We start from the raw sequence: 113725 nt of genomic DNA on the forward strand, positions 1-113725 counted from the left end.
CCCGACTTTCTCTGCCCCCCGCGCTCCCCCAACTAATAATACTTTTTTACCCAACCGCCCCAACTCGGGCCGCGTCGCCTCAAAAGGGGGGGGCCGGGCCCCCCCGGCCCGCACCGGCTTGGGAAGGATTTAGCGGGCCGCGGTCCAGCCCTTGTAGTCCTTCAGGTTCTCGGCCGTGATCAGCTTCGGGTCGAGCAGCACGGTCGGCTCCGTCGGCTTCTTGCCGGCCAGAAGTTCGGCCGCCATCGTCAGTGACTGGCCGGCCATCACATAAGGATCCTGCGAGGCCGAGGCCTTGATCATCGAGGTGCCGGAGGAGAGTTCCTTCTCGATATCGGGCGCGCCGTCGACGGCGGTGAAGATGAACTCCGAGCGGTTGAGTTGCTTGGCGGCAAGCTGGGCGCCGATCGCCGTCGGATCGTTGATGGCAAACACCGCATCGATCTTGTCGAAGCGGGTGAGCAGCGACTGGAACACCTTCAGGCCGCCGTCGCGCGAGCCTTCGGCATTCTGGTCGTCGGAGAGGATCTTGATGTCGGGATGCTGCGCCAGCACGTTCTTGCAGCCCTTCACCCGCTCCAGGATCGAGGACGATGCCGGTCCGTTGAGGATGACATAGTCGCCCTTGCCGCCGGTGTGGTCGACCAGGTACTGGCAGGCCTCTTCGCCGGCCTTGACGTTGTTGGTCATCACGGTGACGTCGGCGCCCGGCGCCGAAACGTCGAAGGCGGCAACGACGATACCCGCAGCCTGTGCCTTCTTCACCGCCGGCGCGATCGCCTTGGCGTCGACGGCATTGAGCATGATCACGTCGACACCGGCGGCGATGAACGAATCGACCTGCGAGACCTGCTTGTTGAGGTCATAGTCGGCCGACACCGAGGTCACCTCGACCTTTGGGTTGATCTTCTTGGCCGCGTCCTCGATGCCCTTGATGGTGGCGACGAAGAAGGGATTGCCGAGCAGGCCGACCGAGATGCCGACCTTATTGAGGTCCTTGGCCGAAGCAGGCGCGATGGCGAGCGACGCGAGTGCGACGCCGCAGAGCAGTTTGGCGATGGTCTTCATTGCTTTCCTCCGATTGCCCCGCGCCTCTCACGGTGCGTTACATGAAACCGGTCGTTGACGCCGGCGACTAAGGTCAATCACGTTCTTGCTCCTGCCTGGAGCCTGTAGCGGTCGAGGGCGACCGCCACGATGATGACCAATCCCTTGATGATGTACTGCCAGATGTCCGAAACGCCGGCCAAGATGAGCCCGTTGGAGAGCACCGCGATGATCAGGCCGCCAATCAGCGTGCCCCAGATCGAGCCGACGCCGCCGACGAAGCTGGTGCCGCCGAGGATGACCGCGGCAATGGCGTCGAGTTCGTAGGACTGGCCCAACTGCAAGCCGTTGGCGGCGTAGAGCCGGGCCGCCGACATGGCGCCGCCAAGACCGGCCAGCAGGCCGGAAACGCCATAGACGAAGAGCAGCACCAGCGGCACCTTGATGCCGGTCAGCCGCGCCGCTTCGGCATTGCCGCCGACGGCATAGATCCAGGTGCCGAGCACGGTGCGCTTGAGCACCAGCCAGGACAGCACCACCACCGACAGCGCGATGATGACCAGCCAGGGAATGCCGAACAGCGAACCGTTGCCGATAAAATCGAACGGCAGGTCCGAGTTGAACACCGTGGTGTCCTGGCCGAGCAGGCGGGCAACACCGCGCACCGCGGTCAGCGAACCCAGCGTGACGATGAAGGGCGGCAGCTTGATATAGGCGATGAGCAGCCCGTTGATGAGGCCGAAGCCGAGCCCGACCAGAATGGCCGCCGGCACGCCGAGCAAACCCCAATCCGGCACCAGCGACACCATCACCGCCACCATCGCCGATGCGGCGAGGATGGCGCCGACGGACAGGTCGATGCCGCCGGTCAGGATGACGAAGGTCATGCCGGCCGCCAGCACGATGTTGATCGACGACTGCTGGGTGACAATCAACAGGTTGGTCTCGGTCAGGAAGCGCGGGTTCAGGAACTGGAAGCCGGCCGCCAGCAGGATCAGCACCGGCAGCATGCCAAGGGCAGCGAAAGCCGTGCGCAGCCGTCGGCTCGTGCCGGTGGCCTGGCCGCCTGCGCTGATCTCGGTCGCCTTGTCGGTCATTGCTGAGCCGCTCCCGTTGCAAGTTCCATGATTTTCTCCTGGCTTAGCGGTTCGCCTTGCGATGCCGTCACCTCGCCCGATATCGTGCCGTCGCGCATCACCAGCACGCGGTCGGCAACGCCGATCACCTCGGGCAGTTCGCTGGAGATCATCAGGATGGCGATGCCCTGTTTGGCGAGATTGTCGATCAGCCGGTAGATTTCCGATTTCGCCCCGACATCGACGCCGCGGGTCGGCTCGTCGAGGATGACGACCTTCGGCTCGGTTTCGAGCAGGCGGGCGAGCAGCACCTTCTGCTGGTTGCCGCCCGACAGCGAGCCGGCATTGGCCTGCACCGAACTGGTGCGGATGGAGAGACCGGCAACGGCCTTGGAAGCGCGCCTTTCGGCGGCCGCGAAGTCGCGCAAGCCGCCGGCGCGCGAATCCCGCGCCAGCACGCCCATGCTGATGTTGTCGGAAATCGACATGTCGAGGAACAGGCCGAGTTCCTTGCGGTCCTCGGTCAGATAGGCGATGCCGGCATCGAGCGCCTCGCGCGGCGAGCCGATGGTTACAGGTTTGCCGTCGAGTTCCAGCGTGCCTGACACGCGCCTGTCGGCGCCGAAGATCAGCCGCGCAAGCTCGGTACGGCCGGAACCGACCAGACCCGCCAGCGCCAGCACCTCGCCCTTGTGCAGGTCGAACGAACAGTCTTTCAGGAGACGGCCGTCGGACATGCCACGCACCGAGAGCGCCACCGCGCGCTTTTCGTCCGGCGGCCGATGATCCTTCTTGTAGAAAGCCGACAGATCGCGGCCGACCATCATCGAGACGAGGCGCGAGGCGCTGAGGTCGGCACGTTCGAGCGTGCCGACATAACCGCTGTCGCGCAGCACGCTGACGCGATCGGCAAGCTGGTAGACCTCTTCCATGCGGTGGCTGATGTAGATGATGGCGATGCCTTGCGATTTCAGCGTCGCGATGACCTCGAACAGCCGGTCGGTCTCGCGCGAGGTCAGCGACGTCGTCGGCTCGTCCATGACGATGATGCGCGCATTGGTCGACAGCGCGCGGGCGATCTCGACCAATTGTCGCTCGCCGAGCGACAGGCTGGAGACCATGTCGCGGGCCGAAAAGGAGACGCCCAGACGCGCGATGATCTCCCTGGCGCGCCGGGTGCACTGGTCACGATCGACGATGCCGAAGCGTCGCGGCTCGTTGCCGAGGAAGATGTTCTGCGCCACCGTCAGATTGGGCGCCAGCGACAGCTCCTGATAGATCACCGCGACGCCGCTGGCGCGCGCCTTGATCGGATCGCCGGTCGCGGCCGGCATGCCGTCGATCAGGATCTCGCCACCGGCATCCGGCCGATAGGCGCCTGAAAGCACTTTCATCAATGTCGACTTGCCGGCGCCGTTCTCGCCCATCAAGGCGTGCAGCTCGCCGGCATGGACGCTCAGCGAGACATCGTGCAAGGCACGGATGGTGCCGAACGTCTTGGAGATGTGGCGCATCTCCAGCACCGGCTGGCGCACCGTCTCGGCCTTGGCAATCGCACTCATCGCGCGCCTCCCGCCACCGCACCAGCGACGCCCCGGTCCATGGTGGCGGCACGCCAATTGCCGCGATAGCCTGCCAACCCGGTGAAACGCGACGCGCGCACCGGCTCCGGAACTTCGGCGGCGAATTCGCGCCCAACGCTCTCGAAGGCGAGCGCCGCTGCACCGGTGGCACTGCCCTCCAGCGTGGCGCCCTGCAGGAAAGCCTGGTCGGGACGCAATTGCGCCAGCAGTCCGGCGAGCAGACCGCCCGTGTTCAGCCCGCCATCGACGATCACGGTGTTGTTCGAATGGATGAGATCGAGCGACAGATCGACCATCAGCGCGACGTAGAGCAGCGCCGTAGCCGCGCGTTCCTCGGCATTGGGCGCGCGCCCCGCCAGTCGGCCGGAATGCCCCGCCATCGGCCCGCCCGGCGCGAAGCTCGGCAGCGCCATGATGCCGGCATCGATCACCCGCTGCACCGCCGGGCCGGCGATCTCGCCTTGCCAGCCGGCGCTGATGGTTGCGAATTCACGCCCGCCCATGAAGCGGATGGTCGGCACTGGGCCGCCGCCGACATCGACATTGACCAGCATGTCGCGGTCCCGGTCGAGCGCGTCGAGGGGACAGGACGGATTGAGCACGACGACCCAGGTGCCGGTAGAAACGACGGTGACCGGGCCAAGCTCCTGCCGGCGATAGGCATGCAGCGCCGCATTCGAGTCATGGACGCCGTTGTGGATGGCGATCGGGCTTGCCGCAGCGCCGAGGCGCTGCTCGCCGATAACGGTGCCGGCGCGCTCGAAGGCAGGCATCCGGTCACGCCAGCCCTGCGCGTCGACCAGCGAGGAAAAATCTTGGCGGCGCGGCGCCCACAAATGCGAATGGCAGCCGAGATAGGATACTTCCGAGACCGCCCGTCCGCCAAGGCGCCAGCTCCAATATTGCGGATAGCCGAGGATCGATTTCGACGCGGCGAACGCGTCGGGCTCGACCTCCTGCAGCCACAGCATGTGGCGGCCGTAGTTGAAGCCCAGCGGCAACCGCGGCGAGAAGGTCTCGGCAAAGCCCGGAATGCGGCGATCGATCCGCGCGGCAATCTCGGCCGGCGGCTCTTGCTCGTAATCGAGGATCGGATGCGTCAGCGCCGCCTCGTCGACCAAGGCAAAGGTGCAGCCATGGCCCGAGACCATGACCCCTTCCACTCCATGACCATCGACCGCATCGGCAACGGCGCTGAGCGCCCAATGGTGGAGCGCCGCCTCGTCGAGCACGCTGAAGCCGCCTTGGCGCACCCATTTCGGCTGGGTCCGGCGCTCGTCGACAATGCGCCCGTCCTGGCCGAAGACGAACAGCTTCGAATTGGTCTTGCCGAAATCGAGGACAGCCACCTTCACTGGATGGCTCCCGAGGCTATCCGCACCATGACGCCGGCGTCTTCCAGCATGCGCGCATCGGCATCGGAAAGACCGTCGTCGGTGACCAGCGTGCCGATGCGGGAAAGCGGGAGCGCGACATTGCGCGCGTGGATCGACAGTTTGCGGCTGTCGGCCAGCACCACGATCTGGTCGGCGCAGAGGCTGAGATCGACGATCGAGCGCACCAGCAGCGGGTGCGATTCCATCACGCCTTCCTGGCCAAGGCCTTGCGCGCCGAGAAAGAATTTGGAGGCGTAGAAGGGCACGGCCTGGGTGAGCGAATGAATGATGCCGGGTTCGCGATGCAGATCACCGCCCGCAACCGTCAGGCTGCAATGGCCGTGGTCGCTGAGATAGGCCGCCAGCGGCATCGAGTTGGTGTAGAGGCGGATGTTGCGCTCGGCGAGCTTGACCCCGAGATGGAAGCAGGTCGAGCCGCCATGCACGATGACGGCGTCGCCGTCACGCACCATGGTCGCCGCGAGAGCGGCGATCTGCCGCTTGGCCTCGACCGCAAGGTCGCGGTTCTCGTCATAGGGCCGGGCGTAGGCGACACCGGCCTGGGAAGCGCCGTCGAGCGCCGAGATGCCGCCATAGACCTTCCGCGCTTCGCCGGCTTCGTCGATCCTGTCGATATCGCGCCTGACCGTCGCGGCTGAAACGCCAAGCCGTTCCTGCAGCTCGCGCACCGAAGCGAACGGACGATCCCGCAGCAGTTCGACGATCTGACGCTGGCGGCCGGAGTCGCTCAATTCTTTCCTCCCGGATGCCATTTCCATGGCAGTTGGCGCAACTTACTCAACATTAGCCGGATTGCAAGCGGGTTTTGATGATACTAGATCACTATTGACGTAGATCACTCGTATCTGCGATATCAGCGCCAATTCGACCCCGGCAACGGGATTTCGCGCAGGACACGGCCGAGCCGTTGGAGAAAAAGCGCCATGGCGACCCAAGCTGACGCGCAGGAACTGGCGGCCTTACGGGCGCTCTCGGCCAGCATCGGGCAGAGCCCGCATCTGACCCAGGCGGCAGGCGGCAACACCTCGCTGAAAGCCGGCGACACGCTGTGGATCAAGGCCTCCGGCACCTGGCTGAAGGACGCGCTGGTCGATGACATCATGGTGCCGGTGGCGATGGCGCCGTTGCTGAGAGCCGTCGAACAGCGCGATCGCGCCGCCGACCAGCCGCAAGGTTTCACCATTGCAGCGCTCAACCCGCGCGGCCTGCGGCCGTCGATCGAGACCACGGTGCACGCCCTGATGCCGCAGCGCGTGGTTCTTCACGTCCATTGCGTCGACACCATCTCACTTGCCGTGCAGGCCGATGGCGAGGCCGAGGTCGCCAGGCGGCTCGATGGCATCGACTGGGCCTATGTGCCCTATTTCCGGCCCGGCCTGCCGCTTGCACGCGGCATTGCCGAAAAACTGCGGCCTGGTGTCGACGTGCTGATCCTTGGCAATCACGGGCTGGTCGTCGCCGCCGAAACCGTCGCCGGGGCGGAGCTTCTGCTGCGCCGTATCAGGTCATTGCTGGCCCGGCCGGCGCGCGCGACCGCCGCACCCGACCTCGATGCCTTGGCGGCGCTTGCCGGCGACAGCTTCTACAGATTGCCGGCCGATGTCGAAGCGCATGCGGTTGCGCTCGACCCTGAGAGCCGCCGCATGGCGCAGGCCGGCAGCCTCTATCCGGACCACGTCATCTTCCTCGGCCAGGGCTCCATCGTGGCGAAACCGGGCGAGGCGGTGGCCGATGTCATTGCACGACTGGACACGTCGCCTGCGGCGATCCTGTTTCCCGGCGCAGGCGTGCTGATGCGCGGCGACGCCAGTGCCGGCGCCGATGCCATGCAACGCTGCCTCGCCGACGTGACCGCGCGGATCGACGTCGCAGCGCGGCTGAACTATCTCACCGCTTCCGAGAATGACGAGCTGGTCAACTGGGACGCCGAGCAATATCGCCAGAAGCTCAACGCGGCTGGCGGCTAGCATGGACATGATGCCACTTGTCATCGGCATCGACCTAGGCACATCAGGTGCGCGCGCCGTCGCCATGCGCCCGGATTTTTCCATAGCCGGGCATTCGGCCGTTCCACTCGACAGGTTTGGCCACGATGACCGAGCCCCCACGGCATGGTGGCAAGCGGTCAAGGCGGTGCTGACGGACCTGCTTTCCGGCATCGACCGCACGGCGGTCCGCGCCATCGCCATCGACGGCACCTCCGGCACGCTGCTGCCGGTCGACGCCGCCGGGCGGCCGCTGGCCGAACCGCTGATGTACAACGACAAGGTCGATGACGACGACATTCTGGCCGCGATCGACCGCACCGCGCCGGCTGCAAGTGCAGCGCACGGAGCGACATCCGGCCTCGCCAAGGCCCTGCGCTTCCAGCATCTGCCGGGCATTGCGGCGGTGCTGCATCAGGCCGACTGGATTGCCGGAAACTTCTCCGGCCGCTTCGACGTCAGCGACGAGAACAATGCCCTGAAGACAGGCTATGATGTCGAGGCCCGCCGCTGGCCGGAATGGATCGCCGCGACCGGAATGCGCGTGGAGTTGCTGCCGCGCGTGGTCGAGCCGGGCGAAGTCACCGGCGCCCTCACCGCGGAAGCCGGGGAACTGTTCGGCTTGCCGCGCGATGTGGCCGTCGTCGCCGGAACCACGGATGGCTGCGCCTCGTTCCTGGCGACCGGTGCTGCCGCGATCGGCGACGGCGTCACCGCGCTGGGATCCTCGCTGACCATCAAGATCCTGTCCGACCGGCCGATTTCGGCGCCGCGCTTCGGCATCTACAGCCACCGGCTCGGCAACGCCTGGCTGGCAGGCGGTGCGTCGAATTCCGGCGGCAAGGTGCTGGCTCAGCATTTTCCGCTCGCCCGTATCATCGAACTCAGCGCAAAAATCGACCCGGAGACCGACACCGGCCTCGATTACTATCCGCTTCCCGCCACGGGCGAACGATTTCCGATCGCCGATCCGGCGCTGCCGCCTCGCCTTGCACCCCGGCCGGCGGACGACGCCGATTATCTGAAAGCGATGTTCGAAGGCATCGCCGCGATCGAAGCGCTCGGCTATGACAGGCTTGCCGAACTCGGCGCGCCCGCGCTGATATCGGTCAGGAGCGTCGGAGGCGGGGCGGCGAACCCAGCCTGGACGGCAATCCGGCGGCGCAGGCTCGGCGTCGATTTCCTGCCCGCGCTTTCCGACGAGGCCGCCGCCGGCACGGCGCGGCTGGCGCTGATGGGTGCAAGCCGGGCAGGACTCCTATGAGCGCGAAAACGATCGAACGTCTCGACGGCATCGGGCCGCTGGCGGAGCGCTACGACGTGTTCCTGCTCGACCAGTTCGGCGTGCTGCATGACGGCACACGGCCCTATCCGGGCGCGGTGGCAGCGCTGTCGGCGCTGAAGCGCGCCGGCAAGACCGTGGTGCTGGTTTCGAACTCCGGCAGGCGGGCACGACCCAATGAAAGCCGGCTCATAAAACTCGGCTTCGAAGCGGGAAGCTGGGATCATTTCGTTTCTTCCGGCGAGGTGGCGTGGCGATCCTTCAGGGAGATGGCGATGTCGGGGAAGCTGCGCCCAGGGACAAAATGCCTGCTGATCAGCCGTGAAGCTGACCGCTCCGCGATCGAGGGCCTGCCTTTTGTGCTGACCGGGTCCGGCGATGAGGCCGAACTGGTAATGATCGCGGCCAGCGAGGGTGACCGCTTTGACCTCGACCATTATCGCAGGCTATTCGCGCCGGCTGCAGCGCGGCGGGTGCCGTGTTTCTGCACCAATCCCGACATCATCATGCTGACGGCCGTTGGCCCTCGCTTCGGCGCCGGCCGTCTGGCCGATCTCTATGAAAGCCTGGGCGGCAGCGTTACCCGAATAGGCAAGCCCGACAAGGCGATTTTCGACGCCGCGCTGGCGCTGGCCGGCGAGCCGGACCGTGGCACCGTGGTCTGTGTCGGCGACAGCGTCGAACACGATATATCGGGGGGAAACAGCACCGGCATCGCCACCGCGCTGGTGCTGAGCGGAATACTGGCGGACACACCGGATCTCGCCGCTGTTTTCGACGAACAGCAGGCCTGGCCGGACTACATCACGGAGAGCTTCAGCTTCCGCTGACCGCTTCCAGCATGCGCCGCGCGCTCTCCTCGTCGGTGATCAGGATGGTTGGGGCGATGAGGGTCATGGCGCCGAGCAGCGCTTCGGTTTTCTCCTCGCCACCGGAGGTGAGGATACGGATCGGCGCCTTGCGCAGACGATCGACATCCACCGACATCACGTGGCTGTTGACGGGATGGTCGACCAGATCGCCATTGCGGTCGAAGAAATGGAACAGGAGGTCACCAACGGCGCCACGCGCAAGCAAGGCCTCCCGATCCGCCTCCTTGAGAAAGCCGCCACGAGAGAAGGTGGTGGCGGAGGCGATCCCGCCGACGCTCAGCAGAACGGCATCGAGCACGTCGGCCATTTCGAAAATCTCCTGCAGGCCGCAGCGCTCGATCAGTGCGATCTTGGTCTCGACGCTGTCGACGACGGCTGGTGTCGGCATCAGATAGCCGTCGCCCTGGAATATCTGAGCGAAGCGCCAGGCGAACTCGGCTGGGTTGACCCGGCGCACGACGCCGACACCGCCAAGCAGCGAAATCACCTTGAAGTCGGTGAGCGACTTGGCGCTGATGAAGGGCAGGCTCGAGAACAGCGTCTGCCCCCAGCCGACGCCGACCCGCATCCCGGACTTCATCGTGTCCGACAGGAAACTGCCGGTCTTGGCGCTGATCGCTGGTATCGGATCAGCGTTGGGTGCCGAAAGCGGCGCCACCAGCGCCTGCTGCAGCCCGAACGTCTTCTCCAGCGCGCGCTCAAGCCGCACGATTTCCGACAATTCGCTCTCGATGGTGATCTTCACTTCGTTGCGCGCCCGGGCATCCGCCAGCATGCGCACGATGGTGACGCGACCGACGCCGAGCACGTCGGCGATCTCGTTCTGCGTCATCTGTTCGACGAAATACATCCAGGCGGCGCGAATCCTGAGGCGATCCGTCCGGCTTTCGCTGGCGACCTGCTCGGTTGCCTCGCCTCGACCGTCTTCGCTTTCGCCCTGTCGTCGTCTGCCCAAGTCTGTCTCTCCCCCTGCGGCGACGGACGAGCGCGCTGCCGCCGATTCTGCATGCTGGTCTAGTATCGCCTATTGATCTACCAATCGATAGGAACAATGTAGAGAGTGGCGGCTGCCCCGGTTGGCGGCTATCCGCAGCAAATTTCAAGGCGATCCGCGATGCTCCGACAAATCTCCGAAGATGTCCGCGTCAATCTGAAGGACCGGCTGCGGGAAGTCCGCGAAATCATCCGCCAGAGCCGCCATGACGGCAGCGGCGATGCCAGCATCCTGCGCGAAGCAACCAGCCATCTGCCGCCGTTTCCAGGCAAGGGCATCGAAGGCCTGCTCAGCCATGCCGCGAGTGCCGTCGACGAAGCGCTGTCGATCGCTGAAGCTTTCGTCCCGCATGAGCGCCCGATCAAGGTGGACGGCACGACGGTGAAGGGCCTCGGCACCTATTTCCCGGTCGGCAACGAGGATCGCCAACTGGACGCCGAACGCCTGTTCCGGCGCGATATGTATTATCTGACCAAGGCGGTTCTTGCCGGCCTGAACATCGACAATGCCCGCATCCACGAAGCCGATTTCGCGGCCGTCCATGCCACGATGCGCAAGCGGCATGGCGATCTGCTGGCCGCGTTGGCCGCGCCAGGTGCCGGACTGCAGGCAATCGCGGCCACCTGTTCGGCGCTGCTGGTCGAGTGCCTCGGCCAGCGTCCGGTCCGCTTTGCCGAAACGATGTCCGAAATGCCGGCGGTGGTGGGCAGCAGCGCGCTTGACGTAAGCTGCCTGGCACCGCTCGCTTTGGCCTGCGGCCTGGCGACCGCCGGCAGGGACGGCGCGCCGGAGCCGGATATGCTGGAGATCGCGATACTGGCGGCGGATATTCGCCACGACCGCATCGTTCAGGCCTGCGCCAAGGCAAACCCGATCGCTGAACTGACACCGGTGTTCGCCACCTTGCTTGCCCATCTGCCGTAGTTGGCCGGCCTGGGCTAGCCTTCAGCGGCCATGGCCATGATCGCTTTCTTGGCGCGCTGGATGGAAGCCGGGCTCATCGAGAGTTCGGTCAGCCCCATCTTCACGAATGTCGCAATGAGATCCGGACGGCCGGCCGCCTCACCGCACATGCCGACCATGATACCGGCGGCGACGCCGGCTTTTGCCGTCATTTCGATCGCCGACATGACGGCTGGATTGGTGACATCGTTGAGCTTGGCGACGGTCGGATTGAGCCGGTCCGCGGCCATGATGTACTGGGTCAGATCGTTGGTGCCGATCGAGAAGAAAGCGACCTCCTTGGCCAGCGTCGGGGCGATCAGCACGGCGGCCGGGGTTTCGATCATTACGCCGAGATCGAAGGTCGCATGCGGCACGCCTTCGGCTTTCAGCTCGGCCGTGCATTCGTCAACCAGCACGCGCGTCTGCCTGACCTCCGAGAGGTCGGACACCATCGGCAGCATCACCTTGATGTTGCCGTGCACGGCTGCGCGCAGCAGCGCCCGCAGTTGGCGCTTGAAGATGTCGGGCCGGTCGAGACACATGCGGATGCCGCGCCAGCCGAGGAAGGGGTTTTCCTCGTCGGGAAATTCGATGCCGGCAATCGGCTTGTCACCGCCGATGTCGAGCGTGCGTACAATGACCGGATAAGGCGCAAAAGCCTTGGCCAGCGCCGCATAGGTCTCGGCCTGCATGTCTTCCGAGGGCAGATGCATATGGCGCATGAACAAAAGCTCGGTGCGGAACAGGCCGATGCCCATGGCACCAGCCTCTTGCGCCGCTTCGATTTCCTCGAGTGAGCCGATATTGGCCGCGACCTCGATGATCCTGCCGTCGGCGAGCTTCGGCGTCACCGTCTTGAAGATGGTCAGGCCGGCGCGCTCCTTTGCCGCCGCTTCGACGCGGCCGGCGAAATCGGCACGGGTCGCCTCGTCGGGGTCGATGATCACATGGCCGGCATTGCCGTCGAGCGCGACGTCTCGCGCGGTGCGCAAGGCATTGACCTGGCCGCCGAGGCCGAGCACTGCCGGAATGCCGTGCGAGCGCGCGATGATGGCGATGTGCGAGGTGGCGCCGCCATGGCCGCACACCACGCCGCCGATACGCTTCAGCGGCGCGCGTGCCAGATCCCAGGCGCCGATGTCATCGGCAATCAGGATAGCCCCTTCGGGTATGTTTTCGAGGCTGACATCGTCTTGGCCCAGCAACACGAGGCAGATCTGCCGCCCGACCGCATGAACGTCATCCGCCCGCGCGTTGAGATAGTGATCGTCGACCGCGCTGAATTCGGCGGCAATGGTGGAGGCGGCGGTGATGACGGCGGAGACCGCGTCATTGCCGCCCTTGATCAGGCCCTCGGCCTCACCAGTCAGGCTATCGTCGGCGGCGATATCCCTGAGCGCGGCGACGATGCCGCGGTCTCCAGCCGACAGGCTGTCCTGCGCCAACGCATTATCCATACGGGCCTGGACCGCGCCGACGGCCGTGCGGAACCTGTCGATCTCGCCTTCTATCTCCTCGGCCCGCAACACGCGGCCCTGTCCGGCGATATCGGGTGGAAAATGCGCAAAGGCCGGGCCGATGGCGAAACCTTCGCTGGCGGCCACGCCACGCAGGCGGTTTGCCCCGTCAGGTGCCGCCGGCACGGATCCGGGCGCGGGTGCCGCTTCCTGCCCGGCATCGTTCGCCGGGCTCTGCGCCTCCGCTTCATCATCGAGGCCGGCCCGCGGATTCTCGAGATAGCCGATCAGCGCCTCGAGTGCCTCGATGGCATCGGCGCCATTCGCCCGCACCGTGACTTCCTGGTTCTCCTTGACCGCCAGCAGCATCAGCTTGACCGAACTCTTGGCGCTGACCGCCTTGCCGTCCTTGACCAGTTCGACGTCGGATTCGAAGCCCTTGGCGAGCTTCACGAACCGCGTCGCGGGACGGGCGTGCAAACCTTCATGCACTCTGACGATGGTCGAGCGTTCCATGGCAATACTCTGGTTTTGGGCGCCGCTCCCAACATAGGCCACGGCGCGAATGCTGTCAGGCGGCGATGGTGATGATTGCGCCGGTCTTCAGGGCGGCCACCAGCGCTTGCGGGTCGACTTGCGACGCACAGATCTCGCCCGGCCTCTCGGCCTCGGTAGCGCCGTTGAACGAGATGACGACATGGCCCATTTCCAGCACCTTGCTCCACGCGCTGGAGCCGACCGCTGTGATAACAGCGACAACCGGGCCGAGGGTGATCGAAGCGCCCTTGGCGGGCGCTCCGTCACTTGGTCCCTGCTCCGCCTTGTGGAGCACCGAAACCTCGGCAAGCTCCGGCGGCGAGCCATCCGCAAACAGGATGACCACGCCCCCTTCGGCAAGGTCCGCCACTTCGGGGCCGATGGCAGTGACCCGTGTTCTCAACAGAACCGTCATATGGCGAACCTCATTTTCTCAACTTTCCCTAGAGCGGTGAACCGCTCTAACTCTTTGTTTTGACGCAATTTCCAAGGGAAAGCATTATGCGCTTTTCCCAGAGTTGCCTTAGAACACGATCAGGCTGACGACCCAGGCGATCAGCACCGAGACCGGCCCCATGATCTGGCGGCTGATGAGCACCGCCGGAACGCCGATTTCGATCGTCTTCGGCTTGGCCTCACCGAGCGCCAGGCCGACGGGGACGAAGTCGCAGCCCACCTGGGTATTGTAGGCAAACAGCGCCGGCAGTGCCATTGCCGGCGAAATCGTGCCGTTGGCGATCTGCGGGCCGATGATGGCGACGCCGATGACCTGCGCGATGACAGCGCCTGGCCCGAGAATGGGCGACAGGAACGGCAGGCCGCAGATCGCCGAGATGATCAGCAGGCCGACGATGTTGTTGGCCAGCGGACCCATCGGCTGCGCCAGCACATCGCCGATGCCGGTATACAGGATCAGACCGATGAGCATGGTCACGAAGGCCATGAACGGCAGCACGTTGCGGATGACCTGGTCGATGGTGCGGCGGCCGGCATTGAAGAAGATGCCGACGATACGTCCCATGACCCGGCCGATCGTGCTGATGAGGCCGATCAGCCCACCCTCGCTCGGCAGCGGCTGTGGTGCCGCGGCCGCATTGTTGCTTGAACTCATCGCTGCTGCTCCCCCTGCAGTCGTGACCGTTTCGGATCCGTCCGCCATTGTGATGTTGGCCGGCTTCACGCCCGAAACGTAGATGTCCTCGGTGATGAACTGGGCCAGCGGCCCCGATTGACCGACCGGCGTCAGATTGACGGTCGGGATGCGCTTGCGCGGATAGACGCCGCATCGTGCGGTGCCGCCGCAATCGACGACCACCACCGCCATCTCGCTTTCGATCGGCGGCGCCCTGAAGCCGTCGACGGCTTCGCCACCGGTCATGTCGGCAATAAGCTGTGCCACCGGGTGGATGCCACCACCGGTGACGGAAACAACCTTGCTGCGCTGTTCGGTCGGCTCGATCACGAGCGGGCCACCCCAACCGGTCTTGCCCCGGGAGATGCGTACGGCTTTATATGTCTTGGCCATGATGTCCTCCCCGCCCTTACAGCTCGACGCCCTGGCGGCGTGCCATGATGGCGGTGATGCGTTCGGTCAGCATGCCCTTGAGCAGGATGACGACGAGACCGACGATTGCGTACCAGATCGCCACCTTGACGTGGTAACCGGCAACGACGACGCCCTTCTTTTCCAGCTCCAGCAGCGCAACGAGAATGCCGCCCCAGACGAAATACTCGCCGGGATTGATGTGCGGGAACAGGCCGAGCGGCGGGTGCACATAGGACACGGCCGCGTCATAGAAGGCCGGCTTGTGCTTTTCTTCCAGGAACGATCCGAACGTATAGGCCATCGGATTGGTGAGGAAGAACACCGCCAGCAGCGGCAACAGCGTGTAGCGCGTCAGCGCGATCCGGCCGGCGCCGCGCGCCAGGCCATGCACGCGCTCTTCGCCGACCAGTTCGGTGACGGCGTAGAAGGCCGTCATCAGCACCACCAGCGTCGGGATGATGCCGGTGACGAAGCCGGCGAAGACCTCGCCGCCCTTCTGGAAGATGCCGATGAAGTACTTGCCGATGGCGGTCAGCCAGCCGAGCTGCTCTTCCTGCTGGACGTCCTTCAGCTTTTCCTTGAACTGATCGACGGTGATCGGTCCGCTGTCCGCTTGTGCGAGGACAACGAGATGGTCGGAGGCATGCTCGACTGCGAGCTTGCCATGCAATGCGGCATCCGAGACCATGGCACCTGCGACATGCAGATTGTGCACGGCCATGTCGGCATGCTGCGCCAACAACGAAAATACAGACATTTCTCCTCCTTATGCCACCCGCCGGTTGATCCCAGTCGGTGCGCGGCGTCCTCTATCCCTTTGATTTAGAGCCCGAAATCCTGCGGCCCTAAGCCCTTGCTATGTTCAAGCCGGACAGGCCCGGCTTCTTCCCCGGCTCCGACCGTGTCTTGTCGATCTGCTCGATCGCCCGTTTCACGGCCTCGGCCACACCGGGTTCCCCCTCCCCCATGATTGCAGGGTTGGACCGGAGTTTATCGAGGGGAACACCCTCGAATTCTTCATGTCTTTTGAATTTGGTGAAGACGGAACGGCCGCTCATCACCATCAGGCGGCGCACGACCAGATCAGGCGTCACCACGACGAGCGCGATGGTGCCCTTGGCCAACCGGCCGCGAAAATTGCCGGCTCCGACGAAGCCATCCTTGTACTGGTCGGTGACGCCCCTGAAGACATCCGAATAGTGCCGCACCTGCAGCCAGACGCCGAGCGACTGCAGCGCCCACACGATAACCAGCAGAAGCAGTCCCCACTGCCAAATCGCCATTCGGTTCTCCTCCCGAAGCCTCAGTTGAACCGCACCTTGGACCGGCGCGTGACAACAGCAAAGTGAGAACATTTGTTTCCGAGAATGTCAATATGTATGATATTGGCCTCGGCTGCGGTCATCTACAAGGGCGCTGACCGATTTCGGCCGTGGCGCTGTTGTGCTAGGCTGACCGGGAAACAGGATACGAGGAACATGGAGCTGCCCTTCAGGGACGAGCTGGCCTTGATGCCGGATCTTCGCCATCGGCTGCGGCAGCTGCGCTGGTTCCGCGCCACCTTTCGCGGCAGCGCCAAGGTGGTCTCGGACACGTTCGGCGTGCGCTTCGAGATCGACGAGGCCAAGCTCACCAGAGCCTTTCTCGACTGGGTCGAGATCATGGAAGCGCAGAAGCGCTTCGCCGCGATCGACCGCGCCGACTTCATCGTCTTTGCCGCCGGCCTCGTGCTGCGCGAGTTGATAAAACAGGCGCCGGCAAAAGAAATATCCGGCCTCACCCAACTGATCGAGACGGAAACGAACGCCGGCACGCTGGAAATCGTCCGCTTCTGGCCGGAGGGTTTCCTCTACACCAACTACTGCGTCTCGGTGATTTCGGCGATCCACGAGCAGGAATTCGGCACGGCACCCGGCATCGACAAATGCGCCGACGATTTGCGCACATGGTGGTCCTATCGCGAGAATGTGACCGAGATGCCGGCCTATGCGGTGGCTTTCCTCGACCGCTTTCTCGGCGCCGAACCGAACTGGATCACCCCAGATCGCGCGCAGTCCCGGCAAGCCATGCAACGGGCGCTCGGGTCTTCCCGTGCGAGCGATGCGTTGCGCCAGCTTTGAGCCCGCTCTTCGCGCCCCCAAAACGCACGCGCTATTGAACATTTGACTTTTTGCCGATAGCGATGTGCGAAAATTGACTCGAGAGGGAAACGCGTGGCGCGACCAAGGCCTATTATTTTCGATTGCGACGGCGTTCTTGTCGACAGCGAGCCGCTGGCCGCCCGCGCCTATGAGCGCGTCTACGAAAAGCACGGCATGCCCGGTGTCAACACCAGCATCATCGCCCAATGCGTCGGCATGAAGCAGTCCGATATCATCGCCAGGATCAAGGAATTGACCGGGCACCAATTTCCGGCGGCGGCGGACGGCGACATCTGGGCCGAGACCAAGGTGCTGTTCTCGCAGGAATTGAAGCCGACACCGGGAATCACTGCGTTTCTCGCGACGCTTGCGGGCGACCGCTGTGTCGCCTCGTCCTCCTCCGTCGAGCGCATAAACCACAGCCTTGCCGTGACCGGGCTGGCGCGTTTCTTCGGCGACGCGATCTACAGCTCCTCGATGGTCAAGAACGGCAAGCCCGCGCCGGACATCTTCCTCTTCGCGGCGGACAAGATCGGCGCCAATCCCGTTGACTGCATCGTCATCGAGGACTCGCCCTTCGGCATCCAGGGCGCTGTCGCCGCCGGCATGACGGCGATCGGCTACACCGGCGGCGGCCATACCTATGCCGAGCACGCCGCGCGGCTGACAGCTGCCGGTGCCGATTTCGTCTGCGCCGACTGGCAAGAAGTTAGCCGGCAATTGGCTAGGTTTGGTGTGCCGGCCTAGTTTAGGCGATACTTTGTGAATCCACGGCTGGCCCATTCGCCAGGCGGCACCAATGAGCCCACACGGAAGTTGAAGGACAGGACCTTGGTCGCATCGGCGTCGACTTCGCATCGGAAATTTAGGTTATACCAGGCGTTTCTGGTGCTGAAGGCGGCCTGCGGAGGATTGAGAACATTGCCTTTGTCCAGCGTGATGGTTGGCACCCATTTGACCGTATAGTCGGCAGTTTGCAATTCCCGGCTCAGAACGTTGCCGCAAAGGGTGGCCACGCGCTGACCGCGCGGCACATTCTCCATGGAGCTTGTAGCGAACGCATTGCCGGTTGCCCCTTGCGAGTAAAGCTTTCTGACGCCAGGAAGGCCGGAATAGATCGGTGATCCCGCAAGGGCGTTGTTGGTGGGATTTGACCTTCCAGCATTCCCGCTCGGCGCTTTGAAAGCTTTTGCGGGTTTGAACGTCATTGTCTTGGCAGGTTTGGCTTTGGGCTTTGCCTTTTCGGTCGAGGCTGGAGGCGCCGGCTTGTCACCGGTCTCAGCCGTCAATGGCTTTGGCGTCACGACGGCTTGCTTTTCGTCGGGTTGCGGTGCGGGTTCCTGTTTGTCCGGCTGCTGTTTGTCGGTGTCCTCGGTCGCCTGCTTCTCCTCGCTTTGCGCGGGCTTTTCGTCCGGCGCAACGGTGGCTGGCTTCTCGTCAGACTTGCTGGGCTCTGCCTTCTGCTGTGGCGTTGCAGCCGGGGCGGGCTGGGTCGGCGCGGGTGTCGGTGCTACAGGCGGCTTCGGCGCCTCATCCTTGGCCGGCGACGGCGTGTTGGGTTTAGCGCTGCTTCCGTCGAGCGATTTCTCCGGCCCGGTATCTTTCTGGCCGTACTGGAAAACGCGCTTCAAAACCTGGTCGTCTGGCGGTTTCGGCGGTTCCGGAGGCGGCTTTTGTTCAGGCGGCTTTTCAGCCTTCTTTTCAGGTGTCGGCTCCGGTGGCTTTGGAGCAGGTTTCGGCTTGGGCTTTTCGGGCGGGGGCACGATCGCGACATTGACGGGCTGTTCCTGCTGAGCCGGCTGCTGCTCGGGTCTCGGCAGGCCATAGACCAGAAACGCCGCGATGAGTGCATGCAGGATCAGCGATGCGGGCAAAGCCCACAGCAGATGCCGCCGCCGTTCTCCTGTTTCGCCCTTCATCCGCACCGATGTGGAATGAAATGGCGGCGGCTTCAAGCATAGGTAGTGGATTGGCTTGATTTAACCGCTGACAGGTTGGTGATCGGATGACGACGCGCAGACCCCAGGTCAGCCAGTTTGCCGCTGGCGCGGGATCCTGTCCAGAAACCGTTCGTCCAGCCGTGTCTCGCCAAACCAGTTCAGCCGGTTGATGCTGATAAAGCCGGCATCGATCGCCTCGTTTTCGTCACCCGGCTCACTTGCATGAGCGCGCCCGCGCGGCACGGTGATGACCGTGCGTTCGCCGTCGCTTTCCACGATCTCGGCCTTGCGGGCGATCTTGTCGCGGCCGATGCGCGGCTGCCGGATTTCGGCCGGCAGCAAGGTCGGCAGGTTGATGCTCAGCCAATGCCCCTCAGCGGCCCAGTCGGCGCGCGATTGCCACAATGAAGCGATCAGCGCGCCAAGCCATTGGTCGTCGCCATCGGTGAAATCAGGATTTTTCACGCGTGAGAAGCCGATGGCTGGAACGCCCCAAAACGTCGCCTCCCGCGCAATGCCGAGCGTGCCGGAATAGGCAAGGTCCTCGGCAACGTTGCGGCCATCGTTGACGCCCGACAGCACAAGGCCCGGTTTGTCGGAATCGGCGAACAGCCAGGTCATGGCGCTTACCACGCAATCGGCCGGGGTGCCGGAACAGGAGTACCAGTTCGGCTTGACGCGCCCCATGGTCAACGGCCTGGCAATCGTCAATGACGAGCCGGCAGCAGTGCGCTTGCCGTCGGGCGCGACCACCCAGACATCGTCGCTCAACCCGCCGGCCGCATTGACCAGACGGGCAAGCCCCGGCGCTTCGATGCCGTCGTCGTTGCAGATCAGAATTCTCATCGTTTTTTCGCCTCCGACACCACTATGCGCTGGCCGGTGCGGCATTGCGTGCGCAACGACGGGATGTGGGTTTGCAGATCGCCGAGAAGGTCCGGCGTGCAGGAATGACCGAGTGCTGCGGGACGCCCGGCCTTCTCCCAGATGTCGACATTGCCCGACAGCGTCGGATGGGTCGGCATGCGCACCCAGTCCGCCCGGCCGGCCTTGTGCAACAGATCGCCCGGCGAACCTGACGGCAGATGGCCGGTAAGCAGCACCGGAAAACCGGAATGGTCGGCACGCGGCAAGAGGCGCGACGACGGGCCGGCCTCACCCATACCGTCATCCGCCAGCAACGGCATTGGCGGCAGGGGATCGGCATCGGTCCAGTCGGCTGCGTCTTGCAGGCGGCGAAGCAAGAGTTCTGAGACACCTGGCAACAGGGATGCGGTGGCGCCGATCTGCGCTTCCAGCGACGAACGCATGCCGGCATGGATGGCGAACGGCCCCGGCAAGGCCGCGATCAGCTCCAGCGACCGACCCGAGAGCGGCGTCGGCAAAAGACACCCGCCCGAATGCGTCGCAACCCACTGCGATATTTCGAGCGCCCGCGCCGCCCCCGGCACCGGATCGGCGCCATAGGAAGCATCGAGGACAAGCAGGTCGCAGTGCGGGATCGCGTCCATGACGAAGACATTGCTGTCCGGCACCACATCGGCCGAATAGGCGACGCGGCTCTCGCCATCGTCCACGGCAAACCAGACGCCGCCCACCACATGCCCGGAGCGTCCCGTCCGGATCGTGAGATTTCCGCTCTTCAGCGTATCGCCGGGTTCGAACAATTCGATGCGGTCTTCGGGAAAAGGGAACCGTCTGAAATCCTCGGGCTCAGCATAGCCGGCGAGCGTGGCGGGCGCCTCATTGCGGGTCTCCGCCGTCATGAAGATCGGGCCGGCATAGCCGCGCGACAGCAGCCAGCTCAGCGCGCCGACATGATCCTCATGGGCATGCGAGACGAACAGCGCATCGATGTCGGCGGCCGACCCGTTCAGCGCCGGATAGTAGTCCGCCCCCGAGGCGCCGACCTTGATGCCGACGTCGAGCAGGATGCGATCCTTGCCGCTGCTGACAGCAAGACTGGTGCGGCCCTTTTCGCCAAAGCCGCCGAGTAGGTCGAGCATCATCACGATGCCGCCCCCACCGCCGGGATCAGCCAGCCGGACCTTATGCGCAGACGCGCCCGGGACCCGCTTTCCAGCATGACTGGGTCGGGCTGTTCGAAGTGCAAGGTGATGTCGGGACTGGTCGAAGGCGTGAATTCGATACGCGCCGAGCCACCCTGATAGATCACCCGCTTGACCAGGCCATCGAAGCCGGGGCCATCCGGCGAAACGTCGAGATCGGCTGACCGGCAGCAGATCTTGGCGCCAGCGCGCGGCCGCTCGCCTGGCCGGCAGCGGACAATCAGTTCAGTCCCGAGAACCCGGACCTTGCAGTGGCCCGCCTGCTCCGCGCTCAGCACGTCGGCGGGCAGCAAAATGCCTTGCGAAATGAAGGATGCGACCATTTCATTTGCCGGCTCATGATAGAGCTCGCGCGGCGTCGCCAGCTGGGCAAGGCGCCCGCCATCCATCACCGCGATGCGGTCGGCCAATGCCATCGCCTCGGCCTGATCATGGGTGATGTAGACGATAGTGGTGCCGGTGCGCTTGTGGAAGGATGCGAACTCGTCCTCCATCGATGCCCTCAGATGCACGTCGAGATTGGCGAGCGGCTCATCGAACAGCACTAGCGAGGGCGCGGCGACAAGGCAGCGCGCCAGCGCCACGCGCTGGCGCTGGCCGCCGGAAAGATTGGCCGGCCGACGCTCGCCCAGCCCTTGCAGATTGACAAGGGCCAGTGCGTCTTCAACCTTCCGGCGGGCGACGGCCTTGTCGAGCTTCGCCACCTTCAGCGAATAGCCGATGTTCTCGGCCACCGTCATATGCGGCCACAGCGCATAGTTCTGGAAGACGATGCCGACGCGCCGCTTTTCCGGCGCGACGCTGCCGCCCTTGCCCGACACGACCTCGCTGCCGATGCGGATTTCGCCCGACGTCACTTTCTCGAATCCGGCGACGAGCCTCAGCAACGTCGTCTTGCCGCAGCCGGAAGGGCCGAGCACTGCCAGGAACTCGCCGTCGGCGACGTCGATCGACACGTCCTTGACGGCATCGAAATTGGCGAAGCTCTTGGTCACATTGTCCAGGCTCAATCGCGCCATGGCAGCACTCCGGTCGGAAGGTAGGGGGCAAGCAGATTGGTCACCAGCATTAGCACGAAAGTGACCGCCACGGTGATGACGGACATCGCCGCCGCATAGTTGGAATCGCCGCCCTGCTCGAAGGAGAACATCACCACGCCGATCGTTTCTGAGCCCGACGACCACAGCAGTGCCGAAACGGTAAGTTCGCTTAAGGCCGTCATGAAGATCAGCAGGCCACCGGCGATCGCCGCCGGTGCCACCAAGGGAAAGATGATCGTGCGCATGCGGGTGAACAGCCCGGCGCCTGCCACTTGCGCCGCTTCCTCCAGCGCCCGGTCGATCTGGTGATAGCCGCTGATGGTTGGCCGCAGCGCCAGCACCAGGAAGCGGGCGAGATAGGCGTAGAGGATGATCCAGACCGTGTTGTAGAGCTGGATGCCGGTCAGCGGGATCGGCCGCAGGAACATGAGCAGCGAGGCGATCGCCAGCACCACACCGGGCAGAGCATAGGGCAGTTCCACCGACAGATTGAGCAGCCGCACCCAGCGCTGCTTGCCCCAGGCGATCAGATAGCCGATCGGCACGGCGACCAGGACCGCGAAGAACGCAGCCGCGATCGACAGCCAGAAGCTGTTGAAGAAGGCACGGCTGGCGGCATCATGCTCGAACAGCACGAAGCGATAATTGTCGAAGGTTGCCGTCTTGGCGGTGAGCGCGATGCCGTAGCCCGGCACCAGCGATGTCAGAACCAGCCCGAACAGCGGCAGGAACAGCACCACGATGATCAGCAGCCACATGCCGGCCTGCACGGCCGGCCGCCATCGGCCGAGTTCGTATGGCTCAGCCGCCAGCGACGTGGAGCTGATGCGATAGTCCCGGCGGCGGCTCATGATCTCCTGGGCAAGGATGCCCGCCATGGCGATGATACCGATCAGCACCGACAGGAATGCGGTTTCGCCGAGCACGGCGGGGCCGCCGCCGGCCAGCTTCTGATAGATCAGCGTCGGCAGCACGAGATAGTTGGCGGGAATGCCTAGAAAGGCCGGAATGCCGAAATTGCCGACGCAGGAGACGAAGGCGAGTGCGGCGGCGGCCATGATCGAGGGCGTCATCAACGGCAGCACGATGGTGACCAGCATGGTGAACCAGCCGGCACCGCCCGCCCGCGCCGCTTCGATCAGTTCGCGCGGCAGCTTGCGCAGGCCGGCGCGCACCAGCAGGAAGACCAGCGGGCCATACTGCACGCCGAGCAGCAGGATGATGCCCGATGTCGAATAGAGCGGGTTCCTGGTCCCGAGCGGCGGTGCCGCCCCGAACAGCTTGAGGAACGGGCTTGCCGGGCCGAACAATTGCAGCCAGGCCAGCGCCGTCACCTGCGGCGCGATCATCAGGGGCATGACGTAACAGAGCACCATGGCGCTGCGAGCGCGGATATCGGTCAGCGTAACGAGCACTGCCACCAGCGTTCCCGACAGCACCGCAAGCAGGGTGCCGCCGATACCGACGACCAGTGTGTGCCAGGTGGCGATCCAGGTCGCCGGACTGGCGAGCCCCGCCTTTATCGCGACGGTCGACAGCGTGCCGCCGGGTGCCACGATTTCCTTGATCAGGCGCAGCATCGGCAGCAGCGAAAGCAGGACGATGACGATGGCCACCGCCGCCGTCAGGGCCATTTCCTGGCCCCGGCTTTCCCTGATCCGTGTTGACATGATTGCGTTTCCTGGGATCGATCGGCCGATGCGCTCGGATTTCGCAGTCGGCATGCCGCTAGGGGGGCATGCCGACTGGATTGCCGGCTCAGCCGCCGAACAGTTCCGAGAACTTCGCCTTGTCCGCGTCGGTCTTGGCGACGATTGCCTTGGTGTCGAACGACATCACCTTGACCTTGACGCCTTCCGGCAGCCATTCGGGGCGGCCGACCGAGGCACGCGCCGGCAGATAGCCCATCGAAAGCGCCAGCTTCTGGCCGTCATCGGAAAGAATGAAGTCGACGAACTTCTTGGCGCCATCGACATTCCTGGCGGTCTTCATGATGGCGACCGGTTCGGTCACTGCCGGCACACCTTCCGAGGGGAACACGAACTCGACCGGGGAACCCTTCTTCTTGGCGTTCATCGCCATGAAGTCGACGAGGATGCCATAGGGCTTCTCGCCCGATGCCACCGACTTCAGCACCGCACCATTGCCGCGCACGCTGACGGTGTTGTTGGTCTTCAGCTTCTGGAAGAAATCCCAGCCATAGTTGGTATCGCCGACGAAGCCCGAAAGCAGGTAGGCGGCGGCACCCGAATAGAGCGGGCTCGGCATGACCAGGCCATCGGCATAGGCGGGCTTGGCAAGATCGGCCCAATGCTGCGGCTTCTCGGTCGCCGCGGTGTTGTAGACGATGCCGGTGGTGATCAGCTTGCTGCCGAAATAGGTCTTGTCGGCATCATAGGCATCCGCTTCGATGCCGTCGAGCTTTGCCTCGGGATAGGGCAGCAGCCGGTCGTCCTTCTTCAACAGCTCCATTGAGACCGCGTCAGCGATCAAAAGCACATCGGGCTGCGGGCTGCCGGCGGCAAACTCGGCCGCCATCTTGGTCAGGATGTCGCTCGTTCCGGAGCGATAGATATTCACATCGATACCCGGCTGCGCCTTCTTGAAGGCATCCACGGTCTTGGCCGCGTCGGCTTCCGGCTGGGACGTGTAGAGAGTCAGTGTTTCGGCGTTTGCCACGCCGGCAAACAAAGTTGCCGCGAGCGCCAGCTGGCTGGCCAGCAGCTTGATGAAGTGCGTCTTCAATGAGACCTCCTGTCTTTCTGTGCATGACCGGTCCGGCTCTGGCCGGCTCCCCGTCTCTTCCTCCCTGCACGGCGCATATGACTGGTGGATGACACAGCGCGTGAAACCCACAAAATATGTTCATATGTACGATGTCAATTACAAATGAACAAAACTGTGCGACAATCGACGCGCCTGCGATCGGCATCAATTGACATCCGGCCGGTGTTTCCTTGATGAGCACCGGGCAGGCCACGGCTCATGAGGGACAGGAACCGATGACCACAGAAAAACCCAGACAGGCTCGCCTACCGATGGTCTCGTCGGACCTTACCGTCAAGACGGCATGGCTCTACTATGTCGAAGGTTTCACCCAGGAACAGATCGCCGAAAAGCTCGATGTTTCCAGGGTGAAGGTCATGCGTACGCTGGCCTCCTGCACCGCCGAGGGCATTGTCGTCACCATGATCAACGCGCCGACCGCCGGGCAGGTGGCGCTCGAGCGGGAACTGGAAAAGCGCTGGGGTCTGGATGCCGCCGTCGTCATCCCGACACCTTCGGCGCATGACCATCTGGAGAAGGCCATCGGCCATGCCGTCGCGGCCTATCTCGGCGAGCAGATGCAGGACGGCATGACGCTGGCCATCGGTGGCGGCGCGACCCTGCATGCCAGCCTCGGCTTCCTTGCCCGCCGGCAATTGAAGCGTGCCTGCGTGGTGGCGCTTGTCGGCAGCCTGCCGCACTCGCAATGGATCAATCCATCCATCGTTGCTGCCAAGGTCGCAGACGTCTTCGAGGTCGACAGCTATCAGATCACCGCGCCGGTGACGGTCGACAATTCCTCGCTGCGCGATCTCCTCTGGGCGCAGCCGACCCTGCAGGATGTACGCCAACGCGCGGCCGCCGCCGGCATCGCGCTGCTCACCGTCGGCGACATGTCGCCGGACGCCACCATCTTCCGGCACGGCATCGTGCCCTCATCGCTGATCGCTCCGCTGAAAGCGAAGGGCGCGGTCGCCAACATGCTGTGCTATTTTGTCGATGCCGCCGGCGGGCTGGTCGACCACGAGGTCAACAGCCGCGTCATGGCCATCGATCTCGATGTGGTCAGCAACGTGCCGAATGTGGTTCTCGCCGCGGGCGGCAAGCGCAAGGTCGCGGCGATCCTCGCCGCGCTGAAAGCCGTCGACACCAACGTGCTGATCACCGACAGCGATACCGCCACGGCGCTGCTTGCCAAGGGCGGCTGAGCCGGTTCGACTGGCCCCGGTGTTTCCCGCTACCCGTGTTTCCCGCTAAATGAGCCCGCGCTCGCGCAAAAAATCCTCGACACCGACATGGGTCATGGACTCGAATTCGGCGATCGCCTCGGCCACCCGCTTGCGCTGCGCCGCCAACAGCGTGAAAACCTGCTTCATCTCGCCGGAAACACCAAAACGGCTCCAGCGCTCGGCGATATGCGTGGGCAGGCCGATATCGGCGCAGAACGCGTCCAGGCTGTCATAGCCGAGGCTGGCGACAAGCTGCCTGGTCTCCTCCGCCGACATGCGCGGCTCGAAGGCGTGGTCGTGCAGGCGCTGCGCCACCAGCTTGATATCGGATGGCGACGCGCCCATGACCTTGCCGAACAGGGTTTTGACGTCAGATGGGTCGAATGCAGGCATATTTGGCCTCCCTGGATCGCAATCCAGATAGAACATGGGTCAAGGGTCGGCGCCTGACAAGTCGTTTCTGTTTTAAGCCGGCGCATCATTCGGCGCCGGCTTCTGCTTGGTGGATCAGACCAGCAGGCCCATCGGATTTTCAAGGAGGTTCTTGAAGGCGACCAGCAGTTCGGCACCCAGCGCGCCGTCGACGGCGCGATGGTCGGTCGACAGCGTCACCGACATCACGGTGGCTATTCTGATCTCGCCGTTCTTGACCACTGCCCGCTCCTCGCCGACACCAACGGCCAGGATGGTCGCATGCGGCGGGTTGATGACGGCGGCAAAATCCTTGATGCCGAACATGCCGAGGTTGGACACCGCCGTGGTGCCGCCCTGATACTCATCCGGCTTCAGCTTGCGGCTGCGCGCCCGGCTGGCCAGATCCTTCATCTCGTTGGAGATGGTGGACAGCGTCTTTTCGTCGGCATGCCGAATGATCGGCGTGATCAGCCCGCCCGGGATCGACACGGCGACGCCGACATCGGCATGCTTGTGCTTGACCATGGCGCTTTCGGTCCATGAGGCATTGGCATCCGGCACTGCCTTCAGCGCCATGGCCATCGCCTTGATGACCATGTCGTTGACCGACAGCTTGTAGGCGGGCGCATCGCCCTTATCGGTCTTCTTCACCGGGGCTGCGGCGTTGATCTGCGTGCGCAGCGCCAGCAGCGCATCGAGCTCGCAGTCGAGCGTCAGGTAGAAATGCGGGATGGTGGTCTTGGCCTCGACCAGGCGGCGCGCAATGGTCTTGCGCATATTGTCATGCGGGACGAGATCGTAGGAGCCCTGTTCGAACAGTTTCAGCACCTGCTCGTCCGACATTGCCTTCACCGCAGGCGCAGGAGCGCCAGCAGGAGCCTTGGCGGCAGGCGCCGCCTGGGCGCCTTCACCGGCAATCGCCGCATCGACATCCGCCTTCACCACCCGGCCATGCGGGCCGGTGCCGGCAATGCTGGCAAGGGCAAGACCCGCCTCGCGGGCCAGGCGTCGGGCAAGCGGTGTTGCACGGCCGGCCGATGGCGATTGGCCAATCTCCCCCCTTGTGGGGGAGATGCCAAGTGGCGGCAAAGAGGGCAGGGCAGAGGGGGGCGTGACAGAATGCGACGTTGGCTGGGCAGCGCCCCCCTCTGTCGGCTTCGCCGACATCTCCCCTACGGGTGGGGAGATTGGCGCTTTGTCCTGCTTTGTCGCAGCGACATCAGCCCCATAAGCCTCATCGTCAGCATAAATCCACGCGACGGCAGCGCCGACCGCAATATCGACACCTTCCTTGCCGCTGACATCGCGCAGGACGCCGCTGGCCGGCGCGTCGATCTCCATCGCCGCCTTGTCGGTCTCGATCTCGAACAGCACATCGCCCTTCTTGACGCGCGCGCCCTCCTCGGCGAACCAGCGCGAGATCTGTCCGGTCGCCATGTCCATGTCGACCTTGGGAAGAATGACTTCGGTCGGCATTTCTCAGCGAACCCCTTTCACGAGGTCGCGCGCGGCGGTGATGATGTCGGGAACCTGCGGCACCGTCGCTTTCTCAAGTTCCGGATTGTAGGGGATCGGCGTTTCGGCGCCGCCCAGCCGCACGATCGGCGCATCGAGATAATCGAAAGCCTCGCTCTCGGCGATCATGGCACTGACTTCGGCGCCGATGCCCAGCGTCTTGACCGCTTCGTAGACGCATAGCAGCCGCGAGGTTTTCTTGACGCTGTCGATGACGGTCTGCTTGTCCATCGGCCGGATGGTCCGGAGATCGACGACTTCGACGTCGATGCCTTCGCTCTCCAGCGCGGCAGCCGCGTCGAGCGCCTTCTGCACCATGATCGAGGTGGCGACGATGGTCAGGTCCCGGCCCTCGCGGCGGATATCGGCCTTGCCGATCGGCACGGTGTAATAGCCTTCGGGCACCGGTCCCTTCATCTTGTAGAGCAGCTTGTGCTCGAAGATCATGACTGGATCGGGATCGGCGACCGCCGCCAAAAGCATACCCTTGGCATCATAGGGGGTCGCCGGCTGGATGACTTTCAGACCCGGCACATGGCCGAGCCAGGCCTCGAGGCTCTGGCTGTGCTGAGCCGCCGCACCAGTCCCGGAACCGGCGGGAAAGCGCATCACCACGGGAACCGAAACCTCGCCGCCCAGCATGAAGCGCATCTTGGCCGCCTGGTTGACGATCTGCTCCATGGCAAGCGTGGCGAAATCGGAAAACTGGAACTCGAAGATCGGCCGCATGCCGGTGAGGGCAGCGCCCACCGCAACGCCCGCGCCGCCCAGTTCCGAAATCGGTGTGTCGATGACGCGGTCAGCGCCGTAACGTTCGACCAGGTCGCCAGTGACCTGGAAGGCGCCGCCATAGACACCGATATCCTCACCCATCAGGAAGACGCGTTCGTCCATGTCCATGGCGATCGCCATCGCTTCCTGGATCGCCTGGGCGTAGCTCAGTTCACGCACCATCGCGTCCATCACGCCTGCTCCGTATACACGTAATTTCCGGTCTCGCTGATATCGGGCGATGGGCTCGCCTTGGCGAACTCGATGCCCTCGGCGATCTCTTGCGCCACGGCATCGCGAATGGCCTCGATGCCCTTGTCGTCGATGAAGCCGAATTCCCTGAGCTCGCTTTCGAACAGGGTGATCGGATCGCGGTTCGACATCCAGTCCTCGATCTCTTCCTTGGTGCGATAGCGGTTGCGGTCGCTCTTGGAATGGCCGCGATGGCGGTAGGTCTTGGACTCGATCAGCGTCGGCCCCTCGCCGGCGCGGGCTCGGGCGATGGCCTGATGAGACGCCTCGGCGACCTCGGAGAAGATGTTGCCGTTGACGATGACGCCGGGCATCGAATAGGCGGCGGCGCGCTCGGCGATGTTCTTGACGGCGGTCGAGCGGGCCGTCGATGTCGACATGCCATAGCCATTGTTCTCGCAGACGAAAATGACAGGCAGCTTCCAGACCGCCGCCATGTTGAGCGCCTCGTGGAAAGCGCCTTCATTGTTGGCGCCATCGCCGAAGAAGGACACCACGACCTTGCCGGTCTTCATCATCTTGGAGGACAATGCCGCCCCGACGGCGATCGGGATGCCGCCACCGACGATGCCATTGGCGCCGAGATTGCCCTTGCCGACATCGGCGATGTGCATCGAGCCGCCACGGCCCTTGCAATAGCCTGTGGTCTTACCGAAGAACTCGGCGAACATGCGCTTGACCTCGGCACCCTTGGCTATGCAGTGGCCATGACCGCGATGCGTCGAGGTGATCTGGTCATCCTCGGCAAGCGGCATGCAGATGCCCATGGCGCTGGCTTCCTGGCCGATCGACAAATGCATGGTGCCGTGGATGAGACCGCGCGTGTAGCACTCCTCCGCGCCCTCTTCGAAGCGGCGGATCAGGTACATCTTATGGAGCACCTCCCTGAGCTGCTCGGCGCTGTAGTGGCGGTAGACGAAGGGCAGATTGGCGCGACTGTCAGTGACGGCTTTGCTGGCTGTGGCCATGATCACGCTCCCACGGCCCCATAGACGAGCTTGTCCTGGCGGGCGCGCAGTTCGGCGATCTTGGAGCCCGCCGCGGGCGCTGCATTCGCGTAGGTTATGAGCTCGCCCTTCTTGATCGGCGCGGTGACCGAGCCGCCCTGCAGCAGGCCGCAGGGAATGGCCTTGGCGGCGCGCGCCTCAGGCGTCGTCATGATCCAGGCACGATAGCAATATTCGCCGATCGCATCGAGCTTCTCGCCGGGCTTCATGTCCTTCTTGGCCACGGCGGCGACTTCGGCCACCGGTTTGGCCAGCGGCACCATGTCGGCCTTGCCGTAGAGCACGACGCGCGCGCAGGTCAGCGGCACTTCGAGCGAGGTCAGGTGATAGGGACGATGGAAAGTGAAATACGGGCCTTTGCCCATCTTCAAATCTTCCATGCGCTCGGAGATACGCGGATGCGACATGTCGGCAACGACGAAGACGCCTGGCGCGACACCCTTGCCGATCGAATAGTCGACGACGCCGACCCTCGACAGCACGCCGCCATCCTTCTGCGGCACCAGCACCTTGGACAGTTCGCCAAGCGTCGCCGCCGGGCCATGCATGCCGGCCTTGTCTGGAACCAGGCCGGTGGCATTGGCGATTGCCGCCATCTCGACCATGGTCTTGGAGCCGTCGACGAATTCGACCAGCATCCGCACGTTCATGTGCCGGCGCTTGGCTTCCTCCTCATAGTCTGGGGGAATGGCGTCGATGTTGAGCGGATTGTTCTTGCCCTTGCCTGCGGCAACGATCGGATGGCCCATGGCCGAAACGAATTCGATGAGTTCCATGCAGGAGGACGGCTCGTCGCCGGCGCCCAGCGAATAGGTGACGCCGAGCCGGTCGGCCTCGCTCTTCAGATAGGCGCCGATGGTGACGTCGGCCTCGACATTCATCATCACCAGATGCTTGCCATGTTCCATGGCGCGCAGCCCGATCTCGGCGCCGACGGCGGGAACCCCGGTGGCGTCGATGACGACGTCGATCAGATCGTTGTTGATGACCAGATTGGCGTCGTTGGTCACCGCGACCTTGCCGGCTTCCATCGCCGCGGTCATCGCCGAAACGTTGGACACTTCGCGCGCATGCCCGGTTTCCTGGAAGGCGATATCGACCGCCTTGCTGGCGGCAGGCAGGTTCAGTTCGGAAATGGCGCCGATCTCGATGCCCGACATATGGGCGACACGAGTGACGATGTCGGTTCCCATCTCGCCCGAGCCGATCAGGCCGATGCGGATAGGCTTGCCCGACTTGGCGCGTTCCTCGAGATCGCGGGCAAGGCCCGTCAACGAAACATTGGAAGCCATACCGCTCGTTCCTCCCATAATGCAGGCTTGTTCGACTGCCTGACGGGTATTGAACATCTGTATTTCTGTCAAGACTAATGTCCAGATTCTCGTGCTTAAAACCACTTTCCCGGCAGCCCGAACCACGGAGGAAAACGAAGCTGGGAACCGCGCGGCGCGCAAAGACAGGTTCGCTCGCAGTCGCGCTGGAACAACGCCAGCGCGGAACGCTTTTTGGGATTATGGACGGCTGTGAAATAAAAATACCGGAATATAAAACTATAAAATTTATCTTTCATGGCGTGTTCTCGCGTGCTAGCGTCGCGTCACGACTGGAAATGAAGTGCGCTTCCTGGGGTGGCCTTTTCCGGTCTGTTCCAATAGGTCTGCCAAGGGACGTGCGGTCGATGAAGACGAAAACGCCTGGCGGGAAGGCTGTGTCCGGAGCGACTGAGGTGGCCAGTGCGCTGGAAGCCAGGTTGCGTGAGGGCTGGCTGGATTTCGCCCGGACCGAGCAGGCAATCGCGCGATACCTGCTCGCCAACATCCATGACATTCCCTTTGAAACTGGCGCCACCATTGCCGTCGGCGCCGGTGTAAGCGAAGCAAGCGTCACCCGTTTCGTACGGCGTCTCGGCTACACCGATCTCAAGGAAATGAAGCGTGGCCTGCGCTCCGCACCGAAAGCCGGAGGCCCGGGCCTGGACAGTGCCGAGTTGCGTTTCCGCATCGGCGGCGAAAAGCGGGAGCGGTTGGCTCGCAGCCTGGAGATGGAGCAGCAGGCCTTGACCGCGGCCTATGGCCTTGCCCAGGGCGAGATGTGGTCCGAAATTGTTCATCTGCTGAGCACCTGCGATCGCGTGAACTGCGTCAGCTTCCAGGCAGTGAAGGGATTGGGGCTCGATTTCGCGACGCGTCTGCGCTGGGTGCGGAGCGATGTCCGCTTTGCCGAAGGTTTGGGCGGCACGTTCTCGGAAATCCTCACCGATAGCGGCGAAAATTCTTGTGTCCTGCTGATCGACACAGCGGAATACGCCGCGATGAGCTTTCGGCTTTGCGCCCAGATCAAGCGCCGGAAGATTCCTCTGATCATCGTTACCGACAAATACAGTCATTGGGCATCTGAATACACAAAACTGGCGCTCGAAGTATCGACGCGCGTCGACCTGTACTGGGATTCGACGGCCGCGATAAGTTCGGTTCTGAACCTCCTCACGCATTCCGTTGCCGAGAAACTCGGCAAATCGGCCGAGACGCGGATGAATGAGCTGGAGGATATCGCCGGGATCCTGCGGACCTTCCACAAGCCGCCACGGCGCGTCGCACGGCACATCAAAGAAGAAGGCGAAGAATGACGATGCATCACCCGTTGCTGAAACCGTGGACAGTCAGGGCAAGCGCATGAAGTTGACGGAATACGCCGCCTATGACGGCGTTGGTCTGGCCGAGCTCCTGCGCAAGCGGGAAGTTACGCCGCGCGAACTGGGAAACTGCATCATTTCAGGGATCGCCGCGGTCAATCCGCAGCTCAATGCCGTGATCGAAACCTATGCCGATGCGATCGAAGCGCTCGGCGAGGTCCCCGGACCCGCACCTTTCCACGGCATGCCGACATTGACCAAGGATTTCCCCATCGAAGCTGGCCGGCCGGGAGAGTTCGGCAGCGTTCTCGCCAAGGGTTTCATCTGCGGCGACGATCACGCCTTCTGGGTGAAAATGCGATCCGGCGGCCTTGCCAATATCGGGCGTACCACCACGTCGGAATTCGGCATAGCGGCGGCAACCGAATCCTCCCTCTATGGTGCGACACGCAACCCCTGGGATACCAGCAGGGGTGTTTCGGGATCGAGCGGCGGCGCAGCGGCAGCCGTTGCCGCCGGCATCGTTCCTTTCGCGCAAGGCGCCGATGGTGGCGGCTCCATCCGCACCCCCGCCGCCTTTTGTGGTGTCGTCGGCCTGAAGCCGTCTCGTGGCCGGATCAGCGGCGCGCCGGAATCGAATGCGCCAATGCTGGGTCTCGCCATTTCATTCATGCTGACACGCTCGATCCGCGACACGGCGGCTTTGCTTGATCTGGGGTCTGGTGCGCTTCCCGGCGACAGCTATGAGATCGTCCCTCCAACCACCAGCTATGCCCAGGCGATCAAGACGCCACCCAAGGCTTTGCGCATTGCCCTGTGCACAACGTCCTGGTCCGGCTTTCCGCTCGACACCGAGGTGAAGGCGGCAGTTCTCGAAGTGGGCAAGAGGCTGGAGCAACTGGGCCACAAGGTCGTCGAAGCCGGGCCTGTGTTCGATTATGAGCGCTATCTGGCGGCACAGAAAGTGATCTGGGCAGCTTCTACGGCGCAGTCGCTCGACGAGTTGGCGGGCTTGCTGCGACGGCCAGTCGAAGAGGCCTGCCTGCAGCAGACGACACTTGCTGTCTATCGCCATGGCCGAACGCTGGACGCGGCAAGCCTGATCGCGGCCCTCGCTGTTTATGACCAGATCACGCGGACGGTTGGCGAATTCCTGGCCGTCCATGACGTGCTGGTGACGCCGACTTGCGCGATCCCGCCGGAGTTGCTCGGCACGCACAACCCGGATCGTCCTGGCCGCGACATCGACACGGTGTTCGCCGATCTGGCGCCGAAGGAGACGTTCAGCGCGCTCTTCAACGGCACCGGATCGCCGGCGATATCCCTGCCGCTCGGCTGGACGCAAAACGGCCTGCCGATCGGCGTGCAGTTTGTCGCCGCATTCGGACGCGACGATCTGCTGCTGCGGCTGGGTGCGGTGCTTGAGGCCGACTACGCCTGGCACCAGCGCAAACCACCTGCCCACATCACCAAGACTGCTTGAACCAACAAGGACTGCTTGAACCAACAAGCATGGAACCGCCCCGGGAACATCATCAACGAAAATGGGAGATTGTCATGGACCGCAGAGTATTCCTCAAAAGTGCGGCGTTTGCCGGCTTCAGCATCGCGACGTTGCCGGCCACATTGCTTCGAGCCAATGCTGACGGCAGCAAGATACTGCGTATGGCCTATGGGGCCGAGGTTCTCACCCTGGACCCGATCAAAACCACTTACGGAGCCGATATCCTTATCCAGGGCATGATGTATGCACGCCTGCTGCATGCCAATGCCGATCGCACAGAAGTCGGCCCGGGCCTTGCCGAGAGCTGGGACATCGCGGATGACGGCAAGACCTATACCTTCCACCTGCGCGAGGCCAAATTTTCCGATGGGTCGCCGATCACGGCCGAGGACGTGGCGTTCAGCTGGAACCGCATGCGCTTCCAGAAGGATTCCGCCTATGCGGCGCCGTTTCAGCCCCTGACCAAGGTCGAGGCAAAGGACGCCAGGACAGTGGTGATGACGCTCGACCGCAAATTCACGCCCTTCCTGACGCTGACCGAAATCTGGAATACCGGCATCGTGCCGACGGCAGCGGTCGAGAAAATGGGCGACGACGCTTTCGCCAAGGCGCCGGTCACATCAGGGCCGTTCAAATTCGTCGAATTGAAGCCGGGAGACCGCGTGGTCCTTGGCCGCAACGAGCATTATTACCGCCAAGGCGAGCCCAAGATCGACGGCGTCGAATTCCGCTATGTCCCGGACGACAACACCAGGGTCTCGATGTTGCAGGCGGGCGAACTCGACGTCTGCCTCGCAGTTCCGGCCCCGCGCATGGCCGAGTTGAAGGCCGCCGGCTTCCGGGCCGACCCTGAACCTTCGAGCACCACCTATGACATGCTGATCAACCATTCGGCAGAACCCTTCAACGACCTCAAATTCCGCCAGGCCGTCAGCTATGGCATCGACCGCACGGCCATCAATGCCGCGGTGACGCTGGGTCTCGGCACGCCGGCCAGTTCCATCATGAGCCCGACGCTCGATTTCTTCGACAAATCGCTGCCAGTCATTGCCCGAGACGTCGAAAAGGCCAAGGCCCTGCTGGCAGAATCCGGCAAGACCGGAGCCAGTTTCGAACTCATCCAGAATGCCGGAAGTGCCGACGAGGAAAAGGCGGCGGTGCTGATCCAGGCGCAGTTGGCGGAAGTCGGCATCACCGTCAACATTGCCAAGATCGATTCAACCCAGGCATGGACCCGCCTCGCCGATGGCGAGTATCAGGCGGAAATGAACTGGTGGTACAACGAGACGCGAGATCCCGACAACGCATTGCGCTGGTGCGTCTGGGGCGCGGGCGACAACAAGTCCTACTACACCCGCTACAACAACGAAACGGTCGACAAACTGATCGATGAAGCCTCGGGTGAGGCGGACAATGCCAAACGGGCCGAGCTCTATGCCCAGATCCAGAAGACCGTGGTGGACGAGGTGGCGCAGGTGGCGCTCTATCACCCGACGTGGCTCAACGCCTACGCTCCGAGCGTGAAAGGGTTGGTCCTGAACGTCGGCCTGCAATTCTCGTCCATCGGCGGGACCAGCCTGGATTGATCAGCACAGGATGCGAGACGGGGACGAGACACTTCGTCCCCGTCTCGCATCGATTTGACACCAGGATCCCGACCATGAATCGATTCTCCTTCGTGCTTAGACGGCCGATACAGTTGATCCCCGTGCTGCTGGGTATCAGTGTGATCACCTTCCTGCTGCTGCAAATGACACCCGGCGATCCGGTTCGCCTCATGCTTGGCCCCAAGGCCAGTCAGGAGGCGATCGAATTCGTGCGGGCGCGATACGGTCTCGATCAGCCCATCCCCGTGCAGTATTTCTATTACGTGCTGAATTGCCTGCGCGGCGATTTCGGTCAGTCGATCGCCTTCCGGGGTCCCGTCAGCGGCGTCATCGCGGCACGGATCGCGCCAACGGTTTTCTTGATCCTCTATGGCCTTGTCATCTCGCTGCTGTTGACATTCGCGCTCGCGGTCACCGCTGCCCGGCAGCGCGGACGGTGGATCGATCACCTCATCCGTCTCGTCTGCGTCGCGGGCGTCGGCGTGCCGTCCTACTTTGTCGGCCTGCTGTTGATCATGGGCTTCTGCCTGCGGCTGAAGATTTTCCCGGTATCCGGTTACGGACCGACCTTTATCAACAATCTGTGGCATCTGTTCTTGCCGGCCCTGACGATCGGTATCGGGGTGACGCCGATCCTCGCGCGCAATCTGCGCGCGACCTTCATTCAGCAGCTGGACAAGGATTATGCGATCGCCTGCCGCTCCAGGGGCCTGCCGGAAAGCTACATCTTTTCCCGGCATGTGTTCTGGAATTCCCTGTTGCCGACAGTCAATCTGCTGGGCGTCGTGGTCGCCTTCCTGATCGGCGGGACGGTCGTTGTCGAAAATGTCTTCAACATTCCAGGGCTCGGCAACCTGCTCATCCGCGGCGTTCTCACGCACGACCAGTTCGTCGTCCAGGCGGTGGCCCTGCTGCTTGCCGTAGGTGTCGTCATTTCGAATTTTGCCGTCGATGTCTTGACCGCCATTCTCGACCCGAGGGTGGAATTATGAGCGATGTGATGCGAGGCAGCGGCTCCTTGGCCATGGCGCGGATCCGCACGATGCCGGCAACCTTGGCCATTGGCGGCGCCATCACCTTGGCCTGGATCGTCGTGGCCATTCTGGCGCCGGTGCTGACCAGTTTCGACCCGATCAAGGTCGATGTGATGCAGGCGCTGAAACCACCTGGCGCCGAGCATTGGTTTGGCACGGACGCCATCGGCCGCGATGTCCTGGCGCGGACACTGTTTGCCGCGCGCTACGATCTCGCCATGGCCTTCTTCGGCGTGGTCGGTCCGATCATCCTGGGGACGACCATCGGCCTCATCGCCGGCTATCTGGGCGGCAGGATCGATGCGGTGCTGATGCGCATCCTCGAGGTCACCGTATCATTTCCCTATTTCGTCCTCGTGATCGCCATCGTGGCCGTGCTGGGGCCCGGCCTCAAGAGCTACTTCATCTCGCTCACCTTGGTGAACTGGGTCAGCTATGCCCGACTTGTGCGGAGCCAGGCGCTGGTGCTGCGCGGCGTCGATTTCGTGCTGGCGGCACGTGGCATGGGTTTTGGGCATTTGCGCATCATGCTGTTCCACATCCTGCCGAATGCCATCGTCCCATCGATCGTCTTCGTCATGACCGATGCCGTGCTGGCCATCGTGCTCGGATCATCATTGGGTTTTCTCGGCCTCGGCGTACAACCGCCGACGCCCGAATGGGGCGCCATGATCGCGGATGGGCAGACCTACCTGACGACCGCATGGTGGATTGCGATCTTCCCAGGCATCGCCATCTGCCTTCTGGCGCTGGGCCTCTCCTTGACCGCTGATGGTCTCGCCCGCCTCCTGAACACGGAATCCTGAGATGAGCGACCTCGTCAGCGTCGAGAACCTCACCATCGACTTCACCACCAATTTTGGCGACGTCCACGCCCTGCGCGGCGTCAGCTTTTCACTAAAAGCGGGAGAAGTCCTTGGGATCGTCGGTGAATCCGGATCGGGCAAGACGGTGGCCTGCAGAGCCATCCTCAAGCTGATTGCCGGCAACGCACTGGTGAAGTCGGGCCGGATCATGTTCGAGGGCAGCGATGTCCTCGCCATGAAGGATGCCGAGCTGGGCCGGCTGCGCGGCGGGCAAGCGGCGATGATCTTCCAGAACCCGTCGACGCATCTTGATCCGATCATGACGGTCGGGCGTCAGGTGGGCGAGGCGATGGTGGTCCATCAGGGCATATCCTGGCGGCAGGCCAATGCGCGGGCGGTCGGACTGCTCGAAGACATGCATATCAAGGACGCGTCAAGGCGCGCGGGCGCCTATCCTCACGAGCTGTCCGGTGGCATGCGTCAGCGGGTGATGATTGCGGCGGCCCTTGCCTGCGAACCGAAACTGCTGATTGCCGACGAGCCCACGACGGCACTTGATGTCACGGTGCAAGCTCAGATACTCGACCTGCTCCGCGGCATCCGGCGTGAACGCAAGTTGTCGGTCATTCTGGTCTCTCACGACCTTGGCGTGATCGCGGAAATGTGCGACCGCGTCGTCGTCATGAAGGACGGTGCGGTGCTGGAAATCGGCTCGGTCGATCAGATCCTGCGTGACCCCGCCCATGAATACACGAAGCGCCTGATCGCTTCCCAACCCTCGCTGATGAAGCCGACCACGCATGCCTGCCCCGTGGCGACGGAGCCGCATCTCCTGGTGAAGAACCTGTGCGTGAACTTCTACCCTGGGCAGAGCCTTGCGGCCTGGGCGACGCGCAAGCCGCCGCAAATCGTGCGCGCCGTCGACAATGTTTCGCTGGCATTGCGGCGCGGTGGGGCGCTGGGGATCGTCGGCGAGTCCGGTTCCGGCAAGAGCACCATAGCCCGGGCTATTGCAGGCCTTGTGCAGCCGCAACAAGGAGAGATCGAGGTGGACGGCCAATCGCTCGATCGCGCACTGAGGCAGCGCCGACCGGAGCAGGTTCGCAAACTGCAGATGGTGTTCCAGGACCCGTTCATGTCCCTCAACCCGGCGTTTACGGTTGCGCGAACTCTCGCCGAACCGCTGCGGCAACAGAACATCTGCCCGGAAAGAGACATCCCGGAGCGGATCCGTGAGCTGATGGAAAAAGTGGAATTGCCACGCCAGTTGCTGGACCGACGCACCACGCAGCTTTCCGGCGGCCAGCGGCAGCGCGTCGGCATCGCCAGAGCCCTGGCGCTGGAGCCCGAGATCTTGATCGCCGATGAAGTCACCTCCGCTCTGGACGTCACCATCCAGGCCCAGGTGCTCGGCCTCTTTGCGCGGCTGCGCCGCGAATTGTCGCTGACGCTGATCCTGATTTCCCACGATCTGGGCGTGGTGCGTTATCTCTGCGAGCACGTTGCGGTCATGCAGCACGGCAAGCTGGTTGAGTATGGCAATACGGAAGACGTTCTGGATCGTCCGCAGCAGGCCTATACCCAAGAGTTGATCGCCGCTATCCCGAAACTCTCGCGTCGAACGAGCAGCGGAATCCAACCAGGAGACACCCCGCTACTGGCCGCCGGAAGCAAATGCTAGACTAAAGCCTTCAGGGCCGAGCGTGATCGAGCACGGCAGCGTCAGCACTCAGGCAAGCAGCAAATTGCGTCGGGCGTTGCCGGAACGATGGCGGCGAACGGTTCCGGCTGCAATGGGGCGGCGCTGCGCACGCCGAAGGCGGGCAGGAACCACTTCGCGCTGCCCGATTGTTCCAGCGGATGATCCGGTCTCGGAATGCCCGCCTCGCTGGAACTATATCCACCATGTCCCACTCCAGATGCATTGCAGCAAAGAACTGGGAAGAACGCTATGGCCGCACGATGAACCCTGTGTGACGCCGGCGAACCGCGTTGACGCACAGGCCTGGCCGAAAAGCGGGTGGGCGACCTATTTGGCAATCTCGAGCAGGGACGATACCAACAGCTCGCGCTCGTCTTTCGACAGGACATCCGAATCGAAGAGGTTCATGCTGCGCAATCCCTCGATGGCGAGATAGCAGATCAATAGCGATTTGAGATCCGGCGTTTCGCCCTTCAGCCGCTCGAAAAGCTGCCGCTTGAAGGTCTTTATCGGCATCATGAAATCGGGATCCTCGGCGATGGCCGAGAAGATCCAGGACGCCGACGGCTGCTTTTCCTCGCAATCATTGGCCGACAGCCTGATGTAGACGGCCAGGGGATTTTCGTCCTTGTCATTTGTGCGGGCGGCTTCCAGCGCGTGCTCGAACTCACGCAGATAGCCTTCGACCAAACCTTGCATCAATTTGGCCTTGGTCGGGAAGTTGTAGAGGAGCCCTCCTTTCGACACGCCGGCACGGCTGGCGACGGCATCCAGCGACAGGCTGCCTGGTCCGGATTCCCGGGCAACATCAGCCGCCGCGGCGAGAATCTTCTCGCGCGAATTCGGTCGTTGGGCTCTCATGGTGCCTCCCATCGCAAGCTTAGGCCCAATTGACAAGACCGTCCAGACGGTACAGTAAGACCGCCATTATTTGAAATCGGGACCCGCAGTCGATATGTGTCCCGATATCCGCGCTTCGCGCCGGATTTTCGACTGAGGGGACTTCCTTGTTCAAGCGCATACTCCGTATATTTATCATTGTTCTGGTTTTGGCCCTGCTCGTCGTCGTGGTCGGCGGCATCGTGGGCTTCAACTTCCTGCGTGACAACGGCATCAAGCAGTACTTCGCATCGATGAAGCCGCCGGCAGCAACCGTTTCGACAACCATCGCCAAGCCTTCGGCCTGGACGCCCGGCGTCGAGGCGATCGGTACGGTCAAGGCCGTGCGCGGTGTCGACCTGACGGTCGAGACCACCGGTATCGTCAAGGACATCCTTTTCCATGCCAACCAGAAGGTGGCGGACAATGCGGTTCTGCTGCAGCTCGATGACGCCGTCGAGCGCGCCGATCTCGACGCACAGAAGGCTCAGGCCGCGCTCGATCAGACATCGCTTGCCCGCGCCATCGAACTGACCAGGCGTGGCGTTGGCTCCGACTCGACGCTGGACACGGCGCGTGCGGCGGCCTCGGCCTCGGCGTCTCAGGTCACCAAGCTGCAGGCCGTGCTCGAGCAGAAGCAGTTGACGGCGCCTTTCGGCGGCACGGTGGGCATTCCGAGGATCGATATCGGCCAGTATCTGGCGCCCGGCACCGCCGTGGTGACATTGCAGGATCTCGACACGATGCGGGTCGATTTCTCGGTTCCCGAACAGCAACTCGCCTTGCTCAAGATAGGCCAGACGATTCGATTGGGCTTTGGCGGTGAGGACAGGCCATTCGCAGGCGCCATTCGCGGCATCGACCCGAAGATCGACTCGTCCAGCCGGCTGGTGAACATCCGGGCGGAAGTCGCCAATCCCGATGGCAAGCTGACCCCCGGCCAGTTCGTGCAGGTGCGTGTCGAGCTGCCCGAAGAGCAGAACGTGCTGACCCTGCCGCAGACGGCGCTGACGACAAGTCTCTATGGCGACTACATCTTCGTGGTGCAGCCAGCCAAGCCCGCCGAGGCGGCGCCAGCTGCCAAGCCGGAGGAAAAACCCGCCGCGCCGGCAGCCGACAAATCGGCTGATGCCAAGCCTGCGGACACCAAGCCGGCCGATGCCATGAAGCCGGCGGCTGATGCTGCCAAGCCCACCGCCGATGCGGCAAAGCCGACTGACCAGGCTCCCGATGCGGCCAAGCCGGCGGCGGAAGGTGACAAGCCCGCGCTCGTGCTGTCGCAGGTGTTCGTCAAGCCCGGCCGCCGCAATCAAGGCATGGTCGAGATCGTCGAGGGGCTGAAGGCTGGCGACGAAGTCGTCACCGCCGGTCAGAACCGCCTCTTCAACGGCATGTCCGTCGTTGTGGACAACACCATCGACCCGACCAAATCGGCAAACAAGCAGGCCGGCCAGCAATGAGCATCTCCGATCTCTTCATTCGCCGGCCTGTTCTTTCGACGGTCCTTGGCTGCATGATCCTGCTTCTGGGTTTCCAGGGCATCTTCAACCTGTCGATCCGGCAGTATCCGAAGGTCGACGAAACGGCGATCACCATCACCACGGCCTATCCGGGCGCCAGCGCCGATCTGATCCAGGGCTTCATTTCCGCCCCGATCGCGCGCGCCGTCGCCTCGACCGAAAACATCGACTACGTCACCTCGTCCAGCCGCCCGTCCTCCAGCACCGTGACGGTGCAGATGAAGCTCGGCTCGAACCCCGACGTCGCGCTGACTGAAGTTCTGTCCAAGGTCCAGGGCGTGCGCGGCACCTTGCCGGACGCATCGAAGGACCCTGTCATCGTCAAGGGCACCGGCCAGCAGTTCGCGATGATGTACATCTCGATGCAAAATCCGAACATGACGAAGGAGCAGCTTACGGAGTATATCGAGCGCGTCATCAGGCCGCGCATGTCGACGGTCGAAGGCGTCGCCGACGTGCAGATCTTCGGCGCCCAGGAATACTCGATGCGCGTCTGGATCGATCCGGTCAAGCTTGCCGCGCGCGGCGTGACGGCCTCCGAACTGCTGACGGCGATCAACAATTCCAACTTCCTGTCGGCGCCCGGCAACACCCAGAACGAGTATGTCGTTTCCTCGATCACCGTGCGCTCGACATTGCAGACGCCGGAGGCCTTCGCCGAGCTGCCGCTGCGCTCGACTGACGGCAATGTGGTGCGGTTGCGCGACGTGGCTCGCGTCGAACTCGCCGCCGAGAACACCGACACCAGGGTCTCGTTCAACGGCAAGCCCGGCACCTTCCTCGCCATCTTCCCGACGCCGGCGGCCAATCCGCTGACCACGGCGGCGGCGCTCACCAAGCTGGTGCCACAGATTCAGGAGACACTGCCGAAGGGAATGACGATCGAGGTCGTCTACGACGCGACCGGGCAGATCAGCGCCTCGATCGAAGAGGTGTTCAAGACCATCGCCGAGGCGGTTGCCATCGTCATCGTCGTCATTCTTCTGTTCCTTGGCTCCTTCCGGTCGGTGATGATGCCTATCATCACCATCCCGTTGTCGCTGATCGGCGTCTGCTTCCTTTTGTTTGCGGTCGGCTACTCGATCAACCTGCTGTCGCTGCTGGCCATGGTTCTGGCGATCGGCCTGGTCGTCGACGACGCCATCGTGGTGGTGGAGAACATCCATCGCCATATGGAAGAAGACCACATGTCGCCGATGCAGGCCGCGTTCAGCGGTATGCGCGAAATATCGTCGGCCATCGTTGCCATGACCATGACGCTGGCCGCCGTGTTCGCGCCGCTGGCCTTCACCGGCGGCCTGACCGGCGCGTTGTTCCGTGAATTCGCGGTCACGCTCGCCGGCTCGGTGGTGCTGTCGGGTGTCATTGCCATCACCATCACCCCGATGATGTCGGCACGCCTCTTGAAGTCCGGCACGCCGGGCCGTTTCCAGCGCATTGTCGACGGCACCTTCGCGCGCGTCGAGCATGTCTATGAACGGGCCGTCACCGGATCACTGAACTATCGCCCATTGACGCTGATCATCGTGCTTGCGCTTGTCGGCGTCACCGGCTTCATGTTCACCAAGACCTCGAGCGAACTGGCGCCGGAAGAAGACCAGGGCTTTCTGCTCTCGATTGTGACGGGGCCGCGTTATGCGACCTCCGATTACACCGAGACATACGTCAACCAGATCCTCGGCCTGGTGAAGGATATTCCCGAAACACGGGCGCAGTTCTCGGCCGTCGCCTTCGGCGGCACGACAAACAGCGCCTTCGTCGGCTATGCCTTCAAGGACTGGGCGGAACGCAAGCGCAATTCGAAGGAACTGCAAGCCGACATTACGGCCCGTATCGCCAAAGTGGCCGGTGTCGAGGCTTTCGTCTTTGCACCGCCGACGTTGCCGGGCTCCGGTGGCGGCCTGCCCATTTCCATGGTGGTGCGATCGACGGGCGCTTCCTCGGAGGTGTACGAGGTGGCCGAGCAGATCAAGAACAAGGCGCAGGCCTCCGGCCGCTTCATCGTCGTGCAGAATTCGATGGCCTATGACGCGCCGGAGGTGACGGTGACCATCGACCGCGACCGCGCCGCGGCGCTGAACCTGCCGATCGCCGATATCGGCCGCACGCTGACCTTGCTGGTCGGCGGCGCCGAAGTGGCGCAGTTCGACCGCGACTCCAACAGCTACGACATCATCCCGCAGGTGCCGCAAGAGTTTCGCGACAACCCCGACAAGCTCGGCGAATACTTCGTGCGCAGCGTGACGGGCGAGATGGTGCCGCTATCGGCGGTGGTCAAGATTTCGACCAATGCGGCGCCGGCGGCAATCGAGCAGTTCAACCAGCTGAATTCGTCGACGATTTCGGCGCTCCCGCTGCCCGGCGTCACGACCGGCGACGGGCTGAAGGCGCTGGAGGACATTGCCAAGGAGAGCCTGCCCGACACCTTCTTCCTCGACTATTCCGGTCAATCGCGGCAGGAAAAGGAACAGGGCAACACCATCCTGATCGCTTTCGCGGCCGCCGTGGTCGTCATCTATCTGGTGCTGGCGGCGCAGTTTGAAAGCTTCCGCGACCCGCTGATCATCATGATGGCGGTGCCGCTGTCGATCTTCGGCGCGATCGTGCCGCTCAATCTGGGCCTCGGCACGCTCAACATCTACACGCAGGTCGGCCTGATCACACTAATCGGTCTGATAACCAAGCACGGCATCCTGCTGGTCGAGTTCGCCAACCAGCAGCGTGAAAAACATGGCATGCGGCGGCGCGACGCCATCATCGCCTCGGCCAAGGTGCGCCTGCGGCCGATCCTGATGACGACAGCGGCGATGGCGCTCGGCGTGGTGCCGCTGATCACGTCCAGCGGCGCTGGTGCCGCGGCCCGCTATTCGATGGGCCTGGTCATCTTCACCGGCATCCTGGTCGGCACCCTGTTCACGCTCTTCGTCGTGCCCATGTTCTACACCTTCATCGCCAGCAAGGACCTGCCTCATTTGGCGGAGAAGCCGGATCCCAAGCTGATGCCGGCACTGCCGAGCTAGGACGGTCGAGGGATGCGGCTTCCTGCCCGGAAATGCCCAGGACAAATGCAAAAGAAAAGAGGCCGGAAAATTTCCGGCCTCTTTTCTTTTGGCTGGGCTCGATACCGCCGGTTTGCGCTGTACTCAATACCCCGGTTCGAGCTGTGCTCGATACCGCAGCGTTTTCCGGCGGGAGCCTTGAACAAGGCGCGGCAGCATGCTGACACGCCGTCGGTCACAGCCTGCTACTTGACGATGACGATGCTGGTGTTGGTCGCCCCGAAGGTTTCGACGAGCTGGTAGAAATCGGCGGCGTTGTCGGGGTGCAGCCGCACGCAGCCATGCGAAGCCGGCTGGCCGAGGCGCTTGATCGCGTAGGTCGCGTGCACCGCATAGCCGCCGCTGAAGAAGACCGAGTGCGGCATCGGGGCGTTGTCGTATTTCTTCGAGTACCACATTTCATGCATGCGGGTCGGCTTGAACGAGCCGGTCGGCGTCACATGGGCCCGGTCGCCGGTGGAGACTTTCCAGGCGAAGGTCGGCCGGCCGTCGACGGAGACTTCCATGATCTGCTGCGAAAGCGAAACGCGCGCCACGATCTTGTTGGCGGCGTGCGCCGCACCCGAGCCAGCGCCGAGCAGCAGTGCTGCACCAGTCAAGGCAGCGGCGGTGATGTTGATGAGCTTGGCGGAAATGGCGGTATGCATGATGAAGTCCCCTCTCTCTGCCGGTTAGGCCGGCTCCAATTCGATGGCCGCTTATCCCAACGTCATGTTTCGAGGAGATTTCGCAAAACACTCGTTTCTGTTTCGAATCTGTTTCCACTGGTTAACAAACGCCTCCTTATAAGCCTGGCTAGAACGGGCTCGGCAGGCCCGCCCAGCCAAGACCATGAGTCGGGAACATGAGTATCCGCCCCCAAACGAAAGTGCTAATTGGCGTCATGTGAAAGAACAACCGTCGGCATCGAAACCAACCTGCAACAAAGCGCGGCTCCTAGCGGCATGATCCGGATACGGGGTGCGAGCAAAGTTGACGCAACGAAAACAGCCGGTAACGAACATGGGAACGAAATCGAACGCGCTGTCCTGGCTTCTCAGGATCAGCATCGCGGCAGCGGTCATCGGCGGCGTCGGCACGGTTGCCGGCACCCCGCTGACAAGCCTCGGCGCGATGACATCAGGCGAGATTTCGACGCTGCATGCCGCACTGTTTTTCGCCACGGTCTGGATTGTTTCCAGCCTGCGCATCGCCCGGCTCAAGGCCCTCTGGCGGGTCGGCCTTAGGCTGACGGGTTTGCGCGGCGCCTCCGGCAACTTGCTGCCGAGAGGACCGAAGGCCCGCGCCGCGACGGGGGGCTCCGTGGGCGGCGCGGGCACTTCGGGGGTATCCTGAAGCGACCCGCAACAGGTTCATTTCTAGGGAATTGGCATTTTTGGGGAACTGCGACGATGAAAACGAAATTCGCTGCTTCGGTGCTGTCCGCACTGCTTTACGCCCAGGGCCTGCTCGGCTTTGCCGGTCTTGCTACCGTGCTCCTCAGGGACCGCGCCCATGCAAGCGAACTCACCATGGGCAGTGACATGCCGGTGGGGCCATCGCTTCTGCTGGTACGCTGAGCGTCAAGAGCATCGGCCCAGAGATGGAAAATCCGATGCCAGAAAAAAGGGATTGCGCCAGTAGCCGGCAGTCAGTCGGCGAATTGCCGCGGCGGATCGAACCGATAGCCGGCTCCACGTATTGTGGTGATGGTGTCGGTGTCGAGCTTGCGGCGCAGCCGCACGATGCGCGAATCAATCGACCGATCGAAGGCGTCGGCGTTTTCGGCCGGTGCCGCGGCGATGATATCATCGCGCGTCAGCACTTTGCGCGGACTGGCCAGGAACAACCTAAGCAGCGCCACCTGACCGGGCGAAAGCTGTTCCTCGGAGCCGGAGCGATGCATGACCATGGCCGATCTCAGATCGACGGTCGCGTTCTCCAGCACGATCAGTTCCTGGGTGCCCCTGCCGCGGCGCGAAAGCAGGCCGCCGACACGGGCGGCCAGTTCACGGACATTGAGCGGACTCTCGACGACGTCGGCCGCACCAAGCTCCAGCGCCAGCACCTTGTCGACAAGATCCGCCGGCCGGCAGATCAGGATGAAATCCGGCCCGCCCTCGCCGCCTCCTGCTTGGCCGCCATAACGTCTGAGCAGGTCGCGCCCCTCCGCCTGGCTGAGGCTGTCGCCGACAACGACGACGTCGATGCCCTTTCCCGACAGCAGCGATTCGGCCTCCCAGGGCTGGCGCGCCTGATGCACGTCGTGGCCGCGCCGCTCGAGATGGTCGGCGAGTTCGGTCGCGACCACTTCGGCTACCGAAACAAGCGCAATAACGGATCGTGCGGCCATATTTTCCAACCGTTCCCTGGCAACCCGGATATGAGTGCTGGACATGATGTTTATACCCAATCTACTTTCCACTGAAAGTGGGAGCGAAAGCATCGTGCGGGCAAGAATTGTTATCGTCGAGGACGAGCCCGACCTCAGGGACGCGGTCGCCGAATATCTTGGCGCATCCGGCTATGACGTGGCCACCGCTGAAAGTGCTGCCGCGGCGCGCAGCCTCGTTGAAACGCAATCGTTTCATCTCGCCATTCTCGACATCGCCATGCCCGGCGAGGACGGCCTCTCGCTCGGCCGCTGGCTGCGTTCGAAACTGCCGATCGGCATCATCTATGCCACCGCGGCCGGCACTGCGCTCGACCGCATCGTCGGGCTGGAACTCGGTGCCGACGACTACATCGTCAAACCCTACGAATTGCGCGAAGTGCTGGCCAGGGTGCGCAGCGTGTTGCGCCGGGTTCCCCAGCCGAAGGAGCTCCAGGACAACAAGGCCGGGACGGATCGCCGTTCCGTTGCCTTCGGCCCCTTTCAGGCCGATCTCGACGGCAGACTGGTCACCGGCGCCAATGGCGCGGTGATCGATATGGCCAAGAGCGAGTTCGACGTGCTGGAGATTTTCCTCACCCGCGCCAACCGGCTGCTGACCCGCGCCGCTATCTCCGAGGCGATCGGTTTCACCGAAGATCCGGAATCGTCACGCGCGGTCGACATTCGCATCATGCGGCTACGCAAGAAGATCGAGGCCGATCCCGCCAATCCGAAATTCCTGCGCACGGTGCGCGGCGAGGGCTATATCTTCTCGCTGCCGGCCGGCGACGGCAACTGAGCACCGGGCCAGAAGGATTCGGTTGCTCGCCAGCCGAAATTGGCACGACTCCGAATTGGCACGACTCCGGAATGACGGCACAAGATGATCGCTGAAGCAGCAAGCACCTATATGCAAGGGTTCAGGCAGGGCGCGGCGATGGCGGCCGTGCGCGTCGTTCGCCGGCTTCGCGAGGCTGGCGACTGGCAGCGCGAGATGGACGGCATACTGGAAACGCTCTGCCGGGCCATGGATTGCCAGCGCGGCATCCTGTTTCGCTTGCGCGAACTGCCCGGCCAGGGCTTCGCCCAATCCGTCGCCGCCTATTGGATCGACCCTCTTTTCGGCGGCGAACTGGCGTCGCCGACCGTCATCATGCAATCGATCGTCAATTCCGACCCCCTGCTGGAGCGGCTTGCCGAGGACGAACGGCAAGGCAAGATCTTCGCCGGGCACACGCGCGACCTCGAAGGCTTCCTGAGGACCGATTTCGAGAAGCAGAACATCAAATCGTTCCTCTCGGTCTCGGTCTTCGCGCATGGCCATCTCTGGGGCACGCTGGCGGTCAATGACTGCGTCAACGAGCGTGCATGGACGGACGAGGAAGAGGCGACGCTGCATATCATCGCGCTGGCCATCGGCGACGCCATCGAGCGCTCGCCCTCCGACGCCCACGCCAGCGAGGTCATTCGCCGCACCATGCTGCAGGCCTCGCTCGACGCCATCGTCGTCATCGACGAGACCGGCTCGATCATCGAATTCAATCCGGCTGCCGAGAAGATGTTCGGCTTCCAGCGCAGCGACATCCTCGGAAAGGACCTGCTCGATACGATCGTGCCGATCTACTACCGCAAGGGCTATGCTTCGGGGGCCGAATACATGTCCGGCCGCGGTGCGCCGATGGTCGGCCAACGGCTCGAGACGGTGACCCAGAACGCCGCCGGCGAAGTGTTCCCGATCGAGCTGACGGCAACCGAGATGCGGGTTGCCGACCGCCGCCTGATCTTCGGCTCCATCCGCGACCTGCGCGACAAATTGCGCGCCGAGGAGGAGATCGGCCGGCAGCGTGAGAAGCTGCACCAGAACGAGAAGATGGCGGCGATGGGTTCGTTGCTGGCCGGCGTCTCGCACGAGCTCAACAACCCGCTGGCCGTGGTGGTGGCGCAATCGACGCTGCTGCACGAATTCGCTTCCGACCCGCAGACCAAGGTGCGCGCCGAGAAAGTCCGTGCGGCCGCCGAGCGCTGCGGCCGCATCGTCAAGAGCTTCCTGTCGATGGTCCGCCTCCATCCCGCGGCACAAGCCGAAACCGACCTCAACCAGGTGATCCGGTCGGCACTCGAAGTGACCGCCTATGGCGCGCGCTCGAGCGGCATCACCATCGACACCGATTTCGCCGCCGGCCCGCTGCTGGCCATGGCCGACGCCGACCATGTGACGCAGGTGGCGGCCAATTTCCTCATCAACAGCCAGCACGCTTTGGCCGGCATTGCCGGCGACCGGCTGATCAAGGTGCGGACGTTCCGCAGCGACCGCGGTCATCCCTGCTTCTCGGTCGAGGACAATGGGCCCGGCGTGCCGGAAACGATCCGCGGCCGCATCTTCGAATCCTATTTCACCACCAAGCCGGTCGGTGTCGGCACCGGCATCGGCCTGTCGATCTCGAAATCGATCATCGAGCGGCACAATGGCAATGTCTGGTTCGAGGAAGTGCTCCCGAGAGGCGCGCGCTTCGTCGTCCAGCTGCCGGCCATCGTGGCCGGCCTCGCCACCGCCGGCGACAACCAGCCGCGATCGAGCGGCCTGCGCCATGCCTTGATCATCGACGACGAGCCGGATGTCGCCGGCTCGCTCTCCGACATTCTCGAACTGATGGGCATCAAGTCACGGATCGTTCCTGTCTGGGAAACGGGCGCCGCCACTTTGAGCGGCCACATGCCGCCGGACATCGTCTTTTCGGACCTGCGCATGCCCGGCGTTAGCGGCATATCGATCTATCGCGAGTTGCTCGCCGAAAAGCCTGATCTGGCACGGCGTTTCGTGCTGGTCACAGGCGACCTGATCGGTGCGAAAGCCGAAATCGAGGCGCTGCCGGCACAGCAGCGGCCGCAGATCCTGGAAAAGCCGTTCAGCACGCTGGATGTGCGCAGTGTGCTGTCCGCCATTGCCGAACAGGCGGTCTTGAAAGGATAAGGAAGAGGCCCCGGGGCCGAAGAAGAGCGCGCTGGAGGGAGCGCTCGGGGAGTCCAGAGCATGATCCCAAAGCGGGAACGGTTTCGGATCATGCTTCGACAAAATCAGAAAATATTCGGCGTGTCGGCCAAGGGCGCGGCATAGGCGATCATGCGGATGGCGCGGTTCTTGTGTGTTCCGGACTGTTCGGCGATGGCGCGCAGGCAATCGATACTCTCGGCACCCCAGGCCTGGCCCTTGCAGGCGAAGTCGGTCACCGGCACCGGCAGACGCGCGGTCCTGGTCGTCGTCTGCGCGCCGTCGATGAGATTGGACGGCGGATTCAACGAAGCGAAGGCCGGCCCGATTGTCGGCGTGAACGCCATGCCGACGAAGGCGCAAGCAGCCAGCACCATGAACATCGCCATGGGGTGGTCGCTGGCCCGCTGGCGCAGCGCCAGTTTCGGACGGCGGTCATTGCGTTCTGGAGCCTGAAGGCGGCTCTCGCCGCGGATCGTCTGGATTTTCGCATGCATTGCCTTCCCCTTCGCTGAGTTTCTTTTGGCGGTGAAATGAACTTATCCGCACTTTGTAACGACGATGGGGTGGCGAAGGACTGGCACTGTAACGAGTTCGAAACAGCATTCGGGCGAAGTCGGGCAAAATCGGGCATAGCTTCGACGGCGCTCGGGCTCGAGGCGCAACCCGACCGATCTTGCCAAACAGTTTTTCGAAAAGACCAGGCTCAGGCCGGAGCTTGAAGCTCGGCAATGATCTTGTGCGCGGCGATACGCCCGGCAATGATAGCGCCCTCGACATACCCCGGAAACGACGGCGAGAGTTCTGAACAGGCGAGATACACCGGGGGTGCGCCGGCAAGGATCGTTCGCTCGGCATCTCTTGCTGTCACGTCGACAATAAGATCGCTGTACGCGCCGCCGCTCCAGCGATCTCCTATCCAGTCACGCAAACTGAAATCGGTGACGCCACCGGCATCCGGGCCAAGGGCTGCCTCCAACCGGCCGGTTAACTCCGCACGCAGTTCCGGCTCGCCGAGGTCGCGCCAGCGCAGCGCGAGCGGCCCGCCGACGAACACGACGAGCGCGGCATGCTCCACATCCTTGCCGGCGTCGCAGGCAAACAGCCCCGGCGGATCGAGCCACAACACCATGCCGTTCAAATCCCGCCCGCGCCAAAACGGTTTGGCATAGCGCACCAGGATCTTGATAGCCGCGCCGCTTTTCCAGGCGCCGAGCGCCCGCCCCAGTCCAGCCGGCAAGGCAGGGACAAAGGCGAGCTCCGTCACCGTCGCCGGGGGGACGGCAACCAGAACCGCGCGCGCCTCGATGGCACCCCCGGCCGAAACGACAAGAACACCTTGCGAACTGTGCTCGATGCGCGTGACCGGCTCGCTGAGCCGCAACCGGTCGCCAAGGTCGCGGGCCAGATCGTCGGCCAGTGAATGCATGGTTTCGCGCACGAAATATTGCAGCTCCGGCACCTCGTTGGTGACGCGTCGGTCATTGTCGATCAGATACCAGAGAGGAATCCGATCCAGCGCCATGCACCAGAGACCTTCGATCATCGAACGGAAGACGGCCCTGGCATCGGCCGAATCGCGCTGGCGGGCAAGCCAGTCGGCAACGGTCAGCCCCGCAATCGAGACGTCGTCCGGATCGATCCCGTTCATGCGCTCGCGGATTGCCATTGCCGCGTCATAGATCCGCTCTGCTCTTTGTACGGACATCGTCGGCTGGGTGATGAAATCGCCATCGACATAGGTTTCAACCAGCGTCTTGCCGCGCGCCTCGATCAGCGCCATCAATTCCGGCATGTCCTCGCACAGGAACTGGCCGCCACTATCGATCCGTTCGCCAAGTCCGTTCAGTCGGGACTCGACGCGTCCGCCGACGCGGTCGCGTGCTTCGAGCAGGATGAAATCGATGTCGGCCTTCTTCATCTCGAGCGCCGCCGACAGGCCCGTGAAACCCGCACCGACGATGACGACATCGGTTCGCTCGAATTCGCCGCCCTCATCCGTGAAGGTCTTCAGCATCCACCCAATCGCATCCGGCTTCCACAGACGAAGTATGTCCTTGTCGACATATGCCGGCGGGCCGCACACGCCATGCCGCAGGCTTGTCTCTAACCTATCGTTTTCTCGAGCATATTGAGCCAGTTACGATAGGCGATTTTTTCGATCAGTGCGCGGCCGAAACCGCGTGCCGCCAATGCATCGATCAGCTTCGGCAGGCCGGCGACATCCCCGATGACGGCCGGGATCATGGCGCCGTCGAAATCGGAGCCAAGACCAACGCCATCCTCACCCAGCGCCTGCAACAGCGAATCGATATGCCGCACCATGATATCGAGGCTGGTGTCGGCATTCATGCGACCGTCCTCGCGCAGGAAGCCTGTTGCGAAGTTCAGCCCGACCATGCCGCCGGTTTCGCGGATCGCGCCGAGCTGCCAGTCGGTCAAGTTGCGCGAATGGCCGCAGATCGCGTGCACGTTGGAATGGGTCGCGACCAGCGGCGCATCGCTGAGCGCCGCGACATCGCGAAAGCCCTTCTCGTTGAGATGCGACAGGTCGATCATGATCTTCAACTGGTTGCATGCCTTGACCAGCGCCTTGCCGGCATCGGTCAGGCCGGGTCCGGTGTCGGGCGAGGACGGGAAGCGGAACGGCACGCCGTGGCCGAAGGCGTTCGGACGGCTCCAGACGATGCCGAGCGAGCGCAGGCCGGCTTCATGCAGCACGTCGAGCATGGTGAGCTCGGGATCGATCGCCTCGACCCCTTCGATGTGGAACACCGCGGCGATCGAACCTTGCGCCATGGCATTGCGCACATCGCCGGCGCTGCGGCAGACGGTGAGCGCTCCGGCCCGTTCCAGCCTGAACAGGATCGAGGCCATGGCGATCGTCGAGGTCAGCGCCTCATTGCGCGGAACCTCGGGCGGCAGCGGTTCGGCGACGCTCGGCGCCAGGGGCACGGCGCCGCGCCTGGATTTCTCGACAGGCGGCGGAAAGATGGCGAACATGCCCCCGGCGAAGCCGCCGGCTTTCGCGCGTGGCAGGTCGATATGGCCGCCCGATTTCCCCTCGATGAACAGTTTTTCGACGTCCGTGTCTTTCGACTGATAGAGTCTGAGCAACGTATCGTTGTGGCCGTCGAAGACGGGAACGAGATCGGTTTCGGTCATTGGGGGATCATTCGGTTCGTTTGTCGGCGCGGCGGCTAGGATATATCCTATCTACTTAGGCAGGATGCGCCACCCGCGCAAATGCCAAAGCCGCCCCGGCAGGATGGCAGCCGCTTGCCGCGCCGTTTCCAAGCAACGAAATCCCTACCGCTTCAGCACGTCGGCCCATTCCTGATGGCGGCGGAACTGGGCGTTGGCGAACGGGCAGAGCGGGATGATCTTCTTGCCTGCCGCACGCGCATCCTCAACGGCGCGGGTGACGAGCCGAAGCCCGGCACCCTGGCCGCGAAAGACGTCCGGCACTTCGGTGTGGTCGATGATGATCTGGTGCTCACCGATCTTGGTGAAGGTCATCTCGGCCTCGGCGCCATCGGGTCCACGCAGGACATAGCGGCCCTTGGAACCGCGATCCTCAAGTTCGATCTCAGGCAGTTGTTCAGGCATCGCTATGCTCCTTGGGCAGCATCGGCAAAGAACCGCCGTGCCGCCTCGATCTCGTTTGGCCGCACCTCGTGCCCGCCATCGTGCCATTCCACTGTGACATCGGCGCCGTCGGCACGCAAATAGGCCTCGAGCCGCGTGGTCAGGTTCGGCGGACAGATCGGGTCGCGCTTGCCGGCGGTCATCAGGATATGGCGGCCGGCGAGGCTGCCCTTGACCTGCGGCTCGAACGGGATCAGCGGATGCATCAGCACCGACGCGTCGAACAGCGCCGGAACCGCGAACACCACCGAGGCCAGGACATTGGCGCCGTTGGAATAGCCGAGACCCAGCACGGCCGATGGCTTCGCTGCTTCGACATGGGCCTTGACGAAGCCCGCTATCCTGATCGTCGCCCGTGCCAGATCCTCCATGTCGTAGACGCCCTCGCCGGTGCGGCGAAAGAAGCGCGCAGCACCTTGTTCGGACACGTCGCCGCGCGGCGAGATGATGGTTGCCTGGGGCGTGAGATCGCGCCCCAGCGACAGAAACTGGTTCTCATCGCCTCCAGTGCCATGGAAGACGAACAGCAATGGGCCGCCCGGCGAACCGGGCAGCAGCTTGTGGATGTAAGCGTCCTTACTCATGACCTCAGCCTTCCAGTCTCGGCAGATTCTGTTCAAGATAGGGCCGCAGGTGCTGGTGCTGTGTCGGCAGCTTCAGCGCTTGGCCCAGATGAGCGGTATCCTCGTCGCGATCGAAACCCGGCTCGTTGGTGGCGACTTCGAACAGCACGCCACCCGGTGTGCGGAAGTAGATCGCCCAGAAGTAGTCGCGATCGATCACCGGCGTCACCCCATAGCCGGTGTCCACCAACGCCTTGCGCACCTCGAGCTGCCTGGCGCGGTTCTCGACCGCGAAGGCGACGTGATGGACGGAGCCGGCACCGAGATCGGCGAAGGCCGTGCTCGGCAACGATTCGATGTCGATAATATCGGCGCCGTTGCCGTTCTTCACCGCCAGCCGCCTGAGATTGCCGGACTTGTCGACTTCCTCATAGCCCATGAACTTCAGCAGCTCCTCAGTGGCGCCGCCATCCTTCAGCCTGAGCGATACCGAATGGAAACCGCGGATCGCCTGGTCGACCGGAACACCGCCTTTCGCCCAGGGCGCTCTGCCGTCGCCCTTGCCCTCGACCAGCGCGAAGCCGTCACCATCCGGTCCGGCAAAAGCCAGGCGCTTCTCGCCGAAGGTCTCTTCGCTCGAGAGGCCGGTGACGCCCTCATCGGCAAAGCGTTTTTCCCAATAGGCAAGCGTGCCTTCCGGCACCGAGTAGACGGTGGTTCCGACTTCGCCGACGCCATGCCGGCCCTTGCCGATGTCGGGGAAAGGGAAATAGGTCATCACCGAACCCGGCGTGCCGGTCTCATTGCCATAATAGAGATGATAGACGTCGGGCGCGTCGAAATTGACAGTCTTCTTGACCCGGCGCTGGCCGAGTTTCCTGGTGAAGAAATCGTTGTTCTGGCGGGCATCCCTGGCCATCGAGGTGACGTGATGCAGGCCCTTGATCTGGTCGAGCATTGTCTTGCTCCTTCCCTTGGTACTTGTGCGGCCCTCGCCGCTGTCCATGCCAATATGAGGACCCGAGCAGTTTACGCAAAGGCGGCAAACACAGAATGGACTGTGTCGCAAAAGTGAACGATGGAACAGAGTTCGTTCACCAATTGGCTCGCAGAGTCGGGCTTGCGCCGTGGCCAGAATTCGTTTCCATGAACGGCATTCGACATTCCGGGACAAAGGTATCGTGAGTGACTGGAAAAGCCAGGCGGCCCAACATTCTCCTGATCACATGCGATCAGTGGCGTGGCGATTGTCTGTCCGCAGCCGGTCATCCGGTTGTGCAGACGCCGAACGCCGACGCACTGGCCGTGGAGGGTGTGCTGTTCAAGCGGCACTATGGCGGCGCGGCGCCCTGCTCGCCCGCCCGCGCCTGCCTCTACACCGGTCTCTACCAGATGAACAACCGCGTCTGCCGCAACGGCACGCCGCTCGACGCGCGCCACGGCAACATCGCGCTCTCGGCTCGCGCTCTGGGCTATGATCCGACGCTGTTCGGCTACACCGACGTCTCGCTCGATCCGCGCCTGCTGGCGCCGGGCGATCCGCGGCTGCAAAGCTATGAAGGCGTGCTGCCGGGCTTTACGGTGCGCCAGTTGCTGCCGGAGCACCAGAAGCAATGGCTATCCTGGCTGGAGCTGCAAGGTGTCGACGCCAGCGCCGGCTCCCCCGACATCCACCGTCCGCTGGCCGACGGCGCCGGGACCACCATCAGCAACGCGCCGCCCGTCTACCGCGGGCAACAAACCCCGGCGGCCTTCCTGACCGGCGAATTCACGCGTTGGCTTGGCGAACAGGAGCACGCCACGCCGTGGTTCGCGCATCTTTCCTTCATCAGCCCGCACCCGCCCTTCATTGCCCCGGAGCCCTACAATACAATGTACGATCCGGCTGACGGCCCGGCCTTCCGGCGCGCGGCAAGCTGGCAGGAAGAGGCGGAAAACCATCCCTATCTTGCCTATGATCTCGGCCGGCAGAAACAGATAAAATTCCGGCCCGAAGCCAGAGGCAAGGTGCACGACTGGAGCGAAGACGATTTTCGCCGCATCCGCGCGATCTATTACGGCATGATTTCCGAGGTCGACGCGCAGCTCGGCCGCGTCTGGCAAGCGGTTAAGGCCGCGGGCGCGTGGGACGACACCATCATCGTGCTCACCTCGGACCATGCCGAGATGATGGGCGACCATTTCATGCTGGGCAAGGGCGGCTATTTCGACGGCAGCTACCACATTCCGCTGATTGTCCGCGATCCGCGCCACGGCAAGGCTGCCGGCGGCCGTGTCGACAGCTTCACCGAAGCGGTCGACATTTTGCCGACCCTTCTCGACCTGCTCGGCGAAAAGCCCGCGCCGCATCTCGACGGCGCCTCGCTGAAGCCGTTCCTGAGCGGAGAAACCCCTGCGGCGTGGCGCGATGCCGCGCATTGGGAGTTTGACTTCCGCTCGATTGCCGCGGGCGAGGCCGAAAACCATTTCGGCATCGCCGCACGTCAATGCAACCTCGCCGTTATCCGCACGGAACATTTCAAGTATGTGCATTTCGGCGGCAACCTGCCGCCGCTGCTATTCGATCTGGAAAACGATCCGGGCGAGCTGGACAATCTCGCGGCCGACCCCAGTCATCTCACCGTGCGCCTGGAATTCGCCGAACGGCTGCTCGCCTGGCGGGCCGAACATCTCGACCAGTCGTTGGCACTGGCCGAATTGACCGAGAACGGCCTAGTCGGCCATGCCGCTGGCCTGCCACCTGGCCACACATAAATGAAGCCCGCGCTGTTGCCAGCGCGGGCTTCATTTGGCTGAACAGAATTACCTTACGATCATGCGCTGCTGATCGCGCTGTTCGGCATAGCTGCCCTTGTCATAGGCGGTTTGAGCCTCGAGCTGTTCCTTGGTGAAGGTCGTGTACAGGTATTTGTTGCCGTCCTTGTCGGTCATGAATTTGAGATTATCCATGCCGACCGCGACTTCCTTCTCGCCAATGCCGAGGAAGCCGCCGACGTCGACGATCACCGCGTCGGCCTTCTTGTCGGGCGCAAGCACGACATCGCCGATCTCGCCGACCCTGGCGTCGTTGGCGCCGTAGACAGTCGTGCCCTTCAAGTCATCGGCACGAATCTCGCCGACCGGCATCTCGGTCAACGTCGACTTGTCGATGGCGGCAGTCTGTGTCTGGTCGGGAGCCGAGGCGTCAGGGGTGGTCGCTACCGGAGCTTCGGCGGTCTTGTCTGCCGGAGCGACAGCAGGAGCCGTGGTGTCAGAGGGCACAGCTGCCGGAGCGGTGGCCGCAGGCTCATTGGAAGCCGTCGTTGCCGGCGCCGGATCATAGGCCTTGCGGTCGAAATCCGGCTGCGCCTGCAGCTCTTCCTTGGTGGTCTGGGCGACCAGCCAGCGGTCGCCATTCTTCTCGGCCCACTGCGCCTTGGAGAAGTCATAGGTGACGTTCTTGGCGCCGAGACCAAGGAAACCACCAACGCCGATGACAAGGGCCTCGGCCTTGCCTTCCTTGGTCAGCACGATGTCGTTGACGTCGCCGATATTCTGCGCGTCGTCGCCGGTGCCGTTATAGACATTTTCACCGATGATGTTGGTGGCAAGGTTACCATCCGCGCGCTTCACCGGTTCCGCCGGTGCGGCGTTCATGTCGGCCGGCTTTTGTGCCGTATCCGTCGTAGCGGGTGCCGTCGGTGCTGTCGCGTCGGTCGATGCGGCAGGCGCCGGGGTCGGCGCGTAGGGCTTGCTGTCGAATTCTGCCTGTGCCGTCAGCTCGTCCTTGGTCGTCTGGGCTACCAGCCAGCGGTCGCCATTCTTTTCGGCCCACTGCAGCTTACCGTAGTCGAAGGCGACGCTCTTGGCGCCGACGCCCAGAAAACCGCCGACGTCGATGACAACGGATTTCGCCTGCCCATCCTTGTCGAAGACGACGTCGCTGACCTTGCCGATGTTCTCGGCGTCATCGCCGGTGCCGTTGTAGACGGACTCACCGATGATGTTGGTGACGATGCTGCCCTCTGCGCGGACCGTCGCGACGCCCGACTCCTGAACGGCTGGACTCTGCGCCGGCGCTGGGGTCGTCGCACTCTGCGCATGAGCTGCGGTGGCGATCAGCGTTGCGAGTGCGGTGGTGGCTAAAAGATTGCGGATCATGATAGTCTCTCCTCGTGCCTGATCTCATGCGCCGCGTGTTCGTTGGAAAATCGGACGCGGCATCTACAGGTTCACAACGTTGTGACCAGTCTGTTGTTCCGACAAAACCGCTGTCGTCGGGGAAACGAAACCACAGAAATGATCGCGCCGCCGGGCAGCCACCCCGTGGCAAGGGAACCTTTCCGTCGCCGCCGCGTTTCAGCCATAGGCTGGGTGTCCGGCCGCTTTTGGCTGACACGGTGGAGCGGGGCATGAAATTCGCAGCGGTGCTGAACCGGGATGGCGGCACTTTGCGTACCACCGACCTCGCCGCTTTCTCCGACAGGATGCATCAGACGCTGGAGACGGCCGGTCACTCGCTCAGCATCGAGATCGTCGCCGGCAAGGACGTGGTGGAAACGCTCGACAGCGCGGCTTCGCGTCGCTCGGTCGATATCGTGCTGGCGGGTGGCGGCGACGGGACTATTTCCGCCGCGGCCGCCCGGCTGATGGGCACGAAGAAGGCGCTTGCCATATTGCCGGCCGGCACCATGAACCTGTTCGCACGCGGACTGGGCATCCCGCAGTCGCTCGACGGCGCGCTGAAATCCTTCGCCGACGGCGAAATCATAGCGGTCGACGTGGCGACGGCCAATGGCCAGCCTTTCGTGCACCAGTTCTCGATCGGCATGCATGCGAAGATGGTGCAACTGCGCCAGAAGATGGAATTCGGTTCGCGGTGGGGAAAGATCCGCGCCTCGGCCAAGGCGGCTTGGGCGACGATCAACAATCCACCTGCGATGAATGTGACGCTCAGCATCGGCGATGCCGAAATGGCGGCACGCATCACCGGCATCGGCATCACCAACAATTTGTTCGGTGAAGGCCATTTGCCCTACGCCGACAATCCGGCGGGCGGCGTGCTTGGCGTCTACGTTACGGTGGCGAAGCAGCGCGCCGAGCTGGTCAAGTTCTTCTTCAACATGGCGCGCGGCAAATGGCGCGACAACGAACATGTCGAAATTCACCAGACGAACAGAACGGTGCTGAAAATCCATTCGAGCAGCCGCAAGTTTCGCGCCGTCATGGACGGCGAACTGGTCAGGCTTGACCGTGAAACGGTAATCGAAATCCAGCCTGGCGCGCTGAATGTACTGGTGCCGACGAGCGCGGCCCAATCGAGAGCCGCATGATACGATACGTTGCAACGAACAAATCGGCTTTAACCAGCAGGAGCCTGCTCGGTGGTGCTAGGTGTGGGGACATGCTGTTCATCACTGGTTGGCGCCTTGATCAACACACCATAGATCTCGGCAACGCCCCACGCGGCAAACACCAAAAGCAATGCGGCGATCAGGATTCGAAATCCATGCCAGCCCCATCGCCCCTGCCGCGCCTTGTTTTCTGGAATGATCTTGGCCATGCTCGATCCCTGTCTCATACTGCACCAACTGGCGCGCTCGGCAAATCATGGTCGGGTAACGGTTCCTCGCTAGGATGGTTCCGGAAATGCGCCCTGGCCTTGCACCAGCGCAAGCATGGGGCGGCGAAGACCGGGACGAGGCAATTAGGGTGACTGGCAAGACGCAAACAACACCCGATCTGCCGGCCGAAGTTGCGCGCGCAGTCAAGGATGTTGACCGGCTCGCTGTGCTGCACGGGTTGGAGATGCTGGATACGGCGCCCGACCCCGATTTCGACCGGGTCAGCAGCCTTGCCGCGGCGGTGATGCAGGCGCCGATGGCCCTGGTCACACTCGTCGACCTCGAACGGCAGTGGTTCAAATCCTGCTTCGGCCTGGACGAGACCGAAACGGCGGCCGACGTCTCGTTTTGCGCCCATGCGATTTCCGCCGGCGACGAGCCCATGGTGGTCGTGGATGCAACGACGGACCCCCGTTTCAAGACCAACCGGCTGGTCACCGGAAAACATCATGTCCGCTTCTATGCCGGCGCGCCGATGATCGTGGCAGGTGCCCGCATCGGTACTCTGTGCGTGCTCGACCGCGAGCCGCATGGTTTTCCATCCCGCGCCGAGCTCGACCAGTTGAAGGCGCTCGCCAGCCTCGCCGCCAGCCTGTTCACCCTCAAGGATGCAACCCGCAGCGGCGCGATCGCCGAGGCCGCACTGGTGCGCGAGGAAAAACGACGCGCCATCGCACTCGATGCGGCGTCGCTCGCCAGTTGGGCATGGGACATCCGCACCGACATCATCGAATGCGACACATTGATGTCGGAGCTGTTCAGCCTGCCCCGCTCCAACCGGCTGCGCGCACGTGACATCCTCGCCGCCATCGATCCGCGTGACGTCTACCAGACCGAAACCCGCTTTCGCGACGCCCTGACCGGCAGCGACGACTATTTCGGCGAATACCGGGTGAAGGGCTTTCATCCGCCGCGCTGGCTCGCCACGCGCGGCCGTGTGATCGAGCGTGACGGCGACGGCAAGCCGACGTTGATCTTCGGCGTCAACTACGACATCTCCGAGCGCAAGCTCGGCGACGAACGGCAACGGCTGCTGCTGCGTGAGCTCAACCATCGCGTCAAGAACACTTTGGCGACCGTCCAGGCGCTGGCAACCCAGACCGTGCGCCACGCCCACCAGCCAAGCCAGTTCCTCGAGGCCTTCGGCGCCAGGCTTCAGGCCTTGGGCATCGCCCACAATCTGTTGTCGGACCGCGAGTGGCGTGGCATCGGCATCAGTGAACTCGTCCAAATCGAGGTCAAACCTTTCGAAACGGCCGAGCAGCCGCGCATGACGATCTCCGGCGACGACCTGCTGCTGTCGCCCGACCAGGCCATCGGGCTTGGCCTGATCCTGCATGAACTCGCCAGCAACGCGCTGAAATATGGCTCGCTGTCGGTGCCGTCAGGCAGGGTCGACCTTGGCTGGAGGACGCAAGGCAGGAGGGATGCCCGGCGTCTTGTGCTGACCTGGCGCGAAAGCGGCGGCCCGCAAGTCGCTCCGCCGGATCGGCACGGCTTCGGCTCGATCCTCATTCGCCGCAGCCTGGCCAAGGTCATTTCCAGCGAAGTGACCCATGAATTCCGGCCGGAAGGCGTGTTTGCCGAAATATCGATGCCCCTCGAAGAGCTGTCGAAGTGACCTCCCAACAGCTCTACTTCCGCTCGCTCTCATCCGGATCGTCGGATTTCACGTTCTCGCGGTAGATGGCGTAGGCCGCGAGTGCCACGGCCGGCCCCAGAATGACGCCGAGACCGCCTTTTCCCTTAAGCAGGCTCGGCAGCACGGCGAGTGCGGCGGTGATGCCGATCGCCTTCATGTCGGCATTGCGGCGCCGCGCCCGGCGCCGGGCGCGCGAGCCTGCCGATATCCGGTAGACCAGCAGGACAACCCCGGCAAGCACCAGAAAACCGACGCCGAACCCCAGTGCCGCGGCAAGCGGCCCATAGCGCATCGCCGTCCAGATATAGGCGGCCCCGACAAGAAAGCCGAGACCGCAAAGTGCGGCGGCCATGGCGATCACATAGACGATTGCCGCCGTGCGCGCCCGGTATATGGCGGCCACGGTCTCCCCCGAGGCGAGACCCGAGATCAGGGTTGCCAGCATTCCCATCCGAAGCGCGACTAGCGACGCGCGATGAGCGCGAAAAGGAAGCCGACGCCGGCGGCGATCGCCAGTGACGTCACCGGCTTTTCGCGTACACTTGCCATCATCTGCGCTTCGATGTCCTTGGCATTGCTGCGCAGGCTATCAAAGGCTGCTTCGCCCTGCGCACGCAACTGCTCGACCCCTTCCGTGGCTGCGCGGCGCGCGGTGCCGTAACCATGCTCGCCGGTCTTGGCCAGTTGTTTGGTGAGCTTGTCGATGTCGGCCTTCAACTGCCTGATGTCGGCTTCCAGGTCCGCATTTGCACGGGCGTCGTTTGCGGTCTTTCCTGCGGCAGTGGCCATGGCTTAACTCCTTGTGATTGCTTGGTTTCAAACGCGCTGCCCGCCTCAAGGTTCCGGCATTGGGGACAAAGTAGCCGAAAACGCATCGGCGCGCACCCGGTCCGTCGGCTCCCGCAAAAGACGCTTCCTCAGATTAATGGCCGGCGCGCTTCACCCAGCCCTTCCCAGCCGGCGAGCCGCTTGAGGCCTTCATTGTCGGAGACCACGCAGCCGCCGTCGCGCCAGACGATCAGCTTGCGATCCATCAGCTTGCGGATCGTCTTGTTGGTGTGAACCAGCGACAGGCCGAGCGTATCGGCAATGTGCTGCTGCGTGATCGGTATCTGGACAGTTTGGCTGCCATTCAGTCCAACGACCTTGGCGCGGCTGCCGATGAAGGCGATGAGATAGGCAGCGCGCTCGATCGCACTGCGGCGCCCGAGGCTGAGCAGGTTCTCGTCCAGCATCCGCTCTTCACGCGATGCGATCCAGGTGATGTCATAGGCCAGCCCGGGATGATTGCGGTACAGCTCATGCAGATATTCGCGCTCGAAAACACACAGCAGCATCGGCGACAGTGCCTCCACGGAATGCTGCATCTCGCCCATCACACTGCCTTGCAGGCCGATCAGATCGCCGGGCATGAGATAGTTGAGGATTTGGCGGCGGCCGTCCCGCAACAACTTGTAGCGAAACGCCCAGCCGGAGAGCACGGTGTAGAGATGGGCGCTATGGCTTCCCTCCACCAGCACCGTGCCACCCTTTTCGACTGCGAGTTCGCCCTTCTTGAATTTGCTGATGAAGGCCAGTTCCTGTTTTTCGAAATCGCGGAAAATCGGCAACGGCCGCAATGGGCAGTTCTCGCAAGGATATTGGCGGCTGGAGAAAGCGCTATTGTTCTGGACTGACATTTCGACCCCCTTCGAAAGCCCGCTCTTGGAGGAGCGCGTTTCATCCCGTTGCAAGGATTGAGATTCCGCCCGCTTGCCACATGTCTTTTTTAAATGACAGCAAGCGAATTAGCGATCATGACTCCGGCGTTTCAAGGAGTCTTTGCCTGTGCCCACATTGCTTGACGGATTGCGGATTCTGGTCCTGGAGGACGAATTTCTGATCGCCATGGATGTCGAGCAGCTTTGCCGCGACCATGGCGCCGATGAGGTGGTGATCGCCCGTGACCTGACCGAGGTCGATGGCCGCGAGGTCGCCACGCGATTCGATGCAGCCATTGTCGACTTGATGCTGGGCGGTGTCTCGACGATCGATTTCGCCTCCGGCCTGCGCGCGGCAGGCATACCTTTCGTGTTTGCGTCGGGCTATTCGGATGCAGAGGAGATCAAGGCATCGTTTCCGGGCGTCAGGCTGATTGGCAAACCCTATTCGGGTGAAGACCTCGTGCAAGCGGTCGCCGCGGCCTGCGGACGCGCTTGAGACACGATCGCGGTCAGCTTGCCGGCGAGCTCGTTACCTGGGCCGAAATTGCGTCCGGACCATACTCGTCCTCGCCTGATATTTTCAGGATCTCCTGCAAGCGCGTACGGGCTCGGCTGACGCGGCTCTTGATCGTCCCCACCGCGCAACCGCAGATCTCGGCGGCCTCCTCGTAGGAGAAACCAGACGCGCCGATGAGGATGATGGCTTCGCGTTGGTCCTCCGGCAATTGCTCCAGCGCCCCACGAAAATCCTTCAGGTCAAGCTGGCCGTGCTGAGCCGGATGAACGGCAAGCCTGGCCGTCATGATACCGTCGCTGTCCTGCACTTCGCGCCCGCGCTTGCGCATCTGCGAATAGAACTCGTTGCGCAGGATGGTGAAAAGCCAGGCCTTGAGGTTGGTGCCGGGCTGGAAGCTCTCATGCTTGTCCCAAGCCTTGACGAGCGTTTCCTGGACGAGGTCGTCGGCTTTATCGGCATTTTGCGTCAGCGACACGGCGAACGCGCGCAGACTTGGGATTGCCCCAAGCAGATCGGTCTTGAAGCCTTGGGAGACCGCGGCCATGCCTCAGTCCTTCTTCTGTGCGGGTTCAGCCTGTTCCAGCTGGCTAAGCAACTGGGAAAAGCGATCCGGCACATCGTCGGAGACCAGCGCGTCGTAATATTGTTTGAGTTTGCGTCCGATTTCGGAGTTCGGCCCAAGGGCGTCACCAGAACCGTTCCGGCGCCTGCTCTCGGCGCCAGCCAGAATATCTTTCGTCATATCCTTCATTTTGCCCTTGTATTCCCAGCGCTCAAGCCGCTCTTATCATACTCAACACAACGCAAGCGGCGCCCTCGTCTGGTCGCCCATCCCGACCACAAACGCCACTCCCCGGCTTTTGTTCCGTCGAGGCGGAACTTTTTCAAAAAATCCGCGTTAACGTCAGGGCTTGCAGTCAGCTTGACCTATGCACCTATGCAATCACGTCATTCTGAGGGAGACGTCTTACCATGAGCTTATCCGCCACCATCGCACCCCATCTGCCCTTCCTGCGCCGCTTCTCGCGGGCTGTTTCCGGGTCGCAAGAGAGTGGTGATGCGCTGGTAGCCGCGATGCTCGAGGCCATCATCGCCGATATCGAAATATTTCCCGAAGCATCGAGCGACCGCATCGCGCTGTACAAGGTGTTCGCCAAGCTGTTCACATCGGTCGCCATCCGCGTCCCACAGGAGCAGGCGCAATCGGCGTGGGAACAGCGCACCGCCGCCAATCTGAATGCGATCGCGCCGCGGCCTCGTCAGGCCTTTCTGCTCGTGGCTGTCGAAGGCTTCAGCGAGGACGAAGCGGCTGAGATCCTCGACGTCGGCGACCAGGAGTTTTCAGAGCTGCTTGCCCAAGCGAGCAACGAGATATCCCGTCAGGTGGCAACCGACGTCCTGATCATCGAGGATGAACCGCTGATCGCCATGGATATCGAAGAAATGGTAGAGAGCCTCGGGCACCGCGTCGTTGGAACGGCGCGCACCCATGCCGAGGCAGTGATGATGTTCGGCAAGACACGGCCGAAGATGGTGCTGGCCGACATCCAGCTTGCCGACGGCAGTTCCGGCATCGAGGCCGTGAACGAGATCCTGTCATCGACGTCGGTGCCGGTCATCTTCATCACCGCCTTCCCCGAGCGCCTCTTGACTGGCGAACGGCCGGAACCGGCCTTCCTGGTCACCAAGCCGTTCAATCCCGACATGGTCAAGGCGCTGATCAGCCAGGCACTGTTCTTTGACCGCCAGGCGAAAGCCGCCGCATAGTCGTGAATTGGGGAAGTGGTAATCGTGCCGCCTGATGCACGCGGGCGGCGACGGTGAAATTCCTGCGCGCTTCTTGAACGATTTGCAAGCTCGGTCTTTTTCGGCAAAGGGTGGGAACAAACCGCACCCACCCACGTTTTTATCGCACCATTCGAAGGAGATGCATCATGCTTTACTGGGCGCTCGTATTTCTCGTCGTTGCGATCATCGCCGGCGCGCTTGGTTTCGGCGGCATCGCCGGTACATCTGCCGGCATAGCGCAGATATTGTTTTTCATCTTCCTCGCTTTCCTGGTCATTTCGCTTCTTGCGGGCCTGTTCAAACGGGCTTCGTAACAACGAACGGCCGAACACTGGAAGCCGCACCCCTCAAACGGTTTCCAGCCACCGCCGGGCGGTGTCCTAAAGGACGCCGTCCGGCGGACCGTTTTTTGGCGGCGGGTTCGGGAAACCTGTTTGGAACCCATTCACCGGTGAGCCGTTCAGCCTGAATTGGGTGGACAGTTTGGCCGATGGGTTCCAGGACCGGAAACAGGAAGGACGACGTGCAAAGCGATGAAGTCATCGCCCTCCATCCTGCCGAAAGCGGCATGCAGCTCGGCCGCGCCCTTCTTCACGCGTTGCACAATGCCGGCATTTCCGTTCTCTACCAGGATCGCGAGATGAAAACCGTATGGGCGCGCAACATGCGTGCGCCCTGGGTTTCGGACACCACCGACAGCATCGGTATTCTGCCGGAGGCGCAGGCCGACCGCATCGGCGCGGCCAAGCGCGACGTCATTGCATCCGGCAACCCCCAACGTCTCGAGATCAGCGTTCCCGTCGAGGATGGCAGCCGCTGGTTTGAGGTCTGGATCGATGCCGACCACGGCGACGGCGGCACGGTGCAAGGCGTCGTCACCACAATGGTCGAGACGACCGAGCAAAAGCGCCGCGAGCAGACCCTGACGACGCTGTTGCGGGAGGTAAGCCATCGCTCCAAAAACCTGCTGGCGATCATCCAGAGCATAGCCACCCAGACCGGTCGCTACTCCGACAGCATCGGCGATTTCCTGACACGCTTTCGCGGCCGGCTGCAATCGCTGGCTTCGTCCCAAGATCTCGTGACCTCTTCCAACTGGCGGGGTGCAGCACTTCGCGAACTCGTATCGGGCCAGGTGGGCCGCTACGGCGGCGATCCGGTTCGCAGCCTGAGATTTCAGGGGGCAAACCCCTATCTCAATCCCAACGCTGCCCTGCATATCGGCCTTGCGATGCATGAACTCGCCGTCAATTCGGTGAGCTATGGCGCCCTGTCGCGGCCCGATGGATTCGTCGATGTTACAGCTAACCTGACCGCCGCCGACACGGGAACCTCCCTGTCCCTGACATGGGCCGAGGCAATCGGAGCCAGTGATGTCAGGCGTAGCGAGAAGCGCTTCGGCAGCGTCGCACTCGAACGGGTCGTGCCGACGTCGCTGAACGGAACGGCGACGCTCGAAATCGCGGCTGGCCGTCTCGAGTACCGCCTTGTCGTTCCGCACGGCAATTTCGAGACGGATTGAGCGACCCGAGCTTCCTTAACCAGCTGTTCACCATAAAAGCAGATGCTGTTTTTCCCAGATACCGCTGGAACTTGTTGCATCACCGAACATTTCCGCAACAGGATTTGCAGCATGGTGCGGGAGGAATGCCTTGACGGTTGCCGACATGAACAGACTGGAGCAGGCCGCCCGGATTTCCATGGGCGAGTTTGAGGACTCCGAGGCATCCGCGCCACCGCTGGCCCCTGTTCCCAATGGGGCCTTGCGCCTTGTCGCGCTGGGCCTGCTGGCCGTGATCGCGGTGGTCGCCCTGTACCAATTGGTCTGAGGCCAGCTCGTTTCGGCCGGTGATAGAATCGATTGTCGCCCTCTTACTTCCCAGCCCGGCCCAGCGAGCCAGGAACTTTGGCGAATGTAGACCGTTACTATGGCGAGAGGACTCCCGCCATGGAACATATCGCTGCATTGCTGCTGGTCATCGGTTGCTCGAACACGATGGCCGACTGCCGTGAACTCCAGGTGCCCGTCAACGTTTTCGCGAGCGCCGAGCAATGCGTGGCCGAACGCCCATTCGTCTTGGGCGACGTGCAAGGGCAGGCTGACCACATCGTCGCCAAATGCCTTGCTGTCGATCCGGCGCTTGAAGACGACTATGATCAGATCGTCTGGAATGTGCGCGCCGATGGTACGCTTGACGCGTCTTTGGCAATTTCCAGCCTCGTAATGGCGTCGAACGCGGCACGCCCAGAAAAAGACTATCTTCACCAACAATAGATTGCAGCAGCAAAGGCCGTCATTTCATGCTAAGTGGCAGCTGGAGCTTACCAAGTGAGGACACAAAGTGAGGAGTGACTCTATGCGGAAGATGATTATTGCCCTGGTTGCGGTGGTTGCGGTCAGTGGTTGCACCTCGACCGAGCAGGACGTGGTTGGCGGCGGCTTGATCGGCGCCGGTGTCGGCGGCTTGGTCGGCGGCGGCAAGGGCGCGCTGATCGGCGCGGCCGTTGGTGCCGGTTCCGGCCTGCTGGTGCGCAACCTGCGCAACGGCTATTGTCAATATCGCGATCATCGCGGCCGGATCTACACGGCTCGCTGCAACTAATTCGGCGATAATCGAAACGTCGATCCGGAGGCCGGTCCGCTGGCCTCCGGATTTTTCATGTCTGGACGCTTGATCCTTTTCGGGTGAAGGTCGCGCTCAGTTGGCGAGTGGAATTTTGATTTCAACGTTCAGCCCATTGGCCTGGTAATCGCGTTTGATCGTACCGCGCAGCTCCCGCGTCACGTTGAGATCGATCAACTTGGTGCCGAATCCGGTCTTGGCTGGCGCTTCGAGTTTCGTCTGCCCGTTTTCGCGCCAATTGAGAGCCAGCGTCCTGTCGCGCCCGCGCCCTTCGACCGACCAGTCCACTTTCAGCGCGCCGACGGAATTGCCGGCTTCGCCGTATTTCAGCGCATTCGTCGCCAGTTCGTGGAAGGTCAGGCCGAGCGCTTGCGTCGTGGTTTCGTCGAGCAGCACCTGTGGTCCCGACAACAGCTCTTCGGGCAGCGCCTTGCCGAACACCTGACCTAGCTCGATGCGCAGGAGATCGCCAAGATCGGCCTTCTGCCAGCGCGAGCGCGTCAGCATGTCCTGGGACGCCGCCATCGCCTGCAGCCTGGCCGAGAAGGATGCGGAAAACTCGTTGACGTCGGTAGCCCGCGATGCCGTCTGGCGCGCGATAGCCAGCACCCTGGTGATCGAATTCTTGATGCGATGCTTCATCTCCTGCAGCATCAGGTCTTTTTCGATCAAGCTCTTTTCCGTCGTTTCGTGCAATCGCGACGCTGCCTCATAGGCCCGCTCCTGATAGCGCGCCACCAGCGCGATGGCGCCCGCCAACAGCAGGCCGAACAGCCCCAGCATCACCGGAATGGCGCGCGACGACGGCTGCGAGAAGGCGCTTGTCGGCCGGAACAGTACAGTCCATGGCCGTCCGGCGACGATGATCTTTCGGGTGACCAGCAGCCTGTCGCCGAAAGTGGAAGCCGGCGGCGTCTCAGACCGGAACAACAGATTGTCGCCGTTTACGGCACCATCGCCATCATAGATTTCGGTGTTGACCGGCAGCAGCGGCGACCGGCTGAGCGCGGTCTGGAACAGATCGCGAGCCCGAAAGGCCGCATAGAGAAAACCGGCCGTCGAGGATCTCGAAGCATTGATGACGTCGGGAGCGGTTTCGACATTGAGCCGCACGAAAACGAAGAAGCCGGTGAACGTCTGCGCGGCGCCGGTGTCCTGGCCCAGCTGCACCAGCCCGCTGGCGTGCTGCTGGTCGTCGGACATCGCCTTCTCGATCGCCACACGCCGCGCCGGTTCGCTGAACATGTCATAGCCGATGCCCGCTTGATTGGATGGATCCAGCGGTTCGAACAGCACGATAGGGGTGCGCCAGGGTTGAGTGGTATCCGGGTAGATTGGATGACTGACGCCATAATCGTGCAGCATATCGCGTTCGACCGTCGCCTCGTCGCCCGCCTTTACCAGCCTGAGGAAGCCGATACCGCGTAAGCCGGCGAAATTCTTGTCGACATCGAGCGCGGTGAAGAACGCCTTGAACTCATTGCGAGAAATATCGCCATTGCGGGCGTCGAACAGGGCCTGCGTCGAGCGCAGCAGCGACAGATGCAGGTCGATGCGACTCTCGATCCGGTTGAGCGCATCGTCGGCAGTCGCCTCGAACTTGATGCGCGCGGCTTCCTGCGTGGCGAAATAGGCAAAACCTGCCATCACCATGCTGATCAGCGCGACGGCGATAAAGGCGATGATCGGAAAAAGCTTCTTCAACGGATCGTGCGGTCCCTGAGCAATGTCGGACCTTTATGGGCAAGTCGCCGTGCCAACACAATGCCAAGGCCAAGCCATCCTTACGGCTGGCATATCACGTGTCCGGCAACCGCGATCTGGCTCGATCTCAGGCCGCTATCTTCAGCGCGCCCGGTCCGGGAATGGCGCCCGGCGGGCATTTGCCCAGAATGATCATCCCCAGCACCTCGTCCTGGGTGACATCGGTGGTGCGGGCGGTGCCGACCACCTGGCCGTTCTTCATGACGCAGACCCGGTCGGCTAGCTCGAACACATCGTGGATATCGTGGCTGATCAGGAAGATGCCGATGCCGTCGGACTTGAGCTGCTTGACCAGTTCGCCGACCTGCGCCGTTTCCTGCGGACCAAGCGCCGCCGTCGGCTCGTCCATGATCAGGATGCGGGCGTTGAACAGGATCGCACGCGCGATCGCCACCGATTGCCGCTGGCCGCCCGACAGCTTGATCACCGGCTCCTTGAAGCGCTGGAAGCGGGGATTGAGCCGACCCATCACCTTGCGCGCCTCGGCCTCCATGGCAACGTCGTCGAGCGTGCCCCAGGCGGTCATCAGCTCCCGGCCGAGGAACAGATTGGCGGCGGCGTCGACATTGTCGGCCAATGCCAGCGTCTGGTAGATCGTCTCGATGCCGTATTTCTTGGCGTCGCGTGGATTGGAGATCGATGCCTCCTCGCCGTTGACGAAGATCTGGCCCGAATCGCGTTTGTAGGCGCCGGACAGGATCTTGATCAATGTCGACTTGCCGGCGCCATTGTGGCCGAGCAACGCCACGACCTCGCCGGGGAACAGATCGATCGAGGCGTCGTCGACGGCGCGGATGCCGCCAAACGCGATCGAGATGTTCCTCATGTCGATCAGCGCGGTGGCTGCAGGAGCAGTCTTGTCAGTCATGGCATGCCCTCCTAGACGCGCTTGCGATAGACGGTGTCGAGCCACACGGCGATGACCAGTACGGCCCCGACGACGATGCTCTGCAGCGGCGAGTCGACGCCGAGCAGCACCATGCCGGACTGCAGCGACTGCATCAGCAGGGCGCCGAGCATGGCGCCGATGATCGTTCCCGACCCGCCGGCAAGCGACGTGCCGCCGATCACGGCGGCTGCAATGACCAGCAGCTCGTCGAGCGTTCCAAGCACGTTGGTGGCCGAATTCTGCCGGGCCGAGGAGATTGCCGCGGCGATCGTGGCCAGCACGCCCATGATCATGAACACCTTCATGGTGATCCAGCGCGTGTTGATGCCGGCGAGATTGGCCGCCTCGGGATTGCCGCCGATGGCAAAGACATAGCGGCCGAAGCGGGTGCGGTTGGTGATGAAGGTCATGACCAGCCCGACGGCGACCGCCATCAGCACCGGTATGGCGATACCGTGGGCGATGAACAGGCCGCCTTCGGGAAGGGTGATGTTGTTGGCGGCCGCATATCTGTTCACGATGCCGATCGGCCAGGGATAGGAATTGGCGAGCCAGACCGCGCCCATGATGGCGCCGCAGGTGACGACTCCGAGCAGCGTCTCGGCCCAGATCGGACGTAGCGGAAACCGGAAACGCTTGCGCTGTACCCGCCCGTTGAACAGCCCAAACACCACGGCGAGGCAGGCGACAATCCCGACGACCCAGCTCCAGGTCGCGCCGATCGATCCCGCCGGCCCGCCGCCCATCAGCTGAAAAGTGGCGTCAAGCGGCGCCACGGTCTGGCCTGACGTGACCCACCAGGCCGCACCGCGCCAGACCAGCAGGCCACCCAGCGTCACGATAAAGGCGGGCACTTCGAGATAGGCGATGACGAAGCCTTGAAAGGCGCCGATCAGCAGGCCGAGCGCCAGGCCGATGACCAGCGCCAGGACCCAGATCCACGGATTGCCGAGTTCGAGCCCGACAAAGCGCACCAGGAAATGCACCTGGGCAAACCCCATCACCATGCCGATCAGGCCCTCGGCGGAACCGACCGACAGGTCGATGTTGCGCATGACGATGACCAGCACCATGCCGCAGGCCATGATGGCAACCGCGGATGTCTGCACCGACAGGTTCCACAGATTGCGCGGCGTGAGAAAGGTGCGGCTGTCGAAATCGAGCGGGTTGACGCCGAGGCGCAGGCTGGAAATGACATGCAGCCCAATCCAGATGACCAGCAGCGCGCCGATCATGCCGAGCATGCGGGTATCGATCTCGGTCGCCTTCAGGAACCGGGCGACGGCCCCGAGTTCCGACGCGCGCGCCGTATCGGCCTGTGGGTTGGACGTCGTATCGGTCATGATTTCCTCCCACCGACTGGCCGTCTGACGCGTATACCGGAGCCCAGCCTAGAAGCTATCCGCATGATGCGGAAACACAAAAGTCTTTGAGAAAACGCCGCGGCTTTTGGGCCGCGGCGTTGAGAATGCAGGAACAAGCCAGCTTTTAGTTGCAGGCCGCGACGGTGCCGGCAGCGACGCCCGTGCAGACTTCTTCCTTCTTGATCCAGCCAGCGTCGATGACGAGGTTGAGATTGTCCTTGGTGATGGCAATCGGGGTCAGGAACAGCGACTTGACGGTGTTGCCGCCCGGCGTCGTGAAGTCCTTGGCGCCGGCAATGTCGCCGGTCTTCTTGCCGTCTGCGAGCTGCGAAGCGATCTCGGCGGCGGTCTTGCCGAGCTCACGCGCGTCCTTCCACACCGAAACGGTCTGCGTGCCGAGCGCGATACGGTTCAGCGCGGCGTGGTCGCCGTCCTGACCCGAAACCGGCACTGTGCCGGCAAGGCCCTGCGCCGTCAGCGCCGCGACGACGCCACCGGCGGTGCCGTCATTGGCCGCGACCACCGCGTCGACCTTGTTGTCGTTGGCGGTCAGGAACTGTTCCATGTTCTTCTGGGCGTTGGCGGGCAGCCAGCCGTCCGTGTAGGCTTCGCCGACATTCTTGATCTTGCCGCTGTCAATGGCTTCCTTGAGCACTTCCATCGAGCCCGAGAACAGGAAGTCGGCATTGGGATCGGCACCGGAGCCCTTGATGAAGACGTAGTTGCCTTCCGGCTTGACCTTGAACACCTCGCGGGCCTGCATGCGGCCGACTTCCTTGTTGTCGAAGGTCAGATAGAAGACGTCCTTGTTCTCGATCAGCCGGTCATAGCCGACGACCGGGATGCCTTCGTCCAACGCTTTCTGCACCGCAGGGCCGATGGCCGAGGCGTCCTGCGCCAGAATGATCAGCGAATTGGCGCCCTGCGAAATCAGGCTTTCGACGTCGGTGAGCTGCTTGCCGGGATTGGACTGCGCATCGGCGGAGATGTACTTGTCGCCAGCGGCCTCGATCGCCGTCTTCATGGCGGCCTCGTCGGTCTTCCAACGCTCTTCCTGGAAATTGGACCAGGAAACGCCGACGACCTTGTCCTTCGCCTGCGCGAGAGACGCGAGCGTCAGCGACATGGCGGCACCCGCCAGGATGGCGGCTGTGAATCTTTTCATATTATCCTCCCTGCGCCGCGTATGGCGCGACCAAACTGACCCGAGGGCCGGCACAGAAGCCCTATTTTTTCGAGCCTCGAAAAAACACTGGGCCAACGCCTGAACGCTGTCAACATCGAATCTGATGGATTTTGATGGCCTTTCGAATTTTTTTCGAGCCCCGGAATAAATAAATGACAGGGCGCGCGGCTTCTGCCAGTATTTATCCGCGTCACCGACAGCGTTCCAGGGCAGGAAGAACCGCGGCGACCGGGAGGATTGAAAAAGCATGTCGGTCGGAATCCGCCACGACGATCTGCGCCGCCGCAACCGCGCCATGGTGATCGCGGCGGTGCGCCGCGCCGGACATCCGTCGCGAACCGAGATTGCCGCGACCACAAGCCTCAGCCATTCGACCATCTCGGCGATTTCCTCCGACTTGATCGTCGAAGGCATCCTGACCGAAAGCAAGCCGAGCGAGGCCGGCTCGCTCAAACGCGGCCGGCCGCAGGTCGGCCTCAGCCTCAATCCGGAAGCGGCCGCGGTAATGACCGTGGTGCTGTCGCTGAACTTCCTCTCCGTCGCCGTCATCGACTATGCCGGCCAGGTAGTATCCGAGGAACAGCGCCGGCTGGACACGCTGACGATGTCGCGCGAGTCGCTGATCGGTGAATGCACGGCAATCGTGCGGCGCCGCCTGGCAGATCCCGACCTGGACGTGCGCAGCATCGCCCGCATCGCGCTGGCCATCCAGGGCATCACCGACACCCGTGCCCGCGCCATGCTGTGGTCGCCGATCACGCCGCACACCGACATCGCCTTCGCTGACATATTCGAAGACGCGTTCGGCATCCCCGCCATAATGGAGAATGACTGCAACATGATGGCGGTGGCGCTGCGCTGGCGCGACCCCGATCGTTACCGCGACGATTTCATCGCTATCCTTTTGTCGCACGGCATCGGCATGGGACTGGTGCTGAAGGGCGAATTGTTCACCGGCACCCATTCTTCGGGCGGCGAATTCGGCCACATGATCCATCGGCCGAACGGCGCGCTCTGTCGCTGCGGACGGCGCGGCTGCGTCGAAGCCTATGCGGGCAATTACGCCATCTGGCGCAACGCCAGGCAGATGGGCGAGGATGCAGAACCCGTCGCCGATGTCAGCGACGCCGACATGCGCGCCCTGGCTGCCGCGGCCCGCGAAGGTGACGGACCCGAACGGGAAGCCTATCGCAAGGCCGGCGAAGCGCTCGGCTACGGCCTCGGCAGCCTGTTCGCGCTGATCGATCCGGCGCCCGTTGCCATGGTCGGCGTCAGCGCGGCCGCCTTCGACCTGATAGAGCCGGCACTGCGCGAGGCGATTGCCCAGACCGCCGGCGGCCAGCACTCAAAATCGATTTCCTTCGACACAGAGCCGAACGAACTGCCACTGATCCGCGAAGGCTGCGCCATGCGGGCACTGATCTTCGTCGATCAGGAGATTTTTGCGCCGGGCGTGCAGGCGAGAGGGAGCGCCGGAAAGAGCGTGGCGTGAGGGCCAGGGTCAAAATTGCGCGGTCCGCAACATCTACCGCTCCGTGAAAGCGCGCGCGAAGGAATCGCGCATCGGCCGTACGAGATACTCGAAGAAGGTCCGTTCGCCGGTGCCGATGAACGCTTCTACCGGCATTCCAGGGTAAAGCTGCTCCGCTTTCACTCCGGGCGGCAAGTCGGCGGCAATCTTCAGCTTGGCGCGGAAATAGGGTTCATGCGTAGCCTGATCGATGAGCCGATCTGCGGAAACCTGTGTCACCATGGCTGAAATCTCAGGGGTGAGCCGCATGTTCAACGCTGATAGTCGCAGTTTTGCCGGCTGGCCGACACGAACCTGGTCAATGTCTTTCGGCGGCAGCCGTGCATCGACGATCAAGCCCGATGCCGTAGGCAGAATCTCCATGATCTTCTCGCCGGGGGCAATCACGCTGCCCTTGGAATTGTAGGTGGACGATACCACGATGCCCGCCGCTGGCGCCTTGATCGTCGTCCGCCGCAGCACTGCCTCGGATGCCCGCATCTGTTCGTCAATGTCAGCCAGCGAAGAACGTACCTCGTCGAGTTTCGTCAGGGCTTCCTCCACGCGTTGCGTGGTCAGGCGCTCTATCTGCTCCTGCGCTTCGACGATCTGGGTGTTGGCCGATGCAAGATTTGCCTCCAGCGCCCCTGCCTGCCCGACGAGATCTGCCTCGCTACGCAAAAGCTGCGAATATTCGGTGCGATTGGTGAGGCCCTTGTCCAAAAGGCTGGTCTTGATGCCCAGTTCTTTCTTCACGACTTCGGCCTGTTGCTGAATGGCCTGTTTCTGGGCCTGCAACCCGACAACAGACTGGCGATGCATGGCAACCCGTTGCCTGAGGATCGATTGTTCGGATCGAAATCGGGCGAGCCTGGCGTTGAATTCCTTCCGCTGTTCCTGAACCAGGACCTCGAAATTGTGCTGGAACGGTGCTGGCGCAGCCTCTGTGATTGGCGCAAGCCGATCCAACCCGTCGCGTTCCGCCTCCAGCCGCGAAGCGCTGGCCTTCAACGCGATCGACTGTCTCGTCAGCCGGTTGAGTTCGGCTTGCGCGGCTGTTCGATCCAGCAGGATCAGTTCCTGGGCCTGTTGCACGCGATCACCCTCATGGACGAGCAACTCTTGGATGATGCCGCCCTCGGGATGCTGGATGAGGATGTTCCCGCCTGTCGCCGAGATTTTGCCTTGCGTGATGACCGCGCCGGACAACGGTGCACTGACCGCCCAATAGCCAAAGCAACCCACCAATATCGCCATTGCCGCGTATCCGGTGAATGCCACCCGGCGAATGTCGGTGCGTGCTGTGCCTTCCCGGACGAGGCTCTGTGCTGTCATCTTCTACGATCCAAAGCGGACACTATGAGGGGTGCCGCGGTTCGTCGTTGCAAAAGACCCTGTCACCGCCATGCTGCGCTGTGGGGCAAGGCCGATGCCGGCGATCGGCTGCCGCATCACGTCGCCGCTTGGACCGAAGGCTTCGATCACTCCGCTGCGTAGAAGCATCACGCGGTCGCAGGCTGCGGCGACCGAAGGGCGGTGCGTTATCACGATTGTCGTAACGCCCGCCGCTTTCGCGGCGGCAAGCACTTCTTCGAGCGCGGCTTCGCCGCTGCCGTCGAGATGGGTACTGGGCTCATCCAGAACGAGAACATGCGGATTGCCGTAAAAAGCGCGCGCCAGCCCGATCCTTTGGCGTTCGCCGCCCGACAGTGTTCTGTCCGACGAACCTATTCTGGTCTGATAGCCGTCTCGCTGCTCCAGTATCAGCTCATGCGCCCGGGCATTCTTTGCTGCCTCGACGATAGAGGCGTCATTCGCATCGGGTTCAAAGCGGGCGACATTTTCCGCGATCGATCCGGGAAAGAGCTCCACCTCCTGAGCGAGATATCCGATATGCCGGCCAAGCTGCTTCTCGTCCCAGGTTCTGAGATCGGCGCCGTCAATCCTGACGCAGCCGCTGGTTGCCTGAATCGCACCGACAAGCAATCTTGCCAGGGTGGACTTGCCGGCTCCGCTCGGACCTATTATCGCCACCGCTTCGCCTGCGCCGATGCGGAAGTTCAGTCTCTTGATGATGGGTTCGGTGCCTGGCGTGGCGTTCGGCGCGACAAAGATGAGGCCCTGCACGACAATTTCGCCGGACGGGTCCGGCAAGGTCAGTTTTTGCGCATGTGCCGGATGGGCGGAAAGCGCCTTGTCCAAACGCTTCCACGATCGTCTGGCGTCGACGATCTGCCGCCATGACCCGATCAGTTGGTCGAGCGGCTGCAGCGCACGGGACGACACCAGGGAAGACGCGAAGATCATGCCGGCCGTCATCTTCCCTTGCAGCACGAGCCATGCTCCGACACCCAGTATTGCTAGCTGAAGCATCATGCGTACGGCTCGCGACGTTCCACTGAAAATCGCGTTGGCCATCGACGAACGGTCATGCAGGACTAGCGCCTCCGCCACGTGCCTTCCCCACACTCGCGCGGCGTTTTGGATCATGCCCATGGCGCGCAGCGTCTCCGCATTCCGGGCAAAGGCCTGCTCCGACAGGCTGGCAACAGCCGAGCGTTCCGCCGACAAGGCATCATTCTTGCCGATGGCAAACTGATTTGCCAGGACCATCGCAAGCAACAGCCCAGATCCCGCCAGCGTAAGCCAGAACAGCAAAGGGTGGATGAGGTACAGCAGGGCGAGGAAGAACGGAGCAAACGGCAGGTCGAACAAGACCGCCGCGCCGCGTGACCTGATGAAGGCGCATACCGAGGCAAGGTCGCGCAGTGGAGGCAGGGCTGCTCCCCCGGCGTACTTAGCCTCCAGCGAGACGGCGAATGTCCTCGCGCCCAGTCTGTTGTCGACAATGGCTGCAACGCGCTGCGTGTAAACGGAGCGGACCGCATCGAGGAGACCGAGAAAGGCGAGTGCGAGAACCGCGATAGCAGAGAGGTAAAGAAGCGTCTCGACGCTGGAGGAAGGCAGGACGCGGTCATAGACCTGCAACAGATAAAGGGGGATCACCAATAGCAGGATGTTGATGAGGAACGAAAAAACACCGACATCGGCGATGGCGCGCCTCAAGACTGCCCGCAGATCAGACCGTGCAATCATTCCCGCGCTCCTAACGGCTCATGGCCCCAACATAAGGGCGTCGCTTAGACCGAATGGTCGCCGGCGATGTCCAAGGGGTGGTGCTGCAGGTCGTCCAGCGTATAGGCGCGGATGTAGTCGATCTTCATCTCCGCTGGCGTAGCCAGATGGTCAGGAGGCTGGCCGGCAATGCCGCCCACCGCGAGATTGGCCAGCATATACATGGGATCGTGCATGTCGGCCGGCGTCGCTGCTTGAGCGACCTTTACACCATCGTAGGTCCAGACAAGCTCATCCTTCGTCCAGAGCAGGCCATAGGTGTGGAAACCGTCGGTATCCGCAACGTTCACCGTTGACGAAACCTTCGTGTGCGCTCCCGTCTCATTGGAATGCGCCGTCATGTAGAGCGTGTTCGGGTCCTGGCCGCGCGTTTCGACAACGTCCAGCTCCGGCGGCCACGATCCGTCCTCCGGAAGCAGCCAGAACGCCGGCCAGGCTCCGGCTGTTTCAGGAAGATCCGCCCGCATTTCGAAATAGCCGTAGGTTTGCGAGAAGGTGTCGTGGGTCGTCAGGATCCCCGAGGTGTATTCGTAGTTGTTGATCAGAGGCTTGATGTCCTCCGGCGCCTGCGCGGCGGTGATGGTGAGGACGCCGTTCTCAACGCTGAACGGATGGACCGAACTCGTCGGGCCATAATTGGCGTCGATATACCACTGCAACTCACCATTGCTGCTCAACGTGCTGCCGTTCGGCGCTCCCCACCAGAAATTGGAATTCCAGGTGCCGTCCTGCCCGTCCCGAAGGCTCAGCGTGTTGAAATCGTCGGAGAAGGACAGCGTCATTGCGGACTTGTCTATCGGAAGTTCGAACTGGGTGGGCTGCAGCTTGTCGATGGTCGTATTCTTGAACACCAGGATTTCGTCGGATCCGAGGTTCAGCATCACGTTCGATTCCACTTGGACCATCTGTGAACGGACGGCATCGAACGAAGTGAAATCGTAGCCGTTAAGGCGGAGCGCATCGGTCGCACCGAAATCGAAGATAAGATCGCTTCCATTACCTTTGGAGATGGCGAAAGTATCGGCGCCATCGCCGCCGATCAGGACATCATTTCCCTTGCCGCCATCCAGCGTCTGGTGACCTGACCCGCCCTTGATGATGTTGTCCAACGCATTTCCGAACGCAAATCGGTTGGTGCCGGTAACGACGAGGTTCTCGAAATTGTCAGGGAGCTTGTAGCTCATCCATGTGTCGATCGTGTCGATCCCTGCCCCAGGATCCTCGACCACCTTGTTGTTGGTGGAATAGAGATGATAGTAGTCGTCGCCGGCGCCTCCGTGGATCGTGACAGTGACGCCGGTGTCTCCCCAGAAGGAGTCGTTGCCGGAGGTGCCATGCAGTTCCGGTCCAGACCCGGTGGCCGAGAACCAATGAGTGGAAGCGCCGGTGTAGGCAAGAGGGATGCCTTTGGCGTTTAAGACCGTGCTCATCAGAAATCCTTCCTCATGGTGTCCGACCTGGTCAAAGGTCCGGCGACCGCTCCCAAAGCAACGCTGCAAGGAACGAGATCGTTCCACGGAATCGTCATTCGATCCGAGACCGCAATAATCGGAAGGCGGATAATGAATAAGGAGGTGATGGCTCAATGTAAATTGAAGCAATTTAGTAAAATCGTATATTTATGCAGAACACACGTCGTTTAACGAACGTATATCTAAGTTAACTCAAATTTATTCTTGCATGGCTTTCTGGTCGGAGTCTGCGGGCAAGATGGCGACGTACCGCCAAGAGCGGTCATCCTCATCAGGTTTCGAATGACCGCATTTGGGCCAAAGCGTCACGTGCTCGCTCCCCATCGATGAGACGAGTGCAACATTCCACTCTTCGCGGCTGTTGGCGACCACGTGCTAATCGAGTTTTCCCGGTCACGATCTATCGGGACGGAACAGCCACCTAGTCTTCCCTGATCGCGTAACCCGCCCCACGGATGGTGCGGATGACATCAGGCATGCGGCCGTTGTTGACCGCCTTGCGCAGCCGGCCGACGTGCACGTCGACAGTGCGTTCGTCGATGTAAATCGTCTCGCCCCAGACATTGTCGAGCAGCTGGCTGCGCGAGAACACGCGGCCGGGGTGGCGCATCATGAATTCGAGCAGGCGGAATTCGGTCGGCCCGAGCCGGATCTCGCTCTTCTTGCGATAGACCCGGTGCGACTCGCGATCGAGCACGATGTCGCCGACCTTTAGCACGCTGGACAGCACTTCCGGCTTGGCCCGGCGCAGCAGCGCCTTGACCCTGGCCATGAACTCCGGCGTCGAGAACGGCTTGACCAGATAGTCGTCGGCGCCGGTCGACAGGCCGCGCACGCGGTCGCTTTCCTCGCCTCGCGCGGTCAGCATGATGATCGGCAGCCGCTCGGTCTCTGGGCGCATTCGCAGGCGCCGGCAGAGTTCGATGCCGGAAACCGCCGGCACCATCCAGTCGAGCACGAGAAGGTCGGGAACGTTCTCCTGCAGCCGGATTTCGGCCTCGTCGCCGCGCGTCACCACCTCGACCTGGTAACCTTCGGATTCAAGATTGTAGCGGAGCAGCACGCCTAGCGGCTCCTCATCCTCCACCACCATGATGCGTGGTGCGATCATCGGCTGGTCACCCCTGTTATGCCGCTGGCGCGGACATTGCCGTCTCGTCCTGCTTCGGACGATTGGCTGGCAGCTGCGTGCCGGTCAAAACATAGTAGGCATTTTCGGCGATGTTGGTCACGTGGTCGCCGATCCGCTCGAGGTTCTTGGCGCAGAACAACAGGTGCGTGCACGCCGTGATGTTGCGGGGATCTTCCATCATGTAGGTCAGCAGCTCGCGGAACACCGAGGTGTATTTGACGTCGATGCGTTCGTCATTGTTTCTGAGCGTGGCAAGCGCTGCCGGGTCGGCGGCGGCGTACTCGTCGACGACCCCCTGCACCTGGATCAGCACCAGTTGCGCCATCGCGTCGATCGAATGCGAAAGGTCGTGCGGCGTGACACTCAGCCCGACAGTGCCGACGCGCTTGGCGATGTTCTTGGCAAGGTCGCCGATGCGCTCAAGGTCGCCGGCCATGCGGATCGAACCGACCACCGCACGCAGATCGTTGGCCATTGGCTGGCGCTTGGCGATCAGCGTGATGGCGCGATCGTCCAGCTCGCGCTGGCGTGCATCCATGATGGCATCATCGGAAACCACGCGCTGCGCCAGCGCATTGTCCGAATTGAGCAAAGCCCTGGTCGAGCCACTGACCATCGAGCGGGCGAGATCGCCCATGTCGCGGATCAGCTGGCTGATCTGCTCCAGATCCTCATCGAAAGATGCGACGGTATGTTCACCCATGATCTTCGTCCCTCGTATGCCTGAGCTCAGCCGAACCGGCCGGTGATGTAGTCCTGGGTGCGTTTGTCGTCGGGGGTGGTGAACATCTTGTCGGTGGCGCCCTCCTCGACCAGATAGCCTAGATGGAACATCGCGGTGCGCTGCGACACGCGCGCTGCCTGCTGCATCGAATGGGTGACGATGACGATGGTATAGTTCTGACGCAGTTCGTCGATCAGTTCCTCGACGCGAGCGGTGGCGATCGGGTCGAGCGCCGAACACGGTTCGTCCATCAGGATCACCTCGGGTGACACGGCGATGGCGCGTGCAATGCACAGACGCTGCTGCTGGCCACCGGAAAGACCCGTGCCAGGTTCTTGCAAACGGTCCTTGACCTCGTTCCAGATCGCCGCCTTCTTCAGGCTCGACTCTACGATCTGGTCCATGTCGGCCTTGCGCTTGGCCAATCCGTGGATGCGCGGACCATAGGCAACGTTCTCGTAGATCGATTTGGGGAACGGATTGGGTTTCTGGAACACCATGCCGACGCGCGCCCTGAGTTCGACGACATCGATGTTCTTGTCGTAGATGTCTTCTTCGTCGAGCGTTATCTTGCCGGTTACCCGTGCTGAATCGATGGTGTCGTTCATGCGGTTGAGGCAGCGCAGGAAGGTGGACTTGCCGCAGCCGGAGGGGCCGATCAGCGCCGTCACCTGGTTCAGGCGGACGTCGAGATCGACGTCGAACAGCGCCTGCTTCTCGCCATAGAACACGCCGACCTTGTCGCCGCGCATTTTGATTACTTCGTTCGACTTCATCTTGTCGCCCACTGCGTTTTCAAGGGACTGTTCGGTCATGATGTTCATACCAAGATGCCTTTTTTCTACCAGCGCCGCTCGAACCGACGCCGAAGCACGATCGCGGTGATGTTCATGGCCATGAGGAAGACGAGCAGGATGATGATGGCGCCGGACATACGCTCGACGAAGGCGCGTTCGGCCTCGTTCGCCCACATATAGATCTGCACCGGCAGCGCGGTGGCCGGATCGAAAGGCGTCGTCGGTGGATCGGCGACGAAGGCGACCATGCCGATCAGCAGCAGAGGCGCGGTTTCGCCGAGCGCACGCGCCAGACCGATGATGGTGCCGGTGAGGATGCCGGGCGCGGCAAGCGGCAGGATGTGCTGGAACACCATCTGCATCTTGGAGGCGCCAAGACCGAGAGCTGCCGAGCGGATCGACGGCGGCACCGCTGCAAGTGCGGCTCGCGTCGCGATGATGATCGTCGGCAGCGTCATCAGCGTCAGCACCAGGCCGCCGACGAAGGCGGCAGAGCGCGGCATGCCCAGGAAATTGATGAACACCGCGAGGCCGAGCAAGCCGAAGACGATTGACGGCACTGCGGCCAGATTGTTGATGTTGACCTCGATAAGGTCGGTAAAACGGTTCTTCTTGGCGAACTCCTCCAGATAGATGGAGGCGGCGACGCCGATCGGCAGCGCCAGCAGCAACACGATCACCATCATATAAAACGAGCCGATGATCGCCACGCCCATGCCCGAGGTTTCCGGGCGGCTGGAGGCGCCGTAGGTGAACAGGCCGCTGTTGAAGTGCTCGGCCATCGCGCCCTCGGCCTTGAGCTTGTTCATCCAGGTGATCTGCTGGTCCGAGACCTTGCGTCGCGCTTCCTCGACGCTGAGGTCGATCTGACCCTTGAAAGCCGAGTCGAGATTGGCGGCGGCGAGGATGTTGACGTCGCGCGTCGTGCCGATCACGGACGGATCGGCGGCAACGATGTCGCGCAACTGGACGCGGGCGCCTTCCGACAGGAAGCCCTTGAGCTGCTTGATCGCCGGCTTATCGTCGGGATTGATGCCGAGCTTGGCCACCAGCGCGTTTTCGGCGAGCTTGGGATAATTCGCCTTGATCAGAACGCTCGGATCGGTTGCGCGTTTGCCGGAAGGATCGATCACCTTCTCGTCGAACGAGATCGGCAGTGATACCGTCGTCTGCCAGAAGGCGGTGTAGCCTTTCGAGACGATGGTGATCAGCATGATTGCCAGGAACGCCAGGCCTACGGAAATCGCCACGACGCCATAGATGCGGAATCGGCGCTCGGCAGCGTAACGGGCCTTCAGGCCGATGTCGCGGCGCGGATGGGCCGCCGCCCTGACCATCGTATCCATGGAAATGTCGGTCATTCGTACTGCTCCCGATATTTGCGCACGATGTAGAGCGCGACGATGTTCATCACCAACGTCAGCGCGAACAGCGTCAGGCCGAGCGCGAAGGCGACCAGCGTCTGCGGCGAATTGAACTCGAGGTCGCCGGTGAGCTGGTTGACGATCTTGACGGTGATGGTCGTCATCGCCTCGAACGGGTTGATGGTGAGGTTGGCGGCGACGCCCGCCGCCAGCACGACAATCATCGTTTCGCCGATAGCGCGCGAGGCAGTCAGCAGGACGGCGCCGACGATGCCGGGCAGTGCAGCCGGCAGGATCACCCGCTTGATCGTCTCGGAGCGGGTCGCGCCGAGGCCGAGCGACCCGTCGCGCATGGCGCGCGGCACCGCGGTTATGATGTCGTCCGAAAGAGAGGACACGACCGGGATCAGCATGACGCCCATGACCAGGCCGGCGGTGAAGATGCTCTGGCCCTGGATGAAGGGCGAACCGCCGGTCAGTGCCGCGGACAGGTCGCGCAGGAATGGCCCAAGCGTGACGACGGCGAAGATGCCGTAGACGATGGTCGGTATGCCGGCCAGCAGTTCAAGCGCCGGCTTGACCACCGAGCGCACCCTGGGCGTTGCGTATTCGGCCATGTAGACAGCCGACATCAGCCCCACCGGCACCGCAACCAGCAGTGCGACGGCGGCGATGTAGAGCGTGCCCGCAAGAAGCGGGATCAGGCCGAACTGGCCCTGGCTGCCGCCCGAACCGGCAGCGGCAAAACGCGGATCCCAGACGGTGCCGAAGAAGAAACTCATCGGCGAGACGCTTTCGAAGAAGGTGATCGTCTGGAACAGCATCGAAAGCACGATGCCGATGGTGGTCAGGATGGCGATGGTGGAGGCGGCAAGCAGCCCCCACAGCATCAGCCTCTCGACATTGTTGCGTGCCCTGGCGCGCGGCTCGATCTGCCTGAGCGCATAGAAGGCGCCGGCGATCGAGGAAACGAGAATGACAATGGCGCCGAACAGGCCGAGCCGGTCCTGGACCTTGTTCGCCTCGACGGCGATCGGGATCATGTAATCCTGCGTGTCGCTCGCCAGTGCCACACCCTTGGCGGCGAGCAGCGGCTGCAGCTCGGCAAAGCTGGCAGGCATTGCGGCCAGTGTGCCCGCATCGAGTTTGCGCAGGCCCCTGGCGAGGCTCTTTACCAGGCTGACGTCCAGTGCCTCACTGGCAACCTTGCTGTCGACGGTGCGCTCGGGCAAGGCAGCGTGAATGTGTCGGTCCAGATAGATGGAAGACCCGACGGTCCAGACGGCAAGCAGCAAAAGAGCAGGCAGAACGGCGAGCAGGAAGGCCCACCAGCCATGATAGTGGGCGCGCGAATGCGGCTTGACCTTGCCATTGTCCTGGGCCGCGGCACGTTGCCGGCCGATGAAAAAGGCAACCAGGCCGACGGCAACGACGATGGCCAGTACGAGCAAGGACATGGACCCACCCCAAGAGAAATTCTTACGCAGCCGCCGTTGCGGCCTGCGATGAAACCGGGGCGCGGGATTGGCCCGCACCCCGGTTCGGCAGCTGATTACATCGACTTTCCGGCGGCGAAAGCGTCACGCTGGGCCTGACGCTCGGCATCCGGAGCAGCAACGAGGCCGTATTCGGCGAGCGGGCTTTCCGGGCCAACCATCTGGTCGTCAAGGAAGAACTCGACATATTCCTTGAGGCCGGGAACGACGCCCAGATGCGCCTTCTTGACGTAGAAGAACAGCGGGCGCGAGACGGGATACTTGCCGCTGGCGATCGTCTCGGTCGAAGGCACGATGCCTTCCACGGTGGCGACCTTCAGCTTGTCGGCATTGTTCTCATAGAAGGCGAGGCCGAACACGCCGACGCCGGTCTTGTTGGAGTCGATGCGGGCGAGCGTCTCGGTATAGTCGCCATCGATGTCGACGGCCTTGCCGTCCTTGCGGATGGCGATGCAGGTTTTGCCGATTTCCTTGTCGTCGGCAATGCCGGCAGCCTTGAGAGCAGCCTTGTCGCAGCCGGCATCGAGAAGCTTGGTCTCGAACACTTCGCGCGTGCCGTGCTTTTCGCCCGGAATGTAGGCGGCGATGTCCCAGTCGGGCAGCTTCGGATTGACCTGGCTCCACTTGGTGTTCGGATTGTCCACCAGCTTGCCGTCGACGACCAGCTTGGCCGCCAGCGCCTTGTAGATGTCGGCGGGAACCAGCGCCCAGTCCGGGCCCTTGATGTCGGTGGCGAAGACGATGCCGTCATAGCCGATCCGGACTTCCTGGACTTCCTTCACGCCGGCGTCGGCACAGGACTTGAGTTCGTCCGCCTTGATCGGACGCGACGAGTTGGCGATGTCGATCGTGTCTTCGCCGACGCCCTTGCAGAATTCCTTGATGCCGGCGCCGCTGCCGCCGGATTCGACGACCGGGGTCTTGAAGTTGGTGAATGTTTCGCCGAACTGCTCGGCGACGATCTTGGCATAAGGTAGCACGGTCGATGACCCGGCGACCTGGATCTGGTCGCGCGCGGCGGCGAAGCCGGACGTCGCGGCGAGCGCAAGCGCAGCGGCCGACGCCGTATAGAGGAATTTCTTCATGTGGCCTGCTCCTGTTCGGAAGATGGTCTCTCGGCGCTCGTCAGTCGGCACCCGCTGAGGCCAATAGCCTTCGATTATAACAGTCGCATGACAGTTTGATGTCACCCCGGTAACGCGTCATCGGGATGAGCAGAATGCCGCCTGGCCGGCACTCCCGACGCAGCCCGGCTTTGTCACCGGAATCAGGGACTTGCTCGATTCGGTCGAGGCTGGCCGGCGATTTGGAGATCAGCCGGCCTTTATGAAGAAAAGCCGGACGGGAGCGCGTTGCTCTCAGCCAGACGGTGTCGTGGCCGGGCCATCGCCGAAAACAGGTCCGTTGGGGTAGGTTGACGCTGTCTCATGCCGGCGGTCGCTGCTCCCGCCCGTAACTGGGAAGAGCGGAATTCGTATGTCGCCATTGTCTCGGCTGGATGCCGCCTTTCATATGGTGCGATCGCACCATAGTCTTGGCCGCTGACAGGGGCGCGAATCTTCGCCGTATTCCCGGCACTCGGGCAGAGCCGGCCTTATCCGGCGTTGCGCTGCGCCTGCCGGCTGGCGCCGACCCAGCGCTCGACCTTCTCGAGCAACGCCCGGGGACTGATCGGCTTGGGCAGATAGTCGTCCATGCCTGCCTCCAGGCAGCGCTCGCGGTCGCCCTTCAGCGCATGCGCGGTGACGCCGACGATCGGCACATGCGTGCCGGTTTCTTCCTCCAGCCGGCGAATGGCGGCGGTTGCTTCGAGACCGTTCATCTCCGGCATGGAGACATCCATCAGGATCATGCACGGGTTGAGCCGGCCAAAGGCGTCGAGCGCCTTGCGGCCATTGCCGACGATCTCGAAACCATAACCGGTCTCGCCGAGGATCTGGGTGAACACCATCTGGTTCACCTCATTGTCCTCGGCCACCAGGATATCCAGCCTGTCGCCGCCAGCCGCCACCGGTGGCCGGGGGCGAATCGAAGGCGGCTGCAGCAGCGCCCGCTGTTCGGACGGTGCCGAGGGCTGCGGCCGCGCAACATTGCCTGGAGTGGCGTCGGCCGCGAGCGGCTGCGTGTCGCCAGTATTGTGGCGATGCCGCTGGATGGTGGCGACCAGCGTTTCCAGCAGCACCGAAGAGCGCGCCGGCTTGATCAGCTGGGCATCGATGCCGAGATCGCGATAGCAGGTGTTGGCGAGCGACTGGTCGACCGAGGTCAGCATGATGATCGGCGTGCCGGCAAGACCGGCGGTGTTGCGCACGATCCGCGCCATTTCGGCGCCGCTCATTTCAGGCATCTGGTAGTCGAGCACGACGCAGTCGACCGGCACGCCATAGGCCGCGGCGGCGATCAGCACCTTGAGGCCTTCGGCGCCGCTTTCGGCCGCGCAGGAATCGAACGTCCACGATGTCATCTGTTCGGTCAGGATGGCCCGATTGACGGCATTGTCGTCGACGATCAGCACACGCGCACCGGTCACGTCGATCGGCATGATGCGCTGTCCGTTCTGCTGTCCGGCCCTCGGCAGCGTCACCGAGAACCAGAAAGTCGAACCCTTGCCTTCCGCACTTTCGACCCCGATATCGCCGCCCATCAGCTCGACGAGCCGCGAGGTGATGGCGAGGCCGAGACCGGTCCCCTCGTGTCGCCTCGTCGAAGAGGTGTCGACCTGGCTGAATTTCTCGAACACCAGTTTCAGTTTTTCCTCGGGGATACCGATACCGGTATCGGTGACCGAGATCGTCAGCTTCGTTCCGGTTGGAACGCTCTCGCCGGTGACGTCGACCAGCACATGGCCTTCATCGGTGAATTTCACCGCGTTGCCGAGCAGGTTGGTGACGATCTGCCTGATACGGCCGACATCGCCGACGAACAGGCTCTCGAGCCGAGGCTCGACACGAACGATCAGCTCGAGATCCTTCTCCTTGGCCCGTGTGGACACCAGCGTCGCCACGTCCTCGATCGCCTCGGCCAGATTGAAGGGCGCCGGATCGAGCACCAGCTGACCGGCATCGATCTTGGAGAAGTCCAGGATGTCGTTGATGATGGTGAGCAGCGCATTGCCCGATTTCACGATGATGTCGGTAAACGTCTTCTGCTTCGGGTCGAGGTCCGATTTGGCCAGCAGTTCGGCCATGCCGAGCACGCCGTTCATCGGCGTGCGGATCTCGTGGCTCATATTGGCGAGGAATTCCGACTTGGCGCGGTCGGCGAGCACGGCGCGCTGACGCGCCTCGCGCAGTTCGGCCTCTCGCATCTTCAGCTCGGTTATGTCGGTGGTCGAGCCGATCAAATAGAGCGAGCCATCGGAGGCGATCATCGCGCCCTTGCGGGCGAATTGATGCCTGACGCTGCCGTCGGCCAACGTCACCGTCTCTTCGACCTCCTGGGTTTCGCCGGTGCGCAGCACGGCGAGGTCGCCATTGACGAAAGCCTCGCCATCCGGCCCGAAAATCTCGATGTCGGTCTTGCCGATAGCCTCTTCCTTGCGGAAGCCCGTGAGATCGCACCAGCCCTTGTTGACATAGAACTGCCGGAGATCGGAGCGCTTGGCGTAGATCGATACCGGCACGTTGTCGATCAGGCTGCGGAACACCTCGTTCTCGCGCATGCTTTCTTCCAGCGCACGCTCGCGCGCCTTGACGTCGGTGATGTCGGTGCTCGAACCGACCAGATGCACCGACCCGTCCAGCGTCACCAGGCGGCTCTTGCGCGTCATCAACTGCCGAACCGTACCGTCGCGATGGGTGACGGGTTCCTCGACCTCCTTGACGGCGCCCGTCACGACGACTTGCGTGTCGTCATGGCTGTAGCCATCGGCGTCCTGCGCACCGAACAACTGCCGGTCGGTGCGGCCGATGACATCCTCCTTGGCCAAGCCGGTGATCGCGCACCAGGCCTTGTTGACGAATTCGATGCTCAGGTCCTGCGCCTTGATGAAGGCGGCCACCGGCAACTCGTCCATCACGTGCCGGAACAGGTCGATCTGGCGCATCGAATCGCGCAATGCCGCCTCGCGGCTCTTGATCTCGGAGATGTCGACGCGAACACCAATGAAGGTGCCATCATCGGTCCGCATGTCGTAGACTTGGTACCAGCGGCCGTCGGGGTTATGACGCTCGTAGCAGGAATTGGGCAAGCGGTAGCGGGCGAGGATCGCATCCAGCCAGCGGTCATGGTCGCTGTCGTAGAGCTGGTCGACTTGTGGATCGCCGCTGTTGCGGAAATAGCCGTTCGCATGGCCCAGAACGAGTGCCTCGCGGAATGTGCAGCCGGGCTGCCATGCCGGCTTCAAGGCCGGCAGCGTATCCTGGATCTTGCGGTTGGCGAACACGAACCTGTCGTCGCTATCGTAGATGATCACGGCGGCCGGCAAGGATTCCAGCACGCTGGCGAGATGCTTGCGCGCATCCTGCGCCTCGGTCTCGCGGCGCTTCATGTCGGAAATGTCGAACAGGAAGCCGGCAACATAGTTGCGGCCGCTGGCCATGCCGACGCGGCTCTTCCTGACGATGCGCGATCGGCTGGCGCCATCGGCCTCGAAATTCTCTTCCACTTCGTACGGCCGCCCGGTCGCAAGGACGTCACGTTCGCTCTGCTCGAAAAGCGCGGTGTCCTTTGTGGTAAGGAAATCGCCGCCGGGCTTGCCGAGCATGGCTTGCGGCGTCTGGCCAAACAGAGCGGCGAACGCCTCGTTGACGAAGACGAAACGCAGATGGTCGTCCTTGACGAAGATCGGATCCTTGACGGCGTTGATCACCGCCTCCGCCAGCCGCGCCTTCTCCAGCGCGTCGGCAAGTTCGGCCTCCCGGTCCTTCATGTCGGTGACGTCGACATAGGAGATCAGCCGCCTGCCGCCGGCCAGCGGCGCCATCGACGAGATCAGGGTGCGGCCGTCATTGCGCGGGAACTGCCGCGAGGCGGCGATCCCGGCCCTGATTTCCGCCTCGCGCTCTGCGACATGCCGCTGCCATGATGCATCGTCGGCACCAAACGGATCGATGTCGCGGCTGGCGTCCATCAGATCGCGGAAGCTGCAGCCGATCTCGGCGCGCCGGACGTCGATCTGCCAGAAATCATAGAAAGCACGGTTGATGATCTCGGCGCGCATATTGGCGTCGAGGACGAGGACACCGATCGGCATCTGGTCGACCATACTGCGGAGACTGGCGAAGGTCTCTGCGATCTTGGCATTGGCGCTTTTGATCTCCGCATCGCGCTGCTTGATCTCGGTAACCTCATAATAGGTCAGTAGCCGCCTGCCCCCGGACAACGCCGTCACCGAGAACATCATCGTCCTGCCGTTGGCATGGACAAATTCGCGCGGCGCGACGGATCCGGCGCGAATCTCGTCGAGGCGGGTGGCGAGGTAGCGCTGCCATTGCCGTTCGTCGATGTCGCCATAGATGCCGCTGCGGCGGTTGAGCTCCATCAACAGGCTGAACGGAGCGCCGACGCTAACAGCGCCGTCCGGAATCCTCGAGAGGTCGCGATAAGCCTTGTTGATGATCAGCGTGTCGAGCCTGGCATCGAGAAGCACGACGCCCATATGCATGGCGTCCATCGTCCGCTCGAGGTCGGCAAGATGCTGGTCGGGCTCGCCGTCGGCCGATGGTCCCGGCCCCGGACCTTTGAAGGCGCCCGCCAGTGCCGTGACGTTGCGGCCGATGCCGCGATAACCGGCAAATCTTCCTTCGTCGTCGAACTTCGGAAAGCCTGACGTCAAGACGCAGCGACAGTCAGCGTTGCCACCCTTGAGTTCGTAGACGAAGTCGCGAAAAGGCCGGTGCGCCTGCAGATCCTCCAGATGCGCGGCGCCACTGCGATCGCCGTTCAGGACCTGGTTGAGGAAGTCGAAGCGGAACCGGCCGAGCACGTTTGCCGGATCAATGCCCGTGGCTGCCTGGTAATTTTGCGAAAGCCAGGAGAAGCGCAGTTCGGCGTCGGTCTCCCAGACCCAGTCGGAACCGGCTTCAACGAGTTGGCGAAGCGCATCGTTCGAATCCATGCAGGAGGCGGACGATGATGCATCATCGCCATGCGCTGTGGATCTGCGAGGCCCGCGCTTGCCGCGCGCGCCGATTGTTTCGTTCGCTTCCGCCATGCCGTCCCCACCCCGAAAACCAAGGCCGAACCCTCCTCCGCGGTTCGTCGGCGGAATGTGCCCGAGAAGCATTAAGGATCCGCTAACCTTAACGGTTGGTTAGACAGGATTGGGCGGCAGGGTCTGCTTCATTCCGCCCGGTTGTCGGCAGGGTCGAACCCGCTATATAAGCAACGGCAGGGGTATTGCTGATGCTTGGACGGATTGTGCCTTTTTTCATGGGGCTGGCGCTGCTTTTCGGCGGCGGTTGCTCGCGCAGTTATGACGGCACGGTCGTCATCCCAAGGCCGCTCGATGTCCGGCGCTTCTGGGACCGGCCGCCACCGAATGTCGACTATGGGCAAGCCGAGGTCGAAAACGGCGCTTTTCCGGTGGCGCCGCAGCCGCCCCGGCGTTTTTCCGAGCGCAAGGTCAGCCATGCCGCACCGAGACGGCACCAGACGAGGTTGCCTGCGTCGGCGTCCCTATCCGCGCCGGCGAAATCGCTGACCTGCAGGAACGTCAGCGAGCCTGGCAAGAGAGCTCGCATGGTCTGCGATTAGATTGGAGCTTGGTCCTAAAAGCGGGATTCGATCAAACAAAACGCGATCCGCGGATAGCTCGGTGACCCGGCCTTCACAGGGAAGCAGCGCCTTTTTTCGGCTCCTTCGCTCCGAGCTTGTCGAGTGCAAGACGAACCTGACGCAGATCTTCCTGCCAACCGTCATCGTCGTCCATTGGACCCTCCGAGGCAGCCCGCTGCAACCCACGCGCCTCGGATTCGATCTCGCGCAGTTCGGCGATTTTCTGTTCGGTGGTCAGCAAGTCGTCTTCGACGATCTCCAGCACCCGCATTTCCCTGAACGTAGCCACGGCGTTCCTCCCGGCTGATGTCGATCACAACGCCGTGAGTGCCCCTCTGTTCCAGAGGGATCGCGCAACCGCATCGCAGCAGGCACGCCGCCACCGGTGATCGCCAATCGAGGAAGACCGGCGATCATTCGGCCGGGAAAAATGCCGGGCCGACCACGCGCACCGGCCACTCGCCGGCCTCGATCGAAAGGTGCTGGGCGGCACCTGGGGCTTCGGCATCGATCCCGGCGACGGCCGCAACCGTGCCAAGATCCGGCTTCGCCGTCGGCAGCGGAATAATGGCGTTGCGCATGTTGGCGGGCGTCACGGTCCTGGCTCGCAGTTCGGTGACCCGCTGGTAGTAGCGCTTGACGTCGCATGCCTTGAAATTCGCATCATCGCGATATCTGAAGGCTGCCGGCAGCTCGGTATAGGGTTTGCGCGTGTCGAGTGCGGTCATCTGGTCGGTTTCGAGGCTGGCGTCGCTCAACGTGTAGAGGTCGACGCCGGGGTCATCGCAGATGTAACGGCATTGATCGACCGTCTCCTTAAGATCGCCACTGGCGGCGAACTGCGACTTTGGCGCCGGGAAAAAATACCCGTCCGACAGACGCACGCAAAACAGCATCGCATTGCCGGCGAACGTGGTGGTCGCCGATTGGGTGCTGGGCGCGGCGCGCACAGGCCGTTGCTTTGCCGAAGGCGCACAGCCAAGCGCGACGAGGCGCGCCTGCAGGCCCGCTGTGTCGCGGCCCGAATTCCCGGCGGCAGCGATCCGGCGCTGCACATCCGAGCGGCTCCTGGCGAGATCGGCGCAGGCGTTGAAGAGACCACCAAGCGAACTTTTCGCCGTGCACTGGCGCTGTCTCTCGATAGTCTGGATGGCTGCAAGTTGCCGGCGCAACTGGGCAAGCTCCGGGCTCGCCCCGCCGCTGCGGCCAGCCGAAAGCAACTGGCTTCTGATCGCGCCGCAGCTGTCCGCGTAGGACGAAAGCGTACCGAACAAAACTGCCGCCAGCGAAATAAATGCGATCACCATGGAAGGCCAGAAACGGATCATCGGGACAACTTGGTCCTTTTTGCGGAGAACCTGGAATTTAGAGCCCATGACTTCAGCAAGCTTCAGCTACATGAGTAATTTCTAATAATCTAAAGAGTTTTAACCTGAAGGACCTATTGTCTATTGTACTACGTTACCTCATGTAAATTCGATATTACATTTTTATTTCAAGATTGAGACGAACCTCGAAAGAAAGCGCAAGCCTGACCGTGGCCGAGGATTTGCAACGCAACGGACCGAGATCAATGCGCCATTATCGCCAGGCGTTCGAAACCTTTGCCGGGCCTTCCGCGTTGAAGGACCAAAGGGAGATTGCAGATGTCGATCCACTTCACCGTCTCGGACCTGACAAGAAACCTGTTTCACTCGCTGGGGCTGGACCAGCGCGCGCCAAGGCCACTCAATCCCGAGCAGAGTCTGTTGCTGGAATGCTATCTGGCCGGCCAGGTTCCTGAATCAGCCTGGAGCGACTACGTCTTCGAGACGCCCGATCTTGCCCGGCATGCCGAAGCCAGGCGCAGTCACCACTGAGCGGCAGCGCCTATTTTGGAGAAGCGAATTGCAATGTGAACACGTTGCCGGCGATCCCTTGCGCCAGCTTCGCTGAGAAGGTCAGGGGCAGACAATTCTGCAGGGCCGTTGTCGCGGCGTCGACAAACGATTTCTTCGCCTTGGCATCGCCTTCCACCTTGATGGCTGTCGGCCTCGGTGGGCCGATTAGCGTGCCGTCCCGCTTGAAGCTGAAGCTCAAGGTGACGCTGGCAGTTCCGGCATCCGCCGGCGGTGTCCAGCATGCCTGAATGGCGGTCCCGACATCGTTCATTGTGTTCAGTTCAGCCGCATTAGAAGGATGAACAGCACTCGCCAGCATCACACCCACAACCGCAACCCACTTCGCAACGCTTTTCATCGCCAGCCCTCATTTCGCGCCTGACCGATCATCCATGCCGGACTGGATGGTAGGGCCAACGCCGGCGATGACAATATCTCTCCGCAAAAGTTGACGTCAGAAAAGCGACACTGGACGAGGCCTCGTGCCAGATCGCACTTGGCGACGGCGTGCGAAAGCAAAAAGGCCGGCATTGCGCCGACCTTTCCTATCGCTACGACGTTCTGCGCCAGTACATCCGTGGTCGCGGGCCGAAAGCGAATTGCCCCGCAGTAGACAGGGCTTTGGTTAACGCATCCTTAACCTCAGGCCTTGGCCTGCGACTTCACATGCGCGATATAGCCGCGCACGTCGCCGGCCGGCTCGCTATAGGCCTTGCCGAGCGTCTTCTCGATCGCCGCCACATAGTCCTTCGCCCATCGGGGCAGGGAATAGTCGACGACGGCCAGGAATTCGAGCGTCGCCGCCAGCCGGATATCGGCGATCGAAGGATGCTTGCCGCCGATGAACGGCTTGCCGTCCCTGAAGAAGCTGTGGAAGACCTCCAGCGGCTCGGCGATCGCGGCCATCGCCGCCTTCTGGGCCTCCGACTTCCTGTCGGGGTGCGCGTCGCTGTGGCCGACCTCGCCGGCATAATGCGGGAAGCCGAGCGCCGGGTAGGTGGCGCGCGCCACATAGGGGTAGAGCGTGCCGATCAGGTAGAACATGGCGCTGTCGACCATCGCCCGCTTGGCCGGCGCCTTCGGATAGAATTTCTCCAGCCCGTGCTTGTTGGCGAGATACTGCATGATGGCGCAGCTTTCCCACAGCACGCCTCTGGGGAGGCTCTTGTCCTCGATCATCGGTGTCAAATGGGCCGGGTTTCGCGCCATGAACTCCGGCGAACGGGTGTGGCCCCAGGCATCGGTCTCGGCATGGTCGAAACCGGCCGCGCGCGCAAACACCCGCACGGTCATGTTGTTGACGCTGGGCTTCAGCATGCTGAGCTTCAGCGCCGGCTTCTTGGCCGACTTGGCCTTGGCCCTGGGCGCGGCTTTTCCCGTCGCCTTCACCGCAGGCCTAGCGGCTGCCTTGGCTTTTGGCTTTGCCGCAGCTTTCGCCGCCGGCTTGGCGGCAGCTTTGGCCGCGGATTCCCCGGCAGTCTTCGTCGCTGTCTTGGCCATCTTATTCCTCCCTCTGGTCTGTTCAGTATGGGTTCTTCGCTGCCCGGTCCTCCGACAAGGTTGCGCGGGAACGCTCGACAAGCGCCTGGATCGCATCGGCGAGATGCACTTCGGCGATGTTGTAGTCGCCGCGCACGACCCGCAGCCTGTGCGCTTCCATCAGCACATCGGCATGGGTGAAGCCCGCTGGCGGTTCGAAGCGGTAGGACGCCAACTCGACCAGCAGGCCGAGCGGATCCTCGAAATAGATCGAATCCATGAAACCGCGATCCTTCACGCCGCTGTGCTTGATGCCGCGCTCGTCAAGCCGGGCGACCGCCTGCAGGAAGGTGACGCGCGACACCGAAAAGGCAATGTGGTGGACACAGCCCGGATCGGTCGGCGTGCGCCGCTTCTCTGGTGTGCGGCTCTCGTCGGTGAAGATGGTGACCAGCCGGCCGTCGCCAGGATCGAAATAGAGGTGGCTTTCCCTCGGCTTGTCGAGATTGGGCTGTTCGAAGATGAACGGCATGCCGAGCACGCCTTCCCAGAAATCGATCGAGGTCTGGCGCCCGGCGCCGACCAGCGTGATGTGATGGACGCCCTGCGATTGCAGCTTCTGCATTGGCCTTCCTCCCCACGGCATCAACTGGCCGTCCGGGCAGCGCGGCGTTCTGCGCGCCGCTGGAGCCGTATCTCAGGATCCGTGACGTGATGCTAATGCAAACAGCCTCGCGGCGCCAGAAGCGACGACGCGGCGACGCAACGGGAAAAAGCCGACTGATTGAGAGCGCCGTCCGCACTCCCGATGCCCGACATCGGAAGCACGTACGCGCTACGTTCTTGGAGGCTGAGATCGACGAATCCGGCCGGTGGCGACCGAATTGATGTACCGACTTACGAGCCGCTGCTGTTGACCGTAGTGCCGACGTTCGTGAATATCCCGTTGAGCGAATTGCCAAGCGCCCCGGCGCCGGTGATGATTGCCAGCGCGATAAGAGCCGCGATCAAGCCATACTCGATCGCGGTCGCGCCAGGCTCGTCCCAAGCGAAACGATAGGCTATTTTCTGCATCTCAACCTCCTGCAGATACTAAAGCGACAACTAATATATCGCCGTGAGCTGCGGGGCGTTAAGGTTCTCGGTTTCGGGTCCGTTAACATTTGCCAGACGACTGAAATGAAGGCCGGAGTGGTTGGTGCCACTGGGATCTTCAAGATTGCGGCTACCTGTGCAGAGCGGGTTTTCCGAACGCCGCAGTATCGACGGTCGCCGACTTCAGAAACGAAATCGACGGCATCCTGTAATTTGTCGGAAAACTTGGTACGCCCAAGGGGAATCGAACCCCTGTTCCCGCCGTGAGAGGGCGGTGTCCTGACCGCTAGACGATGGGCGCGTTCAAGAACCGGCGATATAGGCTGAGCGCTGGGAAAAAGCAACTGGGTAGGCCGCTTTCCCTTGCCGAGGAAAAGCCGGCCGTCAGCCTATCGTTTCGGCTCGATCAGATCCCAGAGATTGCCATGCAGATCGGCGAAAACAGCCACCGTGCCATAGGGCTCGAAGCGCGGTGCTTCGCGGAATTCGACGCCCTTCTCCAGCATCGCCGCGTGGTCGCGGGCGAAGTCGTCGGTTTCCAGGAACAGGAAGACACGCCCGCCGGTCTGGTTGCCGATGCTTTTGCTCTGTGCCTCGTCGGAAGCCTCGGCCAGAAGCAGCCTGGCGCCCTGCCCGTTGGCCGGCGCCACTGTGACCCAGCGCTTGCCGCCGCCGAGATCGACATTTTCGACGAGCAGGAACCCCAGCCTCTCGACATACCAGGCGATCGCCTCGTCATAGTTGGCGACGACCAGGGCGACCGTGGCGACGCAACGATGCTCGGCGAACCCGCTCATCCCTGAGGCTTGCTCATTGGCCTGCTGCCGTTCATCGTTGCAGCTCGGTCACTTGTTGCGGATCGCAAAGCGGCCGATCAGGCGTCGCTCCGTGATGTCGTAGACGAAGATCGTGCGGCTGCCGTCGGCAAGCTCGGCGTCGATCGAGACCCGATTGCCGGACAGCGACTGGCTGACCACCTTGGCCCCGACCGGCAGCACGATGTCGCCGTCGACCGGTTCGCCGGCGGGTGTCTGGATATCGCCGGCCAGCGGCGGGTTCGCCGGCGGTGCATTGCGCGCTTTGTAGACAAGGGCGCCGATCACCACCATAAGAGCGAGGAACAGCAGGCCGAGATTGATCCCGACGAAGCGGACGAGTTTCCTGCGCACCTTTTCGACCTCGGGGTCGAGCGGCTTATCCTGGTCTTCTTCGGCGATCGGGCTGGCCATGGCAAAACAGTTCCGGAACGGTTTTTCAATGAGCGCTCATAGCGAAGAGGCCCCTGAATTGATAGAGCACCAATTCATGCAGCCCACTGTGCTGGTGGCGGGCGCGGATGCGGCCGGCCTGCGCCTCGACCAGTGGCTGGCCGCAAGCCTTGGCCCGGACATGTCGCGCAGCCGCGTGCAGATGCTGATCAGGCAGGGCGCGGTCTCGGTCGACGGCAAGCCTGTCGACGAGACCAAGCGCAAGATGGCGCCGGGCGAAAGCGTGTCGGTTACCATGCCGGAGCCGGAGCCGGCGGAGCCGCAGGGCGAGAACATCGCGCTCCATGTGCTCTATGAGGACGAAGAGCTGATCGTCATCAACAAGCCGGCCGGGCTTGTCGTTCATCCCGGCGCCGGCAACTGGACCGGCACGCTGGTCAACGCGCTGATCCATCATTGCGGCGACAGCCTTTCCGGCATCGGCGGTGTGCGCCGGCCGGGCATCGTCCACCGCCTCGACAAGGAGACCAGCGGCATCATGGTCGTCGCCAAGACCGACCGCGCCCACAAGTCGCTGTCCGAAGCCTTCGCCGATCACGGCCTGACCGGCGATCTCGAACGTGCCTATCTGGCGCTGGTCTGGGGCATACCGCAGAGGCCGACCGGAAGGGTCGACGCGCCGCTCGGCCGCGCCGCCGACCGGGTGCGCCGTGCCGTGGTGCCGGAAGGACGCGACGACGCCCGCCATGCGGTCACCCACTTCGCCGTGCAGGAGCGTTTCGGCGAGAGCCAACAGGAGTTCGCCACGGCCAGCCTGGTCGAATGCCGGCTGGAGACCGGCCGCACCCACCAGATCCGTGTCCACATGGCGCATATCGGTCATCCCGTGGTCGGCGACCCCGATTACGGCCAGGCCTTCCGCACCAAGGGCAACCGGCTGCCCGAACCCTTGAAAAGTCAGGTCAAGGCATTTCCCCGGCAAGCTTTGCATGCCTGGCTCCTTGCATTTCGCCACCCCACTACCCATCTAACGATGAGGTTCGAGGCGCCGTTACCGAGGGACATGGAGGAACTCGTCAGCGGCTTCCGCAAGCTCTGAACTCGCCATCAAAAAACCTGACTGACATTGTTCACTTCACCGTGACACACTGTTTCGTGTTGAACAAATGCCTGTCTTTTCTGGTTTTGTTCCTGTATAAGATCTGATGTCGCGGGCGAGCCTTTTGGTGCTCGCGTCACATGCCCGCCGCGTTTCGGGGGCATCACTCCAATAGAGAGGGGGCGCTATCATGGCCCAGTCACTACCCAGTATCGTTTCCGGCGAAGGCGGCCTCAGCCGCTACCTGGAAGAAATCCGCCGCTTTCCCATGCTGCAGCCGCAGGAAGAGTACATGCTCGCCAAGCGTTACGCCGAGCATGAAGACACCTCCGCTGCGCACAAGCTCGTCACCAGCCACCTCAGGCTCGTCGCCAAGATCGCCATGGGCTATCGCGGCTATGGCCTGCCGATCGGCGAAGTGATCTCGGAAGGCAATGTCGGCCTGATGCAGGCCGTCAAGAAATTCGAACCCGAGCGGGGCTTCCGCCTCGCGACCTACGCCATGTGGTGGATCAAGGCCTCGATCCAGGAGTACATCCTGCGCTCGTGGAGCCTGGTCAAGATGGGCACGACCGCCAACCAGAAGCGACTGTTCTTCAACCTGCGCAAGGTGAAGGGCAAGATCCAGGCGCTCGACGATGGCGACTTGAAGCCCGACCAGATCGCCGAGATCGCCACCAGGCTGAACGTTTCCGAAGCCGAAGTGGTGTCGATGAACCGCCGCCTGTCCGGCGACGCCTCGCTCAACGCCCCGATCCGGGCGAGCGAAGGCGAATCCGGCGAATGGCAGGACTGGCTGGTCGACGACCACGAAAGCCAGGAAGAGATGCTAATCGAGCAGGACGAGCTGGAAAACCGGCGCGGCATGCTGTCGGGCGCTCTTGCCGTGCTTAACGAGCGCGAGCGGCGCATCTTCGAGGCCCGTCGCCTGGCCGAGGAGCCGCTGACGCTGGAAGAGCTGTCGTCCGAGTTCGACATCAGCCGCGAGCGCGTGCGCCAGATCGAGGTGCGCGCCTTCGAGAAGGTGCAGGACGCGGTCAAGGCCGCCGCCAAGCGCCAGACCCAGGCGCTGCGCACCATCGAGGCACAGCCGGCGGCGTAAGGTTAGCTTCGGTTACAAAAATCAAGGCGGCGTCAGGAAACTGGCGCCGCCTTTTTTGTAGCGGACTGCAATGGTGGTTGGCGAAAGCGAAGGCGACATCCGATCTCCCCCCTTGCGGGGGAGATGTCCGGCAGGACAGAGGCGGGTGTGAAGGATCGCTACTTTCGGCGTCAGTCCACCCAACCGAAGACTGAAGGCACAGCCACAATTAGCTGACAGGTTGGCGGGACAGCACCCCCCTCTGCCCTGCCGGGCATCTCCCCCGCAAGGGGGAGATTGGCAACTTCGCCAACAGCCCCTCAAAGCCCGTCCAGCGGAAATTTCAGGTACCGCAGGCCATTGGCTTCGGGTTCGGGCAGCCTCCCGCCATTCATGTTGACCTGCAGCGCATGCAGGATCAGCCTTGGCATCGGCAGCGTCCTGTCGCGCGCCTCGCGCAAGGCGACGAACTCGGCCTCGCTGCGCGCGGCGACGAGATGGATGTTGGTTGCCTTCTGTATGGCGACCGTGCTTTCCCACGAGGGCTCGCGGCCGCCGGCCTGATAGTCATGGCCGACGAAGACGCGCGTCTCGTTCGGCAACGCCAGAATGTCCTGGATCGAGCGCCAGAGCCGCGCGGCACTGCCACCGGGAAAGTCCGTCCGCGCCGTGCCGCTGTCGGGCATGAACAGCGTATCGTGGACGAAGGCGGCATCACCGATCACATAGGTGATCGAGGCCAGCGTATGGCCGGGCGAGAACAGCACCTTGACCGGAAGAGTACCCACCTGGAAGGTTTCGCCTTCACCAAACAGCCTGTCCCACTGCGAACCGTCGGCGGGAAAATCCGGCCAGTTGTAAATCGCTTTCCACAAATTCTGAACGTCGACGACCCTGTCGCCGATCGCCGTCGGCGCGCCGGTCTTCTCCCTCAGATAGTGCGCCGCCGAGAAATGGTCGGCATGCGGATGGGTGTCGAGGACCCATTCGACGCTCAGTCCCTGCTCGCTGACGAAGTCGAGCAGGACATCGGCATTCGTCGTTGCCGTAGCACCGGATTTCTCGTCGAAATCAAGGATCGGATCGATGATGGCGCATCGCTTCGTCGCCTGGTCGGCGACGACATACTGGATGGCCCCGGTCGGCTTGTCATAGAAGCCGCTGACCTGCGGCTTGGCCAAAGCTACGTCCAATTCCGGCTTCCCCAACTCTCGGTCGCCAGGAATGATTTTCTCTGACGACACCCGAGAGGAGCATGGTTGTCCGCTCGGGTGCGGCAGTCAAGTATCACTTGGCTCGCAAGGGCGAGAAGGCCAAAGATCGTTCCGAAGCGCCTGGGATCAGGCCGATGGCTGCTTGGTCTTCCGCAGATAGGGCAAAATGGTCTCGTAGGCGCCGAAGCGCTTGATCGCGTCTTCGTTGGAGACAGCAGCGGTGATGATAACGTCCTCGCCCTGCTTCCAATTCGCCGGTGTCGCCACCTGGTGCTTGGCGGTGAGCTGCATGGAATCGACCGCGCGCAGGATCTCATCGAAATTGCGCCCCGTGGTCATCGGGTAAGTCAGCACCAGCTTGATCTTCTTGTCAGGTCCGATGACGTAGACCGAGCGCACCGTGGCATTGTCGGCCGGCGTACGGCCCTCCGACGTCTCGCCGGCACCGCCCGGCAGCATGTCGTAGAGCTTGGCGACCTTGAGGTCCTTGTCGCCGATCAGCGGGTAGTTCACCGAATGACCGGTCGCCGTCTTGATGTCGTCCTGCCACTTGCCGTGACTTTCGACCGGATCGACCGAAATGCCGATGATCTTGACATTACGCTTCTTGAACTCGCCTTCGAGCCCCGCCATCGTGCCAAGCTCGGTCGTGCAGACCGGCGTGAAATTCTTCGGGTGACTGAACAGGATCGCCCAACCGTCACCGATCCAGTCATGGAATTTGATCGTCCCTTGCGTGGTCTCGGCGGTAAAATCCGGCGCAATGTCGTTGATACGAAGGCTCATGGTACATCTCCCCTGTAAACGGAACCGTCGGCAGCGAGGAACAGCACGCGGCAATCACGCCGACATCAAGCTGTCCCGCCCGGCATCGTTGCATCTTAGCGCAAAAATCGTGGCTGCAAGATAATATGAAACTCTTGTCGGCCGCAGGCGAGCATTTTTATGCTGCCGAATACGCTGCGCGCGTATGAGAGCCTGTTGGGCTGGACAGGAAAGGTTCCTGCCTCAGGTTTTGTTGACCGCCAGCGTCACAGCCAGGTCTTCCATGCGCTGTGCCAGCGCGCCGAGCGCGTTGGTCAGCACGCTATCGCTTTTGTCGGCCTTGGTCAGAGCCTCGTCGCGGGTCTTGCGCAGGGTCAGCACTTCGCTTTCCATGCCCTTGACGCGTTTCTGCAACTCCGAGAGTTCATCCATCACCATGATGCCGGCCATCACGGTCAGTCGCTGATCGCCGATCTCGCCGAACGAGTCCTTCAGGTGTGAAACATAGCGGTCGAAGCGTTCGGCAAGGTCGATCAGATGCTCTTCCTGGCCCTCGTCGCAGGCCATGCGATACTGCTTGCCGTCGATTGAAACCGTGACCTGTGCCATCGGGGCCAGCTCCTATCTGTCCAACACGGCGCGGATGGTTTCCATGGCGGTCACCAAACGTCGCGAGACTTCCTTGTTGGCATCTTCCAGCCGTTCGGCGCGCGCTTCGGAATTATCGAGTTCCTGCGCCAGCCGCGAGCGGTCGGCATTCATCCGCTGCACCTCGGCCTCGGCTTCGGAGTAGTCGCGTTCATGCTCGAGCTTGGCCGCGACGGCGTTTTCCAGCCCCTCGATGGCCTTGCCCAGCCTCGCGATGACTTCCTTGAGTGTGGCTTCCCCGGTCATGGCCTTCGTCCTGTGCCCTGCCCATCACCGAATCGTTCACGTTCAGAACGCGTTATCCCTGAAACATTAGGCACCGGGTGAAGGCAACGTCAACAAAGCTCTCGCGACTGTCCCCCGCTAACGCTAATGTAGGTCCGCCGCCGGCATCACAAGACCGGCAAATGTGCACCCGATTTGTTGACTAAAAGCCCGCGCCTGCTATGTGTCGCGCACCCTTTTCAAGGGCTCTCCCAAGCCCCCCAAACCCCCACTTCTGGAGGAACCATGACGTCGCGTGAACAACATGACCGGATGGCCAATGCGATCCGCTTTCTCTCCATGGACGCCGTCGAGAAGGCAAATTCCGGCCATCCAGGCCTGCCCATGGGCTGCGCCGATATCGCCACGGTGCTGTTCACGCGCTTCCTGAAATATGATCCCAAGGCCCCGCACTGGGCCGACCGCGACCGTTTCATCCTGTCGGCCGGCCATGGCTCAATGCTGCTCTATTCGCTGCTGCATCTGACCGGCTACGAAGACATGACCCTCGACCAGATCAAGCACTTCCGTCAGTTGGGCTCGAAGACCGCCGGCCATCCCGAATATGGCCATGCCGCCGGCATAGAGACGACGACGGGCCCGCTCGGCCAGGGTCTCGCCAATTCGGTCGGCTTCGCGCTCGGCGAGCGCATCATGAACGCCGCCTTCGGCAACGATCTCGTCGATCATTACACCTATGTGCTGGCCGGCGACGGCTGCCTGATGGAAGGTGTTTCCCAGGAAGCCATCGCGCTTGCCGGCCATCTCAAGCTCAACAGGCTGATCGTCTTCTGGGACAACAACGACATCTCGATCGACGGCCCGGTCTCGCTGTCCGACAACACCGATCAGGTCGCCCGCTTCCAGGCCTCCGGCTGGAATGCCAGCCACATCGACGGCACCGATCCGGAAGCCATCGCTTATGCCATCGAAGCTGCCCGCCATTCCGACAAGCCGACGATGATCGCCTGCAAGACGACCATCGGCTTCGGCGCGCCAACCAAGGCTGGCACCAACAAGGCGCACGGCTCCCCCCTGGGCGCCGACGAAATCGCCGGCGCGCGCAAGTTCTTCAACTGGGATTCGCCGCCCTTCGAGATTCCAGCCGACATCCTTGACGCCTGGCGCACCGCCGGCAAGGCCGGCGTCAAGGCGCGTACAGACTGGGAAGGCCGCCTGGCCAAGGCCGATGCCAAGCTGAAGGCCGAGTTCGAGCGCCGCATCAGCGGCAAGCTGCCGTCCAATTTCGACGCCATCATCGCTGATTACAAGAAGAAGCTGTCGGCCGACAAGCCGAAGGTCGCCACCCGCAAGTCTTCCGAGATGGCGCTGGAAGTCATCAACGGCGCCGTGCCCGAGACCATCGGCGGCTCCGCCGACCTGACCGGCTCCAACAACACCAAGACCAGCCAGACCAAGAACATCACGTCGGACGACTATGGCCAACGCTATGTCCACTACGGCATCCGCGAGCATGGCATGGCGGCTGCGATCAACGGCCTGACGCTGCATGGCGGCCTCATCGCCTATGGCGGCACCTTCATGTGCTTCTCCGACTATGCCCGGCCGTCGATGCGGCTGGCCTCACTGATGGGCATCCGCTCGATCTTCGTCATGACCCATGATTCCATCGGTCTGGGCGAAGACGGCCCGACCCACCAGCCGGTCGAGCATCTGGCCGCATTGCGCGCCATTCCCAACCACAATGTCTTCCGCCCGGCCGACGCTGTGGAAACCGCCGAATGCTGGCAGATCGCCCTCGAGTCGGAAAAGACGCCGTCGACGCTGGCGCTGACACGCCAGAACCTGCCGACGGTACGCAACGAATTCGTTGCTGAGAATCTCAGCAGCCAGGGCGCCTACGAGCTGGCAGCCGCCAGCGGTGAAGCGGCGGTGACGATCTTCGCCACCGGCTCCGAGGTCGAGATCGCGCTCGGCGCCCGCGACCTGCTGGAAAAGCACGGCCATCCCACCCGCGTCGTCTCGGTGCCCTGCTTCGAACTGTTCGACCAGCAGAGCGACGACTACCGCAAGAAAACGATCGGCAACGCGCCAATCAAGATGGCGATCGAAGCCGGCATACGCCAGGGCTGGGATCATCTGATCGGCTCCGACGGCATCTTCGTCGGTATGACAGGCTTCGGCGCCTCGGGCACTATCGAGCAACTCTATCCGCATTTCGGCATCACCGCCGAAGCCGCGGCCAAGGCGGCGGAAGCCCGCCTGCATAACAAATAGGTTCAAGGTTCGGCGAAATCGCGTAAGGCGGCCTCGCCGGGCTGGACCAACTTAATCGATTTAAATCCACGTCGCTGCGGCTGGATTTTTTCCGCTTCCGCCGCTATGAAACTGCGGACCCATCGTCTGCCCTCCAACTCCCAGGGAGAGAATAATGACCGTCAGAGTTGCCATCAACGGATTCGGCCGCATCGGCCGCAACATCCTGCGCGCCATCCATGAATCCGGCCGCAAGGATATCGACGTCGTCGCCGTCAACGACCTCGGCCCGGTCGAGACCAACGCGCATCTCTTGCGCTACGACAGCGTGCATGGCCGCTTCCCGCATGAAGTCTCGGTTTCCGGCGACCAGATCACCGTCGGCAAGGAGACGTTCAAGGTCACCGCGATCAAGGATCCGACGCAGCTGCCGTGGAAGGAACTGGGCATCGACATCGCGCTCGAATGCACCGGCATCTTCACCGCCCGCGACAAGGCAGCCGCACACCTGACCGCCGGCGCCAAGCGCGTCATCGTTTCGGCCCCGGCCGAAGGCGCCGACCTTACCGTTGTCTACGGCATCAACCACGACCAGCTGACCAAGGACCACATCGTCATCTCGAATGCCTCCTGCACCACCAACTGCCTGGCCCCGCTGGCAGCCGTGCTGCACGAGACGGTCGGCATCGAAAAAGGCATGATGACGACGATCCATTCCTACACCGGCGACCAGCCGACGCTGGATACCATGCACAAGGATCTCTACCGCGCCCGCGCCGCTGCCCTGTCGCAAATCCCGACCTCGACCGGCGCGGCCAAGGCGATCGGGCTGGTGCTGCCCGACCTGAAGGGCAAGCTCGACGGCATCTCGATCCGCGTGCCGACCCCGAACGTCTCGGTCGTCGACTTCAAGTTCATCGCCAAGCGTTCGACCACGGTGCAGGAGATCAACGACGCGGTGATCGCCGCCTCCAACGGCAAGCTGAAGGGCATTCTCGGCGTCACCCATCACCCGAACGTGTCGATCGACTTCAATCACGATCCGCGCTCCTCGATCGTTGCGCTCGACCAGACCAAGGTGATGGACGGCAACTTCGTTTCGGTGCTGTCCTGGTACGACAATGAATGGGGGTTCTCCAACCGCATGGGCGACACCGCGGTCGCTTTCGGCAAGACCATCGCCTGATCGCAAAGCTTTCTTTTCGAGACCTGAAACGCCCGGCTTTGTCCGGGCGTTTTTCATGAGGGCGGCTTGCGCCTTTCCAAATTGTGTCCTGGACGCCAAAACATCCAAAAATCAGCGGCATAGGCCAAAAAGCCACCCTGCCGCCTTGCACTGGTCACGTCTTCGCCCCACTCTCTCGCAAAGCAGGAGACAGACGAATTTGAGGGGCTGATTTCAGGATGGAGCATGCGATCTATCTCGTCACGCTGGTCGGCACAGCGCTTGTCGTCGCCGCCGCGTTTTCGAGCCTGATCGCCTTCCGCTTCGGCGCCCCTCTTCTGCTCCTGTTTCTCTGCATTGGCCTCGCCACCGGCACCGACGGACTCGGTATCCAGTTCGACAACGCCCGCATCGCTTATTTTGCCGGCTCACTGGCGCTGGCCGTCATCCTGTTCGATTCCGGTTTCGGCACGCCGCTCAACGCCTTGCGGCAGGCTGCAGGCCCGGCGTTGTCGCTGGCGACCTTCGGCGTAATTCTGACCACCGGCCTGTTCGGCGCCGCCGCCCATTATCTGCTCGATCTCACCTGGCTGGAATCCTTCCTGCTCGGGGCTGCCGTCGCCTCCACAGATGCGGCGGCCGTGTTCTTCCTGTTGCGAGCCGGCGAGATCAATCTGCGCGAACGCGTGCGCTCGACGCTGGAGGTGGAATCCGGCACCAACGACCCGATCGCCATCTTCCTGACCATCACGCTGGTAGAGATCATCGCCGCCCACGCCAACCCCGAGACCAATGTTCTGGTCACCAGCCTGTTCCTCGGCTTCCTCCTCAATATGGGCCTCGGTGCAATCGTAGGCGTGCTGGGCGGTCTCGCCATCGTGCGCCTCGTCGACCGGCTCAATCTCGACCACGGCCTGCTGCCGATCTTCGTGCTGACCTTGTCGCTGATGGTGTTTGCAGCAGCCGGCGCCATTGGCGGCTCAGGCTTCCTGGCGGTGTATATCGCCGGCCTTATCGCCGGCAATTCCGACATCCGAGCCGTCACCATCCTCAAGCGTTTCCAGGACGGCATGTCGTGGCTGGCGCAGATCATCATGTTCCTCATCCTCGGCCTGTTCGCGACGCCGTCGCAGTTTCCGGCGATCATGGTGCCGGCGGTGCTGCTCGGCCTATTCCTGATGTTCGTGGCGCGGCCAGTCGCCGTCTGGCTCTGCCTGATCCCGTTCCGTCTGCCGCGCCCCGAAGTCGCCTTCATCTCGTGGGTCGGCCTGCGCGGCGCGGTGTCGATCCTGCTCGCCATCACCCCGCTGCTCGGCGGGCTGGAAAACGGCCGTGTCATCTTCAACAGCGCCTTCATCATCGTGCTCGTGTCGCTGGTCATCCAGGGCTGGACGGTCGGACCGCTGGCGCGCCGCCTCGGCCTGATCGTGCCGGCACGGCTCGGACCGCTGGACAAGGTCGAGCTGGAACTGCCGGGCTCGGCCCATCACGAGCTTCTCGCCTATCGGGTCGCACACGGCAGCCCGGTGGCGCGCGGCGAGCGCATCCCGCGCTGGGCACGGCCCTCGCTGGTGCTGCGCGACGGCCGCTCGATGCGCTTCCAGGACATGGGCCGGCTCGCCGCCGGCGACCAGGTCTATATTTTCGTGCCGGACCGCTATCCGCGCCTGCTCGACAAGCTGTTCGCCAGCCGTGCCGTGGTCGATCCCGAGGATGCCGATTTCTTCGGTGCGTTCGCGGTCGACCCCGCGCGCTCAGCCGCCGAACTGGAAGCGGCCTATACGCCGGGCCTGACCGAAGCGGAGCAAAAGCTCACCGTTGGCGCGCTGGTCACGGCGCGGCTCGGCGGCCATGCCGAATATGCCGACCGCGTCCTGCTCGGCCCGATAGAACTGATCGTCCGCGACGTCGACGACAAGGGCAAGATCATAGGCCTCGGTCTGTCTTTCGAGCCGACCGCGCCGGTGGCGCGGGTGCCGGTCTTCCTCAGCGCCGGCGAAATCGGCGATCGGCTTTCCGCCTTCATCCGCAACTGGCGCAAGCCGACCGAGACGCAGGAGGCCGAGGCGCGGACGGACGAAAAACCGGCCCCGGAGCCAGCGCCGGAAAAGGCAGCAACCGAAAGCTGACAAACCGCTATTGAGCGCTGCCATTCATCCGCCCCGCCGGCGCAAGATCGTACCCACTTCAAAATTTCGGTTCGAGCGCGCCCTAAGCCTTGCATCGTCACCGATGCGGGGTATGGTCCCCCGGTTTTTCGCGAAAGGAACCCGCATGGCCGCCTTCAAGACACTCGACGATATCGGCAACATCAGCGGCAAGCGCGTGCTGGTGCGCGTCGACCTCAACGTGCCTGTCGCCGACGGCAAGGTCACCGATGCCACCCGCATCGAACGCATCGCACCGACTATCGCCGAGCTATCGGCCAAGGGCGCCAAGGTCATCCTGCTCGCCCATTTTGGCCGCCCCAAGAATGGCCCCTCGCCCGAATTCTCGCTGGAGCCTATCGCCAGGGCGACAGCCGACGTGCTCGGCCGTCCCGTCGGTTTCGCCTCGGATTGCGTCGGCGACACGGCCGGAAGCGCTGTCGCCGCCATGAACAAGGGCGACGTGCTGCTGCTCGAAAACACCCGCTTCTACAAGGCCGAGGAGAAGAACGAGCCGGCCTTCACGGAAAAACTCGCCGCCAATGGCGATATCTTCGTCAACGACGCCTTCTCGGCCGCGCACCGCGCGCATTCTTCGACGGAGGGGCTGGCGCATCTGTTGCCGGCTTTTGCCGGCCGCACCATGCAAGCCGAGCTTGAGGCGCTGGAGAAGGGCTTGGGAAAACCGGTTCGTCCGGTCGTCGCCATTGTCGGCGGCGCCAAGGTCTCGACCAAGATCGATCTGTTGATGAACCTGGTGAAGAAGGTTGATGCCCTCGTCATCGGTGGCGGGATGGCCAACACCTTTCTTGCCGCGCGTGGCACCAATGTCGGCAAATCGCTGTGCGAGCATGATCTCGCCGCGACCGCCAAGCAGATCATGATCGAGGCGGCCGAGGCCGGCTGCGCCATCATCCTGCCGGTCGACGGCGTCGTCGCCAGGGAGTTCAAGGCGGGCGCGGCCTGCGAGACCGTCGCTATATCGGATGTGCCGGCCGACGGCATGATCCTCGATGTCGGCGCCAAAACCGTGACGGCCATCGGCGAATGGATCGACCGCGCCGCGACACTGGTCTGGAACGGCCCGCTCGGCGCCTTCGAGATCGCGCCCTTCGATCATGCGACGGTGGCAGCTGCCAAGCACGCGGCGTCGCGCACCAAGGCCGGCAAGCTGGTCTCGGTCGCCGGCGGTGGCGATACGGTGGCGGCGCTCAACCATGCCGGCGTCGCCGACGACTTCACCTATGTCTCGACCGCCGGCGGCGCTTTCCTGGAATGGATGGAAGGCAAGCCGCTGCCCGGCGTCGACGTCTTGAAGCGCTGAGGCTCCGAGGCGATCAACACTCGGAGAGCGAACAAGGCCGCCCGAGGCTTTCAATCGATTCGAGCTTTCCGATGCCATTCCTTTGGCGGTAGACTTCCGTTAAGCGCGGAACAACCGTTTCAGGAGAAGCCACAATGAGCGAACGTCTCGAAGACATTGCCGCTGCGATCGTCGCCGATGGCAAGGGCCTGCTGGCCGCCGACGAAAGTTCGGGCACCATCAAGAAGCGCTTCGACGTCATTGGCGTCGAATCGACAGCCGACAGCCGCCGCGATTACCGCGAGATGATGTTCCGCACCAGGGAGGCAATGACCCGCTACATCTCCGGCGTCATCCTCTATGACGAGACGATCCGCCAGAAGGCCGCCGACGGCACGCCGCTGGTCGACATCATCAAGGCGGCCGGCGCCATCCCCGGCATCAAGGTCGATGCAGGCGCCAAGCCGCTGGCCAGGTTTCCCGGCGACACCATCACCGAAGGCCTCGATGGCCTGCGCGAGCGCCTTGCCGACTACTACAAGCTCGGCGCCCGCTTCGCCAAATGGCGCGCGGTGATCGACATCGATGTCGCCAAAGGCGTGCCTTCGGGGACCTCGATCGGCTCCAACGCCCATGCGCTCGCCCGCTATGCCGCTCTTTGCCAGGAAGCCGGCATCGTGCCGATCGTCGAACCGGAGGTGCTGATGGATGGCGCCCACGACATCGACACATGCTACGAGATCAGCAAGGTGATTTTGCTCAAGCTCTATAGCGAACTCTACGCGGCGCGCGTCGTGCTGGAAGGTACTATCCTGAAACCGAACATGGTGCTGGCCGGCAGGAAATCAGGCAAGGTGAGTGGCCCTGAAGAAGTCGCGGAAAAGACTATAAAGCTGTTCCGCGAAACCGTACCGGCAGCGGTGCCGGGCATCGCCTTCCTCTCCGGCGGCCAGGAGGACGAGGAGGCGACCGCTAACCTCAACGCCATCAACGCCATCGGGCCGCACCCGTGGAAGCTGACCTTCTCCTATGGTCGCGCGCTGCAGGCCGCGCCACAGAAAGCCTGGAGCGGCAAGGCCTCGAACGTCGCCGTCGGTCAGGCTGCCTTCACCCATCGCGCCCACATGAACCATCTGGCAGCGCTCGGAAAATGGAAGGCGAGCCTGGAACAGGCCGCCTGACCACAGTCCTTTCTTCCTCCTTCGAACCCGGGCCGATGCGCCCGGGTTTTTTGTTTGTGACTTGCCGGGCTTGGGGCGGAGCCTCTCCGTCCTTATTTCCTCTCGGGCGATGTCGGGTTGTGCTCATCCCGAACGTCCTTGGAATGACACTTCAGGGAGAGGTTCATGCATCGCAACAAGGTCGTTTCGCGCGAAGACTGGTTCCAGGCGCACAAGGCGCATCTGGCGCGCGAGAAGGAACTGACGCGGCTCCGCGAGCGGATCGCGGCTGAGCGGCGTGAATTGCCCTGGCTGAAGATCCGGAAGGACTATGTCTTCGAGACCGGGCAAGGGCCGAAGAGACTGGCCGACCTGTTTGCCGGCAACAGCCAGCTGATCGTCTATCACTTCATGTTCGGGCCGGGCTGCGTCAATCATTGCGAGGGCTGCTCATTCCTTGCCGACCATATCGACGGCGCCAATCAGCATCTGCGGCATCACGACGTGTCGCTGGTCGTGGTTTCGCGCGCCCCACTGGCGGAACTTCTGCCTTACAAGCAGCGCATGGGCTGGAAGTTCGACTGGGTGTCGTCCTATGCCTCGGATTTCAACTTCGACATGCAGGTCTCCTTCACCGACAAGCAGATCGCCGCCGGCGACACCACCTACAATTTCGAGACCCGTCCACGGACATCGAAGGAGCTTCCCGGCACCAGCGTTTTCTACCGGGACGAGACCGGCGACATCTTGCTCACCTTCATGTCGCGCGCCCGCGGCGGCGAGGCGCAGATCGGCGCCTACGACTATCTCGACATGACGCCGAAGGGCCGCAACGAGAACGGCCCCTATCACGGACTGATGGATTGGGTGCGGCTGCACGATGAATATCAGGGCAAGCAAGCGGGGCAGGCGAGTTGCTGCGATTGAAGAGCGTTCCCGTCGACCAAAACATGCGCTAAGGCTGCCGCTGATCGTTTTACGGTACTGCTATGCGCTTCCCGGCCCTACTCACCTGGCTCGCCTTCCCGGTCTATATTTGGCAAGGCCTCGGCGTGCGACGCCGCACCACGCGCATGCTGCCGGCGCAAGGGCCGGTCATGCACGAAATACCAGGCAAGGCGCCGGCGATCTCGCTTCTGGTGCTGGGCGATTCCTCCGCCGCGTCGGTCGGCATCGGCAATTCGGAAGACGGGCTTGCCGCGCAACTCGCCGTGCTGATTTCACAAAGCACAGGCCGCGCCGTGCGCTGGCGGGCGGCCGGCTTCAATTCGGCAACGTCGGGCCAGATCCGCGACCATGTCCTGCCCAATCTGTCGGCCGATCCGTGGACGCATATCGTGCTGGCCATCGGCACCAACGACGCCAAGAATTTTCACTCCGTGCCGCGCTTCAAGAAGGAGTTCGGTGGCCTGCTCTACGGCCTGCGCGCCAAATGGCCGGAAGCACGCGTGGTATGGTCGCCGGTGCTGGAGTTCACCCGGGCGCCGGCCATGCCGCCGCTGCTCGGAAAAATTCTTGAGATTCGCGCCACCGACATGAACCGGATGGGCGAACGCCTTTGCCTGGAGCGCGGCGCGGTGCCGGCGCCGCGCCTGCCGATCACCAATCCGGAAGCCGGCTTTGCCTCGGACGGCTTTCACGCCTCGGAAGCAGGCTACCGGGCTTGGGCCGAGCATCTGGTTGGCCCGGTGCTTGGCAATGGGGCACCGACGACAAGTGCCGTCCTACGTCAAATGCCCGAGCACGGCCGCCAGTGAAATCGCGGCCATGGCGAGCAGTGCCAGCTTCCAGAAATCGCCGCGTCGCTTGAGGCCTGGCCAGCCGAGCGGCTTGATCAGTTGAATGACCATGAAACCGACGATGACAAGGGCGAGGAATTTCGTCATGCCGCCTTTGACCAGCAACGCGCCCGGCTGTCAAAGCACGTCGTTCATTGCCTGAGAAAGAACGACGCCGCGATCCTAGGTCGGAACGCGGCGCCCGTCTGCAACTGGGAAAACGATCTACTTCAGCGGCTTGAGGCCAGCCTCGATCGAAGCCCGCTTCGGTTCGAGGAATGGCGGCAAGGCGAGGCTTTCCCCCAGTGTTTCCAGCGGCTCGTCGGCGGTGAACCCCGGCCCGTCGGTTGCGATCTCGAACAGGATGCCATTCGGCTCGCGGAAGTAGAGCGAACGGAAATAATAGCGCTCGACCTCGCCGCTCGACGGCAGCCGGAACTCGGCCAGCCGCGCCGTCCATTGATGCAGCGTCTCCTGGTCCGGCGCCCTGAAGGCGACATGGTGAACCGCACCCGCGCCTTGCCGCGCCGGCGCCAGTCCCGGCTGCACCAGGACATGCAACTCCGCCGCCGGCCCGCCCTCTCCCATTTCGAAGACGTGAACCTGCCCCTCCGGCGAGACATAGTCGCGCGCCTTGCGCATGTTCATCACTTTGGTCACCACCGCTTCGGTGTTGGTGATGTCGGGAACGCTGATGACGATCGGCCCGAGCCCGCGTATCTGGTGCTCGACCGGTACCGGGCTTTGCGCCCAGGGATGGCTGCCGCCCTTGCCGCCATCGCGGACCAGGCGCAGACGCTGGCCCTCGGGATCTTCGAAGTCCAACGACGCATAACCGCCGATGTCGGCGACCTCTCCTGTTGCCAGGCCTTCATCGGTCAAGTGTTGCTTCCACCAGGCAAGGCTCTCCCGGCTGCCGACCCTGAGGCTGGTCCGCACGATGCTGTGCGTGCCGCGCCGCTCGCGGCCGACCGGCCAGTCGAAGAAGGTAAGGTCGGTGCCCGGCGTCGCTTCGCCGTCGGCATAGAAGAGGTGGTAGGCCGAGGTGTCGTCCTGGTTTACGGTCTTCTTGACCAGCCGCAGACCCAGCACCTTGGTGTAGAAATGAAGATTGCCAGGCGCATTGGCGGTGATGGCGGTCAGATGGTGGATACCTGTCAGTTGCAAGCTCATCGTCGTCTCCCTGCTGTTGGGGAAGAATTTTCTCCCTTCATATCAGACCTGCGGTCACCTCGCTGAAGGCCTCGTATTCCGACAGTCCGTCGCCGGACGCTGAACAGCGGCGCCGAAAACAACGTCGTCGCCATGAACAATCGGACGTCGCAAACCTGCCTTGAGGCACCGCTCGATGCGGCGAGAAGCGATGCCTTGCCTGCGGCGCGCGCACCGGCCGCAACTATTGTCTCGCGCCCTGACATCCTCCTGACAGACTGCTGTCAGGAGGGGTATGCGATAGTGCCTCTACACAGAGAGAGGAGACTTAGCCATGAACGGTTACACCATTCTGCGCGGCATGCAGCACTATGTCGGCAAGATCCGGACGATGCGCAACGAGATCCGCACCCAGCGGTTCATGAACTCGCTGCCGGCGGACATTCGCAAGGATATCGGCTGGCCCGACATGTACGCCGACC

The 113725-nt window shown here is 62.8% G+C and carries 108 protein-coding genes and 1 tRNA gene (1 of these 109 cut by a window edge); 42 read left to right on the top strand and 67 right to left on the bottom strand.

Features of this window, described 5'->3' with window-relative positions; genetic code table 11:
* Positions 1-129: 129 nt before the first annotated feature.
* From NKI21_RS19805 to NKI21_RS19825, 5 genes are all read right to left on the bottom strand, one after another.
* Entirely contained in the window at positions 130-1068 is a 939-nt protein-coding gene (locus NKI21_RS19805; protein WP_352442065.1) for an ABC transporter substrate-binding protein, read from the bottom strand.
* A 77-nt stretch (positions 1069-1145) separates the two neighbouring features.
* A complete protein-coding gene (locus NKI21_RS19810) occupies positions 1146-2144 on the bottom strand; it encodes an ABC transporter permease subunit (RefSeq protein WP_127266680.1) in 999 nt (332 codons plus the stop codon).
* Positions 2141-3685 (bottom strand): sugar ABC transporter ATP-binding protein, encoded by a 1545-nt coding sequence (locus NKI21_RS19815; protein ID WP_352442064.1) that lies wholly within the window; start codon positions 3683-3685, stop codon positions 2141-2143. Before NKI21_RS19815 ends, NKI21_RS19810 begins: the two co-directional genes overlap by 4 nt.
* Positions 3682-5061 carry an FGGY-family carbohydrate kinase gene (locus NKI21_RS19820; RefSeq protein ID WP_352442063.1) on the bottom strand — a complete coding sequence of 460 codons (1380 nt, stop codon included), beginning with the start codon at positions 5059-5061 and terminating at the stop codon, positions 3682-3684. The genes NKI21_RS19815 and NKI21_RS19820 overlap by 4 nt, the downstream gene beginning before the upstream one ends.
* Positions 5058-5834: a DeoR/GlpR family DNA-binding transcription regulator gene (locus tag NKI21_RS19825; RefSeq protein WP_127266683.1), complete on the bottom strand. Its 777-nt coding sequence runs from the start codon at positions 5832-5834 to the stop codon at positions 5058-5060. Before NKI21_RS19825 ends, NKI21_RS19820 begins: the two co-directional genes overlap by 4 nt.
* Positions 5835-6026: 192 nt before the next feature.
* Between NKI21_RS19825 and NKI21_RS19830 the strand changes: the two genes are divergently transcribed.
* The 3 genes from NKI21_RS19830 to NKI21_RS19840 are packed head-to-tail and all read left to right on the top strand — an operon-like array spanning position 6027 to position 9200.
* Positions 6027-7070, top strand: a complete 1044-nt coding sequence (locus NKI21_RS19830) for a class II aldolase/adducin family protein (RefSeq protein ID WP_352442062.1) — start codon at positions 6027-6029, stop codon at positions 7068-7070.
* Between the two features lie 7 nt (positions 7071-7077).
* Entirely contained in the window at positions 7078-8352 is a 1275-nt protein-coding gene (locus NKI21_RS19835) for an FGGY-family carbohydrate kinase (RefSeq protein WP_352442066.1), read from the top strand.
* Complete coding sequence (locus NKI21_RS19840; RefSeq protein ID WP_352442061.1) at positions 8349-9200, top strand: TIGR01459 family HAD-type hydrolase; 852 nt, start codon at positions 8349-8351, stop codon at positions 9198-9200. Before NKI21_RS19835 ends, NKI21_RS19840 begins: the two co-directional genes overlap by 4 nt.
* Here the strand turns inward: NKI21_RS19840 and NKI21_RS19845 are convergent.
* Positions 9187-10197: a sugar-binding transcriptional regulator gene (locus NKI21_RS19845; protein ID WP_127269653.1), complete on the bottom strand. Its 1011-nt coding sequence runs from the start codon at positions 10195-10197 to the stop codon at positions 9187-9189. The genes NKI21_RS19840 and NKI21_RS19845 overlap by 14 nt on opposite strands.
* A gap of 159 nt (positions 10198-10356) precedes the next feature.
* Between NKI21_RS19845 and NKI21_RS19850 the strand changes: the two genes are divergently transcribed.
* The gene (locus tag NKI21_RS19850; protein ID WP_352866874.1) at positions 10357-11160 is read left to right on the top strand and encodes a hypothetical protein; all 804 of its coding nucleotides are present in this window, start codon (positions 10357-10359) and stop codon (positions 11158-11160) included.
* Positions 11161-11174: 14 nt separating this feature from the next.
* Here the strand turns inward: NKI21_RS19850 and ptsP are convergent, their stop codons facing one another.
* From ptsP to NKI21_RS19875, 5 genes are all read right to left on the bottom strand, one after another.
* The gene (gene ptsP / locus NKI21_RS19855) at positions 11175-13154 is read right to left on the bottom strand and encodes a phosphoenolpyruvate--protein phosphotransferase (RefSeq protein ID WP_023811045.1); all 1980 of its coding nucleotides are present in this window, start codon (positions 13152-13154) and stop codon (positions 11175-11177) included.
* Positions 13155-13209: 55 nt separating this feature from the next.
* Entirely contained in the window at positions 13210-13590 is a 381-nt protein-coding gene (locus tag NKI21_RS19860; RefSeq protein ID WP_023811044.1) for a PTS glucitol/sorbitol transporter subunit IIA, read from the bottom strand.
* 108 nt (positions 13591-13698) lie between these two features.
* Positions 13699-14700 (bottom strand): PTS glucitol/sorbitol transporter subunit IIB, encoded by a 1002-nt coding sequence (gene srlE / locus NKI21_RS19865; RefSeq protein ID WP_023811043.1) that lies wholly within the window; start codon positions 14698-14700, stop codon positions 13699-13701.
* Between the two features lie 16 nt (positions 14701-14716).
* Positions 14717-15478: a PTS glucitol/sorbitol transporter subunit IIC gene (gene srlA, locus NKI21_RS19870; RefSeq protein WP_013529328.1), complete on the bottom strand. Its 762-nt coding sequence runs from the start codon at positions 15476-15478 to the stop codon at positions 14717-14719.
* 88 nt (positions 15479-15566) lie between these two features.
* Positions 15567-16004, bottom strand: coding sequence for a transcriptional regulator GutM (locus NKI21_RS19875; protein ID WP_352866880.1), 438 nt, complete (start codon positions 16002-16004; stop codon positions 15567-15569).
* A 195-nt stretch (positions 16005-16199) separates the two neighbouring features.
* Between NKI21_RS19875 and NKI21_RS19880 the strand changes: the two genes are divergently transcribed.
* Positions 16200-16841 (top strand): hypothetical protein, encoded by a 642-nt coding sequence (locus tag NKI21_RS19880; protein ID WP_023811040.1) that lies wholly within the window; start codon positions 16200-16202, stop codon positions 16839-16841.
* 93 nt (positions 16842-16934) lie between these two features.
* Positions 16935-17609: an HAD family hydrolase gene (locus tag NKI21_RS19885; protein WP_023811039.1), complete on the top strand. Its 675-nt coding sequence runs from the start codon at positions 16935-16937 to the stop codon at positions 17607-17609.
* Here NKI21_RS19885 and NKI21_RS19890 read toward each other — a convergent pair.
* The 6 genes from NKI21_RS19890 to NKI21_RS19915 form a co-directional block, all read right to left on the bottom strand.
* Positions 17606-18781: a DUF930 domain-containing protein gene (locus NKI21_RS19890; RefSeq protein ID WP_023811038.1), complete on the bottom strand. Its 1176-nt coding sequence runs from the start codon at positions 18779-18781 to the stop codon at positions 17606-17608. The two genes, NKI21_RS19885 and NKI21_RS19890, sit on opposite strands and share 4 nt — an antisense overlap.
* Before the next feature lie 108 nt (positions 18782-18889).
* Entirely contained in the window at positions 18890-19648 is a 759-nt protein-coding gene (locus tag NKI21_RS19895) for a 5'/3'-nucleotidase SurE (protein WP_023811037.1), read from the bottom strand.
* Positions 19645-20811: an MBL fold metallo-hydrolase gene (locus tag NKI21_RS19900; protein WP_023811036.1), complete on the bottom strand. Its 1167-nt coding sequence runs from the start codon at positions 20809-20811 to the stop codon at positions 19645-19647. The genes NKI21_RS19895 and NKI21_RS19900 overlap by 4 nt, the downstream gene beginning before the upstream one ends.
* Complete coding sequence (locus NKI21_RS19905) at positions 20811-21890, bottom strand: ABC transporter ATP-binding protein (RefSeq protein ID WP_023811035.1); 1080 nt, start codon at positions 21888-21890, stop codon at positions 20811-20813. Before NKI21_RS19905 ends, NKI21_RS19900 begins: the two co-directional genes overlap by 1 nt.
* On the bottom strand, positions 21878-23581 hold the full coding sequence (locus NKI21_RS19910) for an ABC transporter permease (protein ID WP_352866887.1): 1704 nt from the start codon (positions 23579-23581) through the stop codon (positions 21878-21880). Before NKI21_RS19910 ends, NKI21_RS19905 begins: the two co-directional genes overlap by 13 nt.
* Positions 23582-23669: 88 nt before the next feature.
* Positions 23670-24656, bottom strand: coding sequence for an ABC transporter substrate-binding protein (locus NKI21_RS19915; RefSeq protein ID WP_128305052.1), 987 nt, complete (start codon positions 24654-24656; stop codon positions 23670-23672).
* A 257-nt stretch (positions 24657-24913) separates the two neighbouring features.
* Between NKI21_RS19915 and NKI21_RS19920 the strand changes: the two genes are divergently transcribed.
* Positions 24914-25885 carry a sugar-binding transcriptional regulator gene (locus NKI21_RS19920; RefSeq protein ID WP_352866892.1) on the top strand — a complete coding sequence of 324 codons (972 nt, stop codon included), beginning with the start codon at positions 24914-24916 and terminating at the stop codon, positions 25883-25885.
* Between the two features lie 45 nt (positions 25886-25930).
* Here NKI21_RS19920 and NKI21_RS19925 read toward each other — a convergent pair whose 3' ends face one another.
* The 5 genes from NKI21_RS19925 to NKI21_RS19945 all read right to left on the bottom strand — a co-directional run bounded on the left by NKI21_RS19925 (position 25931) and on the right by NKI21_RS19945 (position 31157).
* Positions 25931-26299, bottom strand: a complete 369-nt coding sequence (locus NKI21_RS19925; protein ID WP_013529317.1) for a hypothetical protein — start codon at positions 26297-26299, stop codon at positions 25931-25933.
* A 114-nt stretch (positions 26300-26413) separates the two neighbouring features.
* On the bottom strand, positions 26414-27796 hold the full coding sequence (locus tag NKI21_RS19930; protein ID WP_352866895.1) for a pyruvate dehydrogenase complex dihydrolipoamide acetyltransferase: 1383 nt from the start codon (positions 27794-27796) through the stop codon (positions 26414-26416).
* 3 nt (positions 27797-27799) lie between these two features.
* Positions 27800-28798, bottom strand: coding sequence for an alpha-ketoacid dehydrogenase subunit beta (locus NKI21_RS19935; RefSeq protein WP_128305050.1), 999 nt, complete (start codon positions 28796-28798; stop codon positions 27800-27802).
* The gene (locus tag NKI21_RS19940; protein ID WP_127261511.1) at positions 28798-29826 is read right to left on the bottom strand and encodes a thiamine pyrophosphate-dependent dehydrogenase E1 component subunit alpha; all 1029 of its coding nucleotides are present in this window, start codon (positions 29824-29826) and stop codon (positions 28798-28800) included. Before NKI21_RS19940 ends, NKI21_RS19935 begins: the two co-directional genes overlap by 1 nt.
* Positions 29827-29828: 2 nt before the next feature.
* Positions 29829-31157, bottom strand: a complete 1329-nt coding sequence (locus tag NKI21_RS19945; protein WP_352554469.1) for an NAD(P)H-dependent oxidoreductase — start codon at positions 31155-31157, stop codon at positions 29829-29831.
* A 386-nt stretch (positions 31158-31543) separates the two neighbouring features.
* On the opposite strand from NKI21_RS19945, the gene NKI21_RS19950 reads away from it, so the two are divergent.
* The 6 genes from NKI21_RS19950 (at position 31544) to NKI21_RS19975 (ending at position 39129) form a co-directional block, all read left to right on the top strand.
* Entirely contained in the window at positions 31544-32491 is a 948-nt protein-coding gene (locus NKI21_RS19950) for a MurR/RpiR family transcriptional regulator (protein ID WP_352866900.1), read from the top strand.
* A gap of 46 nt (positions 32492-32537) precedes the next feature.
* Positions 32538-33980, top strand: coding sequence for an amidase (locus tag NKI21_RS19955; RefSeq protein ID WP_352866903.1), 1443 nt, complete (start codon positions 32538-32540; stop codon positions 33978-33980).
* 74 nt (positions 33981-34054) lie between these two features.
* On the top strand, positions 34055-35587 hold the full coding sequence (locus NKI21_RS19960; protein WP_352866906.1) for an ABC transporter substrate-binding protein: 1533 nt from the start codon (positions 34055-34057) through the stop codon (positions 35585-35587).
* Positions 35588-35661: 74 nt separating this feature from the next.
* Positions 35662-36600: an ABC transporter permease gene (locus NKI21_RS19965; protein ID WP_023811025.1), complete on the top strand. Its 939-nt coding sequence runs from the start codon at positions 35662-35664 to the stop codon at positions 36598-36600.
* Positions 36597-37448, top strand: a complete 852-nt coding sequence (locus NKI21_RS19970; protein WP_245273208.1) for an ABC transporter permease — start codon at positions 36597-36599, stop codon at positions 37446-37448. Before NKI21_RS19965 ends, NKI21_RS19970 begins: the two co-directional genes overlap by 4 nt.
* A 1-nt stretch (position 37449) precedes the next feature.
* Positions 37450-39129, top strand: coding sequence for a dipeptide ABC transporter ATP-binding protein (locus NKI21_RS19975; RefSeq protein WP_352866909.1), 1680 nt, complete (start codon positions 37450-37452; stop codon positions 39127-39129).
* 348 nt (positions 39130-39477) lie between these two features.
* Here NKI21_RS19975 and NKI21_RS19980 read toward each other — a convergent pair whose 3' ends face one another.
* Positions 39478-40011, bottom strand: coding sequence for a TetR/AcrR family transcriptional regulator (locus NKI21_RS19980; protein WP_023811021.1), 534 nt, complete (start codon positions 40009-40011; stop codon positions 39478-39480).
* Positions 40012-40157: 146 nt separating this feature from the next.
* On the opposite strand from NKI21_RS19980, the gene NKI21_RS19985 reads away from it, so the two are divergent.
* Positions 40158-41489 carry an efflux RND transporter periplasmic adaptor subunit gene (locus tag NKI21_RS19985; protein WP_128305042.1) on the top strand — a complete coding sequence of 444 codons (1332 nt, stop codon included), beginning with the start codon at positions 40158-40160 and terminating at the stop codon, positions 41487-41489.
* Entirely contained in the window at positions 41486-44569 is a 3084-nt protein-coding gene (locus tag NKI21_RS19990; RefSeq protein ID WP_023811019.1) for an efflux RND transporter permease subunit, read from the top strand. Before NKI21_RS19985 ends, NKI21_RS19990 begins: the two co-directional genes overlap by 4 nt.
* Positions 44570-44793: 224 nt before the next feature.
* Here the strand turns inward: NKI21_RS19990 and NKI21_RS19995 are convergent, their stop codons facing one another.
* A complete protein-coding gene (locus NKI21_RS19995; protein ID WP_023811018.1) occupies positions 44794-45255 on the bottom strand; it encodes a L,D-transpeptidase in 462 nt (153 codons plus the stop codon).
* Between the two features lie 355 nt (positions 45256-45610).
* Here NKI21_RS19995 and NKI21_RS20000 point away from each other — a divergent pair, with 355 nt between their 5' ends.
* Positions 45611-45943, top strand: a complete 333-nt coding sequence (locus NKI21_RS20000; protein ID WP_023811017.1) for a hypothetical protein — start codon at positions 45611-45613, stop codon at positions 45941-45943.
* 56 nt (positions 45944-45999) lie between these two features.
* On the top strand, positions 46000-46167 hold the full coding sequence (locus NKI21_RS20005) for a hypothetical protein (RefSeq protein ID WP_081738724.1): 168 nt from the start codon (positions 46000-46002) through the stop codon (positions 46165-46167).
* Between the two features lie 71 nt (positions 46168-46238).
* On the opposite strand, the gene NKI21_RS20010 is transcribed toward NKI21_RS20005, so the two are convergent.
* Complete coding sequence (locus NKI21_RS20010) at positions 46239-46940, bottom strand: response regulator transcription factor (protein WP_127295240.1); 702 nt, start codon at positions 46938-46940, stop codon at positions 46239-46241.
* Positions 46941-46986: 46 nt separating this feature from the next.
* On the opposite strand from NKI21_RS20010, the gene NKI21_RS20015 reads away from it, so the two are divergent.
* Positions 46987-47760 carry a response regulator gene (locus NKI21_RS20015; RefSeq protein ID WP_196815325.1) on the top strand — a complete coding sequence of 258 codons (774 nt, stop codon included), beginning with the start codon at positions 46987-46989 and terminating at the stop codon, positions 47758-47760.
* A gap of 84 nt (positions 47761-47844) precedes the next feature.
* On the top strand, positions 47845-49932 hold the full coding sequence (locus tag NKI21_RS20020; protein ID WP_352442057.1) for an ATP-binding protein: 2088 nt from the start codon (positions 47845-47847) through the stop codon (positions 49930-49932).
* 104 nt (positions 49933-50036) lie between these two features.
* Here the strand turns inward: NKI21_RS20020 and NKI21_RS20025 are convergent, their stop codons facing one another.
* The 6 genes from NKI21_RS20025 to NKI21_RS20050 form a co-directional block, all read right to left on the bottom strand.
* Positions 50037-50447 carry a hypothetical protein gene (locus NKI21_RS20025; RefSeq protein WP_023811012.1) on the bottom strand — a complete coding sequence of 137 codons (411 nt, stop codon included), beginning with the start codon at positions 50445-50447 and terminating at the stop codon, positions 50037-50039.
* A 209-nt stretch (positions 50448-50656) separates the two neighbouring features.
* A complete protein-coding gene (locus NKI21_RS20030; protein WP_352866917.1) occupies positions 50657-51967 on the bottom strand; it encodes a flavin monoamine oxidase family protein in 1311 nt (436 codons plus the stop codon).
* An 89-nt stretch (positions 51968-52056) separates the two neighbouring features.
* Positions 52057-53115: a dipeptidase gene (locus NKI21_RS20035; protein WP_127295190.1), complete on the bottom strand. Its 1059-nt coding sequence runs from the start codon at positions 53113-53115 to the stop codon at positions 52057-52059.
* Between the two features lie 144 nt (positions 53116-53259).
* Positions 53260-53559 carry a GNAT family N-acetyltransferase gene (locus tag NKI21_RS20040; RefSeq protein WP_023811010.1) on the bottom strand — a complete coding sequence of 100 codons (300 nt, stop codon included), beginning with the start codon at positions 53557-53559 and terminating at the stop codon, positions 53260-53262.
* Positions 53560-53561: 2 nt separating this feature from the next.
* Positions 53562-54182, bottom strand: a complete 621-nt coding sequence (locus NKI21_RS20045; RefSeq protein ID WP_352442055.1) for an alpha/beta hydrolase — start codon at positions 54180-54182, stop codon at positions 53562-53564.
* 4 nt (positions 54183-54186) lie between these two features.
* Positions 54187-55119: a VOC family protein gene (locus NKI21_RS20050; protein ID WP_352442054.1), complete on the bottom strand. Its 933-nt coding sequence runs from the start codon at positions 55117-55119 to the stop codon at positions 54187-54189.
* 227 nt (positions 55120-55346) lie between these two features.
* Between NKI21_RS20050 and NKI21_RS20055 the strand changes: the two genes are divergently transcribed.
* Complete coding sequence (locus tag NKI21_RS20055; RefSeq protein ID WP_352442053.1) at positions 55347-56915, top strand: alkaline phosphatase family protein; 1569 nt, start codon at positions 55347-55349, stop codon at positions 56913-56915.
* 48 nt (positions 56916-56963) lie between these two features.
* On the opposite strand, the gene NKI21_RS20060 is transcribed toward NKI21_RS20055, so the two are convergent.
* Positions 56964-58301 (bottom strand): PRC-barrel domain-containing protein, encoded by a 1338-nt coding sequence (locus NKI21_RS20060; protein ID WP_352866922.1) that lies wholly within the window; start codon positions 58299-58301, stop codon positions 56964-56966.
* A 251-nt stretch (positions 58302-58552) separates the two neighbouring features.
* Between NKI21_RS20060 and NKI21_RS20065 the strand changes: the two genes are divergently transcribed.
* Complete coding sequence (locus tag NKI21_RS20065; protein WP_352442051.1) at positions 58553-59473, top strand: diacylglycerol/lipid kinase family protein; 921 nt, start codon at positions 58553-58555, stop codon at positions 59471-59473.
* A 29-nt stretch (positions 59474-59502) separates the two neighbouring features.
* Here the strand turns inward: NKI21_RS20065 and NKI21_RS20070 are convergent, their stop codons facing one another.
* Positions 59503-59703, bottom strand: a complete 201-nt coding sequence (locus NKI21_RS20070; protein ID WP_127295178.1) for a hypothetical protein — start codon at positions 59701-59703, stop codon at positions 59503-59505.
* Positions 59704-59852: 149 nt separating this feature from the next.
* Here NKI21_RS20070 and NKI21_RS20075 point away from each other — a divergent pair, with 149 nt between their 5' ends.
* Entirely contained in the window at positions 59853-61385 is a 1533-nt protein-coding gene (locus NKI21_RS20075) for a sensor histidine kinase (RefSeq protein WP_352866926.1), read from the top strand.
* A gap of 13 nt (positions 61386-61398) precedes the next feature.
* Here NKI21_RS20075 and NKI21_RS20080 read toward each other — a convergent pair whose 3' ends face one another.
* The 3 genes from NKI21_RS20080 to NKI21_RS20090 form a co-directional block, all read right to left on the bottom strand.
* On the bottom strand, positions 61399-61857 hold the full coding sequence (locus NKI21_RS20080; RefSeq protein WP_352442049.1) for a hypothetical protein: 459 nt from the start codon (positions 61855-61857) through the stop codon (positions 61399-61401).
* A gap of 11 nt (positions 61858-61868) precedes the next feature.
* Positions 61869-62195 (bottom strand): ElaB/YgaM/YqjD family protein, encoded by a 327-nt coding sequence (locus NKI21_RS20085; protein WP_023811001.1) that lies wholly within the window; start codon positions 62193-62195, stop codon positions 61869-61871.
* A 128-nt stretch (positions 62196-62323) separates the two neighbouring features.
* Positions 62324-63085, bottom strand: coding sequence for a Crp/Fnr family transcriptional regulator (locus NKI21_RS20090; protein ID WP_352442048.1), 762 nt, complete (start codon positions 63083-63085; stop codon positions 62324-62326).
* Between the two features lie 208 nt (positions 63086-63293).
* Between NKI21_RS20090 and NKI21_RS20095 the strand changes: the two genes are divergently transcribed.
* The gene (locus NKI21_RS20095; protein WP_050592687.1) at positions 63294-63605 is read left to right on the top strand and encodes a response regulator; all 312 of its coding nucleotides are present in this window, start codon (positions 63294-63296) and stop codon (positions 63603-63605) included.
* A 13-nt stretch (positions 63606-63618) separates the two neighbouring features.
* On the opposite strand, the gene NKI21_RS20100 is transcribed toward NKI21_RS20095, so the two are convergent.
* Positions 63619-64170, bottom strand: coding sequence for an RNA polymerase sigma factor (locus NKI21_RS20100; protein WP_013529285.1), 552 nt, complete (start codon positions 64168-64170; stop codon positions 63619-63621).
* A gap of 3 nt (positions 64171-64173) precedes the next feature.
* Complete coding sequence (locus tag NKI21_RS20105) at positions 64174-64377, bottom strand: NepR family anti-sigma factor (RefSeq protein WP_023810998.1); 204 nt, start codon at positions 64375-64377, stop codon at positions 64174-64176.
* A 221-nt stretch (positions 64378-64598) separates the two neighbouring features.
* Between NKI21_RS20105 and NKI21_RS20110 the strand changes: the two genes are divergently transcribed.
* From NKI21_RS20110 to NKI21_RS20135, 6 genes are all read left to right on the top strand, one after another.
* Positions 64599-65393, top strand: a complete 795-nt coding sequence (locus NKI21_RS20110) for a response regulator (RefSeq protein WP_023810997.1) — start codon at positions 64599-64601, stop codon at positions 65391-65393.
* A 167-nt stretch (positions 65394-65560) separates the two neighbouring features.
* Entirely contained in the window at positions 65561-65728 is a 168-nt protein-coding gene (locus NKI21_RS20115; protein ID WP_013529282.1) for a DUF1328 domain-containing protein, read from the top strand.
* A gap of 176 nt (positions 65729-65904) precedes the next feature.
* Positions 65905-66936 (top strand): sensor histidine kinase, encoded by a 1032-nt coding sequence (locus NKI21_RS20120; RefSeq protein ID WP_164893021.1) that lies wholly within the window; start codon positions 65905-65907, stop codon positions 66934-66936.
* A gap of 130 nt (positions 66937-67066) precedes the next feature.
* The gene (locus tag NKI21_RS20125) at positions 67067-67243 is read left to right on the top strand and encodes a hypothetical protein (RefSeq protein WP_127295168.1); all 177 of its coding nucleotides are present in this window, start codon (positions 67067-67069) and stop codon (positions 67241-67243) included.
* Positions 67244-67362: 119 nt separating this feature from the next.
* Positions 67363-67689: a hypothetical protein gene (locus NKI21_RS20130; protein WP_352442047.1), complete on the top strand. Its 327-nt coding sequence runs from the start codon at positions 67363-67365 to the stop codon at positions 67687-67689.
* Between the two features lie 82 nt (positions 67690-67771).
* On the top strand, positions 67772-68017 hold the full coding sequence (locus NKI21_RS20135; protein WP_023810994.1) for a YMGG-like glycine zipper-containing protein: 246 nt from the start codon (positions 67772-67774) through the stop codon (positions 68015-68017).
* A 96-nt stretch (positions 68018-68113) separates the two neighbouring features.
* Here the strand turns inward: NKI21_RS20135 and NKI21_RS20140 are convergent, their stop codons facing one another.
* From NKI21_RS20140 to xylF, 4 genes are all read right to left on the bottom strand, one after another.
* Positions 68114-69742 carry a CHASE domain-containing protein gene (locus tag NKI21_RS20140; RefSeq protein WP_352442046.1) on the bottom strand — a complete coding sequence of 543 codons (1629 nt, stop codon included), beginning with the start codon at positions 69740-69742 and terminating at the stop codon, positions 68114-68116.
* A 127-nt stretch (positions 69743-69869) separates the two neighbouring features.
* The gene (locus NKI21_RS20145; RefSeq protein WP_013529276.1) at positions 69870-70670 is read right to left on the bottom strand and encodes an ATP-binding cassette domain-containing protein; all 801 of its coding nucleotides are present in this window, start codon (positions 70668-70670) and stop codon (positions 69870-69872) included.
* An 11-nt stretch (positions 70671-70681) separates the two neighbouring features.
* The gene (locus NKI21_RS20150) at positions 70682-72034 is read right to left on the bottom strand and encodes a sugar ABC transporter permease (protein ID WP_023810991.1); all 1353 of its coding nucleotides are present in this window, start codon (positions 72032-72034) and stop codon (positions 70682-70684) included.
* A gap of 145 nt (positions 72035-72179) precedes the next feature.
* Positions 72180-73220, bottom strand: coding sequence for a D-xylose ABC transporter substrate-binding protein (gene xylF, locus NKI21_RS20155; RefSeq protein WP_352442045.1), 1041 nt, complete (start codon positions 73218-73220; stop codon positions 72180-72182).
* A 268-nt stretch (positions 73221-73488) separates the two neighbouring features.
* Here xylF and NKI21_RS20160 point away from each other — a divergent pair, with 268 nt between their 5' ends.
* Entirely contained in the window at positions 73489-74733 is a 1245-nt protein-coding gene (locus NKI21_RS20160; RefSeq protein WP_352442044.1) for an ROK family protein, read from the top strand.
* A gap of 33 nt (positions 74734-74766) precedes the next feature.
* Here NKI21_RS20160 and NKI21_RS20165 read toward each other — a convergent pair whose 3' ends face one another.
* The 10 genes from NKI21_RS20165 to NKI21_RS20210 all read right to left on the bottom strand — a co-directional run bounded on the left by NKI21_RS20165 (position 74767) and on the right by NKI21_RS20210 (position 91025).
* Complete coding sequence (locus tag NKI21_RS20165) at positions 74767-76086, bottom strand: HlyD family type I secretion periplasmic adaptor subunit (protein WP_352442043.1); 1320 nt, start codon at positions 76084-76086, stop codon at positions 74767-74769.
* 3 nt (positions 76087-76089) lie between these two features.
* Positions 76090-77817 (bottom strand): type I secretion system permease/ATPase, encoded by a 1728-nt coding sequence (locus tag NKI21_RS20170; protein WP_352866934.1) that lies wholly within the window; start codon positions 77815-77817, stop codon positions 76090-76092.
* Between the two features lie 74 nt (positions 77818-77891).
* The gene (eglC, locus tag NKI21_RS20175; RefSeq protein ID WP_352442041.1) at positions 77892-79316 is read right to left on the bottom strand and encodes an endo-1,3-1,4-beta-glycanase EglC; all 1425 of its coding nucleotides are present in this window, start codon (positions 79314-79316) and stop codon (positions 77892-77894) included.
* A gap of 463 nt (positions 79317-79779) precedes the next feature.
* Complete coding sequence (phoB, locus tag NKI21_RS20180) at positions 79780-80469, bottom strand: phosphate regulon transcriptional regulator PhoB (RefSeq protein WP_010911896.1); 690 nt, start codon at positions 80467-80469, stop codon at positions 79780-79782.
* 16 nt (positions 80470-80485) lie between these two features.
* Positions 80486-81193 carry a phosphate signaling complex protein PhoU gene (phoU, locus tag NKI21_RS20185; RefSeq protein WP_127413489.1) on the bottom strand — a complete coding sequence of 236 codons (708 nt, stop codon included), beginning with the start codon at positions 81191-81193 and terminating at the stop codon, positions 80486-80488.
* 26 nt (positions 81194-81219) lie between these two features.
* Complete coding sequence (gene pstB / locus NKI21_RS20190; protein ID WP_013529271.1) at positions 81220-82038, bottom strand: phosphate ABC transporter ATP-binding protein PstB; 819 nt, start codon at positions 82036-82038, stop codon at positions 81220-81222.
* Positions 82039-82055: 17 nt separating this feature from the next.
* Positions 82056-83372, bottom strand: coding sequence for a phosphate ABC transporter permease PstA (gene pstA / locus NKI21_RS20195; RefSeq protein ID WP_023810984.1), 1317 nt, complete (start codon positions 83370-83372; stop codon positions 82056-82058).
* Complete coding sequence (gene pstC, locus NKI21_RS20200; protein ID WP_352629260.1) at positions 83369-84832, bottom strand: phosphate ABC transporter permease subunit PstC; 1464 nt, start codon at positions 84830-84832, stop codon at positions 83369-83371. The genes pstA and pstC overlap by 4 nt, the downstream gene beginning before the upstream one ends.
* A gap of 95 nt (positions 84833-84927) precedes the next feature.
* Positions 84928-85956, bottom strand: coding sequence for a PstS family phosphate ABC transporter substrate-binding protein (locus tag NKI21_RS20205; RefSeq protein ID WP_023810982.1), 1029 nt, complete (start codon positions 85954-85956; stop codon positions 84928-84930).
* Between the two features lie 509 nt (positions 85957-86465).
* The gene (locus NKI21_RS20210) at positions 86466-91025 is read right to left on the bottom strand and encodes a PAS domain-containing protein (RefSeq protein ID WP_352866938.1); all 4560 of its coding nucleotides are present in this window, start codon (positions 91023-91025) and stop codon (positions 86466-86468) included.
* Between the two features lie 191 nt (positions 91026-91216).
* Between NKI21_RS20210 and NKI21_RS20215 the strand changes: the two genes are divergently transcribed.
* Complete coding sequence (locus tag NKI21_RS20215; RefSeq protein WP_023810980.1) at positions 91217-91567, top strand: hypothetical protein; 351 nt, start codon at positions 91217-91219, stop codon at positions 91565-91567.
* 73 nt (positions 91568-91640) lie between these two features.
* Here the strand turns inward: NKI21_RS20215 and NKI21_RS20220 are convergent, their stop codons facing one another.
* Positions 91641-91877, bottom strand: coding sequence for a hypothetical protein (locus NKI21_RS20220; RefSeq protein WP_352611786.1), 237 nt, complete (start codon positions 91875-91877; stop codon positions 91641-91643).
* A gap of 124 nt (positions 91878-92001) precedes the next feature.
* The gene (locus NKI21_RS20225) at positions 92002-92916 is read right to left on the bottom strand and encodes a DUF2865 domain-containing protein (RefSeq protein WP_352866941.1); all 915 of its coding nucleotides are present in this window, start codon (positions 92914-92916) and stop codon (positions 92002-92004) included.
* A 318-nt stretch (positions 92917-93234) separates the two neighbouring features.
* Between NKI21_RS20225 and NKI21_RS20230 the strand changes: the two genes are divergently transcribed.
* A complete protein-coding gene (locus NKI21_RS20230; protein WP_023810978.1) occupies positions 93235-93447 on the top strand; it encodes a hypothetical protein in 213 nt (70 codons plus the stop codon).
* A 10-nt stretch (positions 93448-93457) separates the two neighbouring features.
* Here NKI21_RS20230 and tolA read toward each other — a convergent pair whose 3' ends face one another.
* The 7 genes from tolA to NKI21_RS20265 all read right to left on the bottom strand — a co-directional run bounded on the left by tolA (position 93458) and on the right by NKI21_RS20265 (position 97271).
* A complete protein-coding gene (gene tolA / locus NKI21_RS20235) occupies positions 93458-93826 on the bottom strand; it encodes a cell envelope integrity protein TolA (RefSeq protein WP_352794233.1) in 369 nt (122 codons plus the stop codon).
* A gap of 284 nt (positions 93827-94110) precedes the next feature.
* The gene (locus NKI21_RS20240) at positions 94111-94968 is read right to left on the bottom strand and encodes a glutathione S-transferase family protein (RefSeq protein ID WP_352866945.1); all 858 of its coding nucleotides are present in this window, start codon (positions 94966-94968) and stop codon (positions 94111-94113) included.
* 22 nt (positions 94969-94990) lie between these two features.
* Entirely contained in the window at positions 94991-95572 is a 582-nt protein-coding gene (locus tag NKI21_RS20245) for a VOC family protein (protein ID WP_352866947.1), read from the bottom strand.
* A gap of 272 nt (positions 95573-95844) precedes the next feature.
* The gene (locus NKI21_RS20250; protein ID WP_023810975.1) at positions 95845-96021 is read right to left on the bottom strand and encodes a Flp family type IVb pilin; all 177 of its coding nucleotides are present in this window, start codon (positions 96019-96021) and stop codon (positions 95845-95847) included.
* A 247-nt stretch (positions 96022-96268) separates the two neighbouring features.
* Positions 96269-96343: transfer RNA gene (locus NKI21_RS20255), tRNA-Glu, on the bottom strand.
* Positions 96344-96431: 88 nt separating this feature from the next.
* Complete coding sequence (locus NKI21_RS20260; protein ID WP_352442032.1) at positions 96432-96839, bottom strand: VOC family protein; 408 nt, start codon at positions 96837-96839, stop codon at positions 96432-96434.
* 48 nt (positions 96840-96887) lie between these two features.
* Positions 96888-97271 carry a fimbrial protein gene (locus NKI21_RS20265; RefSeq protein WP_352442031.1) on the bottom strand — a complete coding sequence of 128 codons (384 nt, stop codon included), beginning with the start codon at positions 97269-97271 and terminating at the stop codon, positions 96888-96890.
* Between the two features lie 28 nt (positions 97272-97299).
* Between NKI21_RS20265 and NKI21_RS20270 the strand changes: the two genes are divergently transcribed.
* The gene (locus NKI21_RS20270) at positions 97300-98349 is read left to right on the top strand and encodes an RluA family pseudouridine synthase (protein ID WP_352442030.1); all 1050 of its coding nucleotides are present in this window, start codon (positions 97300-97302) and stop codon (positions 98347-98349) included.
* 190 nt (positions 98350-98539) lie between these two features.
* The gene (rpoH, locus tag NKI21_RS20275) at positions 98540-99451 is read left to right on the top strand and encodes an RNA polymerase sigma factor RpoH (RefSeq protein ID WP_013529255.1); all 912 of its coding nucleotides are present in this window, start codon (positions 98540-98542) and stop codon (positions 99449-99451) included.
* A 299-nt stretch (positions 99452-99750) separates the two neighbouring features.
* On the opposite strand, the gene NKI21_RS20280 is transcribed toward rpoH, so the two are convergent.
* The 4 genes from NKI21_RS20280 to NKI21_RS20295 all read right to left on the bottom strand — a co-directional run bounded on the left by NKI21_RS20280 (position 99751) and on the right by NKI21_RS20295 (position 102303).
* On the bottom strand, positions 99751-100623 hold the full coding sequence (locus NKI21_RS20280) for an MBL fold metallo-hydrolase (protein ID WP_352442029.1): 873 nt from the start codon (positions 100621-100623) through the stop codon (positions 99751-99753).
* Between the two features lie 147 nt (positions 100624-100770).
* A complete protein-coding gene (locus NKI21_RS20285; RefSeq protein ID WP_127260439.1) occupies positions 100771-101430 on the bottom strand; it encodes a peroxiredoxin in 660 nt (219 codons plus the stop codon).
* Positions 101431-101652: 222 nt separating this feature from the next.
* Positions 101653-102018: a cell division protein ZapA gene (locus NKI21_RS20290; RefSeq protein WP_128305871.1), complete on the bottom strand. Its 366-nt coding sequence runs from the start codon at positions 102016-102018 to the stop codon at positions 101653-101655.
* A gap of 12 nt (positions 102019-102030) precedes the next feature.
* Complete coding sequence (locus tag NKI21_RS20295; RefSeq protein ID WP_013529251.1) at positions 102031-102303, bottom strand: DUF4164 domain-containing protein; 273 nt, start codon at positions 102301-102303, stop codon at positions 102031-102033.
* A gap of 264 nt (positions 102304-102567) precedes the next feature.
* On the opposite strand from NKI21_RS20295, the gene tkt reads away from it, so the two are divergent.
* From tkt to NKI21_RS20330, 7 genes are all read left to right on the top strand, one after another.
* Positions 102568-104559, top strand: a complete 1992-nt coding sequence (gene tkt / locus NKI21_RS20300; protein ID WP_352442028.1) for a transketolase — start codon at positions 102568-102570, stop codon at positions 104557-104559.
* 154 nt (positions 104560-104713) lie between these two features.
* Positions 104714-105724 carry a type I glyceraldehyde-3-phosphate dehydrogenase gene (gene gap, locus NKI21_RS20305; RefSeq protein WP_352442027.1) on the top strand — a complete coding sequence of 337 codons (1011 nt, stop codon included), beginning with the start codon at positions 104714-104716 and terminating at the stop codon, positions 105722-105724.
* 218 nt (positions 105725-105942) lie between these two features.
* A complete protein-coding gene (locus NKI21_RS20310; RefSeq protein WP_352442026.1) occupies positions 105943-107832 on the top strand; it encodes a potassium/proton antiporter in 1890 nt (629 codons plus the stop codon).
* Positions 107833-107977: 145 nt separating this feature from the next.
* Positions 107978-109174, top strand: coding sequence for a phosphoglycerate kinase (locus NKI21_RS20315; RefSeq protein ID WP_352442025.1), 1197 nt, complete (start codon positions 107978-107980; stop codon positions 109172-109174).
* Positions 109175-109308: 134 nt separating this feature from the next.
* The gene (locus tag NKI21_RS20320) at positions 109309-110334 is read left to right on the top strand and encodes a class I fructose-bisphosphate aldolase (RefSeq protein WP_352442024.1); all 1026 of its coding nucleotides are present in this window, start codon (positions 109309-109311) and stop codon (positions 110332-110334) included.
* A gap of 165 nt (positions 110335-110499) precedes the next feature.
* Positions 110500-111240, top strand: a complete 741-nt coding sequence (locus NKI21_RS20325; protein WP_127296844.1) for a DUF899 domain-containing protein — start codon at positions 110500-110502, stop codon at positions 111238-111240.
* A gap of 62 nt (positions 111241-111302) precedes the next feature.
* Positions 111303-112070 carry an SGNH/GDSL hydrolase family protein gene (locus tag NKI21_RS20330; protein ID WP_352442022.1) on the top strand — a complete coding sequence of 256 codons (768 nt, stop codon included), beginning with the start codon at positions 111303-111305 and terminating at the stop codon, positions 112068-112070.
* On the opposite strand, the gene NKI21_RS20335 is transcribed toward NKI21_RS20330, so the two are convergent.
* A complete protein-coding gene (locus tag NKI21_RS20335) occupies positions 112038-112199 on the bottom strand; it encodes a hypothetical protein (RefSeq protein WP_023810961.1) in 162 nt (53 codons plus the stop codon). The two genes, NKI21_RS20330 and NKI21_RS20335, sit on opposite strands and share 33 nt — an antisense overlap.
* Before the next feature lie 117 nt (positions 112200-112316).
* Positions 112317-113264, bottom strand: a complete 948-nt coding sequence (locus NKI21_RS20340) for a ring-cleaving dioxygenase (RefSeq protein WP_352442021.1) — start codon at positions 113262-113264, stop codon at positions 112317-112319.
* A gap of 313 nt (positions 113265-113577) precedes the next feature.
* On the opposite strand from NKI21_RS20340, the gene NKI21_RS20345 reads away from it, so the two are divergent.
* Positions 113578-113725 carry the 5' portion of a hypothetical protein gene (locus tag NKI21_RS20345; RefSeq protein ID WP_023810960.1) on the top strand. The gene runs 20 nt beyond the window's last position, so only the first 148 of its 168 coding nucleotides appear in the window; the start codon lies at positions 113578-113580; its stop codon lies beyond the right edge, outside the window.

It is taken from the genome of Mesorhizobium sp. M0715 (assembly GCF_040320355.1).
Taxonomy (GTDB): Bacteria; Pseudomonadota; Alphaproteobacteria; order Rhizobiales; family Rhizobiaceae; genus Mesorhizobium.

Coding starts and splice junctions, on each gene's coding strand:
- NKI21_RS19805 (WP_352442065.1), bottom strand. CDS start 1,068: ATGAAGACCATCGCCAAACTGCTCTGCGGCGTCGCACTCGCGTCGCTC.
- NKI21_RS19810 (WP_127266680.1), bottom strand. CDS start 2,144: ATGACCGACAAGGCGACCGAGATCAGCGCAGGCGGCCAGGCCACCGGC.
- NKI21_RS19815 (WP_352442064.1), bottom strand. CDS start 3,685: ATGAGTGCGATTGCCAAGGCCGAGACGGTGCGCCAGCCGGTGCTGGAG.
- NKI21_RS19830 (WP_352442062.1), top strand. CDS start 6,027: ATGGCGACCCAAGCTGACGCGCAGGAACTGGCGGCCTTACGGGCGCTC.
- NKI21_RS19835 (WP_352442066.1), top strand. CDS start 7,078: ATGATGCCACTTGTCATCGGCATCGACCTAGGCACATCAGGTGCGCGC.
- NKI21_RS19840 (WP_352442061.1), top strand. CDS start 8,349: ATGAGCGCGAAAACGATCGAACGTCTCGACGGCATCGGGCCGCTGGCG.
- NKI21_RS19850 (WP_352866874.1), top strand. CDS start 10,357: ATGCTCCGACAAATCTCCGAAGATGTCCGCGTCAATCTGAAGGACCGG.
- ptsP (WP_023811045.1), bottom strand. CDS start 13,154: ATGGAACGCTCGACCATCGTCAGAGTGCATGAAGGTTTGCACGCCCGT.
- NKI21_RS19860 (WP_023811044.1), bottom strand. CDS start 13,590: ATGACGGTTCTGTTGAGAACACGGGTCACTGCCATCGGCCCCGAAGTG.
- srlE (WP_023811043.1), bottom strand. CDS start 14,700: ATGGCCAAGACATATAAAGCCGTACGCATCTCCCGGGGCAAGACCGGT.
- srlA (WP_013529328.1), bottom strand. CDS start 15,478: ATGTCTGTATTTTCGTTGTTGGCGCAGCATGCCGACATGGCCGTGCAC.
- NKI21_RS19875 (WP_352866880.1), bottom strand. CDS start 16,004: ATGGCGATTTGGCAGTGGGGACTGCTTCTGCTGGTTATCGTGTGGGCG.
- NKI21_RS19880 (WP_023811040.1), top strand. CDS start 16,200: ATGGAGCTGCCCTTCAGGGACGAGCTGGCCTTGATGCCGGATCTTCGC.
- NKI21_RS19890 (WP_023811038.1), bottom strand. CDS start 18,781: ATGAAGGGCGAAACAGGAGAACGGCGGCGGCATCTGCTGTGGGCTTTG.
- NKI21_RS19895 (WP_023811037.1), bottom strand. CDS start 19,648: ATGAGAATTCTGATCTGCAACGACGACGGCATCGAAGCGCCGGGGCTT.
- NKI21_RS19900 (WP_023811036.1), bottom strand. CDS start 20,811: ATGATGCTCGACCTACTCGGCGGCTTTGGCGAAAAGGGCCGCACCAGT.
- NKI21_RS19905 (WP_023811035.1), bottom strand. CDS start 21,890: ATGGCGCGATTGAGCCTGGACAATGTGACCAAGAGCTTCGCCAATTTC.
- NKI21_RS19910 (WP_352866887.1), bottom strand. CDS start 23,581: ATGTCAACACGGATCAGGGAAAGCCGGGGCCAGGAAATGGCCCTGACG.
- NKI21_RS19920 (WP_352866892.1), top strand. CDS start 24,914: ATGACCACAGAAAAACCCAGACAGGCTCGCCTACCGATGGTCTCGTCG.
- NKI21_RS19925 (WP_013529317.1), bottom strand. CDS start 26,299: ATGCCTGCATTCGACCCATCTGACGTCAAAACCCTGTTCGGCAAGGTC.
- NKI21_RS19930 (WP_352866895.1), bottom strand. CDS start 27,796: ATGCCGACCGAAGTCATTCTTCCCAAGGTCGACATGGACATGGCGACC.
- NKI21_RS19935 (WP_128305050.1), bottom strand. CDS start 28,798: ATGGACGCGATGGTGCGTGAACTGAGCTACGCCCAGGCGATCCAGGAA.
- NKI21_RS19940 (WP_127261511.1), bottom strand. CDS start 29,826: ATGGCCACAGCCAGCAAAGCCGTCACTGACAGTCGCGCCAATCTGCCC.
- NKI21_RS19945 (WP_352554469.1), bottom strand. CDS start 31,157: ATGGCTTCCAATGTTTCGTTGACGGGCCTTGCCCGCGATCTCGAGGAA.
- NKI21_RS19950 (WP_352866900.1), top strand. CDS start 31,544: ATGAAGACGAAAACGCCTGGCGGGAAGGCTGTGTCCGGAGCGACTGAG.
- NKI21_RS19955 (WP_352866903.1), top strand. CDS start 32,538: ATGAAGTTGACGGAATACGCCGCCTATGACGGCGTTGGTCTGGCCGAG.
- NKI21_RS19960 (WP_352866906.1), top strand. CDS start 34,055: ATGGACCGCAGAGTATTCCTCAAAAGTGCGGCGTTTGCCGGCTTCAGC.
- NKI21_RS19965 (WP_023811025.1), top strand. CDS start 35,662: ATGAATCGATTCTCCTTCGTGCTTAGACGGCCGATACAGTTGATCCCC.
- NKI21_RS19970 (WP_245273208.1), top strand. CDS start 36,597: ATGAGCGATGTGATGCGAGGCAGCGGCTCCTTGGCCATGGCGCGGATC.
- NKI21_RS19975 (WP_352866909.1), top strand. CDS start 37,450: ATGAGCGACCTCGTCAGCGTCGAGAACCTCACCATCGACTTCACCACC.
- NKI21_RS19980 (WP_023811021.1), bottom strand. CDS start 40,011: ATGAGAGCCCAACGACCGAATTCGCGCGAGAAGATTCTCGCCGCGGCG.
- NKI21_RS19990 (WP_023811019.1), top strand. CDS start 41,486: ATGAGCATCTCCGATCTCTTCATTCGCCGGCCTGTTCTTTCGACGGTC.
- NKI21_RS19995 (WP_023811018.1), bottom strand. CDS start 45,255: ATGCATACCGCCATTTCCGCCAAGCTCATCAACATCACCGCCGCTGCC.
- NKI21_RS20000 (WP_023811017.1), top strand. CDS start 45,611: ATGGGAACGAAATCGAACGCGCTGTCCTGGCTTCTCAGGATCAGCATC.
- NKI21_RS20005 (WP_081738724.1), top strand. CDS start 46,000: ATGAAAACGAAATTCGCTGCTTCGGTGCTGTCCGCACTGCTTTACGCC.
- NKI21_RS20010 (WP_127295240.1), bottom strand. CDS start 46,940: ATGGCCGCACGATCCGTTATTGCGCTTGTTTCGGTAGCCGAAGTGGTC.
- NKI21_RS20015 (WP_196815325.1), top strand. CDS start 46,987: ATGTTTATACCCAATCTACTTTCCACTGAAAGTGGGAGCGAAAGCATC.
- NKI21_RS20020 (WP_352442057.1), top strand. CDS start 47,845: ATGATCGCTGAAGCAGCAAGCACCTATATGCAAGGGTTCAGGCAGGGC.
- NKI21_RS20025 (WP_023811012.1), bottom strand. CDS start 50,447: ATGCATGCGAAAATCCAGACGATCCGCGGCGAGAGCCGCCTTCAGGCT.
- NKI21_RS20030 (WP_352866917.1), bottom strand. CDS start 51,967: ATGCTGAAGACCTTCACGGATGAGGGCGGCGAATTCGAGCGAACCGAT.
- NKI21_RS20035 (WP_127295190.1), bottom strand. CDS start 53,115: ATGACCGAAACCGATCTCGTTCCCGTCTTCGACGGCCACAACGATACG.
- NKI21_RS20040 (WP_023811010.1), bottom strand. CDS start 53,559: ATGCCTGAACAACTGCCTGAGATCGAACTTGAGGATCGCGGTTCCAAG.
- NKI21_RS20045 (WP_352442055.1), bottom strand. CDS start 54,182: ATGAGTAAGGACGCTTACATCCACAAGCTGCTGCCCGGTTCGCCGGGC.
- NKI21_RS20050 (WP_352442054.1), bottom strand. CDS start 55,119: ATGCTCGACCAGATCAAGGGCCTGCATCACGTCACCTCGATGGCCAGG.
- NKI21_RS20060 (WP_352866922.1), bottom strand. CDS start 58,301: ATGATCCGCAATCTTTTAGCCACCACCGCACTCGCAACGCTGATCGCC.
- NKI21_RS20065 (WP_352442051.1), top strand. CDS start 58,553: ATGAAATTCGCAGCGGTGCTGAACCGGGATGGCGGCACTTTGCGTACC.
- NKI21_RS20070 (WP_127295178.1), bottom strand. CDS start 59,703: ATGGCCAAGATCATTCCAGAAAACAAGGCGCGGCAGGGGCGATGGGGC.
- NKI21_RS20080 (WP_352442049.1), bottom strand. CDS start 61,857: ATGGGAATGCTGGCAACCCTGATCTCGGGTCTCGCCTCGGGGGAGACC.
- NKI21_RS20085 (WP_023811001.1), bottom strand. CDS start 62,195: ATGGCCACTGCCGCAGGAAAGACCGCAAACGACGCCCGTGCAAATGCG.
- NKI21_RS20090 (WP_352442048.1), bottom strand. CDS start 63,085: ATGTCAGTCCAGAACAATAGCGCTTTCTCCAGCCGCCAATATCCTTGC.
- NKI21_RS20095 (WP_050592687.1), top strand. CDS start 63,294: ATGGATGTCGAGCAGCTTTGCCGCGACCATGGCGCCGATGAGGTGGTG.
- NKI21_RS20100 (WP_013529285.1), bottom strand. CDS start 64,170: ATGGCCGCGGTCTCCCAAGGCTTCAAGACCGATCTGCTTGGGGCAATC.
- NKI21_RS20105 (WP_023810998.1), bottom strand. CDS start 64,377: ATGAAGGATATGACGAAAGATATTCTGGCTGGCGCCGAGAGCAGGCGC.
- NKI21_RS20110 (WP_023810997.1), top strand. CDS start 64,599: ATGAGCTTATCCGCCACCATCGCACCCCATCTGCCCTTCCTGCGCCGC.
- NKI21_RS20115 (WP_013529282.1), top strand. CDS start 65,561: ATGCTTTACTGGGCGCTCGTATTTCTCGTCGTTGCGATCATCGCCGGC.
- NKI21_RS20120 (WP_164893021.1), top strand. CDS start 65,905: ATGGGTTCCAGGACCGGAAACAGGAAGGACGACGTGCAAAGCGATGAA.
- NKI21_RS20130 (WP_352442047.1), top strand. CDS start 67,363: ATGGAACATATCGCTGCATTGCTGCTGGTCATCGGTTGCTCGAACACG.
- NKI21_RS20135 (WP_023810994.1), top strand. CDS start 67,772: ATGCGGAAGATGATTATTGCCCTGGTTGCGGTGGTTGCGGTCAGTGGT.
- NKI21_RS20145 (WP_013529276.1), bottom strand. CDS start 70,670: ATGACTGACAAGACTGCTCCTGCAGCCACCGCGCTGATCGACATGAGG.
- NKI21_RS20150 (WP_023810991.1), bottom strand. CDS start 72,034: ATGACCGATACGACGTCCAACCCACAGGCCGATACGGCGCGCGCGTCG.
- xylF (WP_352442045.1), bottom strand. CDS start 73,220: ATGAAAAGATTCACAGCCGCCATCCTGGCGGGTGCCGCCATGTCGCTG.
- NKI21_RS20160 (WP_352442044.1), top strand. CDS start 73,489: ATGTCGGTCGGAATCCGCCACGACGATCTGCGCCGCCGCAACCGCGCC.
- NKI21_RS20165 (WP_352442043.1), bottom strand. CDS start 76,086: ATGACAGCACAGAGCCTCGTCCGGGAAGGCACAGCACGCACCGACATT.
- eglC (WP_352442041.1), bottom strand. CDS start 79,316: ATGAGCACGGTCTTAAACGCCAAAGGCATCCCTCTTGCCTACACCGGC.
- phoB (WP_010911896.1), bottom strand. CDS start 80,469: ATGATCGCACCACGCATCATGGTGGTGGAGGATGAGGAGCCGCTAGGC.
- phoU (WP_127413489.1), bottom strand. CDS start 81,193: ATGGGTGAACATACCGTCGCATCTTTCGATGAGGATCTGGAGCAGATC.
- pstB (WP_013529271.1), bottom strand. CDS start 82,038: ATGAACATCATGACCGAACAGTCCCTTGAAAACGCAGTGGGCGACAAG.
- pstA (WP_023810984.1), bottom strand. CDS start 83,372: ATGACCGACATTTCCATGGATACGATGGTCAGGGCGGCGGCCCATCCG.
- pstC (WP_352629260.1), bottom strand. CDS start 84,832: ATGTCCTTGCTCGTACTGGCCATCGTCGTTGCCGTCGGCCTGGTTGCC.
- NKI21_RS20205 (WP_023810982.1), bottom strand. CDS start 85,956: ATGAAGAAATTCCTCTATACGGCGTCGGCCGCTGCGCTTGCGCTCGCC.
- NKI21_RS20210 (WP_352866938.1), bottom strand. CDS start 91,025: ATGGCGGAAGCGAACGAAACAATCGGCGCGCGCGGCAAGCGCGGGCCT.
- NKI21_RS20215 (WP_023810980.1), top strand. CDS start 91,217: ATGCTTGGACGGATTGTGCCTTTTTTCATGGGGCTGGCGCTGCTTTTC.
- NKI21_RS20225 (WP_352866941.1), bottom strand. CDS start 92,916: ATGATCCGTTTCTGGCCTTCCATGGTGATCGCATTTATTTCGCTGGCG.
- NKI21_RS20230 (WP_023810978.1), top strand. CDS start 93,235: ATGTCGATCCACTTCACCGTCTCGGACCTGACAAGAAACCTGTTTCAC.
- tolA (WP_352794233.1), bottom strand. CDS start 93,826: ATGAAAAGCGTTGCGAAGTGGGTTGCGGTTGTGGGTGTGATGCTGGCG.
- NKI21_RS20240 (WP_352866945.1), bottom strand. CDS start 94,968: ATGGCCAAGACAGCGACGAAGACTGCCGGGGAATCCGCGGCCAAAGCT.
- NKI21_RS20245 (WP_352866947.1), bottom strand. CDS start 95,572: ATGCAGAAGCTGCAATCGCAGGGCGTCCATCACATCACGCTGGTCGGC.
- NKI21_RS20250 (WP_023810975.1), bottom strand. CDS start 96,021: ATGCAGAAAATAGCCTATCGTTTCGCTTGGGACGAGCCTGGCGCGACC.
- NKI21_RS20260 (WP_352442032.1), bottom strand. CDS start 96,839: ATGAGCGGGTTCGCCGAGCATCGTTGCGTCGCCACGGTCGCCCTGGTC.
- NKI21_RS20265 (WP_352442031.1), bottom strand. CDS start 97,271: ATGGCCAGCCCGATCGCCGAAGAAGACCAGGATAAGCCGCTCGACCCC.
- NKI21_RS20270 (WP_352442030.1), top strand. CDS start 97,300: ATGAGCGCTCATAGCGAAGAGGCCCCTGAATTGATAGAGCACCAATTC.
- rpoH (WP_013529255.1), top strand. CDS start 98,540: ATGGCCCAGTCACTACCCAGTATCGTTTCCGGCGAAGGCGGCCTCAGC.
- NKI21_RS20285 (WP_127260439.1), bottom strand. CDS start 101,430: ATGAGCCTTCGTATCAACGACATTGCGCCGGATTTTACCGCCGAGACC.
- NKI21_RS20290 (WP_128305871.1), bottom strand. CDS start 102,018: ATGGCACAGGTCACGGTTTCAATCGACGGCAAGCAGTATCGCATGGCC.
- NKI21_RS20295 (WP_013529251.1), bottom strand. CDS start 102,303: ATGACCGGGGAAGCCACACTCAAGGAAGTCATCGCGAGGCTGGGCAAG.
- tkt (WP_352442028.1), top strand. CDS start 102,568: ATGACGTCGCGTGAACAACATGACCGGATGGCCAATGCGATCCGCTTT.
- gap (WP_352442027.1), top strand. CDS start 104,714: ATGACCGTCAGAGTTGCCATCAACGGATTCGGCCGCATCGGCCGCAAC.
- NKI21_RS20310 (WP_352442026.1), top strand. CDS start 105,943: ATGGAGCATGCGATCTATCTCGTCACGCTGGTCGGCACAGCGCTTGTC.
- NKI21_RS20315 (WP_352442025.1), top strand. CDS start 107,978: ATGGCCGCCTTCAAGACACTCGACGATATCGGCAACATCAGCGGCAAG.
- NKI21_RS20320 (WP_352442024.1), top strand. CDS start 109,309: ATGAGCGAACGTCTCGAAGACATTGCCGCTGCGATCGTCGCCGATGGC.
- NKI21_RS20325 (WP_127296844.1), top strand. CDS start 110,500: ATGCATCGCAACAAGGTCGTTTCGCGCGAAGACTGGTTCCAGGCGCAC.
- NKI21_RS20330 (WP_352442022.1), top strand. CDS start 111,303: ATGCGCTTCCCGGCCCTACTCACCTGGCTCGCCTTCCCGGTCTATATT.
- NKI21_RS20335 (WP_023810961.1), bottom strand. CDS start 112,199: ATGACGAAATTCCTCGCCCTTGTCATCGTCGGTTTCATGGTCATTCAA.
- NKI21_RS20340 (WP_352442021.1), bottom strand. CDS start 113,264: ATGAGCTTGCAACTGACAGGTATCCACCATCTGACCGCCATCACCGCC.